Source organism: Saccharicrinis fermentans DSM 9555 = JCM 21142 (genome assembly GCF_000517085.1).
GTDB lineage: Bacteria > Bacteroidota > Bacteroidia > Bacteroidales > Marinilabiliaceae > Saccharicrinis > Saccharicrinis fermentans.
In genome coordinates this window covers 4895604-5010946 of record NZ_KI912107.1, presented here as the reverse complement: position 1 = coordinate 5010946, position 115343 = coordinate 4895604, and the positions used below count along the sequence as shown (strand labels likewise).

At 38.2% G+C, this 115343-nt stretch carries 88 protein-coding genes and 3 rRNA genes (2 of these 91 cut by a window edge); 32 read left to right on the top strand and 59 right to left on the bottom strand.

Going from position 1 to position 115343, the window contains the following annotated elements:
• The 5 genes from CYTFE_RS0120700 to mce all read right to left on the bottom strand — a co-directional run.
• A protein-coding gene (locus tag CYTFE_RS0120700) for a sodium ion-translocating decarboxylase subunit beta (protein ID WP_044214046.1) crosses the window boundary here: on the bottom strand, window positions 1-324 show its beginning. Its footprint begins 927 nt before the window's first position; the window shows 324 of its 1251 coding nt (coding positions 1-324); it begins with the start codon at window positions 322-324; its stop codon lies off the left edge, out of view.
• 1 nt (window position 325) lies between these two features.
• Entirely contained in the window at window positions 326-748 is a 423-nt protein-coding gene (locus tag CYTFE_RS0120695; RefSeq protein ID WP_027473384.1) for a biotin/lipoyl-containing protein, read from the bottom strand.
• Between the two features lie 6 nt (window positions 749-754).
• Entirely contained in the window at window positions 755-1114 is a 360-nt protein-coding gene (locus tag CYTFE_RS0120690; protein ID WP_027473383.1) for an OadG family protein, read from the bottom strand.
• 89 nt (window positions 1115-1203) lie between these two features.
• On the bottom strand, window positions 1204-2763 hold the full coding sequence (locus tag CYTFE_RS0120685; protein WP_027473382.1) for an acyl-CoA carboxylase subunit beta: 1560 nt from the start codon (window positions 2761-2763) through the stop codon (window positions 1204-1206).
• Window positions 2764-2887: 124 nt separating this feature from the next.
• The gene (gene mce, locus CYTFE_RS0120680; protein ID WP_027473381.1) at window positions 2888-3298 is read right to left on the bottom strand and encodes a methylmalonyl-CoA epimerase; all 411 of its coding nucleotides are present in this window, start codon (window positions 3296-3298) and stop codon (window positions 2888-2890) included.
• Window positions 3299-3720: 422 nt separating this feature from the next.
• On the opposite strand from mce, the gene CYTFE_RS0120675 reads away from it, so the two are divergent.
• The 10 genes from CYTFE_RS0120675 (at window position 3721) to cobU (ending at window position 14781) form a co-directional block, all read left to right on the top strand.
• The gene (locus CYTFE_RS0120675; protein WP_235208316.1) at window positions 3721-5757 is read left to right on the top strand and encodes a M3 family metallopeptidase; all 2037 of its coding nucleotides are present in this window, start codon (window positions 3721-3723) and stop codon (window positions 5755-5757) included.
• Window positions 5758-6044: 287 nt separating this feature from the next.
• On the top strand, window positions 6045-6980 hold the full coding sequence (gene ctlX / locus CYTFE_RS0120670) for a citrulline utilization hydrolase CtlX (RefSeq protein ID WP_027473379.1): 936 nt from the start codon (window positions 6045-6047) through the stop codon (window positions 6978-6980).
• A 191-nt stretch (window positions 6981-7171) separates the two neighbouring features.
• A complete protein-coding gene (locus tag CYTFE_RS27495) occupies window positions 7172-7549 on the top strand; it encodes a hypothetical protein (RefSeq protein WP_044262962.1) in 378 nt (125 codons plus the stop codon).
• Window positions 7506-7862: a hypothetical protein gene (locus CYTFE_RS27490; RefSeq protein ID WP_152541856.1), complete on the top strand. Its 357-nt coding sequence runs from the start codon at window positions 7506-7508 to the stop codon at window positions 7860-7862. The genes CYTFE_RS27495 and CYTFE_RS27490 overlap by 44 nt, the downstream gene beginning before the upstream one ends.
• A 256-nt stretch (window positions 7863-8118) precedes the next feature.
• Window positions 8119-10581, top strand: coding sequence for an FtsK/SpoIIIE family DNA translocase (locus tag CYTFE_RS0120660; RefSeq protein WP_027473377.1), 2463 nt, complete (start codon window positions 8119-8121; stop codon window positions 10579-10581).
• 71 nt (window positions 10582-10652) lie between these two features.
• Window positions 10653-11291 carry a LolA family protein gene (locus CYTFE_RS0120655; RefSeq protein ID WP_027473376.1) on the top strand — a complete coding sequence of 213 codons (639 nt, stop codon included), beginning with the start codon at window positions 10653-10655 and terminating at the stop codon, window positions 11289-11291.
• A 387-nt stretch (window positions 11292-11678) separates the two neighbouring features.
• Window positions 11679-12710, top strand: a complete 1032-nt coding sequence (gene cobT, locus CYTFE_RS0120650; protein ID WP_027473375.1) for a nicotinate-nucleotide--dimethylbenzimidazole phosphoribosyltransferase — start codon at window positions 11679-11681, stop codon at window positions 12708-12710.
• 60 nt (window positions 12711-12770) lie between these two features.
• On the top strand, window positions 12771-13538 hold the full coding sequence (locus CYTFE_RS0120645; RefSeq protein WP_027473374.1) for an adenosylcobinamide-GDP ribazoletransferase: 768 nt from the start codon (window positions 12771-12773) through the stop codon (window positions 13536-13538).
• 136 nt (window positions 13539-13674) lie between these two features.
• A complete protein-coding gene (gene cobC, locus CYTFE_RS0120640) occupies window positions 13675-14247 on the top strand; it encodes an alpha-ribazole phosphatase family protein (protein WP_027473373.1) in 573 nt (190 codons plus the stop codon).
• A 24-nt stretch (window positions 14248-14271) separates the two neighbouring features.
• Window positions 14272-14781 (top strand): bifunctional adenosylcobinamide kinase/adenosylcobinamide-phosphate guanylyltransferase, encoded by a 510-nt coding sequence (cobU, locus tag CYTFE_RS0120635; RefSeq protein ID WP_027473372.1) that lies wholly within the window; start codon window positions 14272-14274, stop codon window positions 14779-14781.
• Window positions 14782-14919: 138 nt separating this feature from the next.
• On the opposite strand, the gene CYTFE_RS0120630 is transcribed toward cobU, so the two are convergent.
• The 4 genes from CYTFE_RS0120630 to CYTFE_RS0120615 all read right to left on the bottom strand — a co-directional run bounded on the left by CYTFE_RS0120630 (window position 14920) and on the right by CYTFE_RS0120615 (window position 23201).
• A complete protein-coding gene (locus tag CYTFE_RS0120630) occupies window positions 14920-15996 on the bottom strand; it encodes a hypothetical protein (protein ID WP_027473371.1) in 1077 nt (358 codons plus the stop codon).
• Between the two features lie 23 nt (window positions 15997-16019).
• Window positions 16020-17549: a SusD/RagB family nutrient-binding outer membrane lipoprotein gene (locus CYTFE_RS0120625; RefSeq protein WP_044214048.1), complete on the bottom strand. Its 1530-nt coding sequence runs from the start codon at window positions 17547-17549 to the stop codon at window positions 16020-16022.
• 16 nt (window positions 17550-17565) lie between these two features.
• Entirely contained in the window at window positions 17566-20742 is a 3177-nt protein-coding gene (locus tag CYTFE_RS0120620; protein ID WP_044262957.1) for a SusC/RagA family TonB-linked outer membrane protein, read from the bottom strand.
• Between the two features lie 857 nt (window positions 20743-21599).
• Entirely contained in the window at window positions 21600-23201 is a 1602-nt protein-coding gene (locus CYTFE_RS0120615) for a DUF6377 domain-containing protein (protein WP_044213775.1), read from the bottom strand.
• 118 nt (window positions 23202-23319) lie between these two features.
• Here CYTFE_RS0120615 and ung point away from each other — a divergent pair, with 118 nt between their 5' ends.
• Window positions 23320-23982, top strand: coding sequence for a uracil-DNA glycosylase (ung, locus tag CYTFE_RS0120610; RefSeq protein ID WP_027473367.1), 663 nt, complete (start codon window positions 23320-23322; stop codon window positions 23980-23982).
• Here ung and CYTFE_RS0120605 read toward each other — a convergent pair.
• Both CYTFE_RS0120605 and CYTFE_RS0120600 read right to left on the bottom strand, forming a co-directional pair.
• Window positions 23972-24742, bottom strand: a complete 771-nt coding sequence (locus CYTFE_RS0120605; protein WP_027473366.1) for a lysophospholipid acyltransferase family protein — start codon at window positions 24740-24742, stop codon at window positions 23972-23974. The two genes, ung and CYTFE_RS0120605, sit on opposite strands and share 11 nt — an antisense overlap.
• Window positions 24743-24820: 78 nt before the next feature.
• Window positions 24821-26050, bottom strand: a complete 1230-nt coding sequence (locus CYTFE_RS0120600) for an MFS transporter (protein WP_161636294.1) — start codon at window positions 26048-26050, stop codon at window positions 24821-24823.
• Window positions 26051-26276: 226 nt separating this feature from the next.
• On the opposite strand from CYTFE_RS0120600, the gene CYTFE_RS0120595 reads away from it, so the two are divergent.
• From CYTFE_RS0120595 to CYTFE_RS32190, 6 genes are all read left to right on the top strand, one after another.
• Window positions 26277-26993: a YebC/PmpR family DNA-binding transcriptional regulator gene (locus CYTFE_RS0120595; protein ID WP_027473364.1), complete on the top strand. Its 717-nt coding sequence runs from the start codon at window positions 26277-26279 to the stop codon at window positions 26991-26993.
• A gap of 153 nt (window positions 26994-27146) precedes the next feature.
• Entirely contained in the window at window positions 27147-27530 is a 384-nt protein-coding gene (locus CYTFE_RS0120590) for a BlaI/MecI/CopY family transcriptional regulator (RefSeq protein ID WP_027473363.1), read from the top strand.
• A gap of 49 nt (window positions 27531-27579) precedes the next feature.
• Complete coding sequence (locus CYTFE_RS0120585; RefSeq protein WP_027473362.1) at window positions 27580-29124, top strand: M56 family metallopeptidase; 1545 nt, start codon at window positions 27580-27582, stop codon at window positions 29122-29124.
• Window positions 29125-29342: 218 nt separating this feature from the next.
• Window positions 29343-30776, top strand: coding sequence for a [FeFe] hydrogenase H-cluster radical SAM maturase HydG (hydG, locus tag CYTFE_RS0120580; protein WP_027473361.1), 1434 nt, complete (start codon window positions 29343-29345; stop codon window positions 30774-30776).
• Between the two features lie 113 nt (window positions 30777-30889).
• Window positions 30890-31768: a hypothetical protein gene (locus tag CYTFE_RS0120575; protein ID WP_027473360.1), complete on the top strand. Its 879-nt coding sequence runs from the start codon at window positions 30890-30892 to the stop codon at window positions 31766-31768.
• Between the two features lie 277 nt (window positions 31769-32045).
• Window positions 32046-34340: an NADP-dependent malic enzyme gene (locus tag CYTFE_RS32190; protein ID WP_027473359.1), complete on the top strand. Its 2295-nt coding sequence runs from the start codon at window positions 32046-32048 to the stop codon at window positions 34338-34340.
• Between the two features lie 8 nt (window positions 34341-34348).
• On the opposite strand, the gene egtD is transcribed toward CYTFE_RS32190, so the two are convergent.
• The 11 genes from egtD to CYTFE_RS0120515 all read right to left on the bottom strand — a co-directional run bounded on the left by egtD (window position 34349) and on the right by CYTFE_RS0120515 (window position 46213).
• Window positions 34349-35350, bottom strand: coding sequence for an L-histidine N(alpha)-methyltransferase (gene egtD / locus CYTFE_RS0120565; RefSeq protein ID WP_052343335.1), 1002 nt, complete (start codon window positions 35348-35350; stop codon window positions 34349-34351).
• A gap of 40 nt (window positions 35351-35390) precedes the next feature.
• Entirely contained in the window at window positions 35391-36692 is a 1302-nt protein-coding gene (locus tag CYTFE_RS0120560) for a rhodanese-like domain-containing protein (protein ID WP_027473357.1), read from the bottom strand.
• A gap of 265 nt (window positions 36693-36957) precedes the next feature.
• On the bottom strand, window positions 36958-38013 hold the full coding sequence (locus CYTFE_RS0120555) for a VOC family protein (protein WP_027473356.1): 1056 nt from the start codon (window positions 38011-38013) through the stop codon (window positions 36958-36960).
• Between the two features lie 85 nt (window positions 38014-38098).
• The gene (locus CYTFE_RS0120550; RefSeq protein WP_027473355.1) at window positions 38099-38893 is read right to left on the bottom strand and encodes an SDR family oxidoreductase; all 795 of its coding nucleotides are present in this window, start codon (window positions 38891-38893) and stop codon (window positions 38099-38101) included.
• 24 nt (window positions 38894-38917) lie between these two features.
• Complete coding sequence (locus CYTFE_RS0120545; protein WP_027473354.1) at window positions 38918-41365, bottom strand: DUF5686 and carboxypeptidase-like regulatory domain-containing protein; 2448 nt, start codon at window positions 41363-41365, stop codon at window positions 38918-38920.
• A gap of 9 nt (window positions 41366-41374) precedes the next feature.
• Complete coding sequence (locus CYTFE_RS0120540) at window positions 41375-41971, bottom strand: CDP-alcohol phosphatidyltransferase family protein (RefSeq protein ID WP_027473353.1); 597 nt, start codon at window positions 41969-41971, stop codon at window positions 41375-41377.
• Between the two features lie 125 nt (window positions 41972-42096).
• Window positions 42097-43209, bottom strand: coding sequence for an SDR family oxidoreductase (locus tag CYTFE_RS0120535; RefSeq protein ID WP_027473352.1), 1113 nt, complete (start codon window positions 43207-43209; stop codon window positions 42097-42099).
• A gap of 208 nt (window positions 43210-43417) precedes the next feature.
• Window positions 43418-44092, bottom strand: a complete 675-nt coding sequence (locus tag CYTFE_RS0120530) for a diacylglycerol/polyprenol kinase family protein (protein WP_027473351.1) — start codon at window positions 44090-44092, stop codon at window positions 43418-43420.
• 21 nt (window positions 44093-44113) lie between these two features.
• Window positions 44114-44842 carry a phosphatidate cytidylyltransferase gene (locus tag CYTFE_RS0120525; RefSeq protein WP_027473350.1) on the bottom strand — a complete coding sequence of 243 codons (729 nt, stop codon included), beginning with the start codon at window positions 44840-44842 and terminating at the stop codon, window positions 44114-44116.
• An 8-nt stretch (window positions 44843-44850) separates the two neighbouring features.
• Complete coding sequence (locus CYTFE_RS0120520; protein WP_027473349.1) at window positions 44851-45642, bottom strand: sulfite exporter TauE/SafE family protein; 792 nt, start codon at window positions 45640-45642, stop codon at window positions 44851-44853.
• A 10-nt stretch (window positions 45643-45652) separates the two neighbouring features.
• The gene (locus CYTFE_RS0120515; RefSeq protein WP_152541820.1) at window positions 45653-46213 is read right to left on the bottom strand and encodes a DUF6134 family protein; all 561 of its coding nucleotides are present in this window, start codon (window positions 46211-46213) and stop codon (window positions 45653-45655) included.
• A 373-nt stretch (window positions 46214-46586) separates the two neighbouring features.
• Between CYTFE_RS0120515 and CYTFE_RS27485 the strand changes: the two genes are divergently transcribed.
• Window positions 46587-46961 (top strand): hypothetical protein, encoded by a 375-nt coding sequence (locus CYTFE_RS27485; RefSeq protein ID WP_052343334.1) that lies wholly within the window; start codon window positions 46587-46589, stop codon window positions 46959-46961.
• A gap of 84 nt (window positions 46962-47045) precedes the next feature.
• Window positions 47046-48887, top strand: a complete 1842-nt coding sequence (locus CYTFE_RS0120505) for a tetratricopeptide repeat-containing sensor histidine kinase (protein WP_027473347.1) — start codon at window positions 47046-47048, stop codon at window positions 48885-48887.
• A gap of 56 nt (window positions 48888-48943) precedes the next feature.
• On the opposite strand, the gene CYTFE_RS0120500 is transcribed toward CYTFE_RS0120505, so the two are convergent.
• The 3 genes from CYTFE_RS0120500 to CYTFE_RS0120490 form a co-directional block, all read right to left on the bottom strand.
• Complete coding sequence (locus CYTFE_RS0120500) at window positions 48944-53872, bottom strand: DNA repair ATPase (protein ID WP_211238196.1); 4929 nt, start codon at window positions 53870-53872, stop codon at window positions 48944-48946.
• A gap of 132 nt (window positions 53873-54004) precedes the next feature.
• A complete protein-coding gene (locus tag CYTFE_RS0120495; protein ID WP_027473345.1) occupies window positions 54005-56110 on the bottom strand; it encodes a flotillin family protein in 2106 nt (701 codons plus the stop codon).
• A gap of 5 nt (window positions 56111-56115) precedes the next feature.
• Entirely contained in the window at window positions 56116-56754 is a 639-nt protein-coding gene (locus tag CYTFE_RS0120490; protein WP_027473344.1) for an OB-fold-containig protein, read from the bottom strand.
• A gap of 366 nt (window positions 56755-57120) precedes the next feature.
• Here CYTFE_RS0120490 and CYTFE_RS0120485 point away from each other — a divergent pair, with 366 nt between their 5' ends.
• Both CYTFE_RS0120485 and CYTFE_RS0120480 read left to right on the top strand, forming a co-directional pair.
• On the top strand, window positions 57121-57531 hold the full coding sequence (locus tag CYTFE_RS0120485) for a hypothetical protein (protein WP_154665709.1): 411 nt from the start codon (window positions 57121-57123) through the stop codon (window positions 57529-57531).
• 44 nt (window positions 57532-57575) lie between these two features.
• A complete protein-coding gene (locus tag CYTFE_RS0120480) occupies window positions 57576-57830 on the top strand; it encodes a hypothetical protein (RefSeq protein ID WP_027473342.1) in 255 nt (84 codons plus the stop codon).
• A gap of 223 nt (window positions 57831-58053) precedes the next feature.
• Here CYTFE_RS0120480 and bioD read toward each other — a convergent pair whose 3' ends face one another.
• From bioD to CYTFE_RS0120435, 9 genes are all read right to left on the bottom strand, one after another.
• Window positions 58054-58746, bottom strand: coding sequence for a dethiobiotin synthase (gene bioD / locus CYTFE_RS27480; protein WP_044213770.1), 693 nt, complete (start codon window positions 58744-58746; stop codon window positions 58054-58056).
• 2 nt (window positions 58747-58748) lie between these two features.
• A complete protein-coding gene (locus CYTFE_RS0120470) occupies window positions 58749-59519 on the bottom strand; it encodes a methyltransferase domain-containing protein (RefSeq protein ID WP_027473341.1) in 771 nt (256 codons plus the stop codon).
• Entirely contained in the window at window positions 59520-60176 is a 657-nt protein-coding gene (locus tag CYTFE_RS0120465) for a pimeloyl-ACP methyl esterase BioG family protein (protein WP_027473340.1), read from the bottom strand. It lies immediately after the preceding gene.
• Window positions 60169-61281, bottom strand: coding sequence for an aminotransferase class I/II-fold pyridoxal phosphate-dependent enzyme (locus CYTFE_RS0120460; RefSeq protein WP_027473339.1), 1113 nt, complete (start codon window positions 61279-61281; stop codon window positions 60169-60171). Before CYTFE_RS0120460 ends, CYTFE_RS0120465 begins: the two co-directional genes overlap by 8 nt.
• A 1-nt stretch (window position 61282) precedes the next feature.
• Window positions 61283-62566 carry an adenosylmethionine--8-amino-7-oxononanoate transaminase gene (gene bioA / locus CYTFE_RS0120455; RefSeq protein ID WP_235208269.1) on the bottom strand — a complete coding sequence of 428 codons (1284 nt, stop codon included), beginning with the start codon at window positions 62564-62566 and terminating at the stop codon, window positions 61283-61285.
• Window positions 62563-63522, bottom strand: a complete 960-nt coding sequence (gene bioB, locus CYTFE_RS0120450) for a biotin synthase BioB (RefSeq protein WP_027473337.1) — start codon at window positions 63520-63522, stop codon at window positions 62563-62565. Before bioB ends, bioA begins: the two co-directional genes overlap by 4 nt.
• Window positions 63519-63908 carry a hypothetical protein gene (locus CYTFE_RS0120445; protein ID WP_027473336.1) on the bottom strand — a complete coding sequence of 130 codons (390 nt, stop codon included), beginning with the start codon at window positions 63906-63908 and terminating at the stop codon, window positions 63519-63521. The genes bioB and CYTFE_RS0120445 overlap by 4 nt, the downstream gene beginning before the upstream one ends.
• 104 nt (window positions 63909-64012) lie before the next feature.
• Window positions 64013-66439: a TonB-dependent receptor gene (locus CYTFE_RS0120440; RefSeq protein ID WP_027473335.1), complete on the bottom strand. Its 2427-nt coding sequence runs from the start codon at window positions 66437-66439 to the stop codon at window positions 64013-64015.
• A 267-nt stretch (window positions 66440-66706) separates the two neighbouring features.
• Window positions 66707-67744: a serine hydrolase domain-containing protein gene (locus CYTFE_RS0120435; protein ID WP_027473334.1), complete on the bottom strand. Its 1038-nt coding sequence runs from the start codon at window positions 67742-67744 to the stop codon at window positions 66707-66709.
• A gap of 1253 nt (window positions 67745-68997) precedes the next feature.
• On the opposite strand from CYTFE_RS0120435, the gene istA reads away from it, so the two are divergent.
• On the top strand, window positions 68998-70461 hold the full coding sequence (gene istA / locus CYTFE_RS27475) for an IS21 family transposase (protein ID WP_262505591.1): 1464 nt from the start codon (window positions 68998-69000) through the stop codon (window positions 70459-70461).
• A gap of 3 nt (window positions 70462-70464) precedes the next feature.
• Complete coding sequence (gene istB / locus CYTFE_RS0120425; RefSeq protein ID WP_027473333.1) at window positions 70465-71220, top strand: IS21-like element helper ATPase IstB; 756 nt, start codon at window positions 70465-70467, stop codon at window positions 71218-71220.
• A 383-nt stretch (window positions 71221-71603) separates the two neighbouring features.
• Here the strand turns inward: istB and rrf are convergent.
• From rrf to CYTFE_RS29645, 6 genes are all read right to left on the bottom strand, one after another.
• Window positions 71604-71713 (bottom strand): 5S ribosomal RNA (gene rrf / locus CYTFE_RS0120420).
• 77 nt (window positions 71714-71790) lie between these two features.
• A 23S ribosomal RNA gene (locus CYTFE_RS0120415) occupies window positions 71791-74588 on the bottom strand.
• Between the two features lie 153 nt (window positions 74589-74741).
• Window positions 74742-76263 (bottom strand): 16S ribosomal RNA (locus tag CYTFE_RS0120410).
• The 16S, 23S and 5S rRNA genes sit together here, the layout of an rRNA operon.
• Before the next feature lie 745 nt (window positions 76264-77008).
• Window positions 77009-77746 carry a hypothetical protein gene (locus tag CYTFE_RS0120405; protein ID WP_027473332.1) on the bottom strand — a complete coding sequence of 246 codons (738 nt, stop codon included), beginning with the start codon at window positions 77744-77746 and terminating at the stop codon, window positions 77009-77011.
• Window positions 77747-77768: 22 nt separating this feature from the next.
• Window positions 77769-78521, bottom strand: coding sequence for an ABC transporter ATP-binding protein (locus CYTFE_RS0120400; RefSeq protein ID WP_027473331.1), 753 nt, complete (start codon window positions 78519-78521; stop codon window positions 77769-77771).
• Window positions 78518-78679: an ABC transporter permease gene (locus tag CYTFE_RS29645; RefSeq protein WP_235208384.1), complete on the bottom strand. Its 162-nt coding sequence runs from the start codon at window positions 78677-78679 to the stop codon at window positions 78518-78520. Before CYTFE_RS29645 ends, CYTFE_RS0120400 begins: the two co-directional genes overlap by 4 nt.
• Before the next feature lie 206 nt (window positions 78680-78885).
• Between CYTFE_RS29645 and CYTFE_RS0120390 the strand changes: the two genes are divergently transcribed.
• Entirely contained in the window at window positions 78886-80193 is a 1308-nt protein-coding gene (locus CYTFE_RS0120390) for an IS701 family transposase (protein ID WP_027473330.1), read from the top strand.
• On the opposite strand, the gene CYTFE_RS27470 is transcribed toward CYTFE_RS0120390, so the two are convergent.
• Window positions 80182-80784 carry an MlaE family ABC transporter permease gene (locus CYTFE_RS27470; protein WP_081736057.1) on the bottom strand — a complete coding sequence of 201 codons (603 nt, stop codon included), beginning with the start codon at window positions 80782-80784 and terminating at the stop codon, window positions 80182-80184. The genes CYTFE_RS0120390 and CYTFE_RS27470 overlap by 12 nt on opposite strands.
• A 142-nt stretch (window positions 80785-80926) precedes the next feature.
• On the opposite strand from CYTFE_RS27470, the gene CYTFE_RS0120380 reads away from it, so the two are divergent.
• Window positions 80927-82012, top strand: coding sequence for a mannose-1-phosphate guanylyltransferase (locus tag CYTFE_RS0120380; protein ID WP_027473329.1), 1086 nt, complete (start codon window positions 80927-80929; stop codon window positions 82010-82012).
• Between the two features lie 77 nt (window positions 82013-82089).
• On the opposite strand, the gene porN is transcribed toward CYTFE_RS0120380, so the two are convergent.
• The 7 genes from porN to topA form a co-directional block, all read right to left on the bottom strand.
• The gene (gene porN, locus CYTFE_RS0120375) at window positions 82090-82938 is read right to left on the bottom strand and encodes a type IX secretion system ring subunit PorN/GldN (RefSeq protein WP_044213010.1); all 849 of its coding nucleotides are present in this window, start codon (window positions 82936-82938) and stop codon (window positions 82090-82092) included.
• Between the two features lie 41 nt (window positions 82939-82979).
• Complete coding sequence (porM, locus tag CYTFE_RS0120370) at window positions 82980-84530, bottom strand: type IX secretion system motor protein PorM/GldM (protein ID WP_052343330.1); 1551 nt, start codon at window positions 84528-84530, stop codon at window positions 82980-82982.
• A gap of 36 nt (window positions 84531-84566) precedes the next feature.
• Window positions 84567-85511 (bottom strand): type IX secretion system motor protein PorL/GldL, encoded by a 945-nt coding sequence (porL, locus tag CYTFE_RS0120365; RefSeq protein ID WP_027473326.1) that lies wholly within the window; start codon window positions 85509-85511, stop codon window positions 84567-84569.
• Between the two features lie 65 nt (window positions 85512-85576).
• A complete protein-coding gene (gene porK, locus CYTFE_RS0120360) occupies window positions 85577-86905 on the bottom strand; it encodes a T9SS ring complex lipoprotein PorK/GldK (protein ID WP_027473325.1) in 1329 nt (442 codons plus the stop codon).
• 40 nt (window positions 86906-86945) lie between these two features.
• Window positions 86946-87893 carry a PorP/SprF family type IX secretion system membrane protein gene (locus CYTFE_RS27465; protein ID WP_052343329.1) on the bottom strand — a complete coding sequence of 316 codons (948 nt, stop codon included), beginning with the start codon at window positions 87891-87893 and terminating at the stop codon, window positions 86946-86948.
• 196 nt (window positions 87894-88089) lie between these two features.
• Window positions 88090-89217 (bottom strand): arginase family protein, encoded by a 1128-nt coding sequence (locus tag CYTFE_RS0120350; RefSeq protein ID WP_027473324.1) that lies wholly within the window; start codon window positions 89215-89217, stop codon window positions 88090-88092.
• 47 nt (window positions 89218-89264) lie between these two features.
• Window positions 89265-91700 carry a type I DNA topoisomerase gene (gene topA / locus CYTFE_RS0120345; RefSeq protein WP_027473323.1) on the bottom strand — a complete coding sequence of 812 codons (2436 nt, stop codon included), beginning with the start codon at window positions 91698-91700 and terminating at the stop codon, window positions 89265-89267.
• A gap of 385 nt (window positions 91701-92085) precedes the next feature.
• Here topA and CYTFE_RS0120340 point away from each other — a divergent pair, with 385 nt between their 5' ends.
• Window positions 92086-94446, top strand: coding sequence for a transglycosylase domain-containing protein (locus CYTFE_RS0120340; RefSeq protein WP_044262952.1), 2361 nt, complete (start codon window positions 92086-92088; stop codon window positions 94444-94446).
• Window positions 94447-94660: 214 nt separating this feature from the next.
• On the opposite strand, the gene radA is transcribed toward CYTFE_RS0120340, so the two are convergent.
• The 4 genes from radA to panC all read right to left on the bottom strand — a co-directional run bounded on the left by radA (window position 94661) and on the right by panC (window position 97906).
• On the bottom strand, window positions 94661-96028 hold the full coding sequence (gene radA / locus CYTFE_RS0120335; protein ID WP_027473321.1) for a DNA repair protein RadA: 1368 nt from the start codon (window positions 96026-96028) through the stop codon (window positions 94661-94663).
• 124 nt (window positions 96029-96152) lie between these two features.
• On the bottom strand, window positions 96153-96647 hold the full coding sequence (gene rfaE2 / locus CYTFE_RS0120330; protein WP_027473320.1) for a D-glycero-beta-D-manno-heptose 1-phosphate adenylyltransferase: 495 nt from the start codon (window positions 96645-96647) through the stop codon (window positions 96153-96155).
• 58 nt (window positions 96648-96705) lie between these two features.
• Window positions 96706-97056 carry an aspartate 1-decarboxylase gene (panD, locus tag CYTFE_RS0120325; protein WP_027473319.1) on the bottom strand — a complete coding sequence of 117 codons (351 nt, stop codon included), beginning with the start codon at window positions 97054-97056 and terminating at the stop codon, window positions 96706-96708.
• Complete coding sequence (panC, locus tag CYTFE_RS0120320) at window positions 97046-97906, bottom strand: pantoate--beta-alanine ligase (RefSeq protein WP_027473318.1); 861 nt, start codon at window positions 97904-97906, stop codon at window positions 97046-97048. The genes panD and panC overlap by 11 nt, the downstream gene beginning before the upstream one ends.
• Window positions 97907-98160: 254 nt before the next feature.
• On the opposite strand from panC, the gene CYTFE_RS0120315 reads away from it, so the two are divergent.
• The 3 genes from CYTFE_RS0120315 to glmS all read left to right on the top strand — a co-directional run bounded on the left by CYTFE_RS0120315 (window position 98161) and on the right by glmS (window position 103019).
• Window positions 98161-98970 carry a glycogen/starch synthase gene (locus CYTFE_RS0120315; RefSeq protein WP_027473317.1) on the top strand — a complete coding sequence of 270 codons (810 nt, stop codon included), beginning with the start codon at window positions 98161-98163 and terminating at the stop codon, window positions 98968-98970.
• 192 nt (window positions 98971-99162) lie between these two features.
• Window positions 99163-101121, top strand: a complete 1959-nt coding sequence (locus CYTFE_RS0120310; protein WP_027473316.1) for a DUF4954 family protein — start codon at window positions 99163-99165, stop codon at window positions 101119-101121.
• 62 nt (window positions 101122-101183) lie between these two features.
• Window positions 101184-103019: a glutamine--fructose-6-phosphate transaminase (isomerizing) gene (glmS, locus tag CYTFE_RS0120305; RefSeq protein ID WP_027473315.1), complete on the top strand. Its 1836-nt coding sequence runs from the start codon at window positions 101184-101186 to the stop codon at window positions 103017-103019.
• Window positions 103020-103159: 140 nt separating this feature from the next.
• Here glmS and rfbB read toward each other — a convergent pair whose 3' ends face one another.
• Complete coding sequence (gene rfbB, locus CYTFE_RS0120300) at window positions 103160-104212, bottom strand: dTDP-glucose 4,6-dehydratase (RefSeq protein WP_027473314.1); 1053 nt, start codon at window positions 104210-104212, stop codon at window positions 103160-103162.
• 222 nt (window positions 104213-104434) lie between these two features.
• A complete protein-coding gene (gene galE, locus CYTFE_RS0120295) occupies window positions 104435-105463 on the bottom strand; it encodes a UDP-glucose 4-epimerase GalE (protein WP_027473313.1) in 1029 nt (342 codons plus the stop codon).
• Window positions 105464-105685: 222 nt separating this feature from the next.
• Here galE and CYTFE_RS29080 point away from each other — a divergent pair, with 222 nt between their 5' ends.
• Window positions 105686-106621, top strand: a complete 936-nt coding sequence (locus tag CYTFE_RS29080; protein WP_052343328.1) for an HU domain-containing protein — start codon at window positions 105686-105688, stop codon at window positions 106619-106621.
• 147 nt (window positions 106622-106768) lie between these two features.
• Here the strand turns inward: CYTFE_RS29080 and CYTFE_RS0120285 are convergent, their stop codons facing one another.
• Window positions 106769-107782, bottom strand: a complete 1014-nt coding sequence (locus CYTFE_RS0120285) for an aspartate-semialdehyde dehydrogenase (protein WP_027473312.1) — start codon at window positions 107780-107782, stop codon at window positions 106769-106771.
• 120 nt (window positions 107783-107902) lie between these two features.
• Between CYTFE_RS0120285 and CYTFE_RS0120280 the strand changes: the two genes are divergently transcribed.
• Entirely contained in the window at window positions 107903-110755 is a 2853-nt protein-coding gene (locus CYTFE_RS0120280; protein WP_044213006.1) for a T9SS type B sorting domain-containing protein, read from the top strand.
• A gap of 165 nt (window positions 110756-110920) precedes the next feature.
• Here the strand turns inward: CYTFE_RS0120280 and CYTFE_RS0120275 are convergent, their stop codons facing one another.
• The 3 genes from CYTFE_RS0120275 to sppA all read right to left on the bottom strand — a co-directional run bounded on the left by CYTFE_RS0120275 (window position 110921) and on the right by sppA (window position 114695).
• Window positions 110921-111733 carry a purine-nucleoside phosphorylase gene (locus CYTFE_RS0120275; RefSeq protein ID WP_027473310.1) on the bottom strand — a complete coding sequence of 271 codons (813 nt, stop codon included), beginning with the start codon at window positions 111731-111733 and terminating at the stop codon, window positions 110921-110923.
• Window positions 111705-112784, bottom strand: a complete 1080-nt coding sequence (gene lpxK / locus CYTFE_RS0120270; protein WP_027473309.1) for a tetraacyldisaccharide 4'-kinase — start codon at window positions 112782-112784, stop codon at window positions 111705-111707. The genes CYTFE_RS0120275 and lpxK overlap by 29 nt, the downstream gene beginning before the upstream one ends.
• A 147-nt stretch (window positions 112785-112931) precedes the next feature.
• Window positions 112932-114695: a signal peptide peptidase SppA gene (sppA, locus tag CYTFE_RS0120265; protein WP_027473308.1), complete on the bottom strand. Its 1764-nt coding sequence runs from the start codon at window positions 114693-114695 to the stop codon at window positions 112932-112934.
• 90 nt (window positions 114696-114785) lie between these two features.
• On the opposite strand from sppA, the gene folK reads away from it, so the two are divergent.
• Window positions 114786-115274, top strand: coding sequence for a 2-amino-4-hydroxy-6-hydroxymethyldihydropteridine diphosphokinase (folK, locus tag CYTFE_RS0120260; protein ID WP_027473307.1), 489 nt, complete (start codon window positions 114786-114788; stop codon window positions 115272-115274).
• 1 nt (window position 115275) lies between these two features.
• On the opposite strand, the gene upp is transcribed toward folK, so the two are convergent.
• Window positions 115276-115343, bottom strand: the end of a protein-coding gene (upp, locus tag CYTFE_RS0120255) for a uracil phosphoribosyltransferase (RefSeq protein WP_027473306.1). Its footprint extends 586 nt past the window's final position; the window shows 68 of its 654 coding nt (coding positions 587-654); its start codon lies beyond the right edge, outside the window — the gene reads right to left on this strand; its stop codon occupies window positions 115276-115278.

Here is a 115343-nt window from a genome sequence, read left to right as displayed (position 1 = left end):
TTCATACAAACCAATTTTATACCCCTCTACAAAAGGTATATTTCCAAGTAATATACCTGTTCCAATAGGAATCAGCAATAGTGGTTCATAATTATACTTAATACCCAAAAAAATAAAGAACAGACCCACAGCGATCATAACCAAATGCCCTAACTGAACATTGGCAAAACCAGTAAATTCCCACAATTTACGCAGACCATTTAACGCACCACTATCTGCACCCTCAGGTACATTACCAATGGCTGCCATAACATCAGATCCAAATATCATTTGAATTCCAAAAACCACAGCCAATACTATAAATAGAATAACTAGCTTCCTCATACTATTCAAATTCTATTAAAATATCATTTTGTAGCACAGCATCACCCAATCCCACTTTAATAGACTTAATCACACCATCTTTTTCTGCCAACACGTTATTCTCCATCTTCATGGCTTCCATTACCATCAACACATCACCTTTCTTAACAGAGTCTCCCACAGCCACTCCAATTTTAAATACATTACCCGGAAGTGGCGCCTTTACAGATCCAGCCCCAGTAGATTTTTGAGGCACAGCACCCTCACCAGGTTTTCGCTCAACAGGTTTACGAACCAACTTAGGCGTTTTACTTTTTTTCACTTCTTGATGAACTTCTACTTCGTATGTAGTCCCGTTCACACTAATGGTAGCCACAGAATCCTCAAAATCCTTGATATCTACATTATATCGGTTACCAGCTATTGTAAATTCAAATTTTCTCATTGCTTATTATCTCTTGTTTTTATCGTAAGCTACATTATTCATACCATACAATTTTGAGTTCCACGGCGAATAACGTCGTCGCACTTGTTTGATCGTTATAACGTTACTCTCTTCATCATGCATCTCGTTAAAGAACAAACACAAAGCAGTGGCAATAGCCGCATTTGTTTCACCTGTTATATCAAGGTGCTCTTCTGTATCCACAGCATTTCTTCCTTGATAACGCAAGTTTCTTTTTACGCCCCATTTAATAATTTTGGGAACCAATAAAAAGATGCCTACTAGGAACAATAAAGCCGCAAATACAATCAACCACCCCAAAAGCGTTATAGTCCAGGTATCGCTGGTTACTGCTAAAAAATTCATCTCAATATGTTTTTATTATTGTAAAACCGTCTAAGCATTAACGAAACCGGACACTAAAATGTTTCCGGTTTCGTTAGCAAATATATCTATTACAATGGAATATTACCATGCTTCTTAGGAGGCAAACTTAATTTTTTCGTTTGCAAACTTTGGAATCCCCTAATAATACGGAAACGAGAGTTTCTCGGTTCAATCACATCATCAATATAACCATAAGCTGCTGCCTGATAAGGGTTAGCAAACTTCTCTGTATATTCAGCTTCCTTATCCGCGGCATATTTAGCTTTTTCAGCAGAATCTTCTATTTTAGACATTGCACGTCCTTCAAGCACCTCGATAGCTCCTTTAGCACCCATCACCGCAATTTCAGCAGTAGGCCATGCGTAGTTCAAGTCGCCACGCAATTGTTTACAACTCATTACATCATGTGCACCACCATACGATTTACGAAGGGTAACTGTTATTTTTGGAACTGTAGCCTCACCATAAGCAAACATTAACTTGGCTCCATGCGTAATAATACCAGCATACTCTTGTCCACTTCCGGGCAAGAATCCAGGAACATCAACCAAGGTTAGAATAGGAATATTAAAGGCATCACAAAAACGCACGAAACGGGCTGCCTTGCGCGACGCATCACAATCAAGAACACCAGCAAGAAAACTTGGTTGATTAGCCACAACACCCACAGACATACCGCCCATACGACAGAATCCCACGATAATATTTTTAGCATAGTTGCGGTGCACTTCTAAAAACTCTGCATCATCAGCCATGGCATAAATCACCTCCTTCATATCGTAAGGCTGATTAGGATTATCTGGAATAATCTCATTTAGGGTATCCACCATACGATCAATAGGATCGTTCGTTTCAACCATAGGTGGTTCTTCCAGGTTATTTTGAGGCATGTAAGAAAGTAACTTTCTTATTAATAAGATACCTTCTTCCTCATTTTCTAACTGAAAATGAGACACACCTGATTTAGAAGCATGAACAGCTGCTCCCCCTAAATCCTCGGTCGTAATATCCTCTCCAGTAACAGTTTTAACAACCTTAGGTCCTGTCACAAACATGTAACTAGAATCCTCTGTCATCATAATAAAGTCCGTTAAAGCAGGAGAATACACCGCACCACCGGCGCATGGTCCAAAGATAGCAGAGATCTGGGGAATAACACCGGAAGCTTCAATGTTACGTTGGAATATTTCGGCATACCCGGCCAATGAGGTAACCCCCTCCTGAATACGAGCACCACCGCTATCGTTGATACCGATAAGAGGCGCCCCCACTTTCATGGCCATATCCATTACCTTACATATTTTTTGTGCAAAAGTCTCAGAAAGAGAACCTCCTAATACCGTAAAGTCCTGAGCAAACAAATAAACTACACGACCATCTATGGTACCATGACCTGTAACCACACCGTCACCTAGTATTTTATTTTTCTCCATTCCAAAATTGACACAACGATGCGTAACGAACATATCGAATTCTTCGAAACTACCATCATCCACAAGCGCTTCAATACGCTCGCGAGCAGTCATTTTTCCTTTTGCATGCTGGCTGTCAATTCTTTTTTGACCACCACCTAATTTAGCCTCTGTCCTGAGGTCTATTAACTTTTTTACTTTATCTTGACTTGACATGAAATATTATTTACTAATTCATATACCATTAGGCATCTTTTGCCTTGTGTACAGATTCATCATAAATTACAATAGCGCTCAAAACAGCTGTCTTCTCAGCTTAACTTCTCTACGCTATGTTACTTTATTTAGAAGGATCTTCGCACAACTCTGTTAATACACCAAAAGTTGATTTGGGATGCAAAAAACCAATATTTAATCCCTCAGCACCCTGGCGCGGCGTCTTATCAATCACTCTAACTCCAGCTTCCTGAATAGAAACTAATTTTTCTGCAAGGTTTTCAACCGCAAAAGCAACGTGATGAACACCTTCTCCTTTTTTCTCAATGAACTTACCCACCGGTCCTTCAGGATCTGTAGATTCCAACAACTCAATTTTTGTTTGTCCAACCTTAAAAAAAGCAGTCTTCACTTTCTGTTCTGCAACTTCCTCAACAGCGTAACATTCTAATCCGAATGCTTTCTCATAAAAAGGAATAGCCTCATCTAAACTCTTAACCGCAATTCCAATGTGCTCAATGTGCGATGGTTTCATATCTATAAAAATTTAAAATTTATTGTGTACTACAATTTTGAGCCACAAAAATAAAACTAATAAACGACCTATCGCATGATAAACACCTAAAAAAAATTGTTTTACAACATAAATTACGCCCGTGACAAGTTAATTATCAACATTTTAACCCCTCATTACATCGTAAACTAATTGTATCCCAAATAATTAGAGAATTTTTTCTTTATTTATACAAAAAGAGTTATTCTCCAACATATATAACAAAAGCTCCAACCCTTCATTGTGGCAAAAAAAATGAATCAACAAAAAAACTTCATAAAAAAATGCCCTAAGATTAACTATCTTTGCTATGAACTTTAAACAAATAAAGCATTATGCAAAAAATCACTTTTATTTTAATACTCGCACTCACTCTTACGAGCGCGTGCAAAACAGAGCCTTCCATGGATACAAACCCATTATTAGAAGCCTACAACACACCCTTTGAGATTGCGCCCTTTGAACAAATAAAACCGGCACATTTTATGCCCGCCTTTGAAGCCGGCATCAAACAACAACAACAGAACATCAAGGCCATCGCAGAAAATCCGGAAACACCCACTTTTGCGAATACCATTGAGGCCTTAGAATACAGCAATCCATTATTGACAAAAGTTAGCAGTGTTTTTTACAACCTTACAGGAGCGAACACCAATGACTCCTTAAAAGCAATTGCCCAACAAGTAGCACCTTTATTATCCAAATTAAACGACGATATTTATTTAAATGAATCACTATTTTCACGTATCAAAACTCTTTATAGCAACAAGGACCAACTAAACTTAACCTCAGAACAGGCAATGCTTTTAGAAAAGAAACATAAGGCATTCGTTCGAGGTGGGGCAAACCTTCCCGCTGAATCAAAAGATGAGTTCAGAAGAATCAACGAAGAACTTTCTATACTCACTTTACAGTTTGGTGATAATGTATTAAACGAGACCAACAACTACATAATGCTTGTCGATAACAAAGAAGAACTAGCAGGTTTAAGTAAAGGTCAGATAGATGCTGCGGCCAAAACAGCACAGGAAAATGGCCACGAAGGAAAATGGGCATTTACCACACAACGTCCAAGCATAACCCCGTTTCTACAGTATTCGACTAATAGGAAATTGAGAGAGAAATTATTTAAAGCATATATTAACAGGGGCGACAATAATAACCAATTCGACAACAAAGAAAACATCCAGAAAATAGTCTCGCTACGTGTTAAAAGAGCCCAATTACTGGGCTACAAGAACCATGCTGCCTATATCTTAGAACAAAACATGGCCAAAACACCGGAAACAGTCAACGAAAAACTAGCGGCCTTAATGAAAAAATCGCTTAAGGTAGCCAAACAAGAACTAGCTGACATGCAACGTTTAATAGATGCCGAGGGTGGAAATTTCAAACTACAACCTTGGGATTGGTGGTACTACGCTGAGAAGGTAAAAAAAGAAAAGTACGATTTAGACGAAAGCGAGATAAGACCATATTTTGAGCTAAATAATGTGGTAAAAGGAATATTTTATACGGCGAATAATCTCTACGGACTTAAATTCGAAAGAAGAACAGATCTTCCAACTCCCCATCCCGATGCCATCTCCTATGAAGTAAAAGAAGCCGACGGATCACACATCGGTATTTTATTCATGGACTTTCACCCACGCGCGAGCAAAAGAGGCGGTGCCTGGATGAGCTCTTACCGTAAACAAGAAATTAAAAACGGAGCCAGCATTACACCTATCATTACCATGGTTTGTAACTTCACTAAACCTACTAACGACACGCCTGCTCTCTTAAGCTTTGACGAAGTCACTACCCTATTTCACGAGTTTGGACACGCCCTCCACGGCTTACTTTCAAAATGTCACTACTACAGCCTGTCGGGCACATCGGTACCTAGAGACTTTGTAGAACTACCTTCGCAAGTAATGGAACATTGGGCAGCACAACCTGAGCTATTAAAAGTATACGGAAAGCATTACCAAACCGGCGAAGTTATCTCCGACGAACTCATTGCTAAAATTCAGAAAAGCGCCAAATTCAATCAGGGCTTTATGACAACAGAGTATTTAGCTGCAGCTATTTTGGATATGGATTACCACACACTCACAGAACCCTTAGCCATAGATCCCAACACATTTGAAAAGGAATCGCTGGATAAGATGAATTTGATCCCTGAAATAGTAAGTCGTTACAGAAGCACATATTTCAACCATGTCTTCTCAGGCGGCTATTCCGCAGGTTACTATGCCTACATTTGGTCAGCCATTTTAGATTCTGATGCATTTCAGGCTTTTAGAGAAAATGGTATTTTTGACAAAGAAACAGCCACTAAATTCAGAAAAAACATACTGGAAAGAGGGGGTACAGAAGACCCTATGGTACTATACAAAAAATTTAGAGGCGCAGAACCCGATGAGAAAGCTTTGTTAAAGGACCGAGGCTTGATTTAATCACACATAAGGAGCTCCGAAAGCAACATGCCCCAGACAAACAATCAACCACCTGCCATCATGATTGAAATAAAATAAGAAAGCTGTTATTTAAATATAACAGCTTTTTTATACCCTAATTTTTGTCATCTTTTATTTTCTGTATAACATTTAATTTTCAGCCATCAAAAGAAACGCGCAAATAAAGCTTCAATAAAGCCTTTGTTTATAAACATTGAAAGGTTGAAGTTCCCGGCTTGTTTCATTTGGTGATCCACTACAACATTTATTTAAATATTAAACCTGAGATGACGCAAGCAACTTCAAATATTTTATTGGTACGTCCTGCTAATTTTGGCTTCAACCCTCAAACAGCTATTTCCAATGCATTCCAGAACACTGTTGACATGGACGCTGCTGAAATCAAAAAACAAGTACTAAAAGAATTCGACACATTTGCAAATCGCCTAAAGGACAAAGGAGTAAATGTTATGGTGATACAAGATACGGACACTCCCATTAAACCAGACGCTATTTTTCCCAATAACTGGGGGTCCTTTCACGCAGATGGCACCGTCATATTATACCCCATGGCCACACCCAATCGTCAAGTGGAAAAAAGACCTGATATTATTGAGTGTATCAAAAAACACTTTGATATCAAGGAGATAATAGACTTCTCAAGGTATGAAGAGGAAGGCTTCGCACTAGAAGGGACAGGTAGTATTATATTCGACCATCTTCACAAAATAGCTTACGCCGGTTTATCACCCCGAACAAACAAGGATCTTTTCATAAAACTATGTGATTCGATACATTACAAACCCATATCTTTCACTGCCACAGACAAAACAGGTCAGGAAATATATCATACCAACGTTATGATGTGCGTAAGCGAAAAGTTCTCCGTAATCTGCCTAGAAAGCATTCACAACCAAGAAGAGAGAAACACCGTCATCCACTCTTTGGAGCACACAGGTCACCAGATCATAGACATTTCGCTTGAACAGGTCAATCATTTTGCCGGCAATATGCTATCCTTAGTAACACGAAAAGGAGAAGAAATATTGGTAATGTCGCAAAGTGCTTATCAAGTGTTAACAAAAAAGCAAAGATCAGCACTAGAAAACTACTGTGAGCCATTTCCCATGCATATACAAACCATTGAGAAAATTGGAGGCGGGAGTGCCAGATGTATGATATCCGAAATATTTCTCCCCCAAAAACACCATTGCCATGTTTAAACCCGCAAAGTGTATTAGAAACCAAATTACAAAGTTCTAATACATCCATCAGGTTTCGGAAAAAAGTATATTTTTTGACAAACCAAGATGAAATGATTACCAAATGAAGGGTAGGTTCATTAATTATCCGTATTTTTGAATATAAAAATTAATGGTAATCATTTTCGGTAGCCTGTTCCAATGAAACCTGAATGAAATATACTGCATATATAGTATTACTTTCTGTATTGATACAGGGGTGTAAAAACAAATCCAATAAATCCGAATATCCCACTGCGGGTGTAATTAGCTACACCATTATTTATCCCGAAGAAATTACTAAGTCGCCAACGGGGAGTTTAATGCCTCGTATATTAAAGCTAAGCTTTAAAGATAACCAGACACGCTTTAGTTTTAAAGGTAGTTTTAACATCTTTTCTTTAGATTTTTATTCCCTATCAACCAAAGACTCATGTGCTACCGTCTTTCGATTTATGGATAACAACCTTTTACACACAGGCTCAACAGACTCCAATTTCTTTTTCTTTGGCAACAACACCAACCCCAACCATCACATATATAAACGATGAAAGCAAAGAAGTGGCAGGCATCCAATGCAAAAAAGCGATGGTGCAATTTGATTCAGGTGATCCATTTGAAGTATTCTACACCAACGACATACACATTGATCAACCCAACAGGCATACCCCTTTTAGAAAAGTCCCTGGCGTATTAATGGAATTTCATATTGACTTTAATGGTATACGCTTTTTATTTAAAGCCTCCGACATCAGCTATGATAGCCCCAAGAAATCGACCTTCAACATCCCGGAGGACGCTACACCTACTCCTGAAAAAGAAATAGAAGCACTCATATTGACCATGATTGAAAGCTTTCAATAAAATTAACAAGACCAAACCTCTGTGTAAATAGCTATAAAATACCAAAAACAGATACTGTTGCGTATGTAAATAATTGAGGAAAGCCTTCAATTGTGAAAGAACTATTTCAACTTACCTCAAGGAGACGACTATTAACAAACACCTTAGCCACATTTACCTTGTCTATTATCTAAAATATAACAATCTATTGTAATTTAGAATCTACATTTATTATTTTTGCCTACGCATCAACACATCTAATTAACAAAATATTGAAATGGGAGTAAAAAGTAAACGACCTAAATCAAAAAATAAAAATAATATCATAGCCGATTTCAAAAATAAGATCAGTGACTTCAGAGTACGTTTTTTTATTGGCTTGTTTTTAATCGTCTATTCATTATTTTTACTGATCGCCTTTATTTCATTTGTCTTTACAGGTGGAGCAGATCACAGCAAATTCAACATCAACTTTTTTGAATTTATATTCAATTCTGATATCAACGTAGAGAATCGAACAGGTAAACTAGGGGCATATTTTGCCGATCTATTTATCAATTCCGGCATCGGCATTTCTGCTGTGGTAATCATTGCAGCGCTCATCGTACTGGCATTTAAACTACTAAATATTAACATTGCTTCCCTAAAAAAAACCATATTACACTGTTTTTACACTGGAGTCTGGTTTTCGATCCTATTAGGATACCTAAGTATGAATGCTGTAAATGACCATTATATATTATTAGGAGGAGAAATGGGCTACTTCATGAGCAAGTGGTTCATATCAGCCATCGGTCACATCGGAATTATTCTATTCCTATTTTTCACACTTATCATTTATTTGACCTTCACATTTGACAATTTTCTTCCTTTTATAAAACAAGCATTTGCTTCTGGAGGTGCAAAAGTAACTATACCAGTAAAAAGCGAAGACACACAAAGCGAAGACACCTCACTACTAAATGTTCCTGAAACAGACAATGAGGATAGCCACATCCCTCACGAAAAACCAAATCCAACACCAGAGGTAGAGAAGGCAGAGCCCGAACAAGAATTCATAGTCAAAAAGAAAACTCCCGATCCTGTCATCCACGAAAACGTGCAGAACGAGGCCATCGAGTTGGACATTTCTGACAACGAAGGCTCAGCGCATTTGCATGAAGACGATAAATTCACCATCGAAAAAATAGAGGAAGAAGAAGACTTTGAAGTTAAATCACACATGCCTCAGGGTGATTACGACCCAACCTTAGACCTTTCTTCTTACCAACTTCCAACCATAGATCTATTAGAAGATCATCATGCAGGTAACGAACCCGTTACAGATCAGGAGCTCAATTCCAATAAAGATAAAATTGTAAATACACTGATTGACTACAAAATTGAGATCAAAAGTATTAAAGCAACTGTTGGTCCCACTGTTACATTATACGAAATTGTTCCAGCCCCAGGTGTTCGGATATCTAAAATCAAAAACTTAGAAGACGACATTGCCCTATCGCTAGCAGCGCTAGGCATACGTATTATTGCACCAATACCAGGAAAAGGAACCATTGGTATCGAAGTTCCCAACAGCGAGCCCGAAGTAGTTTCCATGAAAACTATCATTGCAGCCAAGAAGTTTCAAACCACAAAATACGAGCTTCCCATCGCATTGGGAAAAACCATATCCAATGAGACCTTTGTTATCGATTTAACAAAGGCACCTCATATGCTGGTAGCAGGTGCCACTGGGCAAGGAAAATCAGTGGGATTAAATGCCATCATCACCTCTCTTCTGTATAAAAAACATCCATCTCAGTTAAAGTTCGTTTTAGTAGACCCGAAAAAAGTAGAACTTAACATCTACAGCAAGATTGAACGTCATTTCTTGGCTAAGTTACCAGATGATGATGACGAAGCTATCATCACCGACGTGCAAAAGGTTGTGGCCACATTAAATTCGCTTACCATTGAAATGGATACGAGATATGATCTACTAAAGAAAGCACACGCTCGTAACATTAAAGAATATAACCATAAGTTTGTAAAGCGCACCTTGAATCCAGAAAATGGGCACCGCTTTTTGCCTTATATTGTAGTCATCATTGACGAATTTGCCGACCTCATAATGACAGCAGGCAAGGAGGTAGAAATGCCCATCGCACGAATAGCTCAACTTGCCCGTGCGGTAGGAATACATATGATTGTAGCCACCCAACGTCCATCAACCAATATCATTACGGGCGTTATCAAAGCCAACTTCCCTACCAGAGTAGCTTTTAAAGTCGCCTCTATGATAGACTCCAGGACCATCCTTGATTCTCCTGGAGCCAACCAGCTTATAGGTAGAGGTGATATGCTAATCTCACAAGGAGGTGATCTAGTGCGCGTACAATGTGCTTTCGTTGATACGCCCGAGGTAGAAAAAATAAATGATTTTATTGGCTCACAAAAAGGATACGCCAGCGCATTGCTTTTGCCCGAATATATTGGCGAGAGTTCTTCAAATGAACCAGGTGAAGTAGACCTGGGCAACAAAGATGCCTTTTTTGAAGAAGCTGCACGGGTGGTAGTTGCGAACCAGTCGGGTTCCACATCATTGATTCAACGAAGATTCTCCATCGGCTATAACAGAGCCGGAAGAATCATAGACCAACTGGAAGCTGCCGGAATAGTTGGACCCTTTGAAGGCAGTAAGGCACGTCAGGTTCTTATACCTGATGAACTATCGTTGGAACACCTTTTAAAAAGCTTATAAAATTTTTGGTACTGTTTTTGAAAACCTTACTCCTCAATATATCGTACATAAGTTCAAATAATTTATACAAAATGAAAAAAATACTTTTACTAGTGGCTTTAATTCCCGGATTCGTGTTTGCTCAAAACCCGGAACAAGCAAAGAAGATCTTGGATCAAGTGACAGCAAAAACAAAAACATACAAAACGATTAAAGCCAGCTTTTCATTCAAACTGGAAAATCTTCAAGAAAATATTCAGGAAGAATACGCAGGCACCATCTCCATCAAAGGCGATAAATACAAAGCCAACTTAATGGATGTAGATACCTATTTTGATGGAAAAACACTTTGGACACACATGATTGACGCCGAAGAGGTAAACATTGATGAGCCAGACCCAGATGATGAAGAAACCCTAAATCCGGCTTCTATTTTTACCATTTACCAAACTGGTTTTAAATATGCTTATTTAGGAGAAAAGGAAATTAATGGCACGGCCATATACTCCATAGACCTTTATCCACTCAACCGCGATAAACCATATTCTCGCATTCGCTTGGATATTAAAAAAGAGGCTCTACAAATCAACAAAATCCAACAGATTGGAAAGGATGGAAACAATTACACTATTTCCATCGATCAACTAGAAAGTAATACTCCCATGGATGATAGTATGTTTGTGTATGACGAGAATGCTAACCCCAATGTGGATATTATAGATATGAGATAACTTCATTGTATTAAATAAAGTGAATCTGGAGTTTTTGTATAGGTGGCATAAAAAATACCGATTACTATATCCGAGAACAAAAATCTACCCACATACCAAAGGAAACTTACATTCGTCCAGAAATAGATTTTCGAATACAACTTTTGGGCAGATTGCTTTGTTTGTATTGGATATGGATTAGGACAAGATAATTCTAGCTTAGATTTACATAAGCCTTTCATTGGTAATATTGACGAATTTCCATTAGTCCTAACCATGGGAATACGGAATGGATGAAATTTCTAAAAATAAGACTACCTTTAGAAATAGACCAATTAATAATTATATTTTTACAGGCGCATTGAATTTTTCATTGCGCCTTTCTATTTTTTTTTAATATCGTCACATATGGAATTCAATATTCAAGCATTAAAATCAGAACTCTCAGAAAAAATAACACATAAAATCAATACCAAAACCAAACCGCTAGGTTCACTGGGAAAACTGGAAAGTATTGCATTAAAAATAAGTGAAATTCAAAATACCTTAACTCCCAAACTAATAAATCCTACCATTATCGTTTGTGCAGGAGATCACGGCGTAACAGAAGAAGGCATTAGCCCCTTTCCTCAAGAAGTAACCTTTCAGATGGTGATGAACTACCTCAGTGGAGGAGCTGCCATCAACGTTTTTACAAAGCAGAATAATATAGATTTATTATTGGTAGATACTGGTGTAAATTTTGATTTTGAAAGCCACCCTCACCTAATAGATAAAAAAATTGCTTACGGAACTAAAAACTTCACCAAAGGACCGGCAATGACACAAAAACAATGCGACAAAGCATTGAACAACGGCGCTGGCCTCGTAGATGAGCTCCAAAAGAAAGGTACCAATATTATTGGGTTTGGAGAGATGGGTATCGGCAATACCACTGCCGCAGCTGCACTATTATGTGCATACACTGGATGTACACCGAATAAAGCAGCAGGTGCAGGAACTGGTCTGGATGAAAAAGGTATTGCCCACAAAGCCTCCGTTATTGAAATAGCACTCCAACTCCACAAAGAGTTAAAAGACCCAATGCATATACTAGCTGCACTGGGAGGCTTTGAAATGGCAACCATAACAGGGGCTATGCTTCAGGCAGCCAAATATAAAATGACAATCATGATAGATGGTTTCATTGTTACATCTGCTCTGCTGGCCGCTTATAAAATTAACAATAATATACTTGACTATTGCATATTCTCACATAAATCACACGAAAACGGACACGACCTAATGTTAAATTACCTACAAGCAGAACCTATCTTAGATTTAGATATGCGCCTTGGTGAAGGAACTGGTAGTGCTGTGGCATATCCCATCATCGAAAGTGCCATCCAGTTCCTAAATAGGATGAGCAGTTTTGAAGATGCAGGAGTTAGTAACCGATAATCAATAGAATACAACAAAAGAGAACGATCATCTTAAATAGTATATCTTGGAACACAAACCATGAAGCAAATAAAACTTTTTTTTACAGCCCTCATGTTCATAACCCGCATACCCGTTCCTAAATGGGTTGGTTACTCAGAGGATCGATTAAATAAATGCAACCGATATTTTCCATTGGTAGGAATAATCATAGGCGCCATGGGAGGATTGGTATTCTGGCTCGCCAATCTAATTTTTACGCCTCCTATTGCCATCATATTATCAATGATAGCAACCATTCTATTAACTGGCGCCTTTCACGAAGACGGATTTGCCGATGTATGTGATGGCTTTGGCGGCGGTTGGAACAAAGAAAAAATTCTGGAGATCATGAAAGATTCCAGAGTAGGTGCCTATGGTATGATTGGCATGATTTTGCTTTTAATGCTAAAATTCCTTGCTCTCAACGCATTACCAAATTCTTTGGTGATACCCTCGCTCATTGTTGCACACAGCATTAGTCGTACCTTTGCTGTTTCTACAATGTACAGTCTATCCTATGTGCGCGAAGATGAATTAAGTAAATCGAAACCTGTGACAAAAAATTTACATATCACAGATTTGTGGATAGCCATAATAATGGGTCTCATATCGCTTTTAATTTTTAGAAATTGGGAAGTCTACCTTACCTTAATACCTCTTTTGATCGCAAAATACTGGCTCGAAAGATACTTTAATAAATGGATAGGTGGTTATGTTGGCGATTGCTTAGGTACGATGCAACAGGTTACCGAAGTGATTTTTTATTTAAGTTTACTTGCCTTAGGAACTTTACTACAGTTCTTTTGATCAGGATACAGTTCCACAAGTCCTTACTCATAAAAGGAGCACCCCAAACAAAAAAAATGGGTTATGCCACAATTTTTCCAACACGACAAGCTAATACACATGAGAAATTCAATGTGTCCTTAAAAAAACAAATCGTATGAAAGAGTTATATATAATCAGACATACCACCCCAAACATTGAACCTGGTATATGTTATGGAGATTCTGATCTGGACGTGGCGGACAGCTTTAAAGAGGAGGCTGAAAAAATCAAAAACTTGCTCATCAACCTCACCCCTGCATATATCTTCTCCAGTCCATTGATCAGATGTCGGAAATTAGGCGAAGCCTTATTTCCAGGTTCAGTGATTCATTACGATAACAGACTAAAGGAATTAAATTTTGGAGATTGGGAGATGAAACCTTGGAAAGACATAGATAAGGAAGTGCTAAAAATATGGAGTGATGATTTTGTTCATAAGTCCACTCCAAACGGCGAAAACTTTAACCAACTCTTCTCCAGAGCCAGCCATTTTATCGACAACGACATTCTTCCTTTGAAAGAGCATTCGAAGATAGCGATGGTTACCCATTCAGGTATTATGCGATGCCTTATATCTCGGTATTTGCATATTCCTATGGATAAGATATTTAGCCTAAAACTAAATTATGGAGCAGTGATTAAAATTACCCTTCATGAAAGCTTTGAGGAGGTCGATTTCATAAAATAAAACATCATCAGGAATATAAAAAACATGGCTCAATTAACATTAATAACAGGAGGACAACGTTCAGGTAAGAGCTCCTACGCTCAAAAATACGCAACACAATTAAGCAGTCAGCCCATTTATCTAGCAACCTCCAGAATATGGGATGAAGAACACAGAAAGCGCATTGAGAGACACAAGGCAGATAGGGATGAACGTTGGGTAAACATAGAAGAGGAAAAATTTATTTCCACCCATAACTTCAAAGGGAAAGTAGTACTAATTGATTGCATTACACTATGGCTTACCAACTTTTTCTTTGATAACAAAAGCGACATTGACCTATCGCTGTCTCAGGCACAAAAAGAATTTGATGCTCTCCTGAAACAAGATGCCCATTTCATCATTGTCACCAACGAGATCGGGCTAGGTGGCATGCCTGAAAATGAGATACAAAGGAAGTTTACGGACTTACAAGGATGGATGAACCAGTACATAGCACAGAAAGCCAACGAGGTTATACTAATGGTAAGTGGTATTGATGTAAAAATAAAGTGACGAAATACAAACAAAGACCAAACACAAATCCATTAAAAAGAATACCATAAAAAAAAATAAGGGCAGACCCCATTGGATCTGCCCCACTCACACAACTAAACCTTTAGTCTGCTGTGTCCCACCACAGCCTTAGTTGTTTTATTTATCTTTCTCATATTTCACGGCTTGTGAATAAGAGAAAGTGATTGAATTTTCATCATCGCCAATAACAGTAGAAGTAACTTCAGAAACAGTCAATACTCCATACATCACATTGCCCATATAATCAAACTTATAGGCATACATCTCTCCAATAACTACATTATCTACAGAAGAAACCAAGCTAGCAGCTTCCACTACATCTACCACTTTCGACAAATTATAAACATCTTCCTCAGTTTCAAACTCATCTCCTATTTCAACCTTCACAAACGCTACATCTGAAGATGTAAAACCCCTGCTTATATCAGTAGATGTAAATGTAATTTCACCCGCGTCTTTCACTAATTCAAATGAATCCTTTGAATCAGATAAGACACCTGGATCTTCAACTACTAAAGACTGAGCGCCCACCGGAATCTCAATCATCTTCGTTTCCATATAAGCACCCGACATGGCGGTAATCTTATAAACGATAGTATCCTCCAAATTAAAGTCCACCCCATACACAGAGTCTTTAAACATATATGTCATCATTGCTGACTTGCTTTCCATCTCTACAAACGCAGGATCTGCATCAACACTTGTGATTACTTTTTTCTCAACAACGATAGACTCTATATCATTAAACATTGTTTCAACATCAAAAGAAACACGACTATAAACAGAATCATATTCATAAATCATATCACCTCCAGTTGCTGCAATAGCATCCACCACATCAATAGAGTGCTGCGAAGTGCTCATGTAAGAATCGAAGTCAATAGTAGTAGTCAACACAAGAGATGAATCTGCCTTCCAATATCCTCCAAAATCGAGTGCAGAAAGACTCTTTGAAGCAGACATATCCTCAACGCTCAGCTCCTCACTCACCAATTCTCCTCCCGTTAAAGTCAACATATCAACGCCAGGGTTCGACACTGTTAACTCAATATCAAAAGGACTATCAAATATAGTAACCTCTGACACATCAATAGAAACCGTTGCGGATTCAAAAAACTCGTTACTATCGTCATCGTCGCATGCAGCCAACAAGAACACCAAAGAAAACAAGCCGTATATTAATTTATTTTTCATATTATCAATATTTAATAAACACATTAATTTTGCCACCACATTTTAGTAGTGATTTCATCTCCGCCCATAGAAGATTTTGCAGCTTCAACATTCGCTTTATTTACACTGTATTCGTTGAGCAAGTAACTAACCCTATTGGGCACATCTGATGATAAACTCCCCACACCATAAGTATACTTTTCTGTTACCTCACTTACAATACCAAGGTCATCTTTCACCAGATAAGTATAATCGTATGTTTCATTGGGCTTAATAAGCGTGTTAGGATAACCAGTTCTTCTGTATTCACTCCATGCCTCCATTGGTTGCATATAAAGGGCAATATACTTTTGAGTTAAGACTGTTTCTTCACTCGCTGGAGGTAAAGCAGCTACATAAGCATCGATTGCAGCAGCATCAACTCCCCATCTCGACATGGAGGCTTTTACTCCCATTTCATACCAAGTTTGATCCCAACCATTATATTCACTCAGAATAAAACAAACTTCGGCATACTCCATATAAATTTCAGTGTAATCTGCAGCTAGAATGGCAGCTCCAGGAAGCGACTCTTTTACAAAACCACCTACTTCTCCGTTATTACTCGTCAAAGGAATACCTACTTTAAATCCATCTTCATTATCATCCACAAAGATATCCAAGCGCGGATCAGCCACAAACGGACCTCTTTCCCCTTGCAACAACTCAACAAAAGACCAGGAAGGAGCAAAATCTATTCTGTTTTCCACATAAAAGGCACGATACATAGGCGCCCCATTTAATGAAGTATTTTCATAAGCCACTCCGGCATTATCCGCATTACTCTCCATTACACCTGCTGCAATAGCTGATGACATATGGTTTAATGCGTCCGGATACACATCCTTCACACGGTTCGCAATTCTCAATCTTAATGAGTTTGCAAACTTTTTCCATTGAACAGCATCACCACCATAGAAATTATCACCATCAATCATATTTTCATCAAGCATAATCATTGCCTGAGCCTCATCCAACTCTTTAAGCATATCAGCATAGATAGCAGACTGCTTAGCATAGGCCGGTGTTGTAATGCCAGCATCCTTGATTGAGTTTGCCTGAAATGTTTCATCATCATTTCCATAAGAATAATAGGGTACATCGCCCCACATCTCTGTGGCTATTTGATAAATATAAACAAGCATTATACGAGCAGCCGCAATCTGATTTTCATTAGGTCCGTATGCTGCCATAGCATCTTTTGTCGCCTCGCTCGTATTCAGCTCAATAATATCCCTTAAATCCTGCGCGTTTTTATACAAGTCTTCCCAACCTGCTTTATTAACCGTTTCTCTATACTGATATCGATCCTCCTCGGTATAAGCTGTTTGGTTCCAATACTGAACCCATAACAAAGACATTCTGCCGGAAAACCATTCATCACGGGTATCATCCATCAATCTTTTCTGCACCCTATTCATTATTCCATAGGTAGGTGCTACTTCTGGTTCGTTCGGACTTCCATAGTAATCCACATCGCAAGAAAATGTTACTATAGCCACCAGAATAACAATGATATATTTTATTTTATTCATAGTTGTTGCTTTATAATTAAAATTTAATTTGAACATTGAAACCATACGATTTGCTTCCAGGAACGATACCTCCTTCTAGTCCTTGAATATTTCCATTACCTCCAACAATGGTCTCTGGATCTATACCTTTATTATCTAATCCCCAAATCGCAAGATTTCTTCCATAGGCAGAAACCCTGATTGATTTAATAACATCAACAACTTTAGGCAAAGTATAACCAATAGTCACCTCACGAAGTTTCACATAATCTGCATCAAATACACTTGTTGCACTAGGTGTATCATAGCCATGATAATGATATTCACCATAATCAATGGCACTTAAATGCATATCATTTTCTTCATATCCATTACCCTTATCAACAACTCCATCCAACACAAGTCCATCCTCACGAATCGTGTTTCCATTTGAGGTAGCTGTTGCAGTCGCCTCGGCCATACCCGAGTACATAGACCACATATTTGTTAAAGAGTAATATTTTCCTCCTTTAGACATATCGATCAACACACCCAAATCTATATTCTTATATCGGAATGTACTTTTAAGACCAGCTGTATAATCAGGCAATACCGATCCCATGGATTGTAAATCACCCATTTCATAAAATCCGGTTTCAGAATTAATTACTTTATTGCCATTATCATCATAAACAAAGTCATAAGCATATAATTCCTGGAATGTTTTTCCTTCTACCGAATTAATGTAGGCGCCTCCAAAAGGAGCACTTGCCAACTGTAATTTACCACCTAATGATGCAGGAAGTTCTTTTACCTCATTGGTATTTTTAGCGTAGTTGATACCCAACTCCCAACTAAAGTCTCCAACTTTAAGCGGCGTACCATAAACCATTAATTCAATACCTCTATTATTTATCAAACCAGCATTAATCACCTGCTCAATATAACCTGTAGACCCAGAAACTTCTACTGGAACAATTTGGTTTTCTGTATCCCTAGTATAGTAGGTAAAATCAAACCCGGCTCTATTATGCAAGAAAGAACCTTCAACACCGAATTCCACCTCTTGTGTTAACTCTGGTTTCAAGTTCTCATTTTTTAAACGATCCAGATTTGTAAACTGTGGATTCCCTTGAAAAGGATCACTTATTTCATAAGTATTATATACTTGATAAGGGTCAGTACCATTACCTGTTTCACCATAGTTCAATCGTACTTTAAGATTATTCATCCAGCTATATTTCAATAACTGAGACAAGATAACACTTCCGGAAACTGATGCATAACTATATTCATTATGTTCCTCCGGCAATGTAGAATCATAATCGGTACGATAGGTTGCTTCTAGGTAAGCAAAACTTTTATAGCCCACACTGGCCATTCCAAACCAACTATTCACTCGCTTCTCTCTATCGTAATCATCCAAGATAGGCTGATTCGCAGAGTTATTCAGGTTATACAGACCATCAATTACCAGACCACCGTCTGTTTCTCCTTCGAAACGAGAATAATTTTCTTTCCGGATATTGCCTCCTACAAATCCTAAAACATCCAAGTCTCCAAATCTTTTTTGGAAATTTAATTTTCCTTCATAATTTGTTTCTATGGCCTGGCGTTGAACTTGTTTAAACATAGATTGTGCCTGAGAACCAATAGCAACTCTTTCGCGCGCGTTAAACGTATAAGTATCTAAGTAAACATTACCAGAAGCTGATAAATAATCAGTCAAGTTAATTTTACCACCTACCGTTCCAAAAATACGAGTTCTATCATCGTCCTGATAATTCTTATAGGCTGTCCAATAGGGGTTATCAGAATATTTAGGTGTTGCATCACTCGCAGAAGTACGGTTCCATGTTCTATTGGTTCCATCAGGGTTCGCATAGTTTTTCAACTTATCCATGTCCAACTGACGTTGTCCCCATTGAAAGAATTTTTGCGATTGAGAATTATCTCCATAACCAAACTGTGGACGACCTTTGGTATCTGTATGAACAAATGTAACATTGGAATTAAGTTCCACGAATCCATCTAACACAGAAGTATTTCCATTAATATTGAAGGTGTTTTTATTCTGTTTAGAATTTGGAACAATTCCTTCCATCGAAATATTGGTATAACCAATACGTAATGCCGAATTTTCGGAAGTACTAACAACGTTAATACTATTTTGATAAGTAATGCCTGTTTCGTAAAAATCTTCCACATCATTTTTCGAAGCCTCCCATTTCCCGGTGACAGGAGCACTCGTAAGACCTTGCTCATAATCAGCAATACCCCACCAATGCAGAACATCCTGGCCTTCGAATTTAGGCCCCCAGCTTTCATCGACAGCATAACTTACTGTTTGATACTCCACGCCATCGATTGTTGTTGAACCAAAACCACCGTAACCACCACCATATTTATCTTGTAGTTCGGGCAAAATACTTACCCTATCAATGGTAACGCCAGAATTAATGTCCACAGAAAAAGTTTTTTTACCTTTTCTGCCTGACTTGGTTGTAATCATGATCACACCATTCTGCCCCCTACTACCGTAAAGAGCAGATGCCGCACTTCCCTTAAGCACCTCAACATTGGCAATGTCATATGAGTTCAAGTCAGCGACCATTGAACCATAGTCATATCCACCGCCACCACTTTGTGTTTCAACATCATTAAAACCCTCATTACTGATAGGCACCCCATCAACTACAAATAAAGGTTGGTTGTTTCCACTAAAGGAGCTAGCTCCCCTAATCAATATATTCTGCGATCCAGCAAAATTTTGACCAGAAACACTTAAACCCGCTACTTTACCAGATAAAGAAGCGATGGCATTTACATCATTCGCAGCCATCAAATCATCTTCAGACACACCTTGTGATGCATACCCCAATGATTTCTTTTCTCGGGATATTCCCAGCGCAGTTACAACTACTTCATCTACATCAATAGCACTCGATGCGAGCATTACATTAATACTAGACCGATCACCAATCATGATCTCCTTGGTTTCCATCCCAACGAATGTGAATACAATGATTTCGGCATCCTGAGGCACATTCAATAAGTAAGATCCATCTGGACGAGAAACTGTCCCTGAGGTTGTTCCCTTAACAATAATAGATACTCCCGGAATCGGGTCGCCGTAATTGTCGACAACTTTTCCGGAAATAGCTTTTGTTTGGGCATTTAAAGTCTGTAGGCCTAAAAAAAGAACCATAGACAGAAATAATGCTAATTTCCGCATAAAACAAAAGGTTAAATTAATAAATGTATATTTAAAAAAGACAATGCAATTTTTGAAATAGTAATAAAATACTCTATTGCTATTTTTCTAAAAATCTATTTTACATAGAAAAAGCAATGGACTGTTCATTCCATAAACGACCAATCTATTACTTAAGTATCTTCATTCTCATCACGCATCGATTAAACGGTTTTTGTTGATTATTTTCAATTATTTTACTTTAAAGGTTAGCTACTTACACCAGTGGGGGAACACTCTTCTTACACAAATAGCCAATATTTATTGCAATTAATAATTCATCTACTTTTTAGGATTATTTTTTAATAATTAAAACTTACAGATACATTCAAATAATAATCTATTATACTCAAATCGTCATAATCCAAAATCAAAAATACAATATTTTTCAATGGAAACAAAATAGACCTCTATTTTTTAGATCCATTTCGTATCAGTTTGTATTTTCTCAGAACCATACCCCTTATTTTTTATACTATTATTTGCATAATAAATACCAAACAAAATCATTACATATTTTAACACAAATCACACCACAGCTACATTCCTGACACTTGTCATATATAGTCTTTGCAAGAAAACTCCAAATACTGCGTTATTCTCATTTTTGAAACAGTCATTTACAATCAGTAAACTCCTTGGTTTCAAAAATATCGAAAGCCTTGTCTTTGAAGCTTTCTTATCAAAGACAGAAAAAACAGTAGTTTTCTTGCAGCCACTATATAACAAGTGTCAGGAATGTACAACAAAACATATTACAATAATTCTAGTATGTCATCCTAGCAAAAACACGGATTGAGATGTTGAAATTGACAAACAGGAATAATCCCAAGGAGGTATTAGCGATCAGATTTGATAGCCTTAAGTCTTTCGAAAAACAATTCAGCAGAGAGGGCAGACTTATTTCTCGCTTTGGTTTTATAAGTATAGATGGTATTGATGGATACACCAAGTACTTGCGACATGGTTTCATTGTCCTCGACCCCAAGCCGGATCAAAGCCAAAATTCTTAATTCAGTATTTAGGAGCTGGCCGGATCGTAAAACATAGTTATTTTTGGCTTCTACCAATTCATTCACCTCCTGAATAAAAGAGGGAAAGAGTTTTAAAAAGACCTCATCAAAGTTATGAAACAGTTCATCTCGCTCTTTTTTGGGGTTAATTGTTTTTAGTATGGCTTTAAGTTTATGGGGATCATTTGAAACCAGTAAGGTATTTAAGGACTTGGAAACATCTTCCAACTTACCAACAAACAGCGATCCCATATTAAAAAAGTGACCAATATACCGCTCCTTTATTTTATTGGCCTCCTTAAGTCGAACATTCAAAACCTTTAGCTCCTTATTATTTTGTTGGATCACCATCCATATTTTTCGGAGATTAAACAATTGACGATAGACAAACAATAAAAAAATCAACACAACAATAACCAAGGCGGAAACAATCCAAATGTACCTGACCGCCTTTTGTCGTTTTTTTTCCTCCTGTAACAACCTAGCCACTTCAATGACCGGAAATATTTCAGCAACCTGTAACATTCTTTGCTTAGACCCAAAGAATGCAGCATCCTCCTTTGCCTTTTGAATGTATTCATAAGCACGTTCTATTTCGCCATGCTCCATTAGAAAATCGGCCAACACCATTAATGATATGGCTTCTTTGGTGGCCGTTTTAATATCAGCCATGGTCGACTTTATTAGATGCTCTTTTCCCAAAGCATCTTTTCCTTGCCTTATACAAATATATCCCAGACAGGAATGAACTACAGCCTGCTCGTGCATGCTTAGCGGCATTCTCCCGGCCATGGTATAATAGTAGGCTGCAGAATCGGGCTGCCACTTAGCTAAAAACCTCAAAGCTTTGGTTATCAAAGGCTGAACAGAGTTTGGCATCCGATATTCTAAAACCGAATCCACATAACCCTCTGCTATTTCCCTATAAACAGGGGAATAAAAATCATCATTGATATAATCCGCCAAATCATAATAAGCTCTCACTTTATAACTAAAATAATCCTGACGCTCTCCCTCTGGTAACTGATCAACACTGACCTTATTTAAGGTATCAATGGCCTCCTTATAGTATCCTACCGAAACCAACAAGTGACCAAAGCTCGACTGACACTGGGCAATAGCCTTTTGATGATTCATGCGATAAGCTAAATCGATGGCACCTCGAAAATAAAACATGGCCGAATCAAAAACATAAGTAGCATATTCATCCGCCACCTTTTTATAAAGTTGGTAGCATTCCCATTCCTTTCCCTTGACCTGTCTCTCCAAAATTTCTGACTTAAGCGAATCTAACCTTCGTTCCTTCTTGCCATTAAAGAAATTTTCATTTTCTATCAGCCTATCCAGTTCAGCATACCTGTCCATTGCATTAATAGTAGATACAGTGGAGAAAAACAATAAAAATAGAAAACAAAAATACTTTATCATGAACACACCCTATAATACATCTGGTAAAATGACTTAAACTTCGTTTAACATGTAAAGTAATTAAATACTAATGGCATTTCTCATCATTTTTTATTTTTTTTGTAAAAAAACGAGTCCCATGGAAGTAAAAATAGAAGCAGGTTGGAAAAATCTGTTAAAAGAAGAATTTAACAAAGCCTATTTTATCAATCTCAGTAAATTTGTCAGAGAAGAATATGACAAACAAACTATCTTCCCACCTGCAACTAAAATATTCAATGCTTTTAACTTATGCCCACTCAACAAGACCAGAGTGGTCATATTAGGCCAGGATCCTTACCATGGTGAAAATCAGGCACACGGCCTCTGCTTTTCAGTTAACGAGGGCGTTAAAACACCTCCATCATTGGTAAACATATTTAAAGAAATAAAAAACGACTACGGCACCCCTCCTCCTTCCAGTGGAAATTTGGAACGATGGGCCAAACAAGGCGTATTACTTCTAAATGCCACATTAACAGTCAGAGCCCACCAAGCCGGATCGCACCAAAAACAAGGCTGGGAAAAATTTACCGATAGCGTCATAAAATTATTGGCCCAAGAAAAAGAAAACCTAGTTTTTATTCTATGGGGTGCCTATGCCGGCAAGAAATCGGCCTACATTAACCCTACAAAACATTACATTTTAACATCCGCACATCCTTCTCCCTTGTCTGCCCACCGTGGCTTTATAGGCAACAAGCATTTTAGTAAAACAAATGCCTACTTAAGGAGCAAAGGCTTACAAGAAATTATCTGGTAAAAAAATAATGCTTCACAAATGTGGGTGATTCTTCCCCATTCACATTATAAAAACCTTCCAGATAATCATTAAATATTTTCCGGTCTGTACCCACTGCCCTCTGTCTACATTCTGAAGTAATATCCTCAAACACCATGGAAACATGCCGTTTAGGACAAAAAAACAATAAGTTAGCCAGTGCATACCCGATGCCTTTCCCTATGGAAGAAACAAAATCAGGCGATTTACCTGTCCATGCCTTAGACCACATACTTCCCCACAGGCCATTAATCCTAACCCCCACAATTTGAACATCCTCAGGCAAGTCTTTAACAATTTCATAGGCCGCCTTTTTATTAAGAATTCTCTCAAATCCCTGAGAAGCAATCTGTCCTGAAGGATAAATCACCAGACTGCGTTTAGAGTCAAAGGCAAGCATTGCCGATTGGGTTATATCATTTAAAACATGAAGATTCCTGCTTCCTGCCCCAAGATCGCTTACTCGAACGGCGCCCCATTTTTTAAAGAACTTATTAATAATAGGCAAATCATAATAAGTTGCCGTCACCACAGGCACAATATTTTTATGCGGATACACAAAACTGACCAACAGCATAGGATCAACCACCGCCTGATGATTAGGTAAAAACAACACAGGCTTGTCTTTATCTACCATATCCATATTCAACAACCTCACCCTGTATCGTAACGACAACATAAGTCGTCCCAACCAAAAAATAAATTGAGCCATTGCCTTGACTATCGGATGTTTTTCTTTCATAAGTATATTCGTTGCTTACATAATTCAAAAAACAAAAATAACACCGTACACTACCATTTTGACAATTGTAAATAACACTCAGGCGCGCATACCTGCTCCTGGTATTTTTAAAAATGCAATAATGGTAGTTAAAATTGTTATAAACAAAATAGCCACAAAAACCATGGCTGCATCAAATTGTCCTTCAATCACAGAAAAAATACCAGCTGAAAACAAAATAGCAACAAATACCATTTGATTATTATAAGCCAGCACAGGTCCAAGTTCCCTTCCTTTAACCCTATCTTGCATAAAAGCATTTAGAGGTATTTTAAACAATCCGGCAAAAAATGCAAAAACAACAATCAGAATAGTAAAAACAGTAACATCCGGTTTCATTACAAAAATCCCCAACATAGCAATGGTCATACCCACTCCCCCGATGGTCACCAGTTTTGTTTTCACTTGATGGTTCGATATAACTCCGGCAACATAGCACCCCACACCAATACCGACAGCCACCAAAGCCATGATAAATCCCGTAGCAGTATTAGACAAATTTAGAAAATCTTCACAATAAATATAAAGATTCATCTGCACCATAGAACCTATCAACCAAAACATAGACAAGCCCAAAACAGTATAATTTAATCCTGAAATTTGCTTACTCCACCGATACCATTTCACCGGAAACAAAAAGGGATTTAAGGTATCATCAGAGTCATCTTCCGGAGCTGTTTCTTGCGGATGAATGCCTAAACTAGCGAACCATCCTACCACTGCCAACAATATAAGCACAGCACACAACACCAAAAGGACATATATGGGTTTAGAAAAATAACGATCTAAATCAGAAATAAAACCTCCCAAGAAAGTCCCTAACAAAACCGCCACAAAAGTAATCATTTCCATAGCTCCCGTACCAAAGGAAATACCACCTCTACCCCCAATATCACGAATAATACCGTACTTACTAGGTGAATAAAGGCAACTCTGCAAGCCCATTAAAAACATACTGATCATCACCACATAAATGTTACTCAGCATAAAGCCTAATGCTGCAATCACCATAATGGGAATCTCTGACAACTTTGCCCACTGAATAATTTTAGCTTTGGGATATTCTTTGGCGAGCTTTCCTGCCCATGGTGATAAAAAAATATAGGGTAGCACCAACAAAGCAGCAGCAACAGAAACCAAGGTCGCCTTGCTGTCTGGACTGAGCCATGACACACATACAAAACCAATAAGTGTTTTCAATAAATTATCATTTAATACACCCATAAAATTGGTACTAAACAATGGAAACCATTTTAATCTTTTATTCATTACTTTCAATTTAACACCTAAAAAGACTTTCAAACGCCACATTCTCACACTTAAAAAACCATCTAATGACATTCATTCATTGCCAATAATCTATATTAAACAAAAGCTCTAACATACAATTTTATTTCTATCTATGTTGAATTACACATGTTAAGTTTGATTTTCTAGCGTAGGAATTATAGATTTGTCCTGCAAAAAAGTTAAAGGCAGAAATAAAATATAAACAATGGGACGCGCATTTGAATACAGAAAAGCCACCAAAATGAAGCGGTGGGCTGGCATGGCTAAAACATTTACCAAGCTAGGACGACAAATAACAATGGCAGCAAAGGATAGCGGGCCTGATCCGGAATCTAACCCACGCCTGAGAATGCTTATACAAAATGCCAAGGCTGCTAATATGCCCAAGGACAATGTAGAAAGAGCCATTAAAAAAGCCACTGAAAAAAATACAGACGACTGGAAAGAAATTGTTTATGAAGGATATGGACCCTTTGGCATCGCCGTTTTAGTTGAAACGACTACCAACAACAATACCCGAACAGTGGGTGCTGTACGCAGTTATTTCAGTAAGGCAGGTGGTTCTTTAGGAACTACAGGAAGTGTAGAGTATATGTTTGAACGCAAATGTCACTTCAAGGTTGAATCAAAAGAAGGGCTCGATCTAGAAGAATTAGAACTGGAAATGATTGATGCCGGTGCCAATGAAATATTTGAAGAGGACGGTAAAATAATTATTTATGGCGAATTTGAGAGCTATGGATCCATCCAAAGTTTCTTAGAAGAAAATGACTTCGAAATTATAAGCTCTGAATTCGAACGCTTCCCTACTACAACAAAAAAGCTAAGCGAAGAAGAGGTGGCTGTGTTTGAAAAAATGTTGGGTAAATTTGATGAAGACGATGATGTAACCAACGTATATCATACAGCTGAAGGACTGTAATAAAAATATCCCTTACATAAAAGCCATACCTAAAAAAGGTATGGCTTTTTTTTGCCCCTCCCCATCCTACACAAACTGAAATTTTAGTTTAAAAAATTGTAGAACTAAAATATTAGTTGTAAGTTTGAACTAATATTTTAGTTTTATAGAAAAATGAAAGAACTCACAAAAGCGGAAGAACAAGTAATGCAGCAACTTTGGGAACTAAAAGAAACCAATGTTAAAGGCATTATAGAAAAACTACCAGAACCTAAACCAGCATACAATACCATATCAACTATTGTTAGAATTTTAGAGAACAAAGGCTTTGTTGATCACCAGAAGGCTGGCAAGGGGTACATATATTTTCCGTTGGTATCCAAAGAACAGTACAAAAAGAAATTTATGAAACGGCTCATATCTAACTACTTCCAAGGTTCATTCAAAGAGATGGTATCCTTTTTCGCCAAAGAAGGTAAGATGGACATTTCAGAATTTGAAGAATTAATGAATGATGTGAAAGAAGAACTAGATCAAAACACAGAGAAACCATCATAGCCGTTACTAAGATCCCAATGATCAAAACTAAATGAATCAAATTTAATCAATGGAAAATTTCATCAGTTACCTAATAGAGGCCTCGATAATATTGGGAATATTAACCCTATTTTATCGCTTTGTACTACACTACGAACCTCTTTTTAAATTCAATAGATTTTTCTTATTATTCTCATTACTATTGGCATCTACCATTCCCTTAGTTCATATCTCTTTTTACACGGTAAATACAGAAACATCTAATATTGTAGTACTACTCGATTCAGTAAACGTATTTTCAGAGGACATGCGTAAAATGGTTGTTCCGGTAATTGCCGAAAATAAATCTTTCGCCTGGCTGTATTGGATAGGTTCCATTTTCCTTGTAACCAGATTACTATGGAGCATCATTCAATTGGGTGGATTATCACAAAAAGCAACTTGGCATAAATATAAAGGACTAAGAATAGCCGACTTATCTGGCAAATTCAATCCTTTTTCGTTTTTTCATATCATTTTCATCAACCGATCACGCTATTCCGATGACGATCTGAATAAAATTATGGTTCATGAAATGGCACACATCAAACATCGACATTCATTGGATGTACTACTGTTTGAGACTCTTCTCATTGTTCAATGGTTCAACCCCTTTGCCTGGTTAATAAAGATTTTGCTAAAGGAGTTGCACGAATTTCAAGCCGACCATTCTGTATTACAAAAAGGAACAACAATCGGCTCTTACAAAAAACTGTTGTTATGTCAGGCCACTGGGGCCCAATTACTGCCTGTCAACAACTTTAATCAATCAATTACTAAAAAACGATTCAAAATGATGACAAATAAAATTCTTACAAACAAAGCATTGGTAAAAACCATTACAGCCATATTAATGATCGCTGGCGTAGGGTTCTTTTTTGCATGTGACAACGAACTAAGCTCCGACATAGAAAATACTGAAGATATCCTGAGCTTAAAATCAACATCCAACAATAACAGTTATATACTGGGAGATTCCACCCGCGTATACTTTATTACTGACTCCATACCAAAATTTCCAGGTGGCGATCAGGCGATTAGAGAATTCATAGCCCAAAAAGTGAAATACCCGGTGTATGCCCAGGAAAATAATATACAGGGTAACGTTTATGTTAAGTTTATTGTTGATGAAGAAGGCTATGTTACAGATGTCAATATAGCCCGAGGGGTCCATCAGTCCATAGATGAAGAAGCACTCAGAGTCGTCAGCTCAATGCCTCAGTGGAAGCCTGGAATCCACAAGGGAAAAGCAGTGAAAGTATCATATACCATCCCTATTAATTTTAAATTACAAATAAATGACAATAGCGAAAGTAATTTAATGGATGAAAACACTTTAAAAGACATAGATCCATTAGTTATTTTAGATGGAAAAAAAATAACAAAAGCTGAGTTGATCAAAATTTCCAACGAAAACATTGCATCCATTAACATACTTAAAGACAAACAAGCCACACAAAAATATGGTGTAGAAGGCAAAAATGGCGTCATACTTATTCAGTCAAAAGAATCTTCCTCCAACAAATCTACACCTGTAAAGACAGAAGAAGTTCACGCAACTGGATATGAAAAATAAAAGACAAACCATATAAAATAACGATCGTACAGAAAACGCCCAAAACAATACGTGTGGCATAAAACAATAAAACTCATCGGTTAGTAACTACACTAACCGGTGAGAAAATCACCTCTTCTCATCCTTTTTTCAATAATCAACAAACAAATAAGCCCTGTAATAGCACTTTATCGGCAAAAGACCTTAATTTTGCACCAGTTAACCGCGAACGCAAAAACATGTCTATAATTTACCATCCCCAAGAATATAAAATCAAAGATGAGTCGATGAAGAATTTTATCGATCACGACGAAATCATTGAGATATTAGAAGCCACAAGAAATCCCACCCAAGAACAAGTAAAAACTATCATTCAGAAGTCATTGAACAAGCAACGACTCTCTCTATTCGACACAGCCCTTTTGGTGAATGCCAATGACCCCACATTGGTCGCAGAAATTAAGGACGCAGCCAAAACCTTAAAGCAAAACATTTACGGAAAAAGAATCGTTCTTTTTGCACCGCTTTACATAGGTAACCTGTGCATCAACAACTGCACCTACTGTGGCTTTAAAGCCGAGAATACAGCCCAAAAAAGAACAACTCTCACTAGTGATGATCTAAAACAAGAGGTAACTGCATTGGAAGATGCCGGCCACAAACGCCTCATCCTCGTATATGGAGAACACCCCAAATACAATGCACATTTCATAGCAGAATCGGTTCAAACGGTATATTCGGTTAAGCATAAAAACGGAGAAATAAGACGTGTTAATATCAACGCAGCTCCTTTGGATATTGATGGATTTAGAATCGTTCAAGAAGCAGGCATTGGAACCTATCAGATATTTCAAGAGACCTACCATCGTGAAACCTACTTAAAGGTACATAAAAGTGGGCTCAAACGAGATTACGACTGGCGCATTACAGGCTTGGACCGAGCCATGGAAGGAGGCATTGATGATCTGGGCATTGGAGCATTGCTCGGACTTTATGATTGGCGTTACGAAATAATGGGTTTGATTCGTCATGTAAACCACTTTGAAGCGGTGTTTAATGTGGGTCCACACACCATCTCTTTCCCAAGAATACAAGATGCATCTGGTATTGAAATGGATCCGCGGTGGATCGTTTCTGATGAAGACTTCACCAAATTAGTGGCCATACTACGGCTGGCCGTTCCTTATACCGGACTCATACTCACTGCTCGGGAACCGGCGCATATCCGGGACGAAGTGCTTCAATATGGTGTTTCACAAATTGATGGTGGTACAAATATTGAAATGAGAGGATATTCTAAGGACGATGAACAACAAAACATTGACAAAGAACAATTTGAAATAAAAGACAAGCGCTCCCTCAATGAAATAATGGAAGAGCTGGTAGACAACGGTTTTATTCCGTCATTCTGCACCGCTTGCTACCGACTAAACAGAACCGGAGAACATTTTATGGAATTTTCAGTTCCCGGTTTTATAAAACGTTTTTGTCAACCTAATGCCATCCTCACTCTGGCAGAGTATTTAGAGGATTACGCACCCCAAAAAACCAAAACAAAAGGATATCAACTCATCGAAAAAGAACTCGAGGCCTATGAAGATATTCACTTCAAAGAAAAACTAATAAAACGTTTGGAAAAGATAAAAAAAGGAAAACGTGATTTATACTTTTAACACATCAGGCTAACTTCACATTCCCATCATAATCGGCATATAGCACAAAAATAGTCACTAAGGAAACCTAAAATATAATTCTTCGTAGAACTTGCATTAATAATTTCTTTAGAATGAAGACAAAACTATTGTTAAGTACGGTTGCCATAGGATTAAGTGTATATAATTGCGACCAGATAGAAACCGAAAATGCATCCATTAGCACGGTGGAAGCAATTGATGCAATGACCGACTACACACAGGCAGCCCGCCATTTCCAAGGAGTTAATAACGCTTGTGATTATGTAGTTTCATATTCTGAGAACAAAGAAGACAATAATACAAAATCCATTACAGGTCCGGATATTATCTATTCACCAAGTGACTTAGCTACCTTCCCATTATCCATAACGGTAGACTACGGTACCAATGGAACACTAGGGCTTGATGGAAGGGTACGAAAAGGGAAAATACATATTCAACTTGAAAACACATGGTTCAATCAACAGGGATCGAAGTACATTGCCACTTTCGAGAATTACTTTCAAAATGATCATCAGATTGAAGGTATCCATACCGTTAATAACCTAGGAAAAGATAGCAACGGACATTTAGTTTTTAAAGTAGAAGTGAGTAACGGCCAAGTGACCAATGAACAAGGACAGGTACTTCATTTTGAACAACAAACCACACGCACCTGCATAACAGGTGACGATACACCTTTGAATATTTGGGATGATTCATATTTAATAGAAGGGGTTCAATCCGGAATATGCTCTAACGGCATTACTTACCTACTTACCATACGCGATAACAACCCTTTGGAAGTAGCACCCATCTGCCCCTATATCAAAAGTGGCATTGTTGATGTCTATATTGACAACAGTCCAGATATAAATATCAACTATTTTGTAGACGAAAATGAGGATCAAATTGCCGACTGTTCCTCATCATCCACCGTAACAATTGGCAATTACGAATATAAAATAGGAAATGCAGGAACACAAAATTAAATAAGTATCTCAAAAACATTGTGACACAAAAGCAAATACGCAAATGGTTTTCAAACCATCCCTGTTTCATACCCAAATGATGCATTAGAACTTCGTAATAAATTTTCTGATTAACAATATAATAGCTAAATCCACTCGTTTATAAGCAATTATTGAAAAGTGTTTATTCTAAACCTTTATTAAATTCTATTGTTTTGGTATGGAAAACAATTGATCTTACTCATTGAATACCTGAAGTAAAATCTTTATTTTTAATTTCATATCTAAAACAACTACTATGGCCGACTCAAAAATCAGAATCCAAGATGCATTGGACTACCATACCAAAGGTACACCTGGAAAGATTGAAGTCATTCCCACAAAAGCAACCAAGACACAGCGAGACTTGGCGCTGGCTTATTCGCCGGGAGTAGCCGAGCCCTGCCGAAAGATTGCTGCTAATGTGGATGATGTATATAAATATACGGCCAAGGGAAATTTAGTAGCCGTCATTTCAAACGGAACAGCAGTTTTAGGACTTGGAGATATTGGTCCCGAAGCATCCAAACCTGTAATGGAAGGAAAAGGGCTGCTCTTTAAAATATTTGCAGGAATAGACGTATTCGATCTGGAAATAAACTCCACCAATATCGAAGAATTCATTACCGTTGTAAAAGCTTTGGAACCTACCTTTGGCGGCATCAATCTGGAGGATATAAAAGCCCCGGACTGCTTTGAAATTGAAAGAAGGTTAAAAGCAGAGCTTAATATACCGATTATGCACGACGACCAGCACGGAACAGCCATCATATCCGGAGCAGCCATGCTGAACGCTTTAAAACTGGTAAACAAAAAATCACATGAAGTAAGGGTCGTTGTATCGGGAGCAGGTGCTTCTGCTATTTCATGCACCAAAATATTAATAGAACTGGGAGTTCGTAAGAAGAACATTGTAATTTGCGATTCCAAGGGAGTTATCCGTTCCGACAGGGCAGACTTAGTATCCTCAAAAAAGGAATTTGCAACCGACCAGGACCTATGGCAACTAGAAGATGCACTTGTGAATGCCGATGTATTTCTCGGATTATCCAAAGGAAATGTAATGAAACCTGAGATGCTTAAATCCATGGCACCCAATCCCATTGTTTTTGCCCTGGCCAATCCGGATCCTGAGATTGCCTACGACCTGGCCATGGCTACCCGCGATGATGTACTCATGGCTACTGGCCGCTCCGACCATCCTAATCAGGTGAACAATGTATTGGGTTTTCCTTTTATATTTAGAGGTGCCTTGGATGTGAGAGCTACCGAAATTAACGAGGCCATGAAGCTAGCTGCCGTAAAAGCATTAGCTGAGCTAGCTCGCGAACCAGTACCCGAGGTGGTCATAAAAGCGTATAACAAAGACAATATTACTTTTGGGCGTGACTACATCATCCCCAAGCCGCTTGACCCAAGACTATTAACCGTTGTTGCACCTGCAGTTGCAAAAGCCGCAATGGACAGTGGAGTAGCAAAAAATCCTATTACAGATTGGGATGCATACAAAGTCAGCTTAGTTAAGCGGCTAGGACATGACGACATGATCATACGTCGTTTAACCAACAAAGCCAAACAGCACCCCAAAAGAATTGTTTTTGCCGAAGCCGAAGATTACCGGGTTTTAAAAGCTGCCCAAATTGCCATGGATGAAGGCATTGCCCATCCTATTTTATTGGGTGATGAAGATAAAATTAAAGCCTTGATAGAAAAACACCAGTTAGAACTACATGACACAGCAATAATCAATCCTCAAAGCAAAGAATCAGCTCACATAGTGGAGCGCTACGGAAAATTCTTTTTCGACAAACGACAAAGAAGAGGATACAACCCGTACGAAGCCTACAATGAGATGAAGAAACGCAACTACTTTGGTTGTATGATGGTGGAAACCGGAGAGGCCGATGCTATTATTTCAGGTATCAGCAGAAAATACACCCAAACAATCAAACCTGCACTCCAGATTATTGGCACCAATGGCCCTGGGCAAAAAGTATCCAGCATGTACCTGATGCTTACCAAACGTGGTCCTCTTTTCTTCACTGACACAACCATGATCCCCAAGCCTACATCAGAAGAACTGGTTGACATTGCCTACCAGGCAGCCAAAGCCGTCAAACAAATGATGAACATAGAGCCTAAAGTAGCATTCTTAGCCTACTCAAACTTTGGCTCATCAGACGATGCAGAACCCACATTGGTCCGCAAAGCTGCAGCTTTGATGAAACAAAACTATCCCGAGATTATATCCGACGGAGAAATACAAGCCAACTTTGCATTTAATCAGGACGAATTAAAGGAAAACTACCCCTTTTCTGATTTAATAGGAAACGAACCCAATGTACTGGTTTTCCCAACACTCACATCCGCTAACATCGCCTACAAATTATTACAGGTAATGAAGAGTGGTGAAGCGATAGGTCCTATCATTCTTGGCATGAAACGACCTGTGCATATTTTACAAATGGGCAGTTCTGTACGTGAGATACTCAATATGATTACCATTGCCACCGTTGATGCACAAATTAAATCAACATTGGATAGCTCACAATAAAGCGCCACCTATCGTTTGCTGCATAAAGCTAAACTAAACCATTTTTTTTCGTCCATAAAAATATTTTCTAGATGGAGACATCCAAGCTCTGCAATTACTTTAATGGATTCCTTGGTGAATTTATGCGAGTTTTCTGTATGAATGGTTTCTCCTTCTTTAAATTGAACCCTTTTATTTAACAAAGGAAAATCCATGCACATGCTTACTTTCGCCTCCAAATGCATTTCAATACGACTCATTTTTTCATTAAAAAAAGCCTTATGCTTAAATTGATGGCTACACAAATCGCTTCCGGTAAGCTTGTTTATCACACGTAACACGTTTTTATTAAATTTTGCTGTTATCTCCTTAGAATCATTGTAGGCCTTCTCAAGTACAGAAATATCTTTCACCAAATCCATACCCATTAATAAATAATCACCTGGCTGCATTATGGAGGATATATCTTCCATAAATGCCTTCATTTCAGACGGCAGAAGATTACCTATTGTACTCCCAAAAAACAAAAACAAGCTACGTCCGGGAAAGGACAGTTGTGGCAACTGATGTATAAAATCAGCCACCACTCCGGATACTTTCAAATCTGGCAATTGCAAACTTAAATGACTCGTTGCTCGAATAATGGCCGTTTTACTGATATCAATGGGATAATACCTTATGGTCGGCAATATCTTCTTTGGTACTTGACTCAACAAAAGATTTATTTTGGAATGATCTCCACTACCCAGCTCAATCACATTTAAACCACGAAAATCAATACCTAGATCAGGATAAAGTCCTGATATAATTTTTTTCTCCGTAAGGGTTGGATAATACTCTTGAAGGTGAGTAATCTCTTCAAATAACTCAGAGCCTATCTCATCATAAAAAAACTTAGGTGCTATATATTTTTGGGGAGCACTTAAACCTTCGCGTATTTCTTCAATGACTTGTTGCCTGGCATCCTTATGCAGGACTTTAATATTCTCAACAAACTCATGAATTAACAAAACCTCATCATTAACACTCATAACCAATCTCCTTTTTAAGCTATATTACATGGGGGTACAATTATAATATCGACACTTCCTTGGGCACACCCGTTTCATAAGGATTAGCAGGATCATTGCTCCACTCAAACCATCCACCATCATAAACGGATACCCTAGGCCACCCCATCAGCCAAGCATTAAAAAAGGCTTCACTACCTCGCCAGCCTGTTCCACAATAGAAAGCCAAATGCTTATCCGGCGTAATACCTAACTCTTTCCACTGCTCTTCCACTTCATGATATTCACGTGTGGTATGATCAACATTACGGTAGTTTTCCATGTGATATGCATCCGAACCGCAATTACCAAATATAGCCCCGGGAATACGGCCCTTTTTTTTGATATAATTGTAACCACTTACCTGACCTATATACTCAGGATAACTTCGCACACAAACAACATCTGCATCATCCGCTTCGATCATCTTTTTGGCTTCAGGCACATCAACAGCCAATTGTGGTTGAGCAGGAATATCAACCCCAAAATCTACCACTTTCTTCTTGGGTTCATCCACTCTACTTATTTCGAAACCAGCATCCTTCCAGCTTTGAAAACCTCCATTGAGCACACGCACATCTTTAACTCCTGCATACAACATAATAAAGGCATTCCGAATTGCTCCAATATGCCCTGCTGCACTTCCCGGGAACTCATCACCATTATCCGGCCACATGAATTTACCATACAAAATAACTGTCGTTTCAGAAGTAATACCATGTTCCTCTAAGGCCTTTTTCAATTCATCCGGAGATCGCCGATTCCATGTTTCAGGTGCTTCCAAAGACAAAGTATCGATATCAATAGCGCCAAGAATATGACCACTCAGGTAGGCTTCTCTGTTTCTGTAATGCGAATGACAGATAACGGTATTGCCTCCGGGATGTGTGTGTGGCACTTTACCGTCCACCACTTCCTTTACCCACTCCGCAGAAACCAGTTGCTGATATCTGGCAAGATGTTGCATAGGAAGCTGGGCGTTACGAACCCATTGCGATAGAAAATGTGAATAGATACTGACATCATCATAACCAGCTTTTTGAAACAAAGACGCCACCTTCTCACATTCTTCATCGGAGTAACCATAAATAATTATTCGCTGATCCCAACGGATCTGTTTTGCATGAACCACTTCAATCCAATCCATATAACTGATCCATTTAAAAGGTAGAGACTTGGCGTTTTTTATGTGTCCTCCTCTTTCTTCGTCCATAAGCCGCCAACCATTATAGGCATCTACAGGACGGATATCGATAAGTTTAATATTAGGATCATCTAGACTCTGACTGAGCTGTTCTGTAGAAACAAATTGAATGGGATTCATAAAATAGAAGTTTTAATGTTCCTCTTCAATGTAAGAAAAAAAACCACTATAAGTCAATTATTTAATCCATTAAACTAAAAAAAGCACTAGAAAAATCATTACGATGTTCCAATGCATCATCCGGATTAAAACAGAAATTCCAAACACACCCCCTCTACGTAATAACCAGAAAACGCCCCAAAAAAAAATGGCATACACTGATGATTCTCAGCATATGCCATTATATATCCATTGTAAATTCACTCTACACAGAAAACTGCAGCTCTCAATCCTTCACCCTACTGAATAAAAGCGTCTTAATCATCCAGTTAGGCAATGATTTTTTGGGATTTCTTCCTTTAAGATTCATATACCATCCCAATTTTTCCACTATGGGCAACTTATGGGTTTCAACAAATTCAATGGGTGTTCCATCCGGGTCTGATATATAGGAGAAGTGCCCAGCGGCCACTCCCATATCAAAGCTATCGGCACTATTAACCGTAAAAGGAAATCCTTTTACTTTACATTCTTCCTTTAAAGCCTCCATGCCCATGATATCAAAACACAAATGAATAAAACCCAACTCACCCCAGATACGGTTTTGAAATATCTTTCGCGGTCTTCGCTCCAGTGCCTGAACAAGCTCTATTTGTGTAGGTCCCAACAACTTACTAAAAGGACCTGTTCTTGGTTTATGTTTTAACAGTACCCGACGATATTTTTGATCTCCACCTGGCAGCTCCTTAAAATCTTCAAAAACACCCGACTTATCATAAATCACTTCATTATATTGAAGAATATCCAGGTACACCTTTTTAGCTTCTTCAATATCAGACACCCCAATCACAGCACCTGCATTTCCTCCGGTTAATGATTTCTGATTCATATAATTATCTGTATCATGCACCACCTCAAAGATATTATCATAAGGATCCTTCATAAAATAATGGAGTTGCCCCACGGGGTTTTCTGATAAAGCACCCAATATGTTCACACCCATTTCGCGATGTTTTTCAAAAGCCCGATGCACATTTCTACATTTCATTTTCGCTATAAAAATACCACAATCACCTAACTGCACATCAAATACCGGTTTCTTAGGTTCAATACCCGTATGTTGCCATATTTCGAATCCTCCGCCCCCTTCCATATTCATGGCCAATGCAGCATAACGCTCACATTGTTGACCATTGGTGTACGGAAGCATTAATTTTGCAACAGCCGTATCTTCAAAAACATTAATATCCATTCCAAAAGCGCTCCGATACCATTTCCAAGCTTCTTTGGCATTCTTAACACCTACTCCAATTTGCTGGATTCCACATATATTTTTTTCCATATGTTTAAAAATTAACAACCCATACACCCCATATCAATATGAACCGGATATGCAGGTTTTTTTATATTACGTTCTTGTTCTACTATCAGTTCTTTATTTTTAAAACCAAACGATGATATAATGACGGCCATAATTTACGTATATATACCATCCCCAATTCCTGACGTCCCACCAATATATCTTTTCGATTTTTTTTAATCGCCTTCACAATCTGCCTGGCACAGGCATCAGCTCCCATTCCATTGAGCTGTCCCTTATCCATTATATTATACGCTTGTCCATTCTCGGTCAGCGCCTTTAATGAAATATCTGTTTTAATTCTTCCTGGGGAAACAATAGTAACATGAATATGATCCTGATTAAGTTCAGCTCTCAACGACTCAAAGAAACCTTGCACCGCATGTTTTGAGGCTGCATAAGCGGTACGCCAAGGAAATCCAAACTTTCCCGTTATACTACTCACCGCCACTATATGTCCACTTCCGTGATGCAACATCGATGGCAAAACAGACTTTGTTAAAGCCACCATACTAAAGAAGTTGAGCTCCATAATACTTCTGTCAATACCCAGTGGTGTGTGTTTGGCCAGCGAACGCTGACTTCTGCCTGCATTATTAATCAATACATCTATCTTTCCTGTCTGTTCAAGCACTTCTTTCACGGCACTATCTATTTGCTCTACCTTTGACAAATCCATCAACTGTATCCAACAATAAGAAGTATGCAACAAACATTTGCTTTTTACTTTTTCAATTTGCGCTTTATTACGAGCCGTTAACACCAGACGTGCTCCCTCTCGTGCCAAAGCATAAGCCAGCTCCTCACCTATTCCTGAAGATGCCCCTGTAATCCATACTACTTTATCTTTTAGATCTTTCATTTTTGGCTCTATTGCTATTCGCTATTAAAAACTCATTTCAGCTCTAAAGAATATCCCATTTTTATCCGTATAACTTTTCCCCTCATATGCACTTCCCACCAATCGCGCATACTCTACTCGCAACACTTTAAATATATTGGTTAAGCCGAATCCTATTTCGGCATAAGGTGTGTTCGAATCATTTGAATAATACCCTGGCAAATCAAAAACCCCCGAATAAGAGTCAGTTATTCTTCCATAATGACCTTTAAAAGAAACCACTTCTCTCAGCTTTAACTTTCGGATAAGAGGTATCCGGTTCAAAATGAGCCCCCCACCATTAATATGAAAATGCGTATTCGCATAGATATTATGTGCAAAGGCAGCGTGGTGCAGCAAGTTAAAACGATATTTGGCATAGCCCAAAGACATAGAACCAACCGGTTGATCCAGTAAGTCATATGGTGCATCTCCAAACAAATAACCACCATTGAGCATATAGTTCATAAACACCTGTCCCATTATCAAACGGCCTTGTACTGAACCATGAATCTGCCCATACCATCCTGCTTTACTCATCTTTCCACCAGGCAACAAAGCTTGTCCCAGATCGAAACCCAAATTGACGATAGGTATGGGCGTTGCATAGTACACACGATTAAAGAAATACAAATCATAATCCTGTCCAAAAGCATATCTAAAATTAGTCAGTACACCGTAGTTACTATAATTGTCAAACATCACTCCATTCTTTTGAAATGTAACCGCTGGTGTATGATAACTTTTTAGATAATATGGAGATATCTCCACATGAAAATCATTTTCGGCATTATACTCCACACGCAGCTCAACACTCTTTTCTTCTTTAAGATATGGATTTTTCTCCTTTGTCGTAAAAGCAGCAATAAAGTTACTATTGCCTTTTGTATTTGGATTATTTTTGACAAAACGTAAAAACTTATCCTGAGAAACCAAATTATAATCATTACTATAAGCCAACCGAAGAATAAACTTGTCATCAAGAAGTGGTCTATAAGCCACATTCACACCATGCTTCACTTCCTTATTTTTAGTTCCATAACCTAAAAAACCACCCACATAAAAATCTTCCCACATCTTTTCACTGGTTCTAAGAGGAACCGTTAAACGCGTTCCTTCTATGGTATTGGTACTGTAAATATCAAAGACTGGACCTATATCTAGTTTGCCCACATTCATATAACCCGACAATGCCATACCTCCAATGGCATCGACAGCTTTCACATAGCTGTTATCCTTTAAATTCTCAACTCTCTTATAGGTACTCTCAGCCAACTGATTGGATTTAAACGCCGTTTGGTCCTTCCACTCACTTGCCTTTACATGATCCAACTGTGCTGAAGTAGAATAGACAGTTGATTTGTTAATCAACCAATTACCACTAGACACTTCATTCACACGTTGCGAATCATAAACAGTGGCAGTATCTTTATTGAGCGTCAAGGACATATTAATATCCACCTGTCGGGCACCATAAAACCATTTTCCATTGGGCAGACGTTGGTAACGCACATGCCCCTTGAAACCATTAATAAAATTCAGATTGGCCTCTCCTGGAATATGTGCCACAATATCCGTGAGAGCATAACTACCTTCCTCAACAGTAAACTGACCAGAAAACAAAGAGTTATACCTATTTTTAGGCGCAAAAGTAAAGTGATAATACTTCTTGTTGTTGACCCTGGTACTATCATTAAAATACAAATTATAGTACATCATTGCAGCGCTACTTATGGGCGAGATAAAACCTCTATCCATAATAAAAATTTGTTCTTTATAGAAATCTAAATCCACTGCAACATTCTGAAGAACATAAGTCTCAATAGCCTGATTTATACGTGGAAATATACCATCCTTCTTACTATAAATAACGCTATCTTTATTATTTTCAACACTCAAGGCCTGTTCATACAAGTAAATAGGAGAAAATCTTAATTGCTGATGATCCATTTTCACAGTCACCTCATTGATATCATCAAAAATACGTGTTACGCCAGCTGTCGAATCAATAGCCACATAAACGGTTGTATTTTCGAGAGACTTATAATCTTTTACCTCATTGATTTGCTCCCTATTTTCCTTCTTATGCGCTTGGATCCTTTTAAAGATTACCTTTACAATGGGCATCTTGGCGTTAATAGTAACATCATCAATTAACTGTACATCCTTTTTAAGATAGATATTTTTTGTACGGTCCACATTCCGCTTAAACAATACTTCATTTGAAACAAACCCAACAGACGAAGCACATAATGTATCATTCGTTGGGTTTTCAATGGCAAAATATCCATTCTCATCTGTCAAGATTCCTTCTGTGGTACCTTTAATCCATACATTGGCAAATGGAATAGCCTCATCACTTCCCTGCTCCTTTACAAAACCGGAAATATTTTGCGCAAAGATACCCGTAAAAGAAATAAGGCATAAAATAACCACTGAAACCCTCGACTTCATACAAAACAATTACTGATTATTTTTTTCTTTTTTTATAATCCAATAAAGTCCTTTAACACCAATTTCGATGTCCTTCAACTTAAAAAGAACCAATATCTTTTCCATATAAGCAATGGCACCCCAACCTACTGCCAGATAATACATCCAAGGATAAAAGCCAAACACAAAAAGCACAAAGAAAAAGATACTTTGTATATACCCAGCCGACACTGCTGAGTACAAATGCAATCCAGGTATTTTTCCAAAACGAAAAAAAGACACAAAATAACTCAACACAAAAAAGCTTAAAAAGATATATAGAATCAGTGCATGCGGTTCTATCTCTGTCCATTTAAACAGAAATAATCCTAACAAAGCCATGGCATAGGTGCATATATCGGCCAAGTTATCCAGCGCTGCGCCAAAATGCGTTTGCAACTTAAAAAAGCGCGCAATATTACCGTCTAACACATCACTAACCAAGCTTATACACAGCAAAATAACAAACCAATTCTCTTGCTCCGTAAGCGCCATGTACATAATGACTGGAAATACAAGAAGACGATAAAGACTGATTAAATTGGGGACATTCAATATGTTTTCCCCTTTCACTAATATTTGTTTCATATGATAATAATTTTTCTTTCAGAGGCCATATGGAACTCACCAAAATAAATCATTTCCTTATGTGCGAAACAATTCCATACTGTCAAGATTCATCGACCATACTTTGAATAAAACAAGGTATAATATTAACTTGCTACGCTAATGGACTTCTCTTTTTTATGAACCGATAATTTACCCACAAAATGCGACAACATCTTTGTAATTGATTCTTCATCGGTAATATGATCATCCACTGCAACAATAGACTCCAGGTTACTGGTATCAAAAGAAAGACGCGTATCCACATAACGCCCAGTAAAAGACATCCCTACAGAAACCAATCGTTCAATGGAAGTCATTTCTTCTTTTTTCAGCTCCACTACCGGCACTATATTAATGGGCATTAGTTCAGTTACACAACCAATAATATGACTATTCTTAACGGATTGTTTGGCAATAAAATTCATAATACCAGGCACCTCTTCCAACTGCACCGTTTTCATTAAATAACGAACCACTGTATTAATGGGAATCAAATTTTGCGTAGCTTGAGGGTCTACCTTCAATCGAACTGTCTCGTTGGGATAGCGATGAGCCAGACCGTACATCCTCTTTGCAAAATCAAAAATACCATAATCGGTATTTGTAACACCTGTATCACTATTACCAACCACTTGAGAAAGTCGGATTATATGCGCCTTTACACCCTCTTTTTCAATGGAATCCTTAATAACATTTTCGGCAAATCTTTTTGATTGCTCGTAGTAATTTCTAAAACCCGAAATTTCCTCATTATCATAGAATTTCTCCTGAAACAACCCTTCGCGATTACCGCAAGAATAAGCTGTGCTGATAAAGAAAAAACGCGAATTATCATTGGAATATTTCCTATATACCTTCAACGAATTCTTAACACCATCAATGTTGGTAGCAAATATCTGATCCCTTGATTTAAAATCATACTTTAAGCTCGCTGCAAAATGATAATAATCAAACACACCATTAAAAATTTCTTGTAGTTGCTCATTGGTTAAGGCAAAATTTTCATCCGTTAAAGAATATGAACAGACTTTAAGCCTTTCTCCCTTATCAAACACGCCTCCATTTATCTCAGAGAGAGCTGCATGCACCCTATCTTCAGCCGACATTTTAGCACTGCCCCTAACCAATGCTACCACCTCATAATCATCCATTAACAATTGATTGATGAAATTAGAGGCTACATACCCATTGGCTCCATTAACGATTATTCTTTTCATCTGTTTAAAAATTAGCGAAACTCCACTAGCCAATACAAAATTTAATCATTTGCGCTGACCATGCCTGTTTCATCTGTTTAAATTTATTTTTCAATGATCATATAAAACTCGCCATACTTAGTCATCTACCTATGCTCTAAACAATTCCAACGGCTCGCTTCATATATTTATATTATTTACTATTTTCCATTATCAAACCGAATATCATTTACAGTAACACAACCAAAACAATAACAATAAACAATGGTATAGATAAATTATCCGAACCTCTCCAGCTTAAAAACTCGCCCGTAGTACCTGCCAAAGCCACACTCAAAGCCAAATAGATTGTTTTAAAATCGAATACATCTCGAACGTAATACAAGGCAACTAACCCTATAATGAAACTCATAAGAAAAAAAGCACCTGATCCAAACCACGTTTTATCAAACTGCCTACTAAAAATTCGTATCTTCCTGTTATTCTTTTTCACACTCATGCCTACAATAGCGGCCATTGGGTCACATACAGCTAAAATTAGCATGGGTAAAATATAAACGAACTTATTATCTAACAAACTAGCTATGAGAAATATAACATATATAGAAAGGGGCAATAAATAACTCCCAATGGATTTACGCTCTATATCATGAATAGAATTTAACTGTTTGCTAAATTGGGTTATATACAATGCTGCAAAAAATATAATTGCCAGACCCAATATGTACCAATGAGAACTAAACAAATAAGGAAGTGGAATGGTAGCTATGATTGATAAAAAATGAGCAATTTTTCGAGTTACCTCTCCTTTTATACTATATTTTCTATACCCTAATTCATTGGCTATTAAGAGCAAGGCTATCCCAACAAAATAGATCGCCGACATTACCATTATATTTCCCATTATCATTCAATATTTATCCCATTAAAAACTAAATACATAAAAAAAGAAGCCAACCCAGGCTCCCCCAACTATTAAACTATCAAACCGATCCAAAAAACCACCGTGGCCGGGTATGATATGATTATAATCTTTTACATGAAACTTTCGCTTATAGAATGAAGCGGCCAAGTCACCCACTAATGCAAACACCACAATACCAAAGGCTAATAAGATTGTTTGAAAAAAAGAAGCACTATAAAGATTATTGAGCAACAAAGAACTACCCATAGCGATGACACCACCACCAACCATACCTCCCACTGTTTTATTCGGACTGATAGCAGGAAATGGCTTTGTTTTCCCCCAAATCTGTCCAGTTATCTGGCTGAAACTATCAAAAATAGACAAGATGAGAAACGCGAACAAAATAATCTCTTTAGACAAAACACTAAAAAAGAACATCCCCAATGCTAAAACACAATATATTAAACACGAGAACAAATAGAATAAAATATACTTCCTTTGGTTGACATAAAAAACATACAACAATTCAAAAAAGCCCACCCCCACAATCACAAAACTTAAATACCTAAAATACAAAGTATTGACAACAATGCTAAAAAACAGAATATGGATAATCACAAAATAAGAGGCAAATTTCACATAACTCTTACGCGCCACTTCTGGCTCCTTATTGCGGTTGATAAAATAAAAACCTACACCTCCTAAAATGAAATAACTAATTATTATTATATATATAACCTCTATCATCTTATCATTTATTTTATGACCATGAGCAATCCTATCACCACCAAAACAAGTGCATAAATATACCGTGCTATACCTTCCTTATTATCGGTATGGGCTTGAGATATAAGTCTTGGCCCCATGAGGGAACCTATCAACGAACCTACTGTTAAAAAAACGATTAATGTCAAATCGATATATCCAACCAACACATGCGCCGTTATAGCCGACAGCGCATTAATGGTCACAATGAATAAAGAAGTACCAATCACCATTTTCAAAGGTATCCGCATAGATAACAAACCCGCTAAAACCGGGCCGGTACCACTGGTGCCAAAACTCCCAGAAATAGTTCCTCCAAAGAAACCGAACAATGCAGATTTTATATTTCTTGTATAGTCGTTGCGATTCATTACACCCACGTCATTATTTTTAACTTTCTTAAGCGAGCCATATATTATATTAATTGCTAAAAACCAAGTATATATTCCAAAGCAATGTTGAAGAAGCTCCGTATCAATTTTACTGGTATAATAGGCACCCGCGAAGGCGCCCACGACACCAAAAATTGAAAAAACAGCCCCCATTCTAAAATCTACGTTTCCCTTTTTATGGTGTCCCAACACCCCTACGAATCCTATGGGTAGGGTAGCAACCAACGAAGTTATAACCGCCGTTTGGGCCGGAACATCCAACACCAAAGTTAACACCGGGAGAAAGAAAAATCCGCCTCCTCCACCCAGCACTGTTGCAAATAAACCAACCACCAGACCAATGACTGGCAGTAAAAAATAGATAGGTTCTATAGCTGAATGAAAAATCATATTTCCTGGTCTATTGACAATATTCTAAATGTATATCTGCCAGCGGATACTTAATCTTGGCATATACCATTATTCCATCTTTAAAAGTATATTCGTGCGTTGTTTTTCCTTCATCATTGACCAATGCGTATTTATGCTCCCCAATGACTCTTACTCCCCGCTTCTCTCCACTTTTTTCTTTATACAAAAACTTAGCATGTACCGGTTCATTGAAATACAGTAAACTTCCAGTATAACTAATATCATCATGAATCAAGGAGGTATCACCCTCCTGAATAAGGATATAATTATTTGTATCGGCAATTAACCAAGTGTCGGAGTTAACCTTTCCATTCTTCATAGTTTGCAGATGAGAACTCACCAACCGACCATCTTCATGAATTGTTTTTTGAATATACTTCACCTGATATGTAAAAAACAATTTCACTTCCACATCCGTAACTCCCTCTATACTTACCCTTCCGCCCTGACTATTTTGCAGTACAGAAAACTGCCCTAGATTCATACCTAAAGCCTTGATATTATACTTTATTGACCTCTTATTACCTTGTGCCCAAATCTGATTCACCATTATAAAACAGCACAGCAAAGTCAAACATTTTTTCACTTGATTCATATTACCCAGTGTCATATACAAATACATCGGTTATTATTAAAAATACCACAGTAAAAACAAATGAAGTACTCAAATAATGTTTTACCAAATCGACTGTTAACAATAACTTAATATACAACAAATGTAATATTGAGCATATTTTATTTATAGAAATTAAGGACGAAATGGTAAAATCCATCACCGAAATAGTCAATAACAATCATGATTAATGGCTATTCTTCTATTGGCAGAATAACATCACAGAATAATTCCCGCAGATATGAGACACAAAATCAAACTTTTTAGTATATATTCGTTTCTAATATTTTTCACCTATCAAAACAATCGAATGGAGTCAAAACATGTAATCATCAAACTAAAAGCCATTATACACGATGATGGAAAAATAATCCTTCACTTAAAAGACAATGAAGGACATATACACGAAAAATCAATCACATCAGAAGTAAACCCAGGAAGCAAGATCACCTGGACGTTAGACAAAGACAGTGATATTATTCAAATTGTTGATATTTATAAAAAAGTAGGCAGCCCTAATATTTATTCTGAAAAGCCACATAGTATTGAGGGCACAACAGATTGGGAAGCAATAGTCTCTAACCAAGCCTTTGAAAAAGCTTCGTATAATGTTGATTTCAGATATAAAGACGGAGTTGTATATACGGATGATCCTCAAGTGAAAGTTAAACCACCTACCCATTAATTGTTTCGCACATGACTTAGCCATTGTCCATGTCATTTATACCATACAATCATTAGAACCACATTATACATATTTATTATTTGGATGCTGCAAACCAATGTTTGGGGAGAAAGTCGTTATGTAGATAGTTTAATTTACAAATACGAAAGAACTTCTTGGAATAATAAAAACGACTCCTTGGCTTACCAGTTATGTTATAACATTTCATATGCTGCGAACCATCCACAAACAGCTTTAAAATACGCTATTTTAGCCTATCAACACAGTATTAAATTCGGAGATTTACAAAATCAAGCAGCATCTAAATTTTTAGAGTCATATCCGTATGCAGCAATGGGCAAATTAGATAAAGCTATCGCTTCCCTATTAGAGGCAAAAAAGCTTTACACCCAATCAAATAGTAAAAGTGGAATAGCCACCTGCCTATTAAAACTAGCAGGCATTTATGAGAACAATCGCGATTTCCAACTATCTGAGCATTCCTACTTAAAAGCCATTGCTCGATTAAAAGTGCTAGAAGACTCTTTAAAAATAAGCATTGCGCATATAAACCTAGGCGAACTATATCGCCATACAAATAAATTAAATGATGCATTACATCATTTTAATTTGGCTGCACATTACCAAAATGACTCACTCACGAACAGCACTCTCGCCTACATTCAAGGTAACATTGGTCTTGTATATACCGCACAAAACAAACTGGACAGTGCCAAACTCCTCCTAAACAAAGCTATTGAAATATTAGCACTTCAAAACGATAACTATGCCACTTCTTCTTATTTGGATGGTTTAGCCCATATCTACTTAAAAAAAGGACAATACAATAAGGCAGAACAAATAGCTCACAAAAGTCTTCATTTGGCAGAAGAGTATGGGCTAATAGAACAAATGCGTGATGCCTGTCTGCGCTTATCTGATATTTACCAAGTAAAAAAAAATTATAAAAAGGCCTACCTCCACCACAAACAATACGTAAGGTACCGCGACAGCATTAATAATGAAGAAACCATACGTAAAATAGCCCAATTCAATACCAAATACTTAGTTGCCCAAAAGCAAAAAGAGGTAGACAAAGAAAAAGAAGAAAAGGAACGATACATTACAGTCACAGCTTTATCTGTTTCTGTATTGAGTTTATTATTGGTACTTAGTTTCTTTGGTATCAAAACTAACAAAGAACGCAAACGTACCAATCTAAAATTAGAAGAACAACGTAAAGAACTCGAAATAGCCAACGCTACAAAAAATAGGTTTTTCTCCATATTATCACACGATTTAAGGAGCCCTTTGGCTACCTTTCACAGCTACTCTGAGATAATCGAAATTTGTGCAAAAAACAACGAAGTAGAACAGCTTATAATGATTTCTCAGGAAATGTTATCATCCTCTGCTAACCTATTGGATTTACTGGACAATTTATTACAATGGGGAGTATACCAAATGGAAACGGTAAGAATATTACCAACAGCCATCAACCTGAAGGAGGCCGTTCTCACAGAAATTCAACACCTACATCATGTGGCTTCCAAAAAACAAATCGATATTCGCACCCACATCGATCCAGAGTTAACTACAATTAATGACCAAGCCAAGCTGGGCATCACCATCCGAAACCTGATCAACAATGCCATTAAATTCACGGCGCCACAAGGTACGGTAACCATTTCTACCGCAGTTATAAATAATAAAGTGGCACTAAAAATTGCGGACTCAGGCAAAGGTATGACGCCAGAACAAAAAGATAGCTTCCTTAATTCCAGGATAATAAATAGCACCTATGGCACCCAAAACGAAAAAGGTGTAGGTTTAGGACTTCAGTTGGTTTGTGAATTTATTAAAAACAGTGGAGCCTCCATATCCGTTGACAGTAAACTTAACAAAGGAACTTGTTTCACCATCATCTTCGAGAATAACAAAAAATAATAATAAATACCACACCTCACACAACAGACTCCATCTTTCTTATTGGCTCCATGACATCACTTGCCCATACACTTTCTTAATGTTTCTGAAACCTGATGAATACTCTCCGTCACATTTTCCATACCCTCTAACACCTGTGCCGTTTGGTTGTTACCTCCTGCTTTTAATTTCTGATTTTTACGGAATGTGGCTTTTATGTCTTCCCACCGCTTTGCTTCTTCCTCCGACAGCTTACCCACAATTTCTTTAAATTTCAACATATTAGCTTCGGCTCCTGCAGTCAAGGTTTGCGACTCTCCCTCATAATGTGACATAATCAAAGTTTCCAACTCCTCATCATTCATGATGGTTACCACCTTTTCGGTGATCTTATTCATATTACGATAAGAACCCTGCAACTTAAATGGAGGCTCTGTTCTATATTCTTCAGCCTGTGCTGCCGATGCAATATATTGCTGATTCACCTTTGAGATCACATCCCGAATGATCATCAACTTTTTCAGGATATTCACATAATCATTGATTTGTCCTTGGCTATGACTGGCTTCCAATTCTAACCCATCCATACTTCCTGAGTCGGCTAATTTAAGCAATGGATAAATATCATTATGACTCTTGGCTGCCAGTTGATTCAACACCTTATTGGAGGTAAGAGAATTCTCTATATAACTCATATTAAACACATCAGCCGTATCTCCTAAAATATCTCCCAGATTATAAATGTCAGCACGGTTGGCCAACATATCCGGAATCTGAAATTTATCTCCACTTTCTGTATATGGATTTCCAGCCATCACCACACACACCTTTCTTCCCCGAAAATCGTAAGTTTTGCTTCGCCCTTTATATACCCCTTCAATTTTACGTTGAGCATCACAAAGAGAAATGAACTTCTGCAAAAATTCCGGATTACAATGTTGTATATCATCCAGATAAATCATCACATTGTCTCCCATTTCAAAGGATAGATTTAGCTTTTTTAGTTCCTCACGAGCACTGGCATTACCTGCCTCATCCGGATCCAAGGAAGTGACTTCATGACCTATGGCGGGACCATTAATCTTCATAAAGATGATACCCAGTCTACTGGCAATGTACTCCATCAAGGTAGTTTTTCCGTATCCCGGAGGAGAAATCAACAAGAGCATTCCCATCAAGTCGGTACGTTTACCTTCTCCAGCTGTCCCCAATTGCTTGGCCAGATTATCACCTATCAAAGGCAAGTAAACCCGATCTATTAATTTATTACGTACAAAGGAAGACAGCACCTTTGGTTTAAACTCTTGCAAACGCAATTCTTCTTCAAAGTCTCGAATCAATTGTTTTTTCACCTCCGTGAAGGTCACAAAACGAGAAGCCGTATTTATTTCATAAGCCTTCAATTTCGCAATAAATTGATTATAATCAAATGCATATTTTCCTTCGTTCAAAACACCATGTGTTCCCTGCATTCCCATCAACTCTTTTCGTAATGTAGCCTTAATCACATTATTTTTATCAAAACAATGAAGCATTAACAACACCGCCACTTCATCCACGTACTGGTATTTTCCATCGTGACTGGAATTTTCCACAAAAGCCCGCAACCATTTCTGTATCAACTTAAATTGAGCAACAGGCTCTTTATCTAACTCTTCCACTGACTGCTGATAATTCGCAACGGCCTTTTTATCTTTCAAGAAGGAAAGAAAAGATTGATACAAACCTGCAGCCTCACTATCTATAACAAAATTTTCATCTACAATTACCTCATAAAAAAAATACTCAGCAGCTTCCTGCACATAAATAGGGTTAAACAAAGCTGTTTCTTCAACAAAATCACGAATATGCCTAGTTAAGCCATCCACAATATACTTAAATTCCTGTGCATCGGGGAACACCTCTAACAAGGCACCTACACCCTTTAACTGCTTATAATAGCTTTCCTTCATTTCTGCCAAAGCAAATTTATTCCAGAACAGAACAGCACAAGCACGCGCCTGAGTTGAATACTTCAACAAACCGGCTGTTTTAATTAGCTCTATTAGCTCTTTTACAATAATAAGAGCATCCATATCATGCACCCCTTTTACATAGCCCTCATTATAACGCTGTCCCATGAACTCACGGATATAGCTAAGTATCTCCTCTTCTCTAAGGGAAATCAAATTACCATTAAATTCCTGCTGACATTTTTCAAACACCTTGTAAGCAAGATATTCGCCCCGATAAACTTCTTTATTCTCAGAAGGAATACTCTGATCCCACAGATCTTTAAAATCATAGAACTGCTTATCATCAACATGCTCATAAAAGTTAGTTCCTGTGAGGTGAAAAAACATTTCGTCGCCCTTATACACCATGGTTAATTCACAAGGTTGTGTATTCACCGAAAAATGGTGCTCTCCAAAACGAATAATATTTTCTCCATCCACAAACAGTTCTGTTTTGTCTTTTAACTGACGAATGGCCTCTTCCCTAATGGTTTTCAACTGACTCTGAATAGAATCTGCTTTTACTGAGTCCTCCAGTTCAATCAATTCGCTGACCACTGTCCGAATCTTTTCGATCATTAAATCGGAAGCATAGTAACCATTAATTTCATTTACATCAGTAAACTTACTCACCCTATTTTGTATGGCCTTTAATATCCGTTCGGACGATTGAAATAAAGTATTAGCTCGTTTATTACGGGCTTCTACCAAACTAATTTTTTTCGATTCAAAAGAGTTATATATTTCGTCGCGCTTAGTTGCTATTTTATCAATAAACTCATCAAACTCAGAGAACTTACCTTCCAACTCTTCAATCTGAACCATGAGCTTCGTTTGAAATTCCACACACTTTTCCGGAGAATCTGAAAGCTCCAAGTAATTAGTAAGACCTTGACTAATCAGCTTTATTTGCGCATTGAACTCAGCGGTTCCTTCCAAACTCAGTAGTTCTTTCCGCTTACGCTTCAATGCTGCATTTACCTGATTAAAGCTAGAATAAATAGTTGAAATATTATCAATGATACGAGTGGTTTCTGTGGCATCATCAATTTTTAGATTACTGACAATCTCAATGAGCATTTCCAACTCAGCCGAAGTTTGAGTCAACTTTTCTTCAATCTCATTGGCCTTCACCACTTTCTTCACTTCCTGAATTTTTGTTTTCAGCTCTTCAACCTTACTATCATAAGGCCGCAAGGCTTCCGGTTTCAGTAGAAACTGAACACAGTCATTGGAAATATCATGATTAAACACTTCCAATTTTTCTTCTTCACTTTCAATACGAGCTACATCAACATAGCGCAGTTCTTTGAGTGAGATAGTTTCTCCACGCAAGGTACGAAGCGAAGCCAACACATCCACATACGCATTGATAGAAGAAAAAGATGTCAGCTTAATTTTTTTCGTAACAGAATCAATCAGCTCCATCACTCGAGCCACTTCCCCTGCCGAATTTTTCTTGATACTAACTACCTTTTCATATTCTTCGATAGCATTATGAGCAGTCTCTTTAATACCTTCCAAAGGATCCTGAAGACTAAACATCTCCTTGTTGCCAATCCAATAATAGGTATCCAAAATATCACCAGCTGCCTTCTGAATATCAAAATAAAGATTCGCGTAACTATCTTCTTTATGAATCAGTTTCAACACTTCATTACATTCCGACATCCCCCGAACAATATCCTTATTTCCCACTTTGTAAAGAAAGGATGTTTCATTAGATTCTAACTCTGATTGATAGTTACTGTCCAGGTAAGGCGTTTTCCATATTTGCAAAACATGATGCTTTTTAGGAGTACCATCTGTCTTAAAATAACACAGTTCACCATTTTCAAACAAAGAATAACCATTACAGATGATAGGCGTTTCAACTTGCTGTGAAATTAAATTATATGACAACATCACATACTTACCCAATAATTGACTGTAAAAAACATACAAATAACCCTCTCCATTGGGCGAAGGAATTCGACGCAAATAGGTCATCCCTCTCAAATCGCTATCAAATATCTTTATTTCACCTGTTTGCAAATAATATCCATTAGCAAAAATCAAACCATGGTTATCAGGTAATAATACACACGAGTCTTCCAAAGAATCAATTCTCACAGCCTCTTGTACTTTCTTATTATAAACGATATAGCGGAATTTTTCTTCTTGATATGGCTTTATCTTTAAAACAATCAAGTTATCGATAATAGCATAATAAAACTCAGCATCATCCAGTGTCTGGGTTTTATTCTCCACTTCCTCGGCATAAATACCTAAACCAGAATCCGTGTTATTTTCTATTTTAATAGTCAGGTCTCCATCTGTTGTTTCCACAAAGATTTGGTCTTCAATTGAAATATGAGAAAACGCCCCCTTCACATGCATATCCCGGGTGGTTCGGATCCAAGAAAACTCATGCTGATCGGGAAAAACAAACTCGTGATCACTACGATTATCCACATACGTTAAAGTATCCCCCTTTACCAAAAACTTAAATGTTTTAATATCAAACTTTCCTTTACCAGTCCGAAATACAAAAAACAAGGAAGTTCCTCTTCTACCAAATTTTACAAAACGAGTTTCCTTATAATATTTATATAAATTTTTAAAATCCTTGACAAACTCATCGGACACAATCAGGTCGATAGATCCTTGTTTAAAATTATGCTCCTTTGAATTGTATTCATATACACTGAACACATCCGCTATATCCACCTCACTTTTTAAACCTATCAGTACATTATAACCAAAGATAAAAGAACTACCTACCGAAACCATATCTGAAGGAATACAGTTATTCACAGTAGAGATTCGCGAGCTACCTATCAGGGCAGTCTCTATGGAACCAAAGACACTTTTCCTTTCTTCATTCAGCTGTAAAAGCCGTTTTTCAAGTTCCTGACCATGCTGATTTAATCGGTTTCGTATTATCTCATATGTTCCTTGTTCCAACTGAGGTTCGTTGGATACATTTTCGGTATCGTTAGGAATAGTTGCCATCATTAATGTTTTAACCACAAATAGAAATTACTATACTTTCAAGCATATCTCCATCGCATCACACCTTTCTCCCCTTCAAAAATAAGGGGAGAGAGGTGAGGCGTAATATCCATTCGTATTTGTTCGTTGATTATTCTTACCTAAGGTATATTAGAATTTATCGATCCCTATTTCGGCAGCAGACTTATTAGACAAGCCCATATTTTTAGCTATATCCAAAAGATTAAAGATAGAAGTCTTATCTCCTTCATCATTGGCCATACTTCCAATTTTAAACAATAGATTCGATAAAGAAAGATTTTTTAATTCATCGGATGAGATCCCAAACTGATCAATAAACTTGCGCATATTCACCTTAAAAGACTGTCCATCCTCACTGGAAAAGAAAGTATCTTTTATTTGTTTTAACACCTCACTATTGTCCACTACTTTATCGATACTCTTTCCGTTTGATATGGCCCCCATTATCTGGTTAAAAAACATGGTTTCACCACCTACAATATCAATATTGGCAGCCTTCAATGCTTCACTAATAACTTTAGCCTGCGCTTCTGCAATATCTTTTTGAATATGTATTTTAGCCAGTTGAATCTCTTTTTCTTTACCCAGTTTCAACTTAAACTCTTCATGTTCTTTACCAACACCGTCTAATTTCTTCATGGCAGCCGCTTTCATCTCAATCCCTTGAGCTTCCACACTAAACTTCTCGCTATTAACACGATTTACTGCCATTCCTTCTTTTTCAGTGGCTGCGGCTTTGGCTTCCACCACAGTTGCTTCTGCCATTCCTTTTTGTTGTATGGCTTCGGCTTGAGCTTTTGATGTGGCTTGAATAATTTTAGCTTCTGCTTCTCCTTCTTTTTCTTTGGCTTGGGCTTTGGCTTCAATCACCTGCGCTTCCGAAATACCAAATGCTGCTGCTTCTGCAGCTTTAGCTTCTGCTAATATCTTAGTTGCATTGGCTTCCTTATCAGCAGCCTCTTGTGCAGCCTTAGCTTCCATAATACGCTGCTCAGTTCTAAATTCAGCTGCTTTCCTATTCGCCTCCGCACTTTTGATCTCTGTCACAAGGTTTGTTTCCGCTTCTTTCTCTGCCTCTTTAATGGCTACTAACTTGTTACGTTCTGCTTCAGCTTGTGCCTGTGTATCTTTTATTTTCTCCTCTTCTACTACTACTGACTTCTGAACTTCAATACGATCACGAATCACTTCCTGCATTTTCTTCTGTTCTGCTTCCAGCGCCTTTTCTTTTTCCAAACGAGCCATACTTACTACTCTTTCTCGCTCATTCTCTTCGATTTGCTGATCTTTTAATACAGCTTCATTTTCAATAGCTTCGGTACGCTCTTTATTTTTTCGTGCTACAATAATCTGGCGCTGTTTATTTTCTTCAGCCACCAAAACTTCTTCCTCCGTAGCAATGCGGGCATTCTCACTTATTAACTTCTGCTCCTGCTCTACTTTAGCAATCTCAGCTTCCTCTCTTGATTTGATATTGGCAATCTCTCTTTTTTGCTTTTCTTCTGTTTCAGCCAGTTGTTTTTGAAGTTGCAACACTGTTTCCTTTGCTTCCACATCCTGCTTGGTAACCGTCTTTTCCTTATCTCTTCTAATCTGATTGGAAAGAATTTGTTGTTCAGCTGTTATACGAGTGATTTTTTTAATACCCTCCACATCCAGGATATTATCCGGAGATAATACTTCAATCGATGTCTGTTCTAGATAGTCAATGGCACAATCATCCAAAACGTAACCATTCAAATCTGTACCTATGGTTCTCAGTATCTCCAACTTAAATTTTTCACGAGAATTATAGAGTTCCACAAAATCGAATTGTTTACCCACCGTTTTCAATGCTTCAGAAAATTTGGCATCAAACAAATCAACCAACGACTCCTTATCAGAAGCTCTATCACAACCAATAGCCTGTGCCACCTGAATCACATCCTCCGCTGTTTTATTCACACGAACAAAGAAATTTACTTTGATATCTGCTCTCAGATTATCTTTGCAAATCAAGCCCTCCTTACCTTGACGAGCAATGGTCACTGTTTTTAAGGTGATATCCATCACTTCCATCTGGTGAAGAATGGGTATCACAAATATGCCACTAAAAGACACTTTTGCACCACCTTGACCTGTACGTACCAACGCCTGACCTTGTGTTGCTTTTCGGTAAGTTTTAATTACCAAAATGATAAATCCAACAGCAATTATAACTAATGCTATTATTACAAATTGAGGTAATCCATTCATTTTGTTTAGTTTTTATAAGGTTCTATTAAATAAATTTTCTGTTCGGATAGATAGTCGATCACCAGACACTGATCTCCTTTTAATAATGAATACTGTTCCTCAGTAGACATCACATTGATCATAAATGAAGAACCATCTATCTTAATTTCGGCCTGCCCCATTTTATTATGTGTAGCATCTAGGGTAACAATACATAATTTCCCAGTTAGTTTTTTATTGCTTTCGATATCGCTGTCTGCTTTTTTAAAAAGCTTAACAAAAGGGCGCGTTAAAAACTTAGTAACAAAGGCACTGACAAATATATTAGGAATCAAATATACAATGGAAAGTAAGAACGAATCATCATTCAAATGGTAATTCATTAACATGGAAATCACCCAAAGTGACAAAGAAAAAAAACTGAGAATCAGCATCAAAGGTATTTTACCTAAATTGAAAAATGACAAAGCAGAGTTTACCCAAAGAATGGAATCTGTAGCACTGATATCTACATCCGCATCTATATCGGCATCTGCGTCAATATCAAAGGAATCCACATTAAAAACACCAACGATCACGGTCAACCAATACACCAAAACCAGCAAGAGAAGTGAAGTTGGGATGATATTCATCATCGAAAAAGCTGCATTAAATGTTTCGCTCATATAGGCTTGAAATTAGGTCGGCTATTTACCATGCTTTTAGGCATCGTACGTCCATTTTATTAAAAACATACCAAAAATAATAAAAAATATTTTTTTTCGATACACCAAGGTACTTTACATATAAAATTTAAGAAAAATGATTTAATAAAACCTCATTATAAACGAAGTCAAACCCCTATCAATCGGTAATTTATCAATATAAGAATTCACAGCAAAGCTAAAAAAACAAAACTCAATGACTATATTTGTACACTATATCATTGAACTAACAGATACACAATGCCCATAAAAACCAATAGCCTTCATTCCATCAAGAAGGAGCTACAACTGCTTCCCAAAGAGGTCGTTATAGAATATTGCTTAAGAATGACTAAATATAAAAAGGAAAATAAAGAGCTATTAAACTACCTATTATTCGAAGCAGACTCAGAAGATGACTATATTGCAGCATTAAAAGAGGATATCAGCAAGGCCTTTGAAGAAATTAATCAGCAAACATTTTACTATACAAAAAAAAACATCCGGCGCATCCTTAAGATGACAACCAAACATATCAAGTATTCTTCCAAAAAAGAAACGGAAATAGAGCTACTTATCTTTTTCTGTCAGCAAATGCAAAATTGCGGTGTTTCCTTTAGGGATAGCCCTGTAATGCAGAACCTTTACAAACGACAAGTAAATAACATAGAAAAAGCGCTCCATAAACTTCACGAGGACATTCGAATTGATTATGAAGATGATATAGAAGAAATTCAAAAAGGATGTTGCCTTTCATAGGAAAACGATAACAAATATTTAATATCTATCAAAAGATATATACGATGGGAATACTAAGAACGATTAAAAGTGACTACGAGATATATGAAAACCACAAAAAAGAATGCTTGGTAGCCATAGAAAGAGAGGATGCGAAAAAAATAAAAATATATTACAAGAAACACAAAGGCAAACAAAACATGCCCGACGATATCATTCCAGGCTTTAAGTTTGTAAAAGATGAAGAATTTGATTCACTAAAGATTGATTTTGCCCACCCTCTCACTTTTAAAATTAGAGACCTATCTAAAGTGAAGTAAGGTAGGAAACAATAAATACAAACAAAAATACAGAGACTACACTCCCATTATTAACTTTATACCAAGTGCGTTTTCTGAAAGCTATTTATTATTTTCTAAAACATTTTCTATCCTTTTGATGAAATCCATTGAATAGTCTTTGTCTTTTGATACGTGAACCAAAAAATGAAAATATGGTTTACGTTTAACCGAATTCTTTTTTTGTTTTTGTTGGGCTGATACATCAGCAAGTGTCAGAAAGCATATAATTAATAAGTTGTTCACTTAAACAAGTCGATTTACTCAATTCATCACTATGAATCAATTTAATGAAGGAATAAGATCGTGCGAGATAATCCTTTAAAAACTGATACGAACTTTCAGCAATATGGCGGTCATCTTCAGGAAACTGATTGTAAACAATAGTGGTAAGATGGAGCTGATTATTGATACAAAAATCGATACTCAATAAAGTATGATTTATACTTCCTAAGCGAGAGGAACTCACCAAAACAAGAGGTAACGCACTGGTTTGAAGAAAATCAGATAATAGCAAATTGTTACTTAAAGGGACTGCTAACCCTCCTGCCCCCTCGGTTAACAACAATTCATATTGTTTTTGTAGCCGAACAAATGCCTTTTCTACTTTTTTTACCTCAAAAGGTCGTTGATCAATTTCTGCCGCCAGATGAGGTGAAGCCGGAAATGAATACAGAACAGGGCAGGTTTCGCCTTTCTTATCAACTGGCAATAAATCCATCTCCATCATGTTTCGGTGTGCTATTATATCCTCCGCAAGCTCCTCACATCCTGTTTGTACCATTTTTGTGGTAATACAATTAATACCAGCCTTTCTAAAGTGATAAGCCAATAAGCCTGTAATATGGGTCTTTCCGCAATCGGTATCGATTCCACTAATAAAAATTTGCTTATGCATAGTTATTTCTTTTTTGCAATAATGATCATTGGATGATAGGTTAATGTTACCTTTTGGTCTTGATTGGTAAAAAGCAACCCATAATTGCGGATAAAATCATTTAGCTTCATTATACCCAAAGGTGTTTTTCTGACACCATTTACGCCCGTATGTTTCATATGCCGCAACACTTCAAGTGGGTGACTAAACTCTTTTACTTCGGTCCACTCCTGACTAAAAAGAATAGTATACTTAGGGCGCAGTAAAGTACATATTTCGCTCATACACAAATAGTCAAGTCCAACACCTGTTAGTGCTTTTATTTCTTTATAATTATGGCAACCGAAAGTACTAAAAGCCAATAGACCATTTGGCTGAAGGCTATGAGCCACTTTGTTAAAAAAAGCAGGAATATTTTTAAACCACTGTATCGTAGATCCTGAGATAACTGCATCCAGCTGATGTGGAAAATCAACATCCTCGGCATCGCCTTCAATAAAAGGTATAGTCATTTTGTAAACCTTTTCTAACTCCTGCACCTTTTGCTTAGAAGTTTTGGCAATATCATTGACCGTTAAGTTATCAAATTGCAACTTTTCGATAATACGATAGGTCAGAAAACCTGTTCCTGAACCGACTTCAAATATATGCCCAAACGGTCTATCGCAAGCTACGCAAAGTTCATCCATCAGCTTTTGGGCCATATATTCTTGAACGCTGGCTTCATTTGCATAACTCTCCAGTCCCTTATTAAACTGTACTTTCACAAAGTTTTTATCAATAAGATTCATCATTTATAAACGTAAAATAACATCCCAACTTAGGAGTTGTAAAAAAGGATAGTGAGGCAAATCCATAAACTTACAATAGGTTTTACTTTGCCAATAATTAACTTGATTTTGGGCTGTAAATATGGCATCATCATTTCCAATAATTGCAGTATTGAACTTGAATTCAAAGTCTTTGTGCACGTTGATTTGCTTGTAAAGTGAGGCCAGTTCTTCTTTCTGATTTTCGATTGTTCTTTTACCAAAGATAGTAGCATGGGCCTCATATTTGCTTTTCGCTCCAATGGTACGCATCAAAAAAAGTTCTCTATTTGATTTATTCCATCCCTTTAAAGTTCCTTCAAAAACAGAAGGACGAATACCCTCCTTTGCATTGATAGGATGGGGTGTTCCATTGATTGCAACAGCTTTGGAGATAGCTAAACTACTTCTATTAAAAATAAAAGAAGCCACCCAAACACCCAAGGACCAAGCCACAACATATATCTTTTCGTAATGAGAATATTCACACTCATTAAAATCTATAGTGCGGTAATCATTAAATTCAACAAGGTCATAATGATCTGATTGCATATGATCAACAGCTGAATGATCCATCCCCCATCCATTGAAAAACAATATCACATTTTCATACTTATTTCTTATTCTCCATTTTTTAGTCATCACTGGCTGATCTTAATAGTTGTTGTAAAGGTTTTAAATCGTCAATCAACATATGAGCACACAATGAAAAACGTAAACGTGCCCTACCTTGGGGTACTGTAGGGTAACGAATTGGCAGTACATGATATCCATGCTGTTTTAATTGGAGTGACTTACTAATGGCGTCTTCATTAGAACCTATTATAAAGGGAATAATATGGGAGTGCGATGTCGTATTTAGTAAATCAGAAAACTGCACAGAAAGACACTTGAGATCTTCCCTTTCTTTAGTCATGTCTTGCATTTTTTCAAAAACAAAACTACTCCAGGCCATATTAATAGGAGGTAGCGCAGTGCTAAAAATAAAAGCTCGCGAATGGTTTATGAGGAAATCTTTGAATATCTGCTTACAAGCTACAAAAGCACCCACCGATGCCATGGCTTTCCCCATGGTACCGACGATAAAATCAACTTCTGAAGCACAAGCCAACTCCTCTGCACATCCTAAACCCCTCGCACCTCGAACTCCCAAAGCATGAGCCTCGTCAATATATAATAAACAATCGTAGCGTTCTTTTATATCAACTAAGCGAATCAAATCTGCTACATCGCCATCCATGCTAAAAACACTTTCACTAATAATAAAAACATGTTCGTAACAGCTTCGATACCTCTTCAGTATTTGCTCCAAATGAATATAATCTAAATGCTTGTAACGTATAAAATCCGCCTGACTCAGTTTAGCTCCATCAATGACACTTGCGTGGATAAACTTATCTGCCACAATTAAATCTTTCTTACCAGGCAAGGCTGATAAAACACCCATATTAGCATGGTATCCGCTGTTAAAAACCAACGCAGACTCCATTTGATAACTATGGGCAATCTGCTGCTCCAAATTCAAATGCTGTTTTAAACTTTTACTTAACAAACGAGATGAAGATGCACTAAATTCAAAGTTCTCATTGTATTTTTCCAAAAACTCTTCTCGAAGTTTAACATGGGTATTAATCCCCAAATAATCATTGGAGCATAAATCGTACAAACCAAGAGTCTCCTCGGTGGGTAAAACACGATCATTACTCTTCGCCTTTAAAAGTTGTAATTCTCTAATATATCTATCCATTCTATGCGTATATTTTTCTTATTACATTTCGGATACCTAGTATCAAAGCACTTAACTCATCTGTAGAAATAATAAAAGGAGGCATTGTATAAACCAATTTTCCAAAAGGCCGTAACCATATACCTTGCCTCATACATTCCTTTTGTATAGCTCCCATATCAACATTTTCTTTCATCTCAACAACACCAATAGCCCCCAGACATCGCACATCAGCAACAGCCTCCATATTACTTAAAGAAGAAAGTCCTTGTTTTAATTGTTGCTCAATATGAGCAGTATTGTATCTATTCTTTTTAAGTAGTTGAATGCTGGCCAAGGCAGTAGCACAAGCCAATGGGTTTCCCATAAATGTGGGACCGTGCATAAAAACGCCCGGCTCACCTTTTGAAATAGTTTGAGCAATCTCATCGCTACACAAAGTGGCAGCAAATGACATATAGCCACCGGTCAAAGCTTTACCAATACACATAATATCAGGACTAATTTCAGCGTGTTCACAAGCAAATAACTTCCCTGTTCGGCCAAAACCTGTTGCAATTTCATCAGCAATAAGTAACACATTAAATTGCTTACACAAAAGATACAATTGCTTCAAATATTCGGGATGATAAAAGCGCATTCCTCCAGCGCCCTGCACGATAGGCTCCAGTATGAAAGCAGCCAGGTGCGAATGGTTTTCTTGAAGAAATTCACTTACAGGAACCATCTCGCTTTGATCAAAGGCTTTTCCATAAACAGATTTAGGAGAAGACAAAAAATGTTGAACAGACAATCTATTGTTAAAAATATGATGCATTCCGGTAACAGGATCACACACCGACATAGCGTGCCAAGTGTCACCGTGATAACCATTTTTAATGGTCACAAACTGATTCTTCCCGGACTTATGTTGCGATTGCCAATACTGCATCGCCATTTTCAACGCCACTTCAACTGCTACCGAACCCGAGTCGGAATAAAAAACATATTTTAAACCTTTAGGAACGATCTCTAATAAAGCATTTGCCAGATTCACTGCTGGACGATGTGTTAGACCTCCAAACATAAGGTGAGCCATTTGACTACACTGCTCTGTTATGGCTCTATTTAATGCTGGGTGATTATATCCGTGTATGACTGACCACCAGCTAGACATTCCATCTATCAACCGTTCACCACTCTCCAACTCTATAAAAACACCTTCAGCTTTTTCTACCAAAAGACAATCTTCTTCAGATGTAGCAGAAGTATAAGGATGCCAAACGTGTGCTTTATCGAACGCTAAAATCTGCTTACTATCCATCATGAAATTTCAAATCCTGCGTTTTTAAAATCAACTCTATCCTCCTGTATATTTGAACCTACTGATGTAAGATAATCACCCGTGAGAGCCGCATTCACACCGGCTTTCAAAGCCTTATCCTGATAATGTTTAATCTGTACTCGTCCTCCGGCAAATCGTAAATAAGCATCCGGATGGATAAAACGAAACACCGCAATCGTCGTCAACACTTCCTCCTCTTTCAATGGCGGAACATTTTCTAAAGCAGTACCTTTAATGGGCTGTAAAATATTAATTGGAATGGACTTAACACCTAGGTCGCGAAGTAAAAACGCCATTTCAATACGTTGCTCCATTGTTTCTCCCATCCCCATTATACCACCTGAGCAAACCTTTAAGCCAACTTTCTGCGCCATTTTGATGGTCTCTATTTTTTCTTCAAGCGTATGCGTACTCATCAGCTTGGAAAAAAAAGAAGGAGCTGTTTCAATGTTACAATGATAGTGTTCCACCTGAGCTTCATTCTTTAAACGGAGCATTTGTTCCTCATTAATCAAGCCCATCGAAGCACAAAGTTTCATCTTGCTTTTTTTAGCAATCTCCTTAAAAACAGGTATTAATTCATCAAGGGTTCGATTGCTTACTCGGCGACCACTAGTTACCAATGAATGTCGTAATACCCCTTGTTCTGCATTATCAAGCGCTTCTTGGAGGGCTTGATCTTTATCTACCATCTCATATTCTTCAATATTGGTATGATGGTGCCTGGACTGTGAACACCATTTACAGTCCTCACTACACTTCCCCGATTTTGCGTTGGTTATAGAACAGAGGTCAAAAGTATTGCTACAAAAGTGTTTTCGAATTTCATTGGCTGCTTCATATAGCTCTCTCTTGTGCTCTGTACGACTTAGTTGCAAGGCCTCTTGCGAACTGATCAAATGCCCATCTAACACCTTCTTCTTTAAAAGTTCAATCATATCATTTCACTATTACAATTGTTAAAAAAACAAAAGCCTATACTTTGCTCCGGGCAAAATATAGGCTTTTTATATACATCATTATTTATTCTATTGTCACGATAACAATCACTACTGTCAGTCACCACTGGTAAAGTTGCCGCAATATATATTGGATTTTCAAGTGGCTCTTTGCCGCCTAAATCAACTTCTTCATCATCGTCCAAGTAAAACTGACTATCAAGCTGAAAGGCTGCATAGCTCTTCAACAAGGCTAAATCACACAAGTCAATAGACAAGTGAGCTATCTTTACAACCTGCTTCAAACTAGAAAACACAGCATATCCTTTCCTACTCCATCGAGAGAAAACGACTATATTATGCTTTTTTTGTTGGCTTTTTAACATGATTATAAAAAATATTATTACGCCTTGAAATAAACTTACTGAACAAAACTACAAACAAAATTATTGAATTAAAAATCGTTGAATCTAGAACTCATTATTTGCTTTTATTTCTGATCGTCAAAAACAAAGGCAAGTTTAAATGACACATAAGGCTGGTAATCTGTATCAGTTTTGATTACAAAGTGTTCCCCGGTTTGCGTTACAGTATATGCCTCGCTTGAAAATATATCTGAACAAACCACCGTAGCTGTCCATTTACCATCTTTCATTTCTTTTTTGAGAGCCAAGTTAGAAACAAAATAAGCATCTCGTTTTGTTTGGGCATTTTTATAAGGACTATTATATTTAAGATCCCATTTCAGCGTATAGGATTTGGGCAACATAAAGGTGTTATTCCAACGCGTATCAGCTTTTAACTGTTTACGAGTGTACTTATAATCCTCAAAATCAACATCCAGCTTATAGGCATAAATACTGGTACTCAAGTTGCTATTCCACCATGAAAAAACGTCGACTCCACCCATTATCTCAATGCCAGTACTCCACGACTGCCCGACATTTTCGGGTGATTCAATCAACGTATTCCCTTCTGAAATTTTCGAATAGCGTTGGATTACATTGTCGGTTTTACGAGTAAACAATTCTGCCGAAAGAAAATTCTTCTTCCATGACTTTTTCCATCCAACTTCCCATGCATCAGTATAGGTAGGCTTCACGTTTCCATTGCCTTTGTAATACACATAAGCTGACTGATATTGTAACAACGGTACCAGTTTCCAATAATTCGGCCGTTCTATACGTTTTGAATAACTGAGGTAAAGTTGATTTGTTTCCGTAAAATTATAGGTAATATGAGCGGAAGGAAAAAAGTCGTTAAAGCGCTTACGTTTGCGATTGTAAGTACGGGTACCATCTCCATTATCATAACTATAATCTGAGCGGCGATCTGTAAACTCCATCCTGGCTCCTGCTTGTGCTGCCATTTTTTCACCTTCACGCTTTAGCAAAAAATAAAGTGCATATACATCCTGAATGAAATCAACCTCTTGGTTAAGAGGGGAATTGTCATATTTCGTGATAATATTATTTTCGTCAAAAGTCCCACTCACCGAAGCAATCCGAGGAATATGATCGGTATTTATCTCAGCACCAGTTTCCATCATCACTTCCTCTCGCAAAGGCATTTTATAGTTGAACTTCCCTTCAATCATGGTTTCTTGGTGTTCTGAACCGACAAATCCCTCCCTTTCTATAAAAGCCTTATAGATCTGTTCGTCGTACTGACGCTCGAACAAATCTATAAGGTTAGCAGAGTAATCAACATAAGCCGAGAGCAGGTGGGAACGATCCTTATCAAACGCATGCTCATAAGTCAGCGTACCTCCCACGTATTGATAATCGCAATTATACAGGCTATTAAGATAATAAGTTGAATCAATGGATGATCCGCTTACCAATATCATTTGTTCAGTAACCCAACCTTTCGATCTGTTTTTTTGTTTCGTTGCAGCAGGATTGATATAAGCCGAAAAATCGATAAAATCTTTATTGGATAAATCGTAATTAAAACCAAGTTCAATAGTTGAACTCTTTTGTCCGTGTTTAGAGTCGACATGAGAATTGGTCAAATAACTATTTGTCTCATCCATAACATGCTGAACACTTGCCTCACTATATTTACTCCATACGTCGTCTAACCAGTAAGCATTAATATACCACCCGCTTTTATCCGTTTTTTTATCTGTAGAGAACATCCAACGATGAGTGCCCAATGTTGATAGGTTCACACTACTGTTAATGGTATAACCTTCTAAACGAGATTTCTTCAGAATAACCTGAATGATACCAGCCGATCCTTCCGCATCATATTTAGCCGAAGGATTGGTAATAATTTCAACTTTATCAATACGTGAAACAGGTAACTGACGCAGTTTCTCTACACCATTGGCCACAGGATGTCCATTGATGTATACCTTAAAAGTTCCGTCACCTCGGTAGGTAAGGTTCCCGTCCAGATCCAACTGAACCGATGGCACATTTTCCAATAAATCAATGGCAACATCTGCACTGGGAAAACTTCCTGCATCAATCACCTTTCGATCTACTTTATAGCTCATAGCTGTCTTCCTACTTTTAATGACTACTTCATCAATTTTTTCAGAAAGCATCTGAAGTGTAGTTTCACCCAAGTCGCGAATACCGGGTTGTAGAAAAACATCGTTAATGATCACAGACTGATATCCAATAAAACTCATTTTTACCTGATAAGTTCCAGTCTTTATGTTTTGTATTAAAAATTTGCCACTATCATCGGTCATCACCCCACTTATGAACGACGAATCCTTGGTCGAAAAAAGAGCTACATTGGCGTAGGCAATCGGAACATGCGAAGTGTTGTCAATGATTCTTCCACTTACATCGCATTTTTGTGCAAAAACTTGCATATTGATCAAAAGAAGTGTAATCAGAAACAATTTTTTATCATAGTCTTTTATCTCCATTATGGCTAAAATATGTAATGCAATTGGCATTTTTTGTTTAAAAATCTTACTTTGAGCTCGTCGCACATCAACTTAACTGATCCTCCAGAACGATTCTAATCATCGATAAATATCCGATTCGCCATATGAATTACATATAACAATATGGTTCAGGTTTGATTAAACAACAATAGTATAGCCTAAGAATAATGTATTCTGAGCTATAATGCAAAAATAAATATAATGTAGTAAATATAATATTTAAAATATTAATTCATCATAATAAATGACAAAAAGCTTCGCAGACACCATCACAGGTTAATTTGACTTCCTTAGTAATTTAACGATACGATTATACATTACTTCTGACATATTCCAATTATATCCATCAAAATTTACTGTGTTTGTAAATTGTATTACAACCGCATCAATATCCGGATGGTATTTAGCGATTGTTTGGTATCCGGGTATCAAGCCAGTATGTCCATACTTATAAATGGATGCGTATATTTCTTGTTCATTTTTATCTCTAAATACCGAACCGTCGTTTAACGCTCTAATAAATATACTCAAATCCTCTGCACTCGCTAATACAGAACTTACATTATTCCCTTTTAAATCAAAATCATAACCCACATAATAACCACTCATCACATCATCTAAATTAACATCATTTATAGAGCCAAAAGTATGCTGTAGATTCAATGGGCTTAGTATCTCCTCTTGAATGTATTGGAACGTACCATATCCAAGAGTTTGGTTGATGACTCTATCAAGTAACAAATAATTGGTATTAGAATATTCTTCATCTTCATCGGGTTTAAAGTTGGCAGGTAAGTCCAAAACCAAGTCAAGATTTTCTTCTGCCGTCTCTTTCGGCGCAACCCAATACATATATGTGTCTGTATAATTAGGAATACCACTCCTATGTTTAACTAACATACGCAATGTAATTTTATTGGCATATTCTATCCTTCCCTTCAATTCGGGCAAATATCCTGCTAGTGTGCTATCCAATGACAACTTTCCCTCTGAGACTAATTTGGCGACAGCTACTGCTATATACAATTTGCTTACACTGGCAATCTTAAACAATGCATCAGGTTCAGATGGAGTTTTGTTTGCCCTATCCTTGTAACCTGAAGTATAAAATACACATTGATTCCCCTTTTTATTTACACATACAATGATACCATCAAATCCGTAATCCGAGGCTTTATCAACCTGATCTTGAACGGTGCTTGGAAGTGGTAAAATCCAGGCTTGAACAATCGGCCATGGTACAAAATATAAAGATATTATGGTACCCAAAAACAATAAAACCCTAATTATTCGCCTTGTTGTTTTTTTATTCATTACTTAGTTATTCTATTTTGGATGCTATACTGCATATTTTAAAGCATGACTAAATATAATTTCATTGCTGAATATAGCAAATAGAGCGTTTAAACACAAATGAGGGATTAGAGATTTTCTAATGCATTTTCCAGGGCCATAGCCTCTCGCCAGCGCGGGCCACGGCTATTGTTCTGGCCACCCCTGCGGTCTTTTTACTGATAATTTTGTATATAAATAGAAGATATCCTTTGTATGAGAGAGCTTAAACATAGATTTTTATAATTGAGAACTTCTATGCTGTACTTGAAGTTCTATTAAAAAAGAAGGCTTGCACAACTCAACAACTACACGACTTTACCAGCTCACCAACCTAACAAGCTAACAAACTAACATCTTTTCCAGCTCGCCAATTCCATCAACTTAACAACTATAACAACTCGCCACCATCAAGCTTCTCGCCAGCGCCGGCCCCCGGGCTATTGTTCTGGCCAACCCTGCAGTCGATTTGTTGGTAATTGGGTATTTATATGAAACGAGCCATGAGAGTGATCTCTCACACAGGTGAATGATTATCACGGCGAGTTCCATATGACCATTAAGAAACAAATTATAAACATATGAAAGATATCTTTAGATCAGAGTTCTTGAATATGGATTTTAATAAGTTGAGAACTTTTATGTTTTACTTGAAATTGTTCATAAATTGAAAATATTGTTTCTGTATGAAAGAGGATAACTTTATTCTTTTGATACATACCTTGCTTTTGTTTCTTATGTATATGTCCTTTTTATCATTGCCATAAAAAGGACCAAAAAGGTCTAGAACAATAGATCACTATCAGCCCTACATCAACTTCCCTTTCCGTCCGGCGCACTACCACCTCAAGTGCGCCCAGGGAAGCCTCTCGCCAGCGCCGGCCCCGGGGCTATTGTTCTGGCCTGCCCTGCGGTCTTTTACTGATAGTTTCATATACGAATGGAAGATATCTATTAAATGAGAAATACAACTCAGCCACTCCACGACTTTACCGGCTCGCCAACCTAACAAGCTAAAAACTGAGAATAGGAAATTAGTACCATCAAAATTTCGCAATAGAACATCACCAGTTGTAGAAATAAAAAATAGCCTCCATTTTTAGGTTGTGAAATCTAAAAAAACAAAGGCTATGAATAAAAACCAAAAAGTTTTTATGTGGTACAAAGTTAATGAATTATGGAAACAAGGACTCAATAAGAGTCAAATAAGTAGAGAGCTTGAGATAGATAGATAGATAGATAGAGGCACTGTCCGTAAATATTTAGCAATGGATGAACAGACTTTTATGTTGTGGATAAATAAGCAGCATCGCCTGTCAAAAAAGCTCTCTGGTTATTATAAATATGTAAAAACACTTCTCGAAAGCACGCCTCACTTGTCAGCCGCCCAGGTAGAAGATCGTTTAAAAGAATCATTTGAAGATTTACCGAAAGTAGATAGCAAAACGGTCTATAACTTCGTAAAAACGATTCGGGAGAAGCATGCCATCAATAAGTACAAAGAAGTGGGTTCCCGTCAATATCAAAAGCTGCCTGAGGTAGCTTATGGTAGCGAGGCTCAGGTTGATTTTGGCGAGATTACTATGCAGAGTGGAGAAGGTCATCGTATCAAAGTGTATTTCTTCGCCATGGTACTTTCGCGTTCTCGCTACAAGTACGTTTATTGTCAACGCTGCCCTTTTACCACCCAAACTGCGGTATATGCTCACGAGTTAGCTTTTAATTACTTTAACGGTATACCAAGTAAGATCATTTACGATCAGGATAAAGTATTTATAAAGGGGGAAAATCTTGGTGATGTTTTATTAACAGAAGGATTTCGAAGTTTTTGCCAGCAATACTCTTTTGAAACTATTTTTTGCAGGAAAGCAGATCCTGAATCCAAGGGAAAGGTTGAGAATGTGGTGAAATATGTCAAATATAACTTCCTGAAAGGTCGTACATTTCAGGATCAAAACACCCTTCAGGAAGATTGCCTGGCATGGCTTAAACGTACAGCAAATGCCAAGCTTCACGGAACCACCAGGAAAGTCCCTTATGAACAATGGTTGATTGAACAATCACATCTGGAACCTTACCGCGACACCCCTGAAAAACCATTAATATTACTGCCTGGTTACAAGGTTCGAAAAGACAACACCGTTGCCTACAAGGGAAATTTTTACAGTTTACCAATAGGGACTTACAAAGATGCCGATACAACCGTGCTTCTTGATGACAAAGGGAATACCCTGGACTTGTTATCTGATGTAAATACGCTTGTTGCGTCTCATAAGATTCCGCTGGGAAAGGGTGTTTTGGTGCGCAACACGGATCACTGCCGCGAAAAATCAAAGACACTACAACAGAGATATGAACTTTTATTAAACGCTTTTGGCAATACACCAGAATCACAAAGCTATTTGGCTGACCTGGAAAATGACAAACCGCGTTATTTTCATGATAATATAAGGGAAATTTTAAAAGCTATAAACAATGCGAACGATCGGGTAAAAACAGAAACTTTAAACTTCTGCATCGAAAACAAAGTGTTTAATGGGTATCGATTTGCGGAGGTACTTGCCCATCTTCAAAACGAAGAAAAACAAATATCGGAGGCGAGTAAAATAAATATCAGTAAAGTGAATGTGGAACCCCCTAAGGAGTCGATTGCTCCTGCCCAAAGTAGTATCGAAATTTATGAAACATTATTGAGATAGATCATGAAGCAAATAGAACAAATCAAGCAGTATGCCGAATTGTTGCGGCTTACCCAGACAAAGAAGTCCCCAGAAGAAATCTTGCATCAGGCGCAAATAGATAAGCTTTCATATACGGAATTCACCCTGGAGTTATTGAAAAAAGAAGTCCTTCACAGGCAAAATACCGATCTGGAGCGAAGACTCAAACTAGCCAGATTACCGAAGAAACATCAGCTGGATAACTACGATTTTAATGTTGCCAACGGTATTACAAAACCCCAACTAAAACAACTGCGTGAGTTGATGTGGCTGGAACAAAACTACAATCTGGTTTTAATGGGACCATCCGGAACCGGTAAAACCTATATTGCGGCGGGCCTTGTGCATGATGCTGTAGTTGCCGGGTACAAATCTTATTTCATCACAATGGAAGAACTTGTTACCATATTAAAAATGAAAGAAATGACATCTTCTGCTTTAAATGCTTACAACCGACTGACAAAAGCTCATTTAATTGCGATTGATGATATAATGCTTTTTCCTATTAAGAAACATGAAGCTGTGGCATTTTTCAACCTTGTAAATCACCTACATGAACAGACCTCTGTGATTATTACAACAAATAAATCGCCTAAACAATGGGCTGAAACCCTCGAGGATGAAGTCCTGGCCACGGCACTGTTAGATCGCTTGCTTTATCGATGTGAAGTCTTGAAATTGGAAGGGAAAAGCTATCGGATAGAAAACAGAAAAACAATCTTTTCTCATGAACACTAATCCCTTGCATGCTTCGTTCGCTACGCTCTCTTTGCATGCAAGGGATTAGCAATATATTTTTTAATCATAAGTGATGGAATACTATTGCGAAAAATTGCTGATGTATAATTTGCTATTCTCAGGCCTGCCCTGCGGTTCATTAATTGATAGCTTTGTACATTAATGGAAGATATTTATTAAATGAGAAACACAACTATAACAACTTCAACAACTCCACGACTTTAACAACTCCGCAACTTTACCAGCTCACCAACCTAACAAGCTAACATCTTTACCAGCTCGCCAACTATAACAACTCGCCACCTCATGCGTCTTGCGCCTTGCAACACCCATAAAGCAAAAAAAAAAGAGCAACTGGATAAAATCCAATTGCTCTCTTTTAAGATGGGCGGCGACCTACTCTCCCACTGTACGCAGTACCATCGGCGCTAACGGGCTTAACTTCTCTGTTCGGAATGGGAAGAGGTGGAGCCCCGTCGCTATAACCACCTGAATATTGTTATATTCCTTTATATTTTTTTATTGTCACATCGGCTACAATCAAAATCACATTTCGGCGCTTAATGCTCCAACTAAAAGTTTCGGGCAATTAGTACCGCTCGGCTTTGGTGTTACCACCTTTACACCTACGGCCTATCAACGTCGTAGTCTACAACGTCCCTAATAAGGATATCTCATCTTGAAGCAGGCTTCGTGCTTAGATGCTTTCAGCACTTATCCCTTCCACACATAGCTACCCAGCGATGCTCCTGGCGGAACAACTGGTGCACCAGAGGTATGTCCAACGCGGTCCTCTCGTACTAACGTCAGGTCTTCTCAAATATCCTACGCCCACAACAGATAGGGACCGAACTGTCTCACGACGTTCTGAACCCAGCTCGCGTGCCACTTTAATGGGCGAACAGCCCAACCCTTGGGACCTTCTCCAGCCCCAGGATGTGACGAGCCGACATCGAGGTGCCAAACCGCTCCGTCGATATGAGCTCTTGGGAGCGATCAGCCTGTTATCCCCGGAGTACCTTTTATCCTTTGAGCGATGGCCCTTCCATGCGGAACCACCGGATCACTATGTCCTACTTTCGTACCTGGTCGGCTTGTCGGCCTCACAGTCAAGCTTCCTTGTGCCATTACACTCCACGGACGGTTACCAATCGTCCTGAGGAAACCTTTGAAAGCCTCCGTTACTCTTTTGGAGGCGACCACCCCAGTCAAACTACCCACCAAACAATGTCCGGATTAATCCGTTAGGCCACAGATAAGCAAAGGGACGTATTTCAAGGGCGGCTAAACTACACCTGGCGATGCAGCATCAAAGCCTCCGTCCTATCCTACACATTACTTACCCACAACCAATGTTAAGTTGCAGTAAAGGTTCACGGGGTCTTTCCGTCCCGTTGCGGGTAATCGGCATCTTCACCGATACTACAATTTCACCGAGCTCATGGCCGAGACAGTGCGCACATCGTTACACCATTCGTGCAGGTCGGAACTTACCCGACAAGGAATTTCGCTACCTTAGGACCGTTATAGTTACGGCCGCCGTTTACTGGGGCTTCAATTCAATGCTTCGTCGAAACTAACATCTCCTCTTAACCTTCCAGCACCGGGCAGGTGTCAGGCCTTATACCTCTTCTTTCGAATTTGCAAAGCCATGTGTTTTTGATAAACAGTCGCATGCGCCATTTCTCTGCGGCCAGCCTAAACTGGCGCCCCTTTTCCCGAAGTTACGGGGCTAATTTGCCGAGTTCCTTAGCCATGAATCACTCGAGCGCCTCAGTATACTCAACCCAACTACGTGTGTCCGTTTACGGTACGGGTCCCTGTACTCGCTTTTCTCGGTACCGTTTGCTCTGCTTCGCTTCGGCCGAAGCCTAGGCTCTACGTACTATTCCGTCAGTACCTAGCAGTCTCAACAATACGTCACTTTTATTGTACAGGAAGTGCAGGAATATTAACCTGCTATCCATCCACTACCCCTTTCGGGTTCGCGTTAGGTCCCGACTAACCCTGATCCGATTAGCGTTGATCAGGAAACCTGAGTCTTTCGGCGTGCGGGTTTCTCGCCCGCATTATCGTTACTTATGCCTACATTTGCTTTTCCAATTACTCCACCGGACATCGCCATCCGGCTTCTGCGTCATTGGAATGCTCCCCTACCACTGTTAATAAATTAACAATCCATAGCTTCGGTAATATGCTTATGCCCGATTATTATCCATGCTCGATCGCTCGACTAGTGAGCTGTTACGCACTCTTTAAATGAATGGCTGCTTCCAAGCCAACATCCTAGCTGTCTCTGCAATCAAACCGCGTTTGTTCAACTTAGCATATATTTGGGGACCTTAGCTGATGGTCTGGGTTCTTTCCCTTTCGGACACGGACCTTAGCACCCATGCCCTCACTCCTGTTCATCATTATACAGCATTCGGAGTTTATCAGGAGTTGATAGGCGGTGAAGCCCTCTCGTCCAATCAGTAGCTCTACCTCTGTATAACTAAAACAAGGCTGCACCTAAATGCATTTCGGGGAGTACGAGCTATTTCCAGGTTTGATTGGCCTTTCACCCCTACCCACAGTTCATCCGAAGACTTTTCAACGTCTGGCGGTTCGGTCCTCCATTCCGTGTTACCGGAACTTCAACCTGACCATGGGTAGATCACCTGGTTTCGCGTCTAGCGCAGCTGACTTATTCGCCCTATTAAGACTCGCTTTCGCTTCGGCTCCGGGACTGAGGCCCTTAACCTTGCCAACTACGACTAACTCGTAGGCTCATTATGCAAAAGGCACGCCGTCACTGATTAATCAGCTCCGACCGCTTGTAAGCGCACGGTTTCAGGTACTATTTCACTCCCCTGTTAGGGGTACTTTTCACCTTTCCCTCACGGTACTGGTTCACTATCGGTCTTTCAGGAGTATTTAGCCTTACCGGATGGGCCCGGCAAATTCAGACAGGATTTCACGTGTCCCGACCTACTCAGGATACCACTATCCTATAAAATATTACGTGTACTGGACTATCACCTTCTTTGGTCGTTCTTTCCAAAACGTTCTACTTCTATTTTATATTCATGTTGTGGTCCTATAACCCCTACAATGCCTAAACATTGTAGGTTTGGGCTAATCCCCGTTCGCTCGCCGCTACTAGGGGAATCATTATTATTTTCTTCTCCTCCAGGTACTTAGATGTTTCAGTTCCCTGGGTTTGCCCTCCTTGCGGAGTGACCGGTCATCAACCGGACGGGTTGCCCCATTCAGAAATCCACGGATCAACAAATATTTGCTTCTCCCCGTGGCTTATCGCAGCTTATCACGTCTTTCGTCGCCTCTGAAAGCCTAGGCATCCACCGTGCGCCCTTGCTTACTTTCTTGTTGGTTGATCCTTAACGATCTGCGTTAAGGCCAACTTATGATTTTGATTGTTTTGCCAATATGTCAATGTACGTTTTGTCCCGTTTTGGACAACGTGGAATACACAAAATTTGATAACTGTTCATCTTTAATAATTGTAAGTCTCTCTCCAGAAAGGAGGTGTTCCAGCCACACCTTCCGGTACGGCTACCTTGTTACGACTTAACCCTAGTTACCAGTTTTACCCTAGGCCGCTCCTTGCGGTAACGGACTTCAGGTACCCTCGGCTTCCATGGTTTGACGGGCGGTGTGTACAAGGCCCGGGAACGTATTCACCGCATCATGGCTGATATGCGATTACTAGCGAATCCAGCTTCACGGAGTCGAGTTGCAGACTCCGATCCGAACTGAGACCGGGTTTAGGGATTAGCATCATGTCGCCATGTAGCTGCCCTTTGTACCGGCCATTGTAACACGTGTGTAGCCCTGGACGTAAGGGCCGTGCTGATTTGACGTCATCCCCACCTTCCTCGCGGTTTACACCGGCAGTCTTGTTAGAGTCCCCACCTTTACGTGCTGGTAACTAACAATAGGGGTTGCGCTCGTTATGGGACTTAACCCGACACCTCACGGCACGAGCTGACGACAACCATGCAGCACCTTGTAAGCAGTCCGAAGAAAAGAATATCTCTACTCTATGCAGCCTACATTTAAGTCCAGGTAAGGTTCCTCGCGTATCATCGAATTAAACCACATGTTCCTCCGCTTGTGCGGGCCCCCGTCAATTCCTTTGAGTTTCATTGTTGCCAACGTACTCCCCAGGTGGATTACTTAATGCTTTCGCTCAGTCGCTGACCATGTATTGCCAACAACGAGTAATCATCGTTTACGGCGTGGACTACCAGGGTATCTAATCCTGTTCGCTACCCACGCTTTCGTGCATCAGCGTCAATTATAGCTTAGTAAGCTGCCTTCGCAATCGGTGTTCTGTGTTATATCTATGCATTTCACCGCTACACAACACATTCCGCCTACCTCAACTAAATTCAAGACTAACAGTATCAATGGCAGTTTTACGGTTGAGCCGCAAGATTTCACCACTGACTTATTAGTCCGCCTACGCACCCTTTAAACCCAATAAATCCGGATAACGCTCGCATCCTCCGTATTACCGCGGCTGCTGGCACGGAGTTAGCCGATGCTTATTCGTACGGTACCGGCAAATATCTACTCGTAGATACGTTTCTTCCCGTACAAAAGCAGTTTACAACCCATAGGGCCGTCTTCCTGCACGCGACATGGCTGGTTCAGCCTTGCGGCCATTGACCAATATTCCTCACTGCTGCCTCCCGTAGGAGTCTGGTCCGTGTCTCAGTACCAGTGTGGGGGACCTTCCTCTCAGAACCCCTAGACATCGTCGCCTTGGTAAGCCGTTACCTTACCAACTAGCTAATGTCACGCATGACCATCTTTTACCGCCGAAGCTTTATATAATTTACCATGCGGTAAAGTATAACCATGGGGCATTAATCCAAATTTCTCCGGGCTATTCCCCTGTAAAAGGTAGGTTTCATACGCGTTACGCACCCGTGCGCCGGTCGTCATCTGTAGCAAGCTACAATGTTACCCCTCGACTTGCATGTGTTAGGCCTGTCGCTAGCGTTCATCCTGAGCCAGGATCAAACTCTTCGTTGTATAAAAATTATCTGTATAGATCTAGTAAACTATTTCTATAACTATTATTCTTTACAAGAGCCTTACTCAAAGAATCACTCTGTTATTTTTCCTTTTGTGCATTCCAATATTTTCAAAGAACGTCGATAAGTCTCCTTATCGTCTTTATATCTTTTAGGTCTAAAACCTAAGTTCAATCTGTTTGTTAAAACTAACCGATGTTAGTTTATCGCTGTAAAAGCGGATGCAAAGATAACAACTTTATTCCCTTAATTCCAAATGTTTTTTGAGAAAAATTGAAAATTAATTTTTTCGCTTTATTCCTTTCCAAACTCCTGTATTTAAACAGTTTTAAAGACTTCATTCTTATCAGTTTTTTATCCTTTTTTGCTACCGTTTTAGCGGCTGCAAAGATAAAGGTTTTTATTGAATCTGCAAAATAAAATTTAAAAATATTTTTTAGACTCTTTTTTAACTCCTCATCCGTCCTTAAAACACCTTATTATCAATGTTTTTTAATCCCTTCTTTTACCTCAATATCTCAGTTACTTCTCTCGCCTTTCGTTCAAAGCGGGTGCAAAGAAAGAGACTTTATTTCGTAATTCCTAACCTTTCCCTTCTCTTTTTTTTAATCGAACTTGAAAGATAATACCTAAGCAATATATTGTCAAGTATTTACAGCTAAATGTTTTTTTATTCTTTTTTCCTTAATCCATAAATATCCTATTTACACTTCGTCTAATGCGAATATCACAATCAATAGCATTCAATGGACAGACAACAATAGAGAAGCTATTCGTTTCGAAACATTCTTGTCAATATTTAATACACCTATTAAATACTCTTCCACTGCTTTTGTCCATGCTTTAAAGCAGTCTTTTGACTCCCCATAGTAATCAAAAGCCTGGTTAGCGATATCTTCAGTACAAGGACCAAAACACCGGAACAATCTTCGAAACGACTTTGCTGAAATATGCGTATGCTTATATTGATCGAATAGTAGATCCATAAAATCTATCACTTGTCCTTCGCTATAAGAAGGCCCAAGTTTTACACGTAGATACGTAGCCGTAGGACTTTCTATGAAACCATCCGGATGTACACCCTGATCATTGAAATGAAGAAACAATAATACCTGCAGCAACAAACTAACATTGTCACAAGCATACGATTTCAGTTCTATCTGCTTTGAAGCATTAATACTAAAAATAATTCCCAATAAATTCAGTTTCGACCGATTAACATATGTTGCCTTGTAATTCGTGGTTGTTTTATCTGGAAGAAATAAGATCGGGAAGAGGGCCTTCCATTTTTTATGCAATTTAAAGGTTGTTTTCAAAGCAAAAACACTCCAGACAGATGGATAACACAGTTCTATGCGCTCAATCTCAACTACGGTACTTAAAACCTGTTTTAAGTAAACACTACACCTATTCGTTGAGGTTTCCATCAACTTAAAAATATAATGCACATCCATTCCATTTGGACCACGAGAGTTTTCCATACGTCTACCCAATAAAACTCAATTACAAATTTTCTTTAATCCTCTTAAAAAGTTCAGATGCAAAAACAAAGTCGTTTAATTTCTCTTCCTTAGCCAACAAAATATCATTTTTATTACCTTCCCATAGCTTTCGTCCCTGATAGATATAAATAATCTTTTCACCAATAGCCATCACGGAATTCATATCATGTGTATTTATAATGGTTGTTATTCCATACTCTTTGGTAATTTCATAGATAAGCTCATCAATAACAATGGCTGTTTTAGGATCTAGTCCGGAATTCGGTTCATCACAAAAAAGATATTGGGGATTAAGGGCAATAGCTCTGGCAATAGCCACTCGTTTTTGCATACCACCACTAATCTCCGAAGGATAAAGGTGGTTCACATTTTCAAGATTCACTCTATTGAGACAGAAATTAACCCTATCCGATTTTTCTTCCAATGATTTATCCGAGAACATATCCAGTGGGAACCTCACATTTTCTTCAACAGTTAAAGAGTCGAAGAGTGCTGAACCTTGAAACAACATTCCTATTTTCTTTCTAATCAACTTCTGCTCAGAAAAGGGCATTTCCGAAAAAACTTCATCATCATATACGATCTGTCCCGAATCAATTTGGTGCAGACCAACAATTGATTTAAGCAAAACAGTTTTTCCATGTCCACTTTGTCCAATAATTAGATTTGTTTGGCCTGTTTCAAATGTAGCAGACACATCGAACAAAATTTGCTTTCCATGAAAGGATTTATTAACATTTTTTACCTCTATCATGCCAACAACAACTGAGTTAGTAAAAGATTGAATAACAAAATTTGTATACTGCTAATAACTACAGCACGCGTACTGGCCACCCCCACTTCGAGCGAACCTCCTTGAACATGATAACCCTGATAAGCAGAAATAGTTGAAATCAAAAAGGCAAAAACCACAGACTTAATTCTACTTTAACAGATTAAAATGATCACTGAAAAAACGATAATTTAGTATTGTTTTTCTTTCGTAATAAACAGTAAATTAGTATATTGCAATTGAAACAAAGAACAAAACTCAAGTTTGCAATGGGTAACGGGCGAAAAACTTAAAAAAATATACGAATAATGGTAAAACACTGCTAGCGGTCAACAACCGACTTGAAGTGTATTTATCTGAATTTCAGCACCATTTTAAAAATAGAACAAAATCCAACTTCGACAAAGCTACTCAATACGTCGAAGGTCTAGCTTTAAGCGATTTGAAAAACATCGAACGCATCACTGAGACATTAAACGCAGACTACCATAAGATGCAGCATTTTATCACCGAATCCAATTGGGATGCAAGAGCTGTCATCGACCAAATAGCAAATCAGGTAGACCAATCACTCCCAAACCAAAAATTAAAAGGATTACTCATAGACGAAAGCGGATGGGTGAAAAAAGGTGACAAAAGCATTGGTGTTGATCACCAGTATTGCGGGAACGTTGGGAAGACTGCAAACTCGCAGGTTGCAGTTTTTGGTTGCTTGTGCACGGACAAATATGCAGCGTTGGTCGACACGAGACTGTACCTTCCAAGGTCATGGTGTACTAACAACGCCAGGTGTGAAACTGCTGGCATCCCCAAAGAGGACAGGGTTTTCAAGACAAAACCGGAGCTGGCTACAGATATTGTGAAGCACCAACTGGAAATGGGTATCGAGTTCGATTACGTTGGGGGGGATGGACTTTATGGCAATGACCTTGCGTTTACCCGTTCGGTTGAGGATATGGGTTTGGTGTACATGCTTGACATTCATAGCGATCAAAAAATCCACCTTGAAAAACCAGAACTACATATTCCAGAGCGAAAGAGCAATCGTGGGCGCCCACCCAAAAGGCCGAAGGCAAGCACCCCATCGGTAAACGCTAACGAATATATAGAAACGCTTACAAACAAGGACTGGAAAAAGCTTGACATTCGTGATTCTGCCAAGGGAAAGCTGAAGGGATTGTTCCATTTTAAGACAGTTTACATTTGGGATAAGGTTCAGAACATTGTTGAGAAACGGTTGCTGGTCATTTCGAAAAGAAAGACAAAGCAGGGAGTAGAAATAAAATATTCGTTCACTAACGCAGAACTTGCTCAATACACGCATCAGGCGCTGGCATACATGCAGGCACAACGCTTTTTCATTGAGCATAGCTTCAAAGAGCAAAAACAGACAGTAGGCTTGGATCAGTTCCAAACCCGCAAATGGCTGTCATGGCATCACCAAGTAGCCCTCAACTTAATGGTGGGCAGCTTTATGCTGAAAGAAAAACTATTGAATCAAGACGAAGTCCCATTGTTGTCGGCAAGAGACATTATGGATTTTATGGTATACAAATTTTATCGTGAAATGACCGATGAACGGATGCTGGAAAAACTGCAGCAGCGACATGAAAAGCGACAGCGTGACATAGACCTCTGTTATTCAAAGCAATAAATCTGTTAAAGTAGAATTAATGAGCGCATAGATAACATGAAAGGGAATAAAATCAAGCCTTGCACCATATATAAAATCAGCAGAAAGCACTTCACCTGACAAAACACCAGAGAGCCATCCGCCCATCACACCTACACCCATACTTATCACAGTTATAAAAGGAATCATAAGAACCATACCCAAGATCTTAGGTAACACAAGAAAGCTAGCTGAATTGATACCCATTATTTCAATCGCATCAATCTGCTCTGTCACTCGCATACTACCAATCTCGGAAGCAATATTAGAGCCCACCTTACCTGCCAATATAAGACCAACAATTGTTGAAGAAAATTCTAATACAACAGACTGCCGGGCAGCATAACCTATTGTATATTTAGGAATAAAAGCCGAATCGAGGTTATACGCCGTTTGCAAGGTAATAACGGCTCCCATGAATACAGAAATAATAGAAACGATACCAAGAGAGTTAACGCCCAGACTTTCCGCTTCCTTAATGATCTGCTTAAAAAGTATCTTATATTTTTCCGGTCTGGAGAACACTCTTTTTAAGAACATAACATACCTCCCGAAATGAAATAGAAATCCCATATATTTTGATTTGCGATAAAAATACTAACTTAATTCAGGGTAAAAAAATTTTAATTCTAAAGAACAATGGTTTTTATTGTGGCTGTTTTTAGGTATTTTCACCAACATATTACAAATGATGTTGAAATATAAAAAATATACGATGACAAACAACACCTACTGCGTAATTATGGCAGGGGGAATCGGAAGCAGATTTTGGCCAATCAGCCGAGAAGAAACCCCTAAACAGTTCTTAGATATTCTAGGAACCGGTAGAACCCTGATTCAGCAAACATTTGAAAGGTTTACCCCCATTTGTCCTGCTGAAAATTTTTTAGTAGTAACAAGTATTGAATACAAGGCAATGGTACTTGAACAGCTTCCTGCTTTAAAAGCAGAACAAGTGCTAACAGAACCTTATAGAAGAAATACAGCCCCATGCATTGCCTATGCCAACGCATGGATTAAAAAACGCAATTCTGAGGCATCTATCATAGTAACCCCTGCCGACCATTTAATTCTTAAGCCGGAAGAATTTGTCAAGGTAATTTCAAAAGGAGTGGACTTTGTACAGAACTTTGACGCTTTGCTCACCTTAGGCATCAAACCTCACCGTCCGGAAACTGGTTATGGCTATATACAAGTCAGCGATGATTCACCTACAGAATTGGGCGTCATTGAACCTGTAAAAACATTTACAGAGAAGCCCAATTTAGAATTAGCCAAGGTATTTTTTGAGAGCGGGGAATTTTTCTGGAACTCAGGCATATTTATTTGGACGTTAAGAGCCATAGAGAATGCCTTCGATAAACACTTACCCGAAGTAAAACGTTTGTTTGACAATATTAATGATCAAATAAACACAGATCAACAAGAGAACGCCATCAAGGAAATCTACCATGAATGCGACAATATCTCTATAGACTATGGCATAATGGAAAAAGCCACGAATGTATATGTATTAACTGCTGATTTTGGGTGGAGCGATTTGGGTACCTGGTCATCACTATATGAGCACTCTGACAAGGACGACAACCAGAATGCGATCAATACAGGCAAAGTACTTACCTATGATTCTAAAAACTGCATTATCAATCTCCCTAACAAAAAAATGGCGGTAATACAAGGGCTTGATAATTATATCGTTGCCGAATCACACGATTGCTTACTCATTTGTCCTAAATCCAACGAACAACAAATTCGTCAGTTTTCTGCAGATATTCTTGCAGAATATGGTCAAGAGAAATAATAAACCCTCTATATAACAAACAAAAAAAGGAGTGCAAGTGCACTCCTTTTTTTTTATGGTTGAATTTGTTGTTCTTCTTAAAACTCCCACAAGTCATGTTCAAAATTAAAAATATCCATCTTGATTCTTTCTGATTCCAACATGGCTTCCATTCCAACAGCGTACTGGTCGATTGTACGGTTGTTGTATACATTTGACTCACGCACAATATAACTTCCAAAATATCTTTTCATAAAAATATCATCAAATGTTCTACGTTGAGCATCGTTCCTAGGATTAAACACTTCGTTACGTGCAAATAAATCTCTGGCCTGTGGAAAATAAATCCAGAATGTTTGCTTTTTAGCCACCTGTTCTTCACCGTCACCACTACTTTTGGTATACTCACGTATAGGACACAGTCCTATAATACGAACGTCTAATCTCGAATAATTACGATCAAAGAACCATACTTCCTTCACCAAAATCTGCTTAATTTCTTCCGGTCTTAAATCTCCAGCTACTACCCTTTCAACATAAGTACCATCATCTTGTCTCACCTCCATCGTATCACCAACGGCTCCCATTTCATACATTACTTGATCCAAAGTCATCTCCACTTTAAACTCATCTTCATACTTAGTTGAGTAAGCAGTTAAACCTTCATATTGAATACCATGCATTAATAGTTGAATTAGACTAAATCTTCCGTCCATCGTATTAATTGGATAAAAAAGAGGTAAATTAATCTTCTCCCTTAGATCAACAATACGCCAAACCTTTTTGGCCCACATCACATCCGCTTCCCTCACATGAGGATAAGGAATCGGTTTACGGTTTTGAACATGTTCAGGCGGATATATTCCATCCAAAACATTTTGCGCCTTCACTGTAGAACTACCTACCGTGGCCACCAATATTATTAACAAGAAGAACAACTTTTTCATGATCGTATTTTTATTTTATCTAACTTTTTCCCTATGAATTATCAATCTAATACAAATGTAATTGTACCTAGGTCACGCGTACCACTAGGACCTTTGGCACGAATACCTTCTATTGATACTTTAGCACCTCTGGACATACCCTTTATCAGTTCTTTTTGTTGCGCAGTAAACTTACTACTTTTAGACGGTTCGTCCACTATATAACCACCCTTTAGAACAGATACAGTAAAACGAGTCACCTTATATTCCAGCTCAAAATCAAAATCTTTCATTTCGGCAAAAACACCTGATTGAGCCAGCAATACATTCTTCCGAATTTTTCCACCTGATTCACCAGCTACTGTAGGAACCGGATCAGGTACTCTTTTAATCCTAAATTCTTGTTTCCCTATAAATTTTGTTTTTCCACCTATTTCAGCACTTACACTGACAATAGACTTTCTTCCCGCAGTTCCGGCTTTAGGTCGTACAATAAAATTAGCTCCAGATCTTTTTTGAACCACATTTGTCATACTAATTTTTAAAGCGTTACTTGCAACTCCAGGTACTGAAATAGCAACAGGGTTATCAACTCCCTCATAAAAAACATTCATTTTTATTGGAGAGATTACTGCACTTGGTTTAACAACCTGATATTCTCCCTCAACAGGATAATCATTAAAACCAGTACCATCCGGTGTCGGCATTTTTATATTACCTGTCCATTTATATTCTCCAACACCTTTGGTTTGTTCCAAAAGGCCTTTTCCATCTCCAACTTTTAACTTTTGTCCGTCTACTACAATCTCAGGCACAACAGTTGGGTCATATGCAGCAATATATACCTCTGCTTTGTAGGTTTCACCCTCTAATACAGTTGTTTTAAAAGGTTTTACTACGGTCAATAATTCATCAAATTTGTATGAATCCTTATTGATATCACTCATTAAGTTAGCCACAACATCCGCTTCTGCGTTTCTGACATCACCCTGAATTTTACTTAACATGGCCATCGATGCTGCTAAAGGAACATGTTCAAACTTTGTGGATTCCCAAGTCTTTATTTCTTCATCTTTAACGTCATCTGTATTAAAAACAGTTTCGTAGGCATGAATATATGCAGTATCTTTAACATCATTTGGATCCAGCATACTCACTAACAAATCTTTAAACTCAGTCATTCGACGTTTAAGCTCCTTACTTCTAGCGCCAGCTTTTTCCACTATCATTACCTGCGCAGCCACATCTTGATTATCAATACCCGCATAACTTTCAGGTGTTGCTTCAGGACCGGATACCGTTTGAGCTAAAACAAGCTTAATATCTTGTATATGATTTACTAAAGAATCCGAAGCAGCTTGTACTTTCTGTGCTTTATCCCATTCTTCCTGTGCTTTACTTCTATTGGTTTCGAAAGCAGTTTTAAATTGAGTATAAAGGGATTCATTTTTACGTTCTACCGTTTCTCTGGTTTGATTAAAACCTTCATCCAGCGATACAAAAGCTAATAGCAACTCTCCCGACACATTCAATGCAAGCATTGCTGTCAAAAAGAGGTACATCATACCGATCATTTTCTGCCGGGGGGTTTCTGGACAATTTCCGCCACTCATACTTTGGTTTTTCTAAAAATTAATACAAAAAGTAAATTAACGGCCTCCCACATTCATGGCGCTCAACATATTTCCATAGATGGTATTCAATTCACCTACGGTTTTATTTAGGTGAGCCACCTGATCCCTATAGCTCTTCGCACCCTCAACAGACTGCTTTAAATACTCACTTATTTCACCCAATCCACTATTCACACTCTCCGTTGCTTCCACTTGGTTTTTAGAACCTTTCAGCTGCATCTCATATATTGAATTAATAGATGCCAATTTACCATTCAGTGCAGATAATTGATCGTTATATTTTTTATTATTATCAGCAATACCGCCCATTTCCTTTTCCATAGTATTGGACAAATTAGCGTATGTAGCTATTAATTGCTTACCCGAGTTGGACATATCAGTGGCCACTTTATTACCAGCCTCCGATATAGCACTTGCAGTTGCATTATACGACTGCGTCAATGCCTGCGTAGATTCTTCAATGGCTTTCGATGTTTTCTCCTGTACATTTCCAAACTTACCAACAGACTCAGAAGCATTCTGGATATTCTGCAAGTAACTTTGGGTAGCCAATGACGCATCACTAAGATCTGCCAATTGAGAAGAAGTAGCACTTAATTTTTTTATTCCTTCCGATAGCTCTGCTACTGTTTTCTCATCGATATTTCCTGTTTGAATCAGGGCCTGCAATTCTCCACCGCCTTCACCACCACCTTTTCCATGATGGGCAGCATTAGGTTCCAACCCTACTAGTTCGGGATATACCAAACTCCAATCTGGCATTTCGTGAGGTGGTTCAAAAGCCGACAATGCAAAGATTATAATCTCTGTACCCATCCCAATAAGTAACATAATTCCTGCACCTGGGTAGTGCATAATTTTAAATAAAGCTCCTGCTAAAACGATTGCTGCACCAAAACCATATACTTTACCCATGATTTTTTTATATCCGGGACTTTCAACAAATTCGGTTATAGTCATAATTAAATTGTGTTAATCTGTTATTTACTCAATAGTTTAAAAACAATGATGTTTTATAATTACATTTAGTCCCCAATATAATCCCTTACGCAACGAAATCCTATATAAGACTTAGCTGAATCCTGATACTCGTACGTTCTGGTACCGCACTGCAGGTAATAACCAACATCCTTCCAAGAACCACCACGAATTACTTTTCTTTTCATCACATGTGGATCGTCAGGCAAAGCATTATATTTATAAGTTGGGTTAAAATCGTGTGTAAAACTATAAGCAGACTCATCAAAAGCACTAGAAGTCCATTCCGCCACATTACCTGCCATATCATACAATCCAAAATCGTTAGGTGCATAGGATGCCACAGCCATAGCAGTATTACCACCATCGTCGGCGTAACGACCTCTTAAAGGTTTAAAGTTAGCCAAAAAGCATCCTTTATCGTTTCTGGTATACATTCCACCCCAAGGATACATTTGATTTTCCAAACCTCCTCTGGATGCATATTCCCATTCTGCCTCTGTAGGTAAACGGTACTCCATCACTTCTGCCTCACCTTTACTCACAAGATAATTGTTCATATAACGCGATCTCCAGATAGTAAATGCAGTAGCTTGCTGATGAGTGATACCTACCACAGGGTATTCATAAAAACCCACATGCCAAAAATACTTTTCGGTCCAAGGTTCATTAAAAGAATACGTAAAATCAGCAATCCAACACAAGGTATCAGGATAAACATTCACATTATCTTTCATGATAAAGGCAGAACGATCACTAATACTCTCTTCCTCACCTACTTGATTATATACAGTACCTTCATACTGCTTAGTGTCGAAATTATAACGATTCGTTTTTTTAGCAGCCTGTTGCATATCTACCCATTCATACTCGTAGATTAGTTTTCTAGAGTCTATTTCTTTTCTTCTGAAAAACCTTTCATTTTCAGGCAAAAACAACTCATCCAAAATCTCGGCATACTCTTCATTATCCCATTCAATGGGTTCATCCCAGTTTAAAAACGGAGGATCTATTTCATTTCCAAACTCATCCTCAGCAATCACAAACTCTTCAAACTGTTCTCCCAAAAGCTTTCTAGCTATGGAATCCCTCACCCAATTCATATACTGACGGTATTCTGTATTGGTAATTTCCGTTTCGTCCATCCAAAAAGAACGAATGGAAACAGTTTTAGACTGCGCAGTTAACGACCAAGCAGCATCCTGATCGTTAGGGCCCATATTAAAACTTCCCTGGGGGATAAATAACATTCCATATGGATCCGGCTCATAAAAGGTACCCCTTTCAATTACTCCGGTAAGTTCCCCTCCACCGGAGTTACTACATCCGCTTAAGATAGTGACTATAATTACACTAAGAGCTAATACTTTCTTCATAATATTTAAGACTATCGGTATTTTAAAATTTTATTGCCTATTATAAATATCTAACGCTTTTATAGCGTTTAGTTCGTTGATCAAAATTTATATCCAAATTGTAGCCCACCATCAATTCATGTGTCCCCCCATGGCCTGATGATGCAATTGCTGATGTTGTTATATCATAACTATACCCAAGTCGTACTCCGTTTTTCATTTCTATCCCCCCTAGTAAAACAATAGCATCTTGAAAACGATAGCTGAGTCCTCCCCAATATCTCTTTTTATATCTCACCAAAGTATTTACATCTATCTGAAAACTCCTGCCATCCGTTTTATAGAAAAAAGAAGGCAACCATTCATACGAAGTATCTTCAATTTTATAGTTATACCCTCCTAAGAGGTAAAATGTTCCACTTGTTTTAAAATTAAATTCTTCCTTAAAGTTTGCTTTCGGACTATTAAGATGTGATAATGAAGCACCTAGGTAATATTTTTTTTCCTTATAATATACACCTATTCCTGCATCAAAGGTAGAACCATTCACATCAGAAGTCGGAACATTAGGATCATTCGCATTGTAATAGTCACCCTCAACAGCATCCAAGGTCCATAATGCTTTCAAACTTTGATTTAACAAACCGAAATTAATTCCAAAAGACAATGTCCCTTTTTCCATTTCAAACTTTAAAGCATAATTCAAATTCATGGTAAGATTAGTAAAATTACCTATTTCATCATTTATGAAATTCAATCCTATCCCAGAATTCAAATTAAAAAACTTGACTCGCATATCACCACTAAAAACCGTTGTTTTTATGGCCAAATTTCCAGTCCACTGGTTTCTGTTTAGAGCCACCAAGTTCACATCTCCAGTAGCTCCCGCAAAACCCGGATTAACGGCCAGTTTATTAAACATATTCTGGCTAAACTGTGGATCATATTGCGCCTCAACACTTTCAGCGACCGCACAAAATATAACAAAAATCAGAATTCTCCTAAACATTTACTTCAGTTATAAAAAACCCAAAGAACTCTAGTTTTTTTTGCTTATCACTATATCTTATTATAGCATTGAAACTTATCAATTAAGCTTCATCTTTTTTGCGGTTAAAAACCAAGTTCGTATACTTTAATTCAACAATAAAGGTTTCGTTTTTATAAGTTAAACATGTTAATTTTTTTGTAATGCCAACAGACTACTAAATATCTTTTTGAAAGAATCTCCACCATTTATCGGGCAATTCACCATTCTTAGCAAAAAGATAATCTTTTTCTTCACAAGCCAACATTTTAACACCATTCTTCCATGGCACTTCAATCCACCATCTGTTAGTAACTCTATTTGAATAGAAACGTAAGTCTATGTCAAAATCTTGTAAATGAACCACAGAAATTTTACACTGTTCTGCTTCCAACGAGGATAGCTGTCTCATATTCTGAGACATACCATCTAATAAATGCCAAATTATTTGTGCACATAACATTGCCCCCTTGCCTGATTTATCCATTTGTGGATTATATTCATGAAGACAAAACGCTTTTAAACGGTCACCTACACCAGCATACCATGCTAAACGGCAGGCATCATATCCAGTGAGACCATTCACATTCATATTTGAAAAATAGGGCATATACTCTTTTTGTATGGCACCCACATCGAAACTAACCAAATCAGCATCTCTCAACAACGGCTCGGCTGCAAGAATATTTTCATTTCTAATATCTTTCAAACGGATATATTCCCAATGTAAATCATCTAATTGTATTTCCTGACTTTCACCCACCAAATATTTTTGTATTCCTAACAAATTTAACTGAAAAATATTATCTACAAAATCGTTCCCCAGCTGAGTCAAAAAAGTTTGTGCGTTAAAGTCACCCCTACCTAAATCAAAATCTAATTTAGCATCTATGACTGAGATGGCCAACTCTTTCTGATATCCGGACAATCCTTTCACTAATGGTAAAAAATAATCTTGCCCTCCTCCAATAACAACAACTACAATATCTAGAGAAGAAAGAATGGCGAACACCTCGCGAAGAGCAAAATACTTATCGTTTAAGGATTTTCCCTTTATATTTCCCAAATCAATCATTTGCAGAGGCTTTGATATACTTCGCAGTGATCTCAAATTTCTTCGAATTTCACTACTGGCATATGCACACCCTTCATTACCAGGGGAATTTTTACCATCCGAAATCCCAACAAGAGCTACTTCAAAGGTAGAGAGTAACTCTTTATCGAAGTCCTCAACTGCACTATATTTAATTTGACTAAGGAGACTATCCTCCCCGGACATATAATTATTATATGTCTTTGTTTCCATGATCGGGTCAAAAAAATCGCTCAGTTGCACTATAAATATTTTCTGAATTATTTTTTTGTACTCTTTTTGGCGCTTGTCTTTTTTGCCGCAACTTTAGTGGCTGTTTTTTTTGTTGCCGTTTTCTTTGTTGCTGCTTTTTTTACAGGTTTCTTACCACCGTTCTTTATAAGCTTTTGACAATCATCAAACGAAAGTTTCGTAGGATCAGTATCCTTAGGTATCTTATAATTCTTTTTTTGGTAAGAAATATACGGTCCCCAACGGCCATTTAAAATTTGCACTTCCGGATCTTCATCAAAACTCTTGATAAACTTTTCTTTATCTGCTTTTCTTTTTTCTTCAATCAGAACAATTGCTCTGTCCAATTCTATTTCCAGAGGATCATCCACTCCCTTCTTCAGAGAAACAAATTTTCCATCATGACGGACATAAGGACCAAAACGACCAATACCAACCACTACTTTTTTATCCTCATAAAGACCCAGGTCTCGGGGCAAATCAAACAACCTGATGGCCTCCTCCAATGTAATTGTTTCCAGGTGTTGACCTCTTTGCAAAGATGCAAACTTCGGTTTTTCAACCTCCTCATCCTCACTACTCTCACCCAATTGAGCCATTGGACCATAGCGACCAATTTTAACTATGACGGGCTTACCCGTTTTAGGATCTTCACCTAAATGCCGTTCTCCAGTATTTCGTTCCGATGTTTCCAATGTTTCCTCCACCTGTTGATGAAAACTCTTATAAAACTCATCAATAGATTCATTCCACACTATTTTTCCCAACGAAATTTCATCAAATTGCATCTCCACTTTTGCAGTGAAATCATAGCTTACGATATTGGGAAAATAACGCATCAAAAAATCATTTACCACCATTCCCACATCCGTTGGAAATAACTTATTTCTTTCGGCTCCTGTTATCTCTGTCTTTTGTTCAGAAAAAATCTCATCATTTTTCAATGCCAGATAACGATAAGCTCTTTCCTTTCCTTCACGTTCTTCTTTCACAACATAACCTCTGTTCTGAACGGTAGAAATAGTTGGTGCATAAGTAGACGGACGGCCAATACCTAAGTCTTCTAATTTCTTTACGAGTGCCGCTTCTGAATACCTGGCAGGTTTCTGACTCCATCTCTCCCGCGCCTCAATCATCTCATACATTAATTGATCGCCAACATTCATTGGGGGCAATAATCCAGCATCTTCTTCGCCCTCAGTCTCCCCATCATGCTCCGAAGACTGTAAATACACCTTTAAGAAACCATCAAACTGAATTACTTCACCACTTGCCACAAAATGCTCACTTACACCGTCAGCTTTAATCTGCACGGTTGTTTTCTCCAGGCGGGCATCACTCATTTGCGAAGCAATCGTACGTTTCCATATAAGTTCATATAACTTTTGTTCCTGTTGCGAACCAGAGACAGTTGGTTTATTCAGCTCTGTGGGACGGATGGCCTCATGAGCCTCCTGCGCGCCCTTACTTTTGGTCTGATACTTTCTTATCTTCAGGTACTCCTCACCCATTACACCAGTAATCTGCTCACTGGCCATTTTAAGAGCCGTATCTGCCAAGTTTACCGAGTCGGTACGCATATAGGTAATCTTACCTGCTTCATACAATTTTTGAGCAACCGACATGGTTTGTCCAACCGAAAAACCCAATTTCCTACTGGCTTCTTGTTGCAAAGTAGATGTTGTAAAAGGTGCAGCTGGCGTTTTCTTTAAAGGCTTTTTAGTTATATCCGAAACTTTAAACTGAGCCCCCTTACATTTATTTAAAAAGACTTCTGTCTCCTCTAAGGTTGCAAAACGCTTAGACAACTCTGCTTTCATCTCAGAAACCCGACCATCAGCATTTGTTACATTAAAAACAGCTGTAACCCGATAAGATGATTTGGGATTAAAAGCAAATATTTCTCTTTCCCTTTCTACAATCAGCCGCACAGTCACAGACTGAACCCTACCTGCAGACAAAGAAGGTTTCACTTTCTTCCAAAGCACTGGAGATAACTCAAAACCCACTAGACGATCCAGTACTCGACGTGCCTGCTGCGCATTAACCAAATCAATATTTATATCTCTTGGATTTTCAACTGCATTTAAAATGGCTGACTTTGTAATCTCATGAAAAACAATTCTTTTTGTATTTTCAGGAGTCAGTCCCAACTCGTCATACAAATGCCATGCAATAGCCTCCCCCTCACGGTCTTCATCGGAAGCGAGCCATACAGTCTTCACACTCTTAGCCAACTTCTTTAGCTCCCTGACCACCTCTTTTTTGTCGTCTGAAACCACATAATTAGGTAAGTAGTTATTGGCTATGTCAATGCCAAAATCCTTTTTTGCTAGATCTCGAATATGTCCATAGCTCGACTTCACCAAGAAATTATTGCCTAAAAATTTCTCAATAGTTTTTGCTTTGGCAGGAGACTCAACAATCACCAAGTTCTCTTCACTAATACTACTTTTTTTAGCCATTTACTATAATATATTAACGCTCAATTATATCTATATATAACTTTACAAGGTTTCACCGGCTCCACAAAACTATGAATTTGATAACCTAAGCCATTTTACCGTTAACCTTTATAAAAGTGTCAAATTTAAAAAATTATCCTTACAATACTCAATAGATCGCCCGTTCAAAAAACAAAAGACATCATAAAAGGCCTTAAAGTTCTCATAAGCTACAGCCTAACCACACCACAAGTAAAATACATTAATATCTATCATTCAATCACATAAGAATATCAAACATATAACTTTTTGCGTAAATTAGCGTTTAAAAGAATAAATTTACATTAAAAACCAGTATATAAGTAAAATTGCTAATTTTACGCCAAATTTTCAACAAACAACAATTATGTGCACAAACAACAAAGGAATTAAAAGACTGCTCAAATGGTTTTGGGGAAGCATCATAGCAGGCTTGCTTTCAATATTTCTTTTATTTTTTCTGATATCCATGGGATTTTTGGGAGTCATGCCTTCATTCGAGGAATTGGAGAACCCCAAAAGCAGTCTTGCCACTGAGATTATTTCAGAGGACCATGAGGTACTGGGCAACTTTGCGATAGAAAACAGGACCTTTGTAGATTTTGATGAGCTTTCACCTTACATCGTGAATGCACTCATTGCCACTGAAGATTTACGTTTTTATGATCACTCAGGAGTTGACCCCAGAGGTTTGGCAAGGGTTGCCATAAGAACAGTTCTTCTGGGAGATAAAGGATCAGGAGGTGGTAGTACAATCACCCAACAATTGGCGAAACTTTTGTTTCACGAGCCAGCTAAAAATATTTGGGAACGAGGACTACAAAAGCTTAACGAGTGGGTCATTGCCGTCAAACTGGAACGAAGCTACACCAAAAACGAGATATTAACGATGTACCTCAACAAAGTAGGTTACATATACGATGCATACGGAATACAGTCGGCCGCACAAACATTTTTTGGTGTCACCACAGATTCCATCAAAATAGAGGAAGCTGCTGTATTAATTGGGATGCTCAAAAATCCGGCCTTATTCAATCCCGTAAGACGTAGAGACACCACCGAATTCAGACGTAATGTTGTTTTAAATCAGATGCGCAAAGCACAATTTATTAAACAAGAAGAGTATGACTCCTTGAAAAACATTCCTCTCACCCTCAAATTTAGAAGACGAGATCATAAAGAAGGGGTTGCCCCTTATTTTCGCGAATACATCCGATTAACGTTAAACGCAGGTAAACCGGAAAGAAAAAACTACCCACCATATTTGCACAATAAATTCATTGCAGACAGTGTCGAATGGGAAAATAATCCTATGTACGGATTTATCAACAAAAACCTAAAACCAGATGGTACCAAGTACAACATATACCGGGATGGTTTGAAAATTTACACCACTGTAAATTATAAAATGCAAACCTATGCTGAAAGTGCGGTACACGATCATCTGGCCAACAACCTGCAAAAGGCATTCTTTAAAGAAAAAAAAGGTAGAAGCAGGGCTCCATTTACCCATAAAATTAGCGAGGAACAATACGAAAATATTATCAACAAAGCTATTCGTAATTCAGAGCGATACAGAACCTTGCGTAAAGAGGGTATTCACAAAGATTCCATCATGAAATCCTTTCGGAAGCCTGTTAACATGCAAATATTTACTTGGGAAGGAGAGAAAGACACCATCTTGACTCCATTGGATTCCATCATACATATCAAGCACTATTTACGGGCAAGTTTATTTTCTATTGACCCACGAAATGGACATGTGAAGGCCTATGTTGGTGGTCCCAACTTTAAATATTTTATGTACGACATGGCTACCAAAGGAAAGCGACAGGTAGGTTCAACCATCAAACCCCTTGTATATACTTTGGCCATGCAAGAAGGACACACTCCTTGCGACCTGGTTCCTAACATACCTCAAACATTTGTTTTACCAGATGGAAAAACCTGGACTCCCCGTGATGCAGGTAAGCGTAAAAAAGGAGAGATGGTTACTTTAAAATGGGGTTTAGCCAATTCTAACAACAACATATCGGCATGGGTAATGAAGCAATACAATCCAGAAGCTGTCAGAGATATGATTCATGAGCTGGGAATCCTCAGTCCTATGGACGCTGTACCTTCGCTGTGTCTGGGCATTCCTGACTTCTCATTAAATGAGATGGTAAGTGCATACAGCACCTTCGCTAACAAAGGAGTACGTATTGAGCCTATGATGATTTCAAGAATAGTAGATCGTTATGGCAATGTCATTGGTCAATTCACCCCTAAAAAGAAAGAAGTAATCAGCGAACAGACAGCCTATCTAATGTTAAACCTACTTCAAGGAGTGGTCAATAATGGAACGGGAAAACGACTACGCTACACCTACCATTTCAGCGGACAAATTGGAGGCAAAACAGGCACCACCCAGAACCACTCAGATGGCTGGTTCATAGGTGTCACTCCAAACCTCACCACCGGTATTTGGGTAGGGGGCGAAGATAGAGATATTCACTTTGATGGTATCAGGCTTGGACAAGGCGCCAATATGGCACTGCCTATCTGGGCCTTATATATGAAAAAAGTATACGCTGACGAGACGCTACAAGTCAGCGAAGAAGATATTTTCGAAGAACCTATCAACTTCAACCTCACACTGGACTGCGATGACAATAACGGTACCAATAATGAAGAGGACATAGATGAAAATACATATACCAACGGCGACGAATCAGAATTCTTTTAACAGATGATTCATCAGAACTTCGACATAAGCGTTAACAGTGGATTAAACACGCTAGCGACATGCTGGCCAGCATGTTTAATCCATAATACATCTTCTAATGTATTCTTCAGGTTTAAACAAGCCTATTCATGAATCATAAAAAAAAAGAGGCAATTTCACTGGAGAAATCGCCTCTTTTTTTTTATGATTACAACCAAAATCTGCTTCCTTCTCATTACGCAAATAGTAATTTAAAGGCTTCTTCAAGTTTACTTACCTGCGTAACTTGTATATCATATTTCACTAAATCTAATCCTTTGGTAAATTTTGGGATAATAATTTGTTCGAACCCTAGTTTAGAAGCTTCGCCAATCCGCTGTTCTATTCGTGTCACCGGTCTAATCTCTCCAGACAAACCAACTTCACCAGCCATGCAAACACTAGAAGTCACAGGTATATCAATATTAGAAGATAGAATAGCAGATACCACCGCCAAGTCAATGGAAGGATCATTCACCTTGATTCCCCCCGCAATATTCAAGAAAACATCCTTGACGGCCAACTTAAAACCTGCCCTTTTCTCCAAAACAGCCAAAAGCATATTCAAGCGCCGCAAGTCAAAACCTGTTGCAGAGCGCTGAGGTGTTCCATAGGCTGCTGTACTCACCAAGGCTTGTGTTTCTATCAAAAAAGGACGCATGCCTTCAATCGCGGCTGAAATAGCAACACCACTCAAATTGTCATGATGATGAGAAAGCAATAACTCTGATGGGTTCGTTACCTCACGAAGTCCGTTCCCTAACATTTCAAAGATGCCAATCTCTGCAGTGGAACCAAAACGATTTTTGATAGAGCGCAGAATGCGATACATATGGTTTCTATCGCCTTCAAACTGGAGCACCACATCCACCATATGCTCCAAAACCTTTGGTCCTGCGAGATTTCCTTCCTTGTTAATATGTCCAATCAAAACGACCGGCAAATTCGTTTCTTTGGCGACCCTCAATATAGAACCAGTGCACTCACGTATTTGAGAAACACTTCCAGGCAATGACTCCACACTTTCGCTACTAAGCGTTTGTATAGAATCAATCACCAATAAATCGGGGTTAATATTTTTTACATGTCCCAATATTTTCTCCATGGATGTTTCACTGACCACCAGGCAATTTTCACTTCCCTGATGAATCCTATCAGCCCTCAGCTTAATTTGTTGCGGACTCTCCTCTCCTGAGACATACAGTACTTTTTGAGATCCAATGCGCAATGCCATCTGCAACACCAACGTAGATTTTCCTATTCCAGGTTCCCCTCCCACCAGGATGAGGGAGCCAGGAACCATACCTCCACCCAATACGCGGTCCAATTCCATATTGGAAGTATTTATTCTGGGTAATTCAGAAATAGGAACATCTTTTATCAAAGCAGGTTTGGCTGTAACCGTTTCAAAGAAATTCTGGCTTGCAGAAGCCTTGGTACTGGATTTTACCACTACCTCTTCCACATAAGTATTCCATTGTCCACACGAGTTACACTTACCCACCCACTTAGGTGACTCAGTCCCGCAATTCTGACAAACAAATACTGATTTTGTTTTGGCCATGGAAAAAATATTTAATCATTAGCAAAGCATCAACCCTGTTATTCCGAACTTCAAACAAACAGGCACAGGAAGACACCATCATTGAAATACCCTACAAGCAAGAAGACAGAGCTTTAAAGCCCTATCATTTCAGTTCATGTGCAATTTTATCAATTATTTGGGTAGTGGAAAAACCATCCACAAAAGATATTGTTTCAACAGATCCTCCTCTTTCACAAACAATATCGTAGCCCACAATATCCTCCACTTTATAATCGGCACCTTTCACTAATACATCGGGCTGAACAGTTTTGATGAGTTCATAAGGAGTATCCTCATCAAACAACACTATTAAATCAACAAAGCCGAGTGCAGCAAGCACAATCGCCCTACTTTCCTGATCAACAATCGGGCGTGTAGGACCTTTAATTCTGCGCACTGAACTGTCGGTATTTAGCCCCAACAACAGACGGCTACCCTTTTCTGCTGCTTTTGCTAAATATTCCACATGTCCACGATGTAGAATATCGAAACAACCATTGGTAAAAACCACCCTTTCATGCTCACCTTGCCATTGTTGAACCATTTCTGCAGCCTTAGCTGCTTCTACAATCTTTGACTTAAATGATATAAGAGCCATAGTATTAAATATACAAAAAACCCCGGAAGAACCGGGGCTTGTCAGACATAAAAATATTTTACACTAACCTGTTGGTTTCCGTATCCGGAAATACAAACTTAGGTTTAAATTCTTTTGCTTCATCCAGATCCATCATGGCATAGGTAATAATAATCACCACATCTCCAACAGCTACTTTTCTAGCAGCAGCACCATTCAGACAAATAACACCAGAACCTCTTTCTCCCTTAATAACATAGGTTTCTAAACGTTCCCCATTGTTATTATTTACCACCTGAACCTTTTCATTTTCAATTATGTTAGCCTCATCCATCAAATCTTCATCGATGGTAATGCTACCCACATAATTAAGGTTTGCTTCGGTTACCGAAACATTGTGTAGTTTAGACTTTACAACTTCAACGTACATCCTGAAAGTTTTTGTAAATCAAATTATCAATCAATCTTACTTTATCTGCAAATACAGCAATACAACCTACAATATACTCACTTTCATTCCAATCATCAACAGGTTGTAGTGTGTCACCATCTACAATATTAAAATACTCAATGTTTAACAATGCAGAACTGTTTATCTTATCGACCACAAAATTAATAACTTCTTTTATATTTTTTGTATCCATCTGCTGTTTTGACTCAAATAATGTTTTTGAAATCAATACTGACTCCCTCCTTTGCTCCTCACTTAAGCGCTCATTGCGAGAGCTCATAGCCAATCCATCTTTTTCACGAACTATTTTCACCGGCACAATTTCAATTTCATAATTAAGCATCTTGGTCATGGCTTTTATAACCGCCAACTGTTGAAAATCCTTTTCACCAAAGAAAGCTTTATGGGGCTGCACCAGATCAAAAAAACGGCTTACCACTTGTGCCACACCATTAAAGTGTCCCGGACGAAACTTGCCCTCCATCACCTTATCCAACATACCAAAATCAAAAACTCTATTATCCTCTTGGGGATATACATCTTCAACCGTGGGATGATAAAGAATAGTACATGCCGTACTACTTAATAACGCCTTATCATGATCAATAGTTCGAGGATAGTTTAATAAATCTTCCTGATTATTAAATTGGTTTGGGTTTACAAAGATGCTGACAACAACCACATCAGTGCATTGCCCAGCTGTTTCCACCAAACTTAAATGCCCCTTATGCAAGGCTCCCATGGTAGGTACAAAACCGATCTTTTGGCCGCTATCCTTATGGGCCGAAATTAATGATTTAAGTTCCTCAGAATTAGTAACAATATTCATATCATTTTTTCAAAAAACCCCGCAAAGTAAATAATAAATTCTTAACTATAAAAGCATAAAATCCACAACTTTCACTAAGTCACAAGCTAAAACACGCATCAATTAATAATTACCCTTGTTTTTAGCTGAAATACAGCACTTACAACAAATCAAATAGTAACAATAAAATTCCTTGTTTTTGCTTGAGAACTTTATTTTTGTTAATTTTGCGTCTTGTTACAATTTTCATAAAGCAATTATCACCAACAAATAAGATGGAAAAAACAAAGGTTTTATTTATTTCCCAAGAAATCACACCCTATCTTCCCGAATCACAGATGTCCAAAATAGGTCGCTATTTACCACAAGGCATACAGGAAAAAGGAAAAGAAATCAGAACATTCATGCCTCGTTTTGGCTGTATTAACGAACGAAGAAACCAATTACACGAAGTAATCCGTTTGTCAGGAATGAACTTAATCATTGACGACACGGATCACCCTTTAATTATTAAAGTAGCTTCTATTCAAGCCGCGCGTATGCAGGTATATTTCATCGACAACGAAGACTACTTTCATCGCAAGGCCACATTAGCCAACAAAGAAGGGGTAGAGTACGAAGACAATGACGAAAGAGCTATCTTTTTCGCCAGAGGTGTTTTAGAAACTACCAAAAAATTGAGATGGGCTCCGGATGTTATTCATTGTCATGGATGGTTTACCGGACTGGTTCCTTTATACATCAAAAAAGCGATGAATGAAGATCCACATTTTGCCAATTCAAAATTGGTTTATAGCGTATATAACGACGGATTCACAAGCACTTTTCCTGATTCTTTTGCTGAGAAATTTATGCTAGAAGGCGTCAGTAAAGATGATTTTGCCGGATTAGCACCATTCAACTTCGAGAATCTCAGTAAATTAGCCATCAATTTCAGCGACGGTATTATACAAGGTGATCCCGAAGCCAATCAAAACATTATAGACTATGCAAAAGGAAGTGGAAAACCATTCCTTGATTTTCAAGACGAAGAAACATATGTAGATGCATTCAACAAATTCTATGATGATTTATTAGATAAGTAATTTCTGTTAACAACAGCTATCTGGAGAATAAATAAACAACACATAAAAAAAGCTGCCTCCCCATTATTGGGATGGCAGCTTTTTTTATGCTATAGCGTCAATATAAATATGACATAATCACTCTTACCCTAATGCATATAGAACTTAATTTTCTTATTTTCGTCCCGTAACATCAACTTATATTATTGAGCTATGTCGTACAGAAGCCTAACATCAAAAGAGATCACCACCCTTGAAAGTAACCATTGCACAGCAATAGACGGTTGGGATAAGGTTCAGGTAGCTGCTAACTTTGTCAGCAAGCATCTGAAAAACGTCACTTTCTCAGGTTATAATTATTTGGGCGTATTTTCCGATAAAATAAAACTGCCTTCCACCGCCCTTGATTATAGTGGAATTTACAATGCACATCTTCACAACTGCACCATAAAAGATAAGTGCTATATTAAAAATATCGGCACCTCTATATCTAATTATATTATTGAAGAAAATTGTATTATACAAGATGTAAGCACCTTGATGGTCGACCGTGTGTCATCCTTTGGAAACGGCACCACAGTAAAGCCAATAAACGAAGCCGGAGGTAGAGAAGTTATTATTTACGATGCACTTTCGGCCCACACAGCCTACTTGATGGCTTTTTACAGACACAACCCAACTTTTACCGAAAACATACAAAAGTCTATATTAAATCATGTAAAAAACCTTCAATCTCCAACAGGATACATTGGGACAAATACGGTGATAATAAATTGCGCTAGCCTTAAAAACATCAAAGTGGGTCCACATGCCCTATTGGAAGGGGTACAAAACCTAAACAACGGTTCTATTAATAGCTCTTACCTTGCCCCTAGCCACATTGGTCCTGGCGTAGACGCTGCAGATTTTATTATCTCCTCCGGATCTACAATCAGTGGTAACACCTACTTAAGAAACTGCTTTGTGGGACAAGGATGCGAAATGAGCCATTCATACAGCGCCGAAAACTCCTTATTCTTTGCCAACAGTCAGTGTATGCAAGGAGAAGCATGCAGCATTTTCGGCGGCCCTTATACTGTAACCCACCACAAATCGACTCTATTAATTGCCGGATACTACTCCTTTTACAATGCAGGCAGTGGCACCAACCAAAGCAACCACATGTATAAACTAGGCCCGGTTCATCAAGGCATTATAGAACGAGGCGGCAAAACCGGAAGCGACTCTTACATTATGTGGCCGGCACAGATTGGTGCCTTCACCATGATTTTAGGACGCCATTACAACAATCCGGACACTGCATCCCTTCCTTTTTCTTATTTGATAGAAGTGGAGGGAAAAAGCGTTTTGATGCCCGCTCAAAATATTTTTAATGTGGGTATTACCCGCGACGCACAAAAATGGATCAAAAGAGATAAAAGAAAAGGAAATAAGCACCTAGATTATATCATAAGTGAAGTCTTAAATCCACATACTATTCATAAAATACTAGATGCTATCAAAACGCTAAGGCAACTCCAACAAAAAGCATCTCCACAGAGCAAAAACATAATGTACAAAAACGTTCAGCTCTCATTGGCCTCCATAAACCGTGGAATTAAATTGTACGAACAAGCATTGGTCAAATATGTTGGAGATGAATTGCTTTCTGTTCTAAAACATACGAATTTTGATCATATTAAAAAATCATTTGTATTTCCCCAACACAACCAATGGGTTGATTTGTCCGGGTTAATATGCAAAACATCCAGATTAAATAAATTCATTGAACAAATTGAGAATAACAGCCTTAATATCGATGAATGGAATTTGTTTTACAAGGAACAATTCGACGACTATAAAATGCTAAAACAAGCACACGTATTCTTCGTCTTAAAGCAATATTTTAAAATAGACATTACTCATTGTACAACAACTGAACTCGTAAATTTTATCAAAGAGTGGAGTGCCAATAACACACAAATTATGCATTCTATAATCATGGATGCTAAAAAAGAATTTAATGCAAAAAGCAAAATAGGATTTGGTATAGACGGAAATCAAGACTGCAGAAATATTGATTTTAATATAGTTAGAGGAAGTGCAGATAACAATTCTTTTATACAGGAATTAGAATTAGAGTACAAAAACAAAGACGAAGAAGCAGCACGAATAATAAAACAATTAGCATAGCAATACGTGTTTAACAAACTCGCATTGTCATAATAAGTAACGAAACAAAACAATCAAGATATATGTGCGGAATAGTTGCCTATGTGGGTGATAAAGTAGCCTACCCCATTTTAATAAAAGGACTACAGCGATTAGAGTATAGAGGATACGACTCAGCAGGTGTGGCCTTGATCAACTCAGACATACACACCTACAAATGTTTAGGAAAGGTAAAAGACCTGGAAACCCATGCCAAAGGAAAACATTTATCCGGAACTATAGGAATGGGACACACCCGTTGGGCTACACATGGAGAACCTAACGATACCAACGCCCATCCCCATACATCCATGAACGGAAAATTCACATTGGTACACAACGGCATTATTGAGAACTACGCCCACCTAAAGAAAGAATTAGAACTTAGAGGCTATGTATTTCAAAGCGAAACAGACACTGAAGTATTGGTGAATCTAATAGAAAATATTTACCAGGAACAAAAAGTAGATGCTGAGATTGCTGTCAGACTAGCTCTTTCAAAGGTCATTGGGGCCTATGGACTTGTGATATCCTGTACCGAAGAAAAAGAGCAATTGATTGCCGCTCGTAAAGGGAGTCCTTTGGTAATTGGAGTTGGTGACCATGAGTATTACCTAGCATCAGATGCTTCACCCATAGTTGAATATACCGATCAGGTCATATACATGAATGACGAGGACGTTGCCATTATCACCAAAGATGATTTAATATTAAAAAACATCCAAAACGACGCCCAAAAACCTAAGATACAAAAGGTTGAACTAACCATCGATGAGATTGACAAAGGTGAATACGAACACTTTATGCTCAAAGAAATTCACGAGCAACCCTCATCAATAGGTGATACTTTCAGAGGACGAATTTCCATTGACAAAACAAAAATATTCTTGGGTGGAATTATTGATGTAATGCCCAAACTAACACAAGCCAAAAGAATTATCATTGTAGCCTGTGGTACATCTTGGCATGCAGCCATGGTTGGCGAGTACTTATTTGAAGAATACGCCCGGATACCAGTGGAAGTAGAATATGCTTCAGAATTCAGATATAGAAATCCTGTAATTAATGCCGACGATGTTTTAATAGCAATTTCACAAAGTGGAGAGACCGCAGATACCTTGGCAGCTATTAAAATGGCAAAAAAACAAGGAGCCACTATTGTAGGAATATGTAACGTGGTTGGCTCATCTATACCTCGAGAAACCCATGCCGGAGTATACACACACGCAGGCCCAGAGATTGGTGTCGCCTCTACCAAAGCATTTACATCTCAGGTAACTGTATTAACAATGATGGCCTTCATGCTAGGACGAAAACGAGGTTCTTTGTACGACGAGTTATACAAACAATTAATACAGGAATTAACCCTTGTGCCAGAAAAGATAAAGCACATTTTAAGATCAGAACAGTACATCAAAGACATTGCCGAAACCTACAAAGATGCTAGCAACTCGCTCTATCTTGGAAGAGGCGTCTTGTTCCCCGTAGCTCTAGAAGGAGCGCTTAAACTGAAAGAAATTTCATATATACATGCAGAAGGATACCCTGCGGCAGAAATGAAACACGGCCCCATAGCCCTTATTGATGAGAACATGCCTGTATTTGTTTTGGCCACTAAGGATAAATCATACGAAAAAATTGTCAGCAATATACAAGAGGTAAAAGCACGTAATGGAAAAGTGATCGCTGTCGTTACCGAGGGCGACCAAACCATAAAGAAGCTAGCTGATCACGTCATTGAAGTTCCCGATTGCCATGAATCTGTTGCACCCTTATTAACCGTTATTCCCCTACAAATAGTATCGTACTACATAGCTGTTATGAGAGGTTGTAATGTGGATCAACCAAGAAATTTAGCTAAGTCGGTAACTGTTGAATAGTATAAAAAAGAAGACCTCAACATCATGAAACTATAAAAACTATTTCCCCAATTCTATGGAATAAGGGGAAATAGTTAACATAGTCCTAAGAACAGGAATTTACATCCCGTCCTTTTTCATTTGTTTTTTTACTGTCTACTTCATCGATCTTCATATTGCTTCTGGTAATATTTCTCATAGCTACCATCCGTTATATTTCTCATCCACTCTTCATTATCCAGATACCAGTCGATGGTTTTTTCTATTCCTTCTTCAAATTGCAACGATGGCTTCCAACCCAGTTCATTCATGAGCTTAGATGAGTCAATTGCATAACGCATATCATGACCTGCTCTATCCTTTACAAAAGTTATTAGATTAGCACATGTTCCTGCTGGCCGATTCAGTTTTCGATCCAACACCTCACACATCTTTCTGATCAGATCAATATTAGTCCACTCATTAATGCCTCCAATATTATAGGTCTCGCCATTGTTACCCCGATGATAAATCATATCAATAGCGCGGGCATGATCCATAACAAATAGCCAATCCCGCACATTTTCACCCTTTCCATAAACAGGAATTGGCTTATTATTTTTGATGTTATGAATAGCCAGAGGGATTAACTTCTCAGGAAACTGATTGGGACCGTAATTATTGGAACAATTGGAGATAACAACCGGCATACCATAAGTATGATGATAAGCCCGTACCAAATGATCACTACTGGCCTTTGACGAAGAATACGGACTTCGTGGGTCGTAAGCTGTAGTTTCAGTAAACAATCCCGTCTTGCCTAAAGAACCATAGACTTCATCAGTAGAGATGTGATAAAATAATTTTCCCTCGTAATTATCATGCCAAGTATTTTTAGCTGCGTTCAACAAATTAACCGTACCTAAAATATTGGTTTTAATAAAAGAGAGAGGGTCCGAAATGGAGCGATCGACATGCGACTCAGCAGCCAGATGAATAACCCCATCAAACTGATGCTTCTCAAAAAGACTATTCATTGCCTGTTCAGAAACAATATCACCTTTGATAAAGGTATAGTTAGGTTCATTTTCGATATCCTTCAGGTTTTCCAGATTTCCGGCATAGGTTAACGCATCCAAATTAAAAATATGATATTGTGGATATTGCAGAACAAACAAACGAACTACATGCGAACCAATAAAACCTGCACCCCCAGTAATAAGAATTTTTTTCATACGATTAAATTTATTTTTCAATGGCCATATGGAACTCATCACTCATCCATAAATTTATTCTGCAATATATGACTTCAACAGCTAAAAAAAAGGTTATTCACAAGTGAACAACCTTTCTATTTTATAAATAATGAATTAGCAAGCCTTAAACTACTTAGTATCAACATCTGGTTTAGTCGAAACAAGCAAATCTATTTAAGACCACAAGCATTCAAATCTATGCTATTGAATACCTCTCACATTTTTCTCCCATTTCCATGCAGAAGCCAAAGTCTCTTCCAATGTTTTTTCTGATTTCCAACCTAACTCATTATTGGCATATGAAGTATCCGCCCATATCTTCTCGATATCACCCTCTCTTCTACCAACAACCTTATATTTTAAATCAACATGATTCACTTCAATAAAAGCTTTCACCAATTGCATTACCGAATATCCCTCTCCGGTACCTATGTTAAAAAATTCGTAGTTGGCTTTCTTTTTATCATCAATAAGCCTATTGATTGCAACAACATGGGCTTTAGACAAATCCACCACATTAATATAATCCCTCACAGCTGTTCCATCCGGGGTATCATAATCATCGCCAAACACACTTAACTCATCACGAAGTCCGGCTGCTGTTTGTGTAATAAAAGGCACCAGGTTATTGGGTACTCCAACCGGAAATTCACCAATCAAACCAGACTCATGTGCTCCAATAGGATTAAAATAACGCAAGGCAATACAATTTACAGCTTCGTTCACCTTACAAAAATCACGCATAATATCTTCACAAATTGCCTTAGTGTTTCCGTAGGGAGACTCAGCTTCCTTTCGAGGTGTAGCTTCGGTTACAGGCAAAACATCAGGCTGACCATAAACCGTACACGATGAAGAAAAAACCAAATTAGCAATGTCATATTTTTTCATGCCAGCCAACAGGTTCATCAAGGAATTTAAGTTGTTACGATAATATTCCAAAGGTTTTTGAACCGACTCTCCCACTGCTTTAAATGCAGCAAAATGAATGATGGCGTCAAGATTATTATACTTCTGAAAAAATGCATCAGTTAAAACACTATCCGCCAAATCGAATTGTTCAAAAGCCGGACGAATGCCTGTAATTTTTTCGATATTATCCAACACCTCAATTTGAGAATTTGACAAATTATCCACAACAACAACATCAAAACCAGCATTCTGTAATTCAACAACAGTATGTGAACCAATATATCCGGTTCCGCCTGTAACTAATATTTGCTTACTCATATCCTTTATTAAATAAATATAACTTCTAAAGATTGATCCCGTAAAATTAACAAATAAACCGTCATTTCAAACAATTATTTTTATTGAATTTCAACTAAAACCCTGTAATTAAATTAATTAAACAAGTGGGTACTTGTTGGTAATTCTTAGTTTTCAACAGGTTATTAACAGATGTTTATAACAGTAGTATACATCCACGTTTTTTTTTATTATTTTTGCATCATGCTTAATCTAGAAAAACATATCAACGACTTACTTTATTTATACGATTGCGTAATTGTTCCAGGCTTGGGAGGCTTTGTGGCAAACAGAAAAAACGCCGAGTTAAATGAAAAAACCGGTGTTTTCAGTCCTCCCTGTAGAAAAATAGGTTTTAACAAAAGCCTATCGCATAACGATGGTTTATTAATCAATCATATTGCGAATGCCGAAGGAATCAGCTACGAAGAATGTAATAATAAGTTGAGTCAATACATCAGCATCCTTAAGTTTCAACTTACCAGAGGAGAAATTATATCTATTGGCTCTGCCGGGGAGCTAAAGAATGACGTTGTGGGTAATACCATATTTATCCCTGCGCGTGAAGAATCATTTTCAACAGATTCGTTTGGGCTAAGTACTTTTCATTTTAAAACACTGGAACAAATTAAAGAGCAAAATGAACCAGCACGAAGACTTGTTCGTAGAACGCTCAATGCCAAAAGCACACGCCAAATTGCAGCCAGTGTAGCACTCATTTTAGGATTTCTAATGGTTACACCCGACTTTGGTAACCAAACACAGTACAGTAACTTTTCGGATATATTCCCCCGGATGGAACAAGTTTCCGTTAGTACAAACGACGACGAATTGCTAACTACTGAGCCATATACAGCGACGCCAGTTAGCGCTATAGAAACAAAGACGGAAGCTGAACCGATGCTAATTAATAATAAATATTTTATTATTGCCGGCAGCTTTAAAGCCAAGCAACCGGCGCAACAGTTTCTAGATAAACTAAAAAAGAAAGGCATTGAGAGTGCAGAGCTAATATCTTCCAATGGACGTTTCAGAGTTTCAGTAGAGGGTTTTGCTGATAAGCAAGAGGCCGTTGAAGCGCTTGACATCCATCGAAAAAGCAATGGATTCAGCTCTGCTTGGTTATTGTCGCTCCAATAATATTTATACAGATATCACCAACACATTCCTCTATATGCAACACTTAAGGAATGTGCTTACAAAAACATAAAAACTACGAACTCATAAAAAAAGCTGCTCCATTTATGAACAGCTTTTTTTTTATTTATTTAAAAGTATATTTAAATACTATCTCTGTATCAAACCTTCGGCAATCATGTACTCGGCAATTTGAACCGCATTCAGGGCAGCTCCTTTTTTTATCTGATCACTCACACACCAAAACGATATCCCATTGGGGTTTGACAAGTCTTTTCGAATCCTTCCTACAAAAACATCATCCTCACCTGCTAAATTAAAAGGCATCGGATATTCATTCTCATCCGGATTATCAACCACAGTAATCCCTTTCATTTTTTCACATTCTGCCCGGAATTCTTCTGGCGTAACTTCTCTATCTGTCTCCGCCCAGATAGCTTCGGAATGCGCTCGCATAACTGGTACACGAACACAAGTGGCACTTACTTCCACATCAGAATGCATAATTTTTTTTGTTTCATTATACATTTTCATTTCCTCTTTCGTATATCCGTTATCTGTAAACACATCCACATGAGGTATCACATTAAACAGCAATTGATGAGCAAATTTCTCAACAGTTAAATCTTTATTTTCTGCAAATTCTTTCACTTGTTTTTCCAGCTCAGCCATCCCCATAGCCCCTGCGCCGCTGGCAGATTGATACGATGAAATATGAACCCTTTTTATATGAGAAATATTTTCCAAAGCCTTTAAAGCCACCACCATTTGAATAGTAGTACAATTGGGATTTGCAATAATATTTCGAGGGATATTCTTACAATCATTCGGGTTCACCTCCGGAACCACCAAGGGCACATCATCATCCATACGAAAGGCACTGGAATTATCAATCATGATAGCTCCGTATCTGGTAATTGTGTCTGCATACTCTTTAGAAATACCACCTCCAGCTGACGTTAGTGCAATATCAACATCTTTAAAATCATCATTATGCTTTAACTCCTTTACCGTAATATTCTCCCCCTTAAAAGCATATACTTTTCCAGCACTACGTGCCGAACCAAATAAAACCAATTCGCTTAGAGGAAAATTCCGTTCCTCCAAAACTTTTAGGAACTCTTGTCCCACTGCGCCACTCGCACCAACGACTGCTACTTTCATTGAACTTTGTTTAAGAATTAAATAACTAACTTTATGCGTAAATAAAACAATTTAACTAAATTGTTGGTGATGATGATTTATATCATACAAAAATATTTAAATTCCTACAATCCGTGCACCATGAAGCATATTTTTTTTCTTTTCTTCTTGATATTCTCCCCTATTACAGCCCAAGTAGTGGAAACATGGAACGACGGGGACTTTTCTTCTACCCCTTTATGGCAAGGAGATGTGCATAAGTTTAGCATCAATACTGCAGCGTCCACCCTTCAGTTGAATGCACCAGCCGCAGCTTCTCAAGCCTATATAACAACCTCAAGTAAGGCCATCAACAATGCAACATGGGAATTTTCTGTTCATCTGGATTTTAATCCTTCCAGCTCAAATTATGCAATTATTTATTTAGCATCCAATCAAGTAAGCTTCAACAACAACATGGAAGGCTACTATGTGATGATTGGCAATACGCAGGACGAGGTGTCTTTATACAAGCAAACATCTGAGAATAAAATAAAGATAATTGATGGTACCGACAAAATATTAGACAGCTCACCAACATCAGTTTGGGTACGCGTCTTACGCGACGATAAGGGCAACTGGCAATTATATACCAAAACAGAATCAGAAAATTATCAACTGGAAGGGGAGGCATTTAACAATGATATCGTAGCATCCTCCTACTTTGGAATTTATTGTAACTACACCTCAACACGTAGCAACAAATTTAGCTTTGGCCCCATCCATATATCCGGATCAGCCTATTTAGATACAGAAAAACCCCAGGTTACTTCACATCACCTAATAGCCGGAAATAAATTCGAGATACAATTCAGCGAAAAGATTGATATTTCTAGTATTAGATTAAAGGACTTTTCGCTGTTAAACCAATCTTATAGTATTGCAAAAATTAAAATCAATAATCCATCAACAATAACCATTCAATTCGAGGACTTTTTAAACGATACCAAGTTAGGACAATTATTCATTAAAAACATCAAAGACACCATAGGCAATACAATAAGAGACACCACCTTAACCTATCGTTTTGAACGGATAAAGATAACCAATGCCACAGTTCCGGTATCCGATCAGCTTCAACTTACTTTTAATAAAAATATAGATAACGCCACTCTAAACACAGCTAGTGCTCTTGGAGAACTGAATTTTGATGCGGTCACTTTAAAGAATGATTCCACCTTACTATTTATAGCAGACAGCTCATTTATTACCGACCGCACCTATCAGTTACATATCTCAGGAATACAAGCTGAATTTGGAGATATGTTAAAAGACACTAGCATCCACATCACCTATCGCAGGCCACAAAGATATGATATTGTTTTTTCAGAATTTATGCTTGACCCAACTCCAAGCGTTGGACTGTACAATTCCGAATACATCGAAATATACAATCGTAGAGAGTATCCCATTAACTTGGGCGGCATGCAAATAGTGATTAACGACAAAGAAAGCTACCTACCAGCCTATGAACTTCCTGGAAACAGCTACGTACTCATCATTGACGATCATGAAGAACAAAACTGGCCCAAGGATTTACCGATAATCAAGATCCAAGACCTGCCTACCTTGAACAACAATAAAGGAACTTTGGTTTTATATTATGCCAACAAGCTAGTTAGCGATGTGTTTCAATATCCATTAGTAATGGATGACGCTGGATTTAAATCGGAAGGCGGATGGTCTCTTGAACGCATCGATACAAATAATCATCAACCTGAATTCAACTGGGAATACGCTACAAATTTAGACGGAGGAACACCTGGAACGGAAAATTCGGTCACTAATTTTAACCCTGATATTATTTCCCCCTACCTTAAATATATATCCTACCTCAGTCCCAACTCTTTTGAATGGGTCTTTAGCGAATCTTTAAAAATACCTGATAATTTTGACTTATCAGCCATATCAATTAAAGGAGCTACCATTACAAATCTTACATGGGAGCCTATATTTTTAAAGAGTGTTCAGATTTCTTTTGCAAATAATCTACCAACAGGTCACACCTTCACAGCGAATATACTTTCTTCTATATCAGATTTTTCAGACAACCAACTAAGTAGCAATCGTGCACTAAGACTGGGAGTCCCGGAAGAAATAGACAGTTTTGACGTGATCATCAATGAGGTGCTATTTAATCCAATTCCTACAGGAGTTGATTTTGTGGAACTCTATAATCGCTCAAATAAAATACTTAACCAAAGTGACATCTACCTCTCTTCGTTTAAAGATATGGTCTTAGACGAACTAGAACCTGTGGATGATAAAAATCAACTTTTGTTTCCCAACGATTACTTGGTGATAACCGAAGACAGCTTAATTTTGTCTGAATTAAACTCCTCCGCGAAAAACGAATTTATAAATCAATCTCACCTTCCCTCACTAAATGATGACCTGGGAAATATTGCTGTTACAAAAAAAACAGGACAACTTATCGATTACTTTGAATACACCAATGATATGCATTTTGAACTATTAAGAGACCAGGAAGGTGTTTCTCTGGAACGCATCAGCCCACATTCTACCACCAACAGTATTCACAACTGGCAATCTGCCTCAAAGGCAAGTGGGTATGCCACACCAACCCTACAAAACTCGCAATATATTGAAAATGCATTAAGAACGGACCTCCAATGGCTAAGTCTTGACAAAAAAGAATTCAGCCCCAACGCGGATGGCACAGACGACAATCTACTCATTAATTACAAACTGGACGAAACAGGCTGGTCAGGAAGCGTTAAAATTTACAACCGCTATGGCATCGTGATAAAAACACTGGCACACAATGAGTTATTAGGCACACAAGGTTTTTTTACCTGGGATGGAACTACAGACCACAACGATAGGGCACCCTTGGGAATATATATTATTTATGGTGATTTCTTCTCTTCAAACGGAAAAACGAAACAAGAAAAGATGACGGTAGTATTAACCGCGGGAAGTAAGCAACATTAAACCCGGAAAATGCATTAAAAATTTATTACGCCTTTCAATGCTAACTGGGATTAATCATCCCCCTGTATGTCCAATCATTTGTACTGGGCATGCCAGTTTCTCTGAAATAAAAAATCCCCCTTGCCTGGGCAGGAGGGATTTATATACTGGACATTGCATAAAAAACTATAGGGAACCCACCAATTCTTTTATTACCAAGGTCATGGTTGGCTCAGCCTTGGCAGCTACTTCCTGCACTTCTTTGTGCGAAACTTCCACGATCTCTCCCGGCACTCCTGAATCCGTTACAATAGAAACTCCAAAGCAAGTCATATTCATATGACGAGCAACAATAACTTCTGGAACTGTTGACATGCCGACTACATCTGCGCCTAAAATACGGAACATCTTATATTCCGCCGGCGTTTCGAAAGTAGGTCCGGAAGTACCCACATACACACCTCTTTTAAGTGTGATGTTATGACGCTGGGCTATAGAGAATGCCCTATCAATCAAATCCTTAGAATAACACTGACTCATATCCGGAAAACGAGGTCCAAGCTCATCATAATTTTTACCCATTAAAGGATTATTTCCAAACATATTGATATGGTCATCGATAATCATTACATCACCAACCACAAAGTCCGGATTAAGTCCACCACTAGCATTGCTCACCAATAAAGTATCTATTCCTATACATTTCATTACGCGCACAGGAAAAGTAAGCTCTTGCATTGAGTACCCCTCATAATAATGAAACCGTCCTTGCATAGCTACCACCTCTTTTCCACCTATGGTACCAAAGATCAATCGACCATGATGCCCCTCCACTGTAGAAGTCGGAAAATTAGGTATAGCATCATATTCCAACGTACTTTTAATATTTATCTCCTGCACTAAACCACCCAAACCGGTACCTAAAATGATACCAATACGCGCCTCAGTCTTAGACTGCTCCAATATAAAATTAGCGGTTTCTCTTATTTTGCTTAACATAGGTAATGATTTTATCTTTAAATTCTTCTTGTTGATTGCTTAAAACTTTTATTTCAATTGGGATATAATACAAACACTTACGCAGGTTCGAGCTACTGGGCAACACTTGCCGAAATCTGACCGCATCCTTTTCTGTTGTTAATACCCATTTATTTTCATTCGATATTTCACTAAATCGCAACGCTATTTTTTCAATATCGTTCTCATTGAAGAGGTGATGATCAGGGAATCTCATGACTGACATTTCACCAACAAGCCTTGCTATATGATCCTCAAAAGGAACAGGGTTGGCAATGCCTGTTACAGAAAGCACCGAGTGATCGCATAACTTTTCCGAATCCAACGCTAGGGCGTCCTCAAAGACAGGCCTTACTTTTTGGTACCCTATCGTTGAAAAATAAACACCCTGCATATCAGAAGGTTTCATTCTTCGTACAAATTTATCCTGCTCATCCGCAGACATATTCTCCGGGCATTTACTAATCAAAATGATATCAGCTCTTTTCTTACCATTCATTGGCTCCCGCAGCTCTCCTGCAGGCAGCATGCAATCGCGCCAAGGAGGACGATGATAATCAACCACCAAAATATTCAAACCCGGATTTACATATCTGTGCTGATAAGCATCATCCAACACAATGATATCGGGTCTATCTTCCATAGCCAGTAAGCTACAAATTCCATCCACCCTTTTCTCAGCGACACATACTGTCACGTCTGGGAATTTATCCAGAATCTGCTTAGGCTCATCACCTATCTCAGCAGCAGTGGACAAACCATGAGCCACAATCACCCCCTGGCTTTCCCTTTTATACCCTCTACTTAACAAAGCTAGCTTACCATCATCCTTCAACAACCGAATAACATATTCAGTAACAGGCGTTTTTCCCGTACCCCCTACAGTAATATTACCCACTGAAATTACGGGCAGAGAGAAACGTTCTGACTTTAATACATTTATATTAAACAATAAATTACGAATACGAATCACAAAACCATATAGCAAAGCTATAGGCCACAGCAGCATCCGTATGTAATTTATTACTTTCATTTGTTAAAATTTAATGGTCAGATGGAGCTCACCGAAACTATTCATCCCACTGTGTACAAAGCTATTTCCTAGGCTCATTTCTTATTCGCAAAAAAAAGGCTGTCTTTATCAGACCAGCCTTTCTATTATAACAAAGATATATAAACTTTAATTCAGCTCCAATTCATACGGTAATCTTGCCTGAATAGGATGCAATTCTTTAATTGAATTTAGCTGTTGCACCTTTTGATAATCCACTCCAAGCAAAGACTCTGTCATAAATGCTTTTGCTTCGCTTTTCATATCCTTTAAAATCTCTTCTATTGGCGACAACATCTCAGGCATTTCTTTAATTCTTGCGCTTTCCAGACCCGCTTTCTCCTTTGCGATACGGATAGCTGTCTGCAGACCACCTAACACATCCACCAAATTTCTATCCATTGCATTTTCCCCACTCCACACTCTACCTTGTCCTATCTCATCAATAGCCTCTTTGGTGGTATTTCTTCCATCGGCACACCTCCCTTTAAACACATCATAAAACCGATCCACATATCCTTGGAACAAGGCTTTTTCATCGTTCGTAAAAGGTCTTGTCAAAGAAGGAACATCGGCATATTTATTTGTTTTCACGCCATCAAAAGTAAAGCCCCATCTATTAGCTACCGGTTTCACATTCGCCATCATACCAAACACACCGATGGATCCTGTTAAAGTAGCAGGATTGGCAACAATAGTATCGGCGACACAGGCTATATAATAACCACCCGAAGCAGCCAAGTCGCCCATAGACACAATCACGGGTTTCACTTCCTTACAAAGCTTTACTTCTCTCCATATAATATCAGAGCCGGCACCCGATCCTCCGGGAGAATTAACCCGCAACACCACGGCCTTAATAGATTTATCTCTTCGTGCATCCCGAATGGTTTTACTGAGTTTTTCTGAATTAATACCATCCTCATCGGAACCATCAATTTCACCTTCAGCATAAATCACCGCTATTTTATCTTTTAAGAGTCCCTTAGATTCTCTCGGAACATAAACCGATTTATAATCGGCAAGGTTAACTTGCTCTATATCCTCATCTTCGTCGGTTCCAGTCAGTTCCTTCAGTTCTGCAATAACCTCATCTTTGTATCTAAGTCCGTCCAATAACTTACCTTCCACAAAAACATCATTACTGGAAAACATTCCTCCATTATCGGCCAATAGATTTATTTCAGTAGTTGAAACACCTCTGGCTTCCGAGATACCACTGACAATAAAATTCCATATGGAGTTTACATAAGTGATGGTTTGCTCCTTGGACGGTTCACTCATATGATCAAGCATATAAGGTTCCACAGCCGATTTAAACTTTCCATGTTTAAATATCTGCATCTCCACACCTATCTTTTCCAATGCTCCCTTGAAGAAAGTACGTTGAGAGCTAAGTCCTTTAAGCTCCATCATACCATGAGGAGGAAGATAGACTTTAGACGCTACGGAAGCCAAATAATATCCTTTTTGAGAATACATAGGCGAAAAAGCATAAATAAATTTACCTGAATCTTTAAAAGCCCTTAGTTCATCTCTTATTTCGCTAAGTGTAGCATATCCAGTCTGTGGGTTTCCACATTTTAGATATATACCTGTAATTTTATCATCACGCTGTGCTTTTTTTATATTTTTTAGAATATCGTTTAATCCCAACTGCGATTGAGAAAAGGGGGATTCACCCAATAAATCAGACAATGGATCATCCACACTCCTGTCTTTAATTACCTTATCCAGATCAATCGTTAATAAAGTACCCTCTTTTATCTTCGTTTCTTTCTCTCCAGAAGAGGCAATGGATGCTATCACTCCAAAAAATATCAATATGATAAATAATGCAGTAACTATAGAACCAATAACTGTTAATAGTAATGATTTAAAAAATTTTGCCATAATTTGAGTTATTTTTGTGATTTGTAACAAATATATAAAACAATTGTTATCGTTTCATCAAGTCGATAATAATTTCAACAAATTTGAATCATGCACAAGGTAATATTACTGATAGGAGGCAACGAAGGTCAGCGTATTGAAAACATACAAGAAGTCAAAAATAAAATTGACACGCAGATAGGTTCAATCATTCAAGAGTCGTCTCTATACGAAAGCGAACCCTGGGGTTTTGAGCACCATCAAAACTTCATCAACCAAGTTCTAGAGGTTTCCACCCAGCTATCACCCAGCGAAGTTCTACAGCGAGGACAAAGCATAGAAAAAGAATTAGGTAGAAGGCCAAAGAAAAAGCTCACGTACGAAGCCCGAACCATGGACATAGACATCTTATTTTATGACGATGTAAGGCAAGAAGCTGTTGCTTTAACGATTCCCCATCCCAAACTACAGGAACGCTTATTTACACTATTACCTTTGAATGAAAAATGGGGAAAATACACTCATCCAGTCTTGAACAAAACAATAGAACAATTACTGGACGAATGTGATGATGTTGGATGGGTGAAGAAAATAATATAAGCTATAATTTTCTACCAAAAGCCAAATCACCGGCGTCTCCTAAACCAGGGATAATATATTTTTTCTCAT

Coding starts and splice junctions, on each gene's coding strand:
- bioD (WP_044213770.1), bottom strand. CDS start 58,746: ATGCATAAGCAAATTTTTATTAGTGGAATCGATACCGATTGCGGAAAG.
- CYTFE_RS0120400 (WP_027473331.1), bottom strand. CDS start 78,521: ATGATAGAGGTAAAAAATGTTAATAAATCCTTTCATGGAAAGCAAATT.
- CYTFE_RS27465 (WP_052343329.1), bottom strand. CDS start 87,893: ATGTTTAGGAGAATTCTGATTTTTGTTATATTTTGTGCGGTCGCTGAA.
- CYTFE_RS0120555 (WP_027473356.1), bottom strand. CDS start 38,013: ATGGAAAAAAATATATGTGGAATCCAGCAAATTGGAGTAGGTGTTAAG.
- CYTFE_RS0120310 (WP_027473316.1), top strand. CDS start 99,163: ATGTCGTACAGAAGCCTAACATCAAAAGAGATCACCACCCTTGAAAGT.
- CYTFE_RS0120595 (WP_027473364.1), top strand. CDS start 26,277: ATGGGACGCGCATTTGAATACAGAAAAGCCACCAAAATGAAGCGGTGG.
- CYTFE_RS0120380 (WP_027473329.1), top strand. CDS start 80,927: ATGACAAACAACACCTACTGCGTAATTATGGCAGGGGGAATCGGAAGC.
- CYTFE_RS0120445 (WP_027473336.1), bottom strand. CDS start 63,908: ATGTTAAAAAGCCAACAAAAAAAGCATAATATAGTCGTTTTCTCTCGA.
- CYTFE_RS0120575 (WP_027473360.1), top strand. CDS start 30,890: ATGAAGACAAAACTATTGTTAAGTACGGTTGCCATAGGATTAAGTGTA.
- CYTFE_RS0120490 (WP_027473344.1), bottom strand. CDS start 56,754: ATGAGCGAAACATTTAATGCAGCTTTTTCGATGATGAATATCATCCCA.
- CYTFE_RS0120525 (WP_027473350.1), bottom strand. CDS start 44,842: ATGATAGAGGTTATATATATAATAATAATTAGTTATTTCATTTTAGGA.
- cobT (WP_027473375.1), top strand. CDS start 11,679: ATGGAATTCAATATTCAAGCATTAAAATCAGAACTCTCAGAAAAAATA.
- CYTFE_RS0120630 (WP_027473371.1), bottom strand. CDS start 15,996: ATGAAAAATAAATTAATATACGGCTTGTTTTCTTTGGTGTTCTTGTTG.
- CYTFE_RS0120690 (WP_027473383.1), bottom strand. CDS start 1,114: ATGAATTTTTTAGCAGTAACCAGCGATACCTGGACTATAACGCTTTTG.
- CYTFE_RS0120620 (WP_044262957.1), bottom strand. CDS start 20,742: ATGCGGAAATTAGCATTATTTCTGTCTATGGTTCTTTTTTTAGGCCTA.
- CYTFE_RS0120465 (WP_027473340.1), bottom strand. CDS start 60,176: ATGACTAAAAAATGGAGAATAAGAAATAAGTATGAAAATGTGATATTG.
- CYTFE_RS0120285 (WP_027473312.1), bottom strand. CDS start 107,782: ATGAAAGTAGCAGTCGTTGGTGCGAGTGGCGCAGTGGGACAAGAGTTC.
- CYTFE_RS0120685 (WP_027473382.1), bottom strand. CDS start 2,763: ATGTCAAGTCAAGATAAAGTAAAAAAGTTAATAGACCTCAGGACAGAG.
- CYTFE_RS0120435 (WP_027473334.1), bottom strand. CDS start 67,744: ATGAATAAAAAAACAACAAGGCGAATAATTAGGGTTTTATTGTTTTTG.
- ung (WP_027473367.1), top strand. CDS start 23,320: ATGGAAGTAAAAATAGAAGCAGGTTGGAAAAATCTGTTAAAAGAAGAA.
- glmS (WP_027473315.1), top strand. CDS start 101,184: ATGTGCGGAATAGTTGCCTATGTGGGTGATAAAGTAGCCTACCCCATT.
- CYTFE_RS0120495 (WP_027473345.1), bottom strand. CDS start 56,110: ATGAATGGATTACCTCAATTTGTAATAATAGCATTAGTTATAATTGCT.
- radA (WP_027473321.1), bottom strand. CDS start 96,028: ATGGCCAAAACAAAATCAGTATTTGTTTGTCAGAATTGCGGGACTGAG.
- CYTFE_RS32190 (WP_027473359.1), top strand. CDS start 32,046: ATGGCCGACTCAAAAATCAGAATCCAAGATGCATTGGACTACCATACC.
- CYTFE_RS0120585 (WP_027473362.1), top strand. CDS start 27,580: ATGGAAAATTTCATCAGTTACCTAATAGAGGCCTCGATAATATTGGGA.
- bioB (WP_027473337.1), bottom strand. CDS start 63,522: ATGATTGAACTTTTAAAGAAGAAGGTGTTAGATGGGCATTTGATCAGT.
- CYTFE_RS27495 (WP_044262962.1), top strand. CDS start 7,172: ATGAAATATACTGCATATATAGTATTACTTTCTGTATTGATACAGGGG.
- CYTFE_RS0120675 (WP_235208316.1), top strand. CDS start 3,721: ATGGATACAAACCCATTATTAGAAGCCTACAACACACCCTTTGAGATT.
- CYTFE_RS0120480 (WP_027473342.1), top strand. CDS start 57,576: ATGGGAATACTAAGAACGATTAAAAGTGACTACGAGATATATGAAAAC.
- CYTFE_RS0120645 (WP_027473374.1), top strand. CDS start 12,771: ATGAAGCAAATAAAACTTTTTTTTACAGCCCTCATGTTCATAACCCGC.
- rfaE2 (WP_027473320.1), bottom strand. CDS start 96,647: ATGGCTCTTATATCATTTAAGTCAAAGATTGTAGAAGCAGCTAAGGCT.
- CYTFE_RS0120405 (WP_027473332.1), bottom strand. CDS start 77,746: ATGGAAAACTCTCGTGGTCCAAATGGAATGGATGTGCATTATATTTTT.
- CYTFE_RS29080 (WP_052343328.1), top strand. CDS start 105,686: ATGCTTAATCTAGAAAAACATATCAACGACTTACTTTATTTATACGAT.
- CYTFE_RS0120695 (WP_027473384.1), bottom strand. CDS start 748: ATGAGAAAATTTGAATTTACAATAGCTGGTAACCGATATAATGTAGAT.
- CYTFE_RS0120440 (WP_027473335.1), bottom strand. CDS start 66,439: ATGCCAATTGCATTACATATTTTAGCCATAATGGAGATAAAAGACTAT.
- CYTFE_RS0120535 (WP_027473352.1), bottom strand. CDS start 43,209: ATGAAAAGAATAATCGTTAATGGAGCCAATGGGTATGTAGCCTCTAAT.
- egtD (WP_052343335.1), bottom strand. CDS start 35,350: ATGAGTGTTAATGATGAGGTTTTGTTAATTCATGAGTTTGTTGAGAAT.
- porL (WP_027473326.1), bottom strand. CDS start 85,511: ATGACTATAACCGAATTTGTTGAAAGTCCCGGATATAAAAAAATCATG.
- CYTFE_RS0120560 (WP_027473357.1), bottom strand. CDS start 36,692: ATGAATCCCATTCAATTTGTTTCTACAGAACAGCTCAGTCAGAGTCTA.
- CYTFE_RS0120590 (WP_027473363.1), top strand. CDS start 27,147: ATGAAAGAACTCACAAAAGCGGAAGAACAAGTAATGCAGCAACTTTGG.
- mce (WP_027473381.1), bottom strand. CDS start 3,298: ATGAAACCATCGCACATTGAGCACATTGGAATTGCGGTTAAGAGTTTA.
- rfbB (WP_027473314.1), bottom strand. CDS start 104,212: ATGAAAAAAATTCTTATTACTGGGGGTGCAGGTTTTATTGGTTCGCAT.
- porN (WP_044213010.1), bottom strand. CDS start 82,938: ATGAAAAAGTTGTTCTTCTTGTTAATAATATTGGTGGCCACGGTAGGT.
- panD (WP_027473319.1), bottom strand. CDS start 97,056: ATGTACGTTGAAGTTGTAAAGTCTAAACTACACAATGTTTCGGTAACC.
- porM (WP_052343330.1), bottom strand. CDS start 84,530: ATGAGTGGCGGAAATTGTCCAGAAACCCCCCGGCAGAAAATGATCGGT.
- CYTFE_RS0120605 (WP_027473366.1), bottom strand. CDS start 24,742: ATGAAAGAAAAACATCCGATAGTCAAGGCAATGGCTCAATTTATTTTT.
- CYTFE_RS27485 (WP_052343334.1), top strand. CDS start 46,587: ATGGAGTCAAAACATGTAATCATCAAACTAAAAGCCATTATACACGAT.
- CYTFE_RS0120540 (WP_027473353.1), bottom strand. CDS start 41,971: ATGAAACAAATATTAGTGAAAGGGGAAAACATATTGAATGTCCCCAAT.
- CYTFE_RS0120515 (WP_152541820.1), bottom strand. CDS start 46,213: ATGGTGAATCAGATTTGGGCACAAGGTAATAAGAGGTCAATAAAGTAT.
- topA (WP_027473323.1), bottom strand. CDS start 91,700: ATGGCTAAAAAAAGTAGTATTAGTGAAGAGAACTTGGTGATTGTTGAG.
- CYTFE_RS0120485 (WP_154665709.1), top strand. CDS start 57,121: ATGACTAAATATAAAAAGGAAAATAAAGAGCTATTAAACTACCTATTA.
- cobU (WP_027473372.1), top strand. CDS start 14,272: ATGGCTCAATTAACATTAATAACAGGAGGACAACGTTCAGGTAAGAGC.
- panC (WP_027473318.1), bottom strand. CDS start 97,906: ATGAATATTGTTACTAATTCTGAGGAACTTAAATCATTAATTTCGGCC.
- hydG (WP_027473361.1), top strand. CDS start 29,343: ATGTCTATAATTTACCATCCCCAAGAATATAAAATCAAAGATGAGTCG.
- CYTFE_RS0120660 (WP_027473377.1), top strand. CDS start 8,119: ATGGGAGTAAAAAGTAAACGACCTAAATCAAAAAATAAAAATAATATC.
- CYTFE_RS0120625 (WP_044214048.1), bottom strand. CDS start 17,549: ATGAATAAAATAAAATATATCATTGTTATTCTGGTGGCTATAGTAACA.
- cobC (WP_027473373.1), top strand. CDS start 13,675: ATGAAAGAGTTATATATAATCAGACATACCACCCCAAACATTGAACCT.
- CYTFE_RS0120280 (WP_044213006.1), top strand. CDS start 107,903: ATGAAGCATATTTTTTTTCTTTTCTTCTTGATATTCTCCCCTATTACA.
- CYTFE_RS0120530 (WP_027473351.1), bottom strand. CDS start 44,092: ATGGGAAATATAATGGTAATGTCGGCGATCTATTTTGTTGGGATAGCC.
- CYTFE_RS0120275 (WP_027473310.1), bottom strand. CDS start 111,733: ATGTTAAGCAAAATAAGAGAAACCGCTAATTTTATATTGGAGCAGTCT.
- CYTFE_RS0120315 (WP_027473317.1), top strand. CDS start 98,161: ATGGAAAAAACAAAGGTTTTATTTATTTCCCAAGAAATCACACCCTAT.
- CYTFE_RS0120520 (WP_027473349.1), bottom strand. CDS start 45,642: ATGATTTTTCATTCAGCTATAGAACCTATCTATTTTTTACTGCCAGTC.
- folK (WP_027473307.1), top strand. CDS start 114,786: ATGCACAAGGTAATATTACTGATAGGAGGCAACGAAGGTCAGCGTATT.
- CYTFE_RS0120460 (WP_027473339.1), bottom strand. CDS start 61,281: ATGGATAGATATATTAGAGAATTACAACTTTTAAAGGCGAAGAGTAAT.
- porK (WP_027473325.1), bottom strand. CDS start 86,905: ATGAAGAAAGTATTAGCTCTTAGTGTAATTATAGTCACTATCTTAAGC.
- CYTFE_RS0120600 (WP_161636294.1), bottom strand. CDS start 26,050: ATGAATAAAAGATTAAAATGGTTTCCATTGTTTAGTACCAATTTTATG.
- sppA (WP_027473308.1), bottom strand. CDS start 114,695: ATGGCAAAATTTTTTAAATCATTACTATTAACAGTTATTGGTTCTATA.
- istB (WP_027473333.1), top strand. CDS start 70,465: ATGAAGCAAATAGAACAAATCAAGCAGTATGCCGAATTGTTGCGGCTT.
- bioA (WP_235208269.1), bottom strand. CDS start 62,566: ATGATGGATAGTAAGCAGATTTTAGCGTTCGATAAAGCACACGTTTGG.
- CYTFE_RS0120655 (WP_027473376.1), top strand. CDS start 10,653: ATGAAAAAAATACTTTTACTAGTGGCTTTAATTCCCGGATTCGTGTTT.
- CYTFE_RS0120615 (WP_044213775.1), bottom strand. CDS start 23,201: ATGATAAAGTATTTTTGTTTTCTATTTTTATTGTTTTTCTCCACTGTA.
- CYTFE_RS0120470 (WP_027473341.1), bottom strand. CDS start 59,519: ATGATGAATCTTATTGATAAAAACTTTGTGAAAGTACAGTTTAATAAG.
- CYTFE_RS27470 (WP_081736057.1), bottom strand. CDS start 80,784: ATGGGATTTCTATTTCATTTCGGGAGGTATGTTATGTTCTTAAAAAGA.
- CYTFE_RS0120350 (WP_027473324.1), bottom strand. CDS start 89,217: ATGGAAACAAAGACATATAATAATTATATGTCCGGGGAGGATAGTCTC.
- CYTFE_RS0120340 (WP_044262952.1), top strand. CDS start 92,086: ATGTGCACAAACAACAAAGGAATTAAAAGACTGCTCAAATGGTTTTGG.
- CYTFE_RS0120550 (WP_027473355.1), bottom strand. CDS start 38,893: ATGAAAGATCTAAAAGATAAAGTAGTATGGATTACAGGGGCATCTTCA.
- galE (WP_027473313.1), bottom strand. CDS start 105,463: ATGAGTAAGCAAATATTAGTTACAGGCGGAACCGGATATATTGGTTCA.
- CYTFE_RS0120545 (WP_027473354.1), bottom strand. CDS start 41,365: ATGAAGTCGAGGGTTTCAGTGGTTATTTTATGCCTTATTTCTTTTACG.
- CYTFE_RS0120505 (WP_027473347.1), top strand. CDS start 47,046: ATGCTGCAAACCAATGTTTGGGGAGAAAGTCGTTATGTAGATAGTTTA.
- lpxK (WP_027473309.1), bottom strand. CDS start 112,784: ATGAAAGTAATAAATTACATACGGATGCTGCTGTGGCCTATAGCTTTG.
- ctlX (WP_027473379.1), top strand. CDS start 6,045: ATGACGCAAGCAACTTCAAATATTTTATTGGTACGTCCTGCTAATTTT.